This is a genomic window from Vibrio rotiferianus CAIM 577 = LMG 21460 (genome assembly GCF_002741985.1).
In the GTDB taxonomy this organism is placed as follows: Bacteria; Pseudomonadota; Gammaproteobacteria; order Enterobacterales; family Vibrionaceae; genus Vibrio; species Vibrio rotiferianus.
In genome coordinates, this window is sequence record NZ_APHW01000030.1 from 1 (window position 1) to 115343 (window position 115343).

The 115343-nt window shown below is 46.6% G+C and carries 101 protein-coding genes, 9 tRNA genes and 4 pseudogenes (1 of these 114 running past the window's edge); 51 read left to right on the top strand and 63 right to left on the bottom strand.

Annotated elements, in window-relative coordinates; genetic code table 11:
- The 9 genes from tuf to fkpA form a co-directional block, all read right to left on the bottom strand.
- Positions 1 to 1124 (bottom strand): elongation factor Tu (gene tuf, locus B853_RS13670; RefSeq protein ID WP_128826895.1); only part of this gene is annotated, 1124 nt, incomplete at its 3' end.
- A gap of 152 nt (positions 1125 to 1276) precedes the next feature.
- Complete coding sequence (fusA, locus tag B853_RS13675) at positions 1277 to 3376, bottom strand: elongation factor G (RefSeq protein WP_010443947.1); 2100 nt, start codon at positions 3374 to 3376, stop codon at positions 1277 to 1279.
- Between the two features lie 141 nt (positions 3377 to 3517).
- Positions 3518 to 3988, bottom strand: coding sequence for a 30S ribosomal protein S7 (gene rpsG / locus B853_RS13680; protein WP_005382796.1), 471 nt, complete (start codon positions 3986 to 3988; stop codon positions 3518 to 3520).
- Between the two features lie 100 nt (positions 3989 to 4088).
- On the bottom strand, positions 4089 to 4463 hold the full coding sequence (rpsL, locus tag B853_RS13685; protein ID WP_004399892.1) for a 30S ribosomal protein S12: 375 nt from the start codon (positions 4461 to 4463) through the stop codon (positions 4089 to 4091).
- Positions 4464 to 4641: 178 nt separating this feature from the next.
- Positions 4642 to 4917, bottom strand: a complete 276-nt coding sequence (tusB, locus tag B853_RS13690) for a sulfurtransferase complex subunit TusB (RefSeq protein ID WP_038884061.1) — start codon at positions 4915 to 4917, stop codon at positions 4642 to 4644.
- 7 nt (positions 4918 to 4924) lie between these two features.
- Positions 4925 to 5281 (bottom strand): sulfurtransferase complex subunit TusC, encoded by a 357-nt coding sequence (gene tusC / locus B853_RS13695; protein ID WP_010443952.1) that lies wholly within the window; start codon positions 5279 to 5281, stop codon positions 4925 to 4927.
- A complete protein-coding gene (tusD, locus tag B853_RS13700; protein ID WP_038884062.1) occupies positions 5278 to 5673 on the bottom strand; it encodes a sulfurtransferase complex subunit TusD in 396 nt (131 codons plus the stop codon). The genes tusC and tusD overlap by 4 nt, the downstream gene beginning before the upstream one ends.
- A 2-nt stretch (positions 5674 to 5675) precedes the next feature.
- The gene (locus B853_RS13705) at positions 5676 to 6392 is read right to left on the bottom strand and encodes a helix-turn-helix transcriptional regulator (protein ID WP_005438378.1); all 717 of its coding nucleotides are present in this window, start codon (positions 6390 to 6392) and stop codon (positions 5676 to 5678) included.
- A gap of 144 nt (positions 6393 to 6536) precedes the next feature.
- Positions 6537 to 7319, bottom strand: coding sequence for an FKBP-type peptidyl-prolyl cis-trans isomerase (fkpA, locus tag B853_RS13710; protein WP_010443954.1), 783 nt, complete (start codon positions 7317 to 7319; stop codon positions 6537 to 6539).
- A 128-nt stretch (positions 7320 to 7447) separates the two neighbouring features.
- On the opposite strand from fkpA, the gene B853_RS13715 reads away from it, so the two are divergent.
- Entirely contained in the window at positions 7448 to 8434 is a 987-nt protein-coding gene (locus tag B853_RS13715) for a WD40 repeat domain-containing protein (protein ID WP_038884063.1), read from the top strand.
- On the top strand, positions 8431 to 8658 hold the full coding sequence (locus B853_RS13720; RefSeq protein ID WP_005451463.1) for a SlyX family protein: 228 nt from the start codon (positions 8431 to 8433) through the stop codon (positions 8656 to 8658). Before B853_RS13715 ends, B853_RS13720 begins: the two co-directional genes overlap by 4 nt.
- A gap of 94 nt (positions 8659 to 8752) precedes the next feature.
- Here B853_RS13720 and B853_RS13725 read toward each other — a convergent pair whose 3' ends face one another.
- The 5 genes from B853_RS13725 to kefG form a co-directional block, all read right to left on the bottom strand.
- Positions 8753 to 9694, bottom strand: a complete 942-nt coding sequence (locus tag B853_RS13725) for an isoaspartyl peptidase/L-asparaginase family protein (RefSeq protein ID WP_038884137.1) — start codon at positions 9692 to 9694, stop codon at positions 8753 to 8755.
- Between the two features lie 130 nt (positions 9695 to 9824).
- Entirely contained in the window at positions 9825 to 10400 is a 576-nt protein-coding gene (gene slyD, locus B853_RS13735; protein ID WP_005432768.1) for a peptidylprolyl isomerase, read from the bottom strand.
- 88 nt (positions 10401 to 10488) lie between these two features.
- Positions 10489 to 10689 (bottom strand): YheV family putative zinc ribbon protein, encoded by a 201-nt coding sequence (locus B853_RS13740; protein WP_010443959.1) that lies wholly within the window; start codon positions 10687 to 10689, stop codon positions 10489 to 10491.
- Positions 10690 to 10724: 35 nt separating this feature from the next.
- A complete protein-coding gene (kefB, locus tag B853_RS13745; protein ID WP_010443961.1) occupies positions 10725 to 12521 on the bottom strand; it encodes a glutathione-regulated potassium-efflux system protein KefB in 1797 nt (598 codons plus the stop codon).
- Positions 12505 to 13092 carry a glutathione-regulated potassium-efflux system ancillary protein KefG gene (gene kefG / locus B853_RS13750; protein ID WP_010443963.1) on the bottom strand — a complete coding sequence of 196 codons (588 nt, stop codon included), beginning with the start codon at positions 13090 to 13092 and terminating at the stop codon, positions 12505 to 12507. The genes kefB and kefG overlap by 17 nt, the downstream gene beginning before the upstream one ends.
- A 177-nt stretch (positions 13093 to 13269) precedes the next feature.
- On the opposite strand from kefG, the gene B853_RS13760 reads away from it, so the two are divergent.
- The 6 genes from B853_RS13760 to crp all read left to right on the top strand — a co-directional run bounded on the left by B853_RS13760 (position 13270) and on the right by crp (position 19028).
- Positions 13270 to 15189 carry an ABC transporter ATP-binding protein gene (locus B853_RS13760; RefSeq protein ID WP_038884064.1) on the top strand — a complete coding sequence of 640 codons (1920 nt, stop codon included), beginning with the start codon at positions 13270 to 13272 and terminating at the stop codon, positions 15187 to 15189.
- A complete protein-coding gene (locus B853_RS13765) occupies positions 15186 to 15665 on the top strand; it encodes a TIGR02444 family protein (protein ID WP_010443967.1) in 480 nt (159 codons plus the stop codon). Before B853_RS13760 ends, B853_RS13765 begins: the two co-directional genes overlap by 4 nt.
- A gap of 214 nt (positions 15666 to 15879) precedes the next feature.
- The gene (locus B853_RS13770; protein WP_038884065.1) at positions 15880 to 16887 is read left to right on the top strand and encodes a hydrolase; all 1008 of its coding nucleotides are present in this window, start codon (positions 15880 to 15882) and stop codon (positions 16885 to 16887) included.
- Positions 16888 to 16949: 62 nt separating this feature from the next.
- The gene (locus B853_RS13775) at positions 16950 to 17159 is read left to right on the top strand and encodes a YheU family protein (protein ID WP_010443970.1); all 210 of its coding nucleotides are present in this window, start codon (positions 16950 to 16952) and stop codon (positions 17157 to 17159) included.
- A gap of 127 nt (positions 17160 to 17286) precedes the next feature.
- Entirely contained in the window at positions 17287 to 18156 is an 870-nt protein-coding gene (locus B853_RS13780) for a phosphoribulokinase (protein WP_010443971.1), read from the top strand.
- A gap of 239 nt (positions 18157 to 18395) precedes the next feature.
- On the top strand, positions 18396 to 19028 hold the full coding sequence (gene crp / locus B853_RS13785) for a cAMP-activated global transcriptional regulator CRP (RefSeq protein WP_005381432.1): 633 nt from the start codon (positions 18396 to 18398) through the stop codon (positions 19026 to 19028).
- Between the two features lie 148 nt (positions 19029 to 19176).
- Here crp and B853_RS13790 read toward each other — a convergent pair whose 3' ends face one another.
- The 4 genes from B853_RS13790 to B853_RS13805 form a co-directional block, all read right to left on the bottom strand.
- On the bottom strand, positions 19177 to 19968 hold the full coding sequence (locus B853_RS13790) for a DUF1338 domain-containing protein (protein ID WP_038884067.1): 792 nt from the start codon (positions 19966 to 19968) through the stop codon (positions 19177 to 19179).
- Positions 19969 to 20232: 264 nt separating this feature from the next.
- Positions 20233 to 21690, bottom strand: coding sequence for a succinylglutamate-semialdehyde dehydrogenase (gene astD, locus B853_RS13795; RefSeq protein WP_038884068.1), 1458 nt, complete (start codon positions 21688 to 21690; stop codon positions 20233 to 20235).
- A 28-nt stretch (positions 21691 to 21718) separates the two neighbouring features.
- Complete coding sequence (astA, locus tag B853_RS13800; RefSeq protein ID WP_010443978.1) at positions 21719 to 22738, bottom strand: arginine N-succinyltransferase; 1020 nt, start codon at positions 22736 to 22738, stop codon at positions 21719 to 21721.
- A gap of 108 nt (positions 22739 to 22846) precedes the next feature.
- Entirely contained in the window at positions 22847 to 24058 is a 1212-nt protein-coding gene (locus B853_RS13805; protein WP_038884069.1) for an aspartate aminotransferase family protein, read from the bottom strand.
- Positions 24059 to 24246: 188 nt separating this feature from the next.
- Here B853_RS13805 and B853_RS13810 point away from each other — a divergent pair, with 188 nt between their 5' ends.
- On the top strand, positions 24247 to 24432 hold the full coding sequence (locus B853_RS13810) for a hypothetical protein (RefSeq protein WP_038884070.1): 186 nt from the start codon (positions 24247 to 24249) through the stop codon (positions 24430 to 24432).
- Here the strand turns inward: B853_RS13810 and B853_RS13815 are convergent.
- The 7 genes and pseudogenes from B853_RS13815 to nsrR form a co-directional block, all read right to left on the bottom strand.
- On the bottom strand, positions 24429 to 25007 hold the full coding sequence (locus tag B853_RS13815; RefSeq protein ID WP_038884071.1) for an aminodeoxychorismate/anthranilate synthase component II: 579 nt from the start codon (positions 25005 to 25007) through the stop codon (positions 24429 to 24431). The genes B853_RS13810 and B853_RS13815 overlap by 4 nt on opposite strands.
- Positions 25008 to 25196: 189 nt before the next feature.
- Positions 25197 to 28142 carry an ExeM/NucH family extracellular endonuclease gene (locus B853_RS13820; protein WP_038884073.1) on the bottom strand — a complete coding sequence of 982 codons (2946 nt, stop codon included), beginning with the start codon at positions 28140 to 28142 and terminating at the stop codon, positions 25197 to 25199.
- A 373-nt stretch (positions 28143 to 28515) separates the two neighbouring features.
- Complete coding sequence (gene trpS, locus B853_RS13825) at positions 28516 to 29553, bottom strand: tryptophan--tRNA ligase (RefSeq protein ID WP_005432761.1); 1038 nt, start codon at positions 29551 to 29553, stop codon at positions 28516 to 28518.
- A 115-nt stretch (positions 29554 to 29668) separates the two neighbouring features.
- Entirely contained in the window at positions 29669 to 30355 is a 687-nt protein-coding gene (locus tag B853_RS13830; RefSeq protein WP_038884074.1) for a phosphoglycolate phosphatase, read from the bottom strand.
- 125 nt (positions 30356 to 30480) lie between these two features.
- Positions 30481 to 31224, bottom strand: coding sequence for a 23S rRNA (guanosine(2251)-2'-O)-methyltransferase RlmB (rlmB, locus tag B853_RS13835; protein ID WP_010443989.1), 744 nt, complete (start codon positions 31222 to 31224; stop codon positions 30481 to 30483).
- 76 nt (positions 31225 to 31300) lie between these two features.
- Complete coding sequence (gene rnr, locus B853_RS13840; protein WP_038884076.1) at positions 31301 to 33787, bottom strand: ribonuclease R; 2487 nt, start codon at positions 33785 to 33787, stop codon at positions 31301 to 31303.
- A gap of 117 nt (positions 33788 to 33904) precedes the next feature.
- Positions 33905 to 34332, bottom strand: a pseudogene (nsrR, locus tag B853_RS13845) (nitric oxide-sensing transcriptional repressor NsrR).
- Between the two features lie 111 nt (positions 34333 to 34443).
- Between nsrR and hmpA the strand changes: the two are divergent.
- On the top strand, positions 34444 to 35628 hold the full coding sequence (gene hmpA, locus B853_RS13850; protein ID WP_038884078.1) for an NO-inducible flavohemoprotein: 1185 nt from the start codon (positions 34444 to 34446) through the stop codon (positions 35626 to 35628).
- Positions 35629 to 35734: 106 nt separating this feature from the next.
- On the opposite strand, the gene motX is transcribed toward hmpA, so the two are convergent.
- The gene (motX, locus tag B853_RS13855; RefSeq protein ID WP_038884079.1) at positions 35735 to 36370 is read right to left on the bottom strand and encodes a flagellar protein MotX; all 636 of its coding nucleotides are present in this window, start codon (positions 36368 to 36370) and stop codon (positions 35735 to 35737) included.
- Between the two features lie 231 nt (positions 36371 to 36601).
- On the bottom strand, positions 36602 to 37918 hold the full coding sequence (locus B853_RS13860; RefSeq protein WP_010443999.1) for an adenylosuccinate synthase: 1317 nt from the start codon (positions 37916 to 37918) through the stop codon (positions 36602 to 36604).
- Positions 37919 to 38091: 173 nt separating this feature from the next.
- Between B853_RS13860 and B853_RS13865 the strand changes: the two genes are divergently transcribed.
- Positions 38092 to 38277 (top strand): DUF2065 domain-containing protein, encoded by a 186-nt coding sequence (locus tag B853_RS13865; RefSeq protein ID WP_010444000.1) that lies wholly within the window; start codon positions 38092 to 38094, stop codon positions 38275 to 38277.
- A 98-nt stretch (positions 38278 to 38375) separates the two neighbouring features.
- Here the strand turns inward: B853_RS13865 and hflC are convergent, their stop codons facing one another.
- From hflC to tsaE, 8 genes are all read right to left on the bottom strand, one after another.
- Positions 38376 to 39356, bottom strand: coding sequence for a protease modulator HflC (gene hflC, locus B853_RS13870; RefSeq protein WP_038884080.1), 981 nt, complete (start codon positions 39354 to 39356; stop codon positions 38376 to 38378).
- A 2-nt stretch (positions 39357 to 39358) separates the two neighbouring features.
- On the bottom strand, positions 39359 to 40561 hold the full coding sequence (gene hflK / locus B853_RS13875; protein WP_010444004.1) for an FtsH protease activity modulator HflK: 1203 nt from the start codon (positions 40559 to 40561) through the stop codon (positions 39359 to 39361).
- Between the two features lie 45 nt (positions 40562 to 40606).
- Positions 40607 to 41896 carry a ribosome rescue GTPase HflX gene (gene hflX, locus B853_RS13880; protein ID WP_010444006.1) on the bottom strand — a complete coding sequence of 430 codons (1290 nt, stop codon included), beginning with the start codon at positions 41894 to 41896 and terminating at the stop codon, positions 40607 to 40609.
- A 38-nt stretch (positions 41897 to 41934) separates the two neighbouring features.
- Positions 41935 to 42198: an RNA chaperone Hfq gene (gene hfq, locus B853_RS13885; protein WP_005438329.1), complete on the bottom strand. Its 264-nt coding sequence runs from the start codon at positions 42196 to 42198 to the stop codon at positions 41935 to 41937.
- A gap of 193 nt (positions 42199 to 42391) precedes the next feature.
- The gene (gene miaA, locus B853_RS13890; RefSeq protein ID WP_010444012.1) at positions 42392 to 43324 is read right to left on the bottom strand and encodes a tRNA (adenosine(37)-N6)-dimethylallyltransferase MiaA; all 933 of its coding nucleotides are present in this window, start codon (positions 43322 to 43324) and stop codon (positions 42392 to 42394) included.
- Positions 43321 to 45366, bottom strand: a complete 2046-nt coding sequence (mutL, locus tag B853_RS13895; protein WP_038884082.1) for a DNA mismatch repair endonuclease MutL — start codon at positions 45364 to 45366, stop codon at positions 43321 to 43323. The genes miaA and mutL overlap by 4 nt, the downstream gene beginning before the upstream one ends.
- 18 nt (positions 45367 to 45384) lie before the next feature.
- Positions 45385 to 47112 (bottom strand): LysM peptidoglycan-binding domain-containing protein, encoded by a 1728-nt coding sequence (locus B853_RS13900; RefSeq protein WP_038884083.1) that lies wholly within the window; start codon positions 47110 to 47112, stop codon positions 45385 to 45387.
- The gene (tsaE, locus tag B853_RS13905) at positions 47106 to 47570 is read right to left on the bottom strand and encodes a tRNA (adenosine(37)-N6)-threonylcarbamoyltransferase complex ATPase subunit type 1 TsaE (RefSeq protein ID WP_038884085.1); all 465 of its coding nucleotides are present in this window, start codon (positions 47568 to 47570) and stop codon (positions 47106 to 47108) included. Before tsaE ends, B853_RS13900 begins: the two co-directional genes overlap by 7 nt.
- Before the next feature lie 297 nt (positions 47571 to 47867).
- On the opposite strand from tsaE, the gene queG reads away from it, so the two are divergent.
- A complete protein-coding gene (queG, locus tag B853_RS13910; RefSeq protein ID WP_038884087.1) occupies positions 47868 to 48995 on the top strand; it encodes a tRNA epoxyqueuosine(34) reductase QueG in 1128 nt (375 codons plus the stop codon).
- Between the two features lie 603 nt (positions 48996 to 49598).
- Here the strand turns inward: queG and B853_RS13915 are convergent.
- The 10 genes from B853_RS13915 to orn all read right to left on the bottom strand — a co-directional run bounded on the left by B853_RS13915 (position 49599) and on the right by orn (position 51291).
- A tRNA-Met gene (locus B853_RS13915) sits at positions 49599 to 49675 on the bottom strand.
- A 34-nt stretch (positions 49676 to 49709) separates the two neighbouring features.
- A tRNA-Gly gene (locus B853_RS13920) sits at positions 49710 to 49785 on the bottom strand.
- A 35-nt stretch (positions 49786 to 49820) separates the two neighbouring features.
- Positions 49821 to 49896 (bottom strand) — tRNA-Gly (locus tag B853_RS13925).
- 34 nt (positions 49897 to 49930) lie between these two features.
- Positions 49931 to 50006: transfer RNA gene (locus B853_RS13930), tRNA-Gly, on the bottom strand.
- Between the two features lie 51 nt (positions 50007 to 50057).
- Positions 50058 to 50133, bottom strand: a tRNA-Gly gene (locus B853_RS13935).
- A 2-nt stretch (positions 50134 to 50135) separates the two neighbouring features.
- Positions 50136 to 50212, bottom strand: a tRNA-Met gene (locus tag B853_RS13940).
- Positions 50213 to 50251: 39 nt separating this feature from the next.
- Positions 50252 to 50327: transfer RNA gene (locus tag B853_RS13945), tRNA-Gly, on the bottom strand.
- Positions 50328 to 50382: 55 nt separating this feature from the next.
- Positions 50383 to 50459: transfer RNA gene (locus B853_RS13950), tRNA-Met, on the bottom strand.
- 54 nt (positions 50460 to 50513) lie between these two features.
- Positions 50514 to 50589: transfer RNA gene (locus B853_RS13955), tRNA-Gly, on the bottom strand.
- A 156-nt stretch (positions 50590 to 50745) separates the two neighbouring features.
- On the bottom strand, positions 50746 to 51291 hold the full coding sequence (gene orn / locus B853_RS13960; protein WP_038884088.1) for an oligoribonuclease: 546 nt from the start codon (positions 51289 to 51291) through the stop codon (positions 50746 to 50748).
- 129 nt (positions 51292 to 51420) lie between these two features.
- Here orn and rsgA point away from each other — a divergent pair, with 129 nt between their 5' ends.
- The 5 genes and pseudogenes from rsgA (at position 51421) to B853_RS13985 (ending at position 58221) form a co-directional block, all read left to right on the top strand.
- Positions 51421 to 52485 (top strand): small ribosomal subunit biogenesis GTPase RsgA, encoded by a 1065-nt coding sequence (gene rsgA, locus B853_RS13965; protein WP_038884089.1) that lies wholly within the window; start codon positions 51421 to 51423, stop codon positions 52483 to 52485.
- A 116-nt stretch (positions 52486 to 52601) separates the two neighbouring features.
- Positions 52602 to 53459 carry an archaetidylserine decarboxylase gene (gene asd / locus B853_RS13970; protein ID WP_038884090.1) on the top strand — a complete coding sequence of 286 codons (858 nt, stop codon included), beginning with the start codon at positions 52602 to 52604 and terminating at the stop codon, positions 53457 to 53459.
- A 174-nt stretch (positions 53460 to 53633) separates the two neighbouring features.
- Positions 53634 to 55049, top strand: coding sequence for an SLC13 family permease (locus B853_RS13975; RefSeq protein WP_010444034.1), 1416 nt, complete (start codon positions 53634 to 53636; stop codon positions 55047 to 55049).
- A 284-nt stretch (positions 55050 to 55333) separates the two neighbouring features.
- Complete coding sequence (locus B853_RS13980) at positions 55334 to 57214, top strand: methyl-accepting chemotaxis protein (RefSeq protein WP_038884091.1); 1881 nt, start codon at positions 55334 to 55336, stop codon at positions 57212 to 57214.
- A gap of 120 nt (positions 57215 to 57334) precedes the next feature.
- Positions 57335 to 58221, top strand: a pseudogene (locus B853_RS13985) (DMT family transporter).
- 97 nt (positions 58222 to 58318) lie between these two features.
- On the opposite strand, the gene gpmM reads toward B853_RS13985, so the two are convergent.
- A complete protein-coding gene (gpmM, locus tag B853_RS13990) occupies positions 58319 to 59851 on the bottom strand; it encodes a 2,3-bisphosphoglycerate-independent phosphoglycerate mutase (RefSeq protein ID WP_038884093.1) in 1533 nt (510 codons plus the stop codon).
- 486 nt (positions 59852 to 60337) lie between these two features.
- Here gpmM and B853_RS13995 point away from each other — a divergent pair, with 486 nt between their 5' ends.
- The 5 genes from B853_RS13995 to B853_RS14015 all read left to right on the top strand — a co-directional run bounded on the left by B853_RS13995 (position 60338) and on the right by B853_RS14015 (position 64758).
- On the top strand, positions 60338 to 60772 hold the full coding sequence (locus B853_RS13995) for a rhodanese-like domain-containing protein (protein ID WP_010444044.1): 435 nt from the start codon (positions 60338 to 60340) through the stop codon (positions 60770 to 60772).
- Positions 60773 to 60953: 181 nt separating this feature from the next.
- A complete protein-coding gene (gene secB, locus B853_RS14000; RefSeq protein ID WP_010444047.1) occupies positions 60954 to 61424 on the top strand; it encodes a protein-export chaperone SecB in 471 nt (156 codons plus the stop codon).
- Positions 61425 to 61628: 204 nt separating this feature from the next.
- On the top strand, positions 61629 to 62666 hold the full coding sequence (gene gpsA / locus B853_RS14005; protein WP_038884094.1) for an NAD(P)H-dependent glycerol-3-phosphate dehydrogenase: 1038 nt from the start codon (positions 61629 to 61631) through the stop codon (positions 62664 to 62666).
- Between the two features lie 92 nt (positions 62667 to 62758).
- The gene (cysE, locus tag B853_RS14010) at positions 62759 to 63580 is read left to right on the top strand and encodes a serine O-acetyltransferase (protein WP_038884095.1); all 822 of its coding nucleotides are present in this window, start codon (positions 62759 to 62761) and stop codon (positions 63578 to 63580) included.
- A 47-nt stretch (positions 63581 to 63627) separates the two neighbouring features.
- Positions 63628 to 64758: a murein hydrolase activator EnvC family protein gene (locus B853_RS14015; protein WP_010444053.1), complete on the top strand. Its 1131-nt coding sequence runs from the start codon at positions 63628 to 63630 to the stop codon at positions 64756 to 64758.
- A gap of 88 nt (positions 64759 to 64846) precedes the next feature.
- Here B853_RS14015 and B853_RS14020 read toward each other — a convergent pair whose 3' ends face one another.
- The 3 genes from B853_RS14020 to epmA all read right to left on the bottom strand — a co-directional run bounded on the left by B853_RS14020 (position 64847) and on the right by epmA (position 67739).
- A complete protein-coding gene (locus B853_RS14020) occupies positions 64847 to 65803 on the bottom strand; it encodes a hypothetical protein (RefSeq protein WP_038884097.1) in 957 nt (318 codons plus the stop codon).
- Positions 65804 to 65988: 185 nt separating this feature from the next.
- A complete protein-coding gene (locus B853_RS14025) occupies positions 65989 to 66624 on the bottom strand; it encodes a TetR/AcrR family transcriptional regulator (protein WP_010444056.1) in 636 nt (211 codons plus the stop codon).
- 143 nt (positions 66625 to 66767) lie between these two features.
- Positions 66768 to 67739, bottom strand: coding sequence for an elongation factor P--(R)-beta-lysine ligase (gene epmA, locus B853_RS14030; RefSeq protein WP_038884098.1), 972 nt, complete (start codon positions 67737 to 67739; stop codon positions 66768 to 66770).
- A gap of 449 nt (positions 67740 to 68188) precedes the next feature.
- On the opposite strand from epmA, the gene frdA reads away from it, so the two are divergent.
- From frdA to frdD, 4 genes are read left to right on the top strand one after another with little or no spacing between them, the layout of a single operon-like run.
- Complete coding sequence (gene frdA / locus B853_RS14035) at positions 68189 to 70009, top strand: fumarate reductase (quinol) flavoprotein subunit (RefSeq protein ID WP_038884099.1); 1821 nt, start codon at positions 68189 to 68191, stop codon at positions 70007 to 70009.
- A complete protein-coding gene (locus B853_RS14040; protein WP_010444063.1) occupies positions 70009 to 70767 on the top strand; it encodes a succinate dehydrogenase/fumarate reductase iron-sulfur subunit in 759 nt (252 codons plus the stop codon). The genes frdA and B853_RS14040 overlap by 1 nt, the downstream gene beginning before the upstream one ends.
- Before the next feature lie 2 nt (positions 70768 to 70769).
- Entirely contained in the window at positions 70770 to 71153 is a 384-nt protein-coding gene (frdC, locus tag B853_RS14045) for a fumarate reductase subunit FrdC (protein ID WP_038884101.1), read from the top strand.
- Between the two features lie 12 nt (positions 71154 to 71165).
- Entirely contained in the window at positions 71166 to 71543 is a 378-nt protein-coding gene (gene frdD / locus B853_RS14050) for a fumarate reductase subunit FrdD (RefSeq protein ID WP_009707853.1), read from the top strand.
- 77 nt (positions 71544 to 71620) lie between these two features.
- On the opposite strand, the gene B853_RS14055 is transcribed toward frdD, so the two are convergent.
- Together B853_RS14055 and efp are read right to left on the bottom strand one after the other, a co-directional pair.
- Entirely contained in the window at positions 71621 to 72304 is a 684-nt protein-coding gene (locus B853_RS14055) for a nitroreductase family protein (protein WP_038884102.1), read from the bottom strand.
- 200 nt (positions 72305 to 72504) lie between these two features.
- Positions 72505 to 73071, bottom strand: coding sequence for an elongation factor P (efp, locus tag B853_RS14060; protein ID WP_005456976.1), 567 nt, complete (start codon positions 73069 to 73071; stop codon positions 72505 to 72507).
- A gap of 32 nt (positions 73072 to 73103) precedes the next feature.
- Here efp and epmB point away from each other — a divergent pair, with 32 nt between their 5' ends.
- Complete coding sequence (gene epmB / locus B853_RS14065; RefSeq protein ID WP_038884104.1) at positions 73104 to 74126, top strand: EF-P beta-lysylation protein EpmB; 1023 nt, start codon at positions 73104 to 73106, stop codon at positions 74124 to 74126.
- A gap of 96 nt (positions 74127 to 74222) precedes the next feature.
- On the top strand, positions 74223 to 74720 hold the full coding sequence (locus B853_RS14070) for an MgtC/SapB family protein (protein ID WP_038884106.1): 498 nt from the start codon (positions 74223 to 74225) through the stop codon (positions 74718 to 74720).
- A 77-nt stretch (positions 74721 to 74797) separates the two neighbouring features.
- Here the strand turns inward: B853_RS14070 and B853_RS14075 are convergent, their stop codons facing one another.
- The 6 genes from B853_RS14075 to B853_RS14095 all read right to left on the bottom strand — a co-directional run bounded on the left by B853_RS14075 (position 74798) and on the right by B853_RS14095 (position 81179).
- Complete coding sequence (locus tag B853_RS14075; RefSeq protein ID WP_005425048.1) at positions 74798 to 75361, bottom strand: VC2662 family protein; 564 nt, start codon at positions 75359 to 75361, stop codon at positions 74798 to 74800.
- Between the two features lie 408 nt (positions 75362 to 75769).
- Positions 75770 to 75904 (bottom strand): hypothetical protein, encoded by a 135-nt coding sequence (locus B853_RS26695; protein ID WP_282957159.1) that lies wholly within the window; start codon positions 75902 to 75904, stop codon positions 75770 to 75772.
- Between the two features lie 54 nt (positions 75905 to 75958).
- The gene (locus B853_RS14080; protein ID WP_038884109.1) at positions 75959 to 76180 is read right to left on the bottom strand and encodes a DUF2188 domain-containing protein; all 222 of its coding nucleotides are present in this window, start codon (positions 76178 to 76180) and stop codon (positions 75959 to 75961) included.
- Between the two features lie 64 nt (positions 76181 to 76244).
- Complete coding sequence (gene ltrA, locus B853_RS14085) at positions 76245 to 77921, bottom strand: group II intron reverse transcriptase/maturase (protein WP_038884138.1); 1677 nt, start codon at positions 77919 to 77921, stop codon at positions 76245 to 76247.
- Positions 77922 to 79165: 1244 nt separating this feature from the next.
- Positions 79166 to 80812, bottom strand: a complete 1647-nt coding sequence (gene groL / locus B853_RS14090; protein WP_005440463.1) for a chaperonin GroEL — start codon at positions 80810 to 80812, stop codon at positions 79166 to 79168.
- A 76-nt stretch (positions 80813 to 80888) separates the two neighbouring features.
- Complete coding sequence (locus B853_RS14095; RefSeq protein WP_005381516.1) at positions 80889 to 81179, bottom strand: co-chaperone GroES; 291 nt, start codon at positions 81177 to 81179, stop codon at positions 80889 to 80891.
- Between the two features lie 227 nt (positions 81180 to 81406).
- Here B853_RS14095 and B853_RS14100 point away from each other — a divergent pair.
- A pseudogene (locus B853_RS14100) lies at positions 81407 to 82785 on the top strand (MATE family efflux transporter).
- Positions 82786 to 82896: 111 nt separating this feature from the next.
- On the opposite strand, the gene pfkA reads toward B853_RS14100, so the two are convergent.
- From pfkA to B853_RS14115, 3 genes are all read right to left on the bottom strand, one after another.
- Positions 82897 to 83859, bottom strand: a complete 963-nt coding sequence (pfkA, locus tag B853_RS14105; RefSeq protein WP_010444110.1) for a 6-phosphofructokinase — start codon at positions 83857 to 83859, stop codon at positions 82897 to 82899.
- Between the two features lie 285 nt (positions 83860 to 84144).
- A complete protein-coding gene (gene fieF, locus B853_RS14110) occupies positions 84145 to 85053 on the bottom strand; it encodes a CDF family cation-efflux transporter FieF (protein WP_038884112.1) in 909 nt (302 codons plus the stop codon).
- 123 nt (positions 85054 to 85176) lie between these two features.
- The gene (locus B853_RS14115; RefSeq protein ID WP_038884113.1) at positions 85177 to 85686 is read right to left on the bottom strand and encodes a CpxP family protein; all 510 of its coding nucleotides are present in this window, start codon (positions 85684 to 85686) and stop codon (positions 85177 to 85179) included.
- A 191-nt stretch (positions 85687 to 85877) separates the two neighbouring features.
- Between B853_RS14115 and B853_RS14120 the strand changes: the two genes are divergently transcribed.
- The 4 genes from B853_RS14120 to trmL all read left to right on the top strand — a co-directional run bounded on the left by B853_RS14120 (position 85878) and on the right by trmL (position 89264).
- A complete protein-coding gene (locus B853_RS14120; RefSeq protein WP_010444116.1) occupies positions 85878 to 86567 on the top strand; it encodes a response regulator in 690 nt (229 codons plus the stop codon).
- Positions 86567 to 87970: an envelope stress sensor histidine kinase CpxA gene (gene cpxA, locus B853_RS14125; protein ID WP_038884114.1), complete on the top strand. Its 1404-nt coding sequence runs from the start codon at positions 86567 to 86569 to the stop codon at positions 87968 to 87970. Before B853_RS14120 ends, cpxA begins: the two co-directional genes overlap by 1 nt.
- Positions 87971 to 88042: 72 nt before the next feature.
- Entirely contained in the window at positions 88043 to 88651 is a 609-nt protein-coding gene (locus B853_RS14130; RefSeq protein ID WP_038884115.1) for a superoxide dismutase, read from the top strand.
- A gap of 133 nt (positions 88652 to 88784) precedes the next feature.
- Positions 88785 to 89264 (top strand): tRNA (uridine(34)/cytosine(34)/5-carboxymethylaminomethyluridine(34)-2'-O)-methyltransferase TrmL, encoded by a 480-nt coding sequence (gene trmL / locus B853_RS14135; RefSeq protein ID WP_005428753.1) that lies wholly within the window; start codon positions 88785 to 88787, stop codon positions 89262 to 89264.
- Between the two features lie 66 nt (positions 89265 to 89330).
- On the opposite strand, the gene B853_RS14140 is transcribed toward trmL, so the two are convergent.
- Positions 89331 to 89849, bottom strand: a complete 519-nt coding sequence (locus tag B853_RS14140; protein ID WP_038884117.1) for an FxsA family protein — start codon at positions 89847 to 89849, stop codon at positions 89331 to 89333.
- 422 nt (positions 89850 to 90271) lie between these two features.
- On the opposite strand from B853_RS14140, the gene aspA reads away from it, so the two are divergent.
- The 10 genes from aspA to B853_RS14190 all read left to right on the top strand — a co-directional run bounded on the left by aspA (position 90272) and on the right by B853_RS14190 (position 101724).
- Positions 90272 to 91723: an aspartate ammonia-lyase gene (aspA, locus tag B853_RS14145; RefSeq protein WP_005428778.1), complete on the top strand. Its 1452-nt coding sequence runs from the start codon at positions 90272 to 90274 to the stop codon at positions 91721 to 91723.
- A 177-nt stretch (positions 91724 to 91900) separates the two neighbouring features.
- Entirely contained in the window at positions 91901 to 93208 is a 1308-nt protein-coding gene (locus tag B853_RS14150) for an anaerobic C4-dicarboxylate transporter (RefSeq protein WP_038884119.1), read from the top strand.
- Between the two features lie 161 nt (positions 93209 to 93369).
- The gene (locus B853_RS14155; RefSeq protein ID WP_038884120.1) at positions 93370 to 95190 is read left to right on the top strand and encodes a protein-disulfide reductase DsbD; all 1821 of its coding nucleotides are present in this window, start codon (positions 93370 to 93372) and stop codon (positions 95188 to 95190) included.
- A gap of 195 nt (positions 95191 to 95385) precedes the next feature.
- On the top strand, positions 95386 to 96021 hold the full coding sequence (locus tag B853_RS14160) for a response regulator (RefSeq protein ID WP_038884122.1): 636 nt from the start codon (positions 95386 to 95388) through the stop codon (positions 96019 to 96021).
- Between the two features lie 128 nt (positions 96022 to 96149).
- Positions 96150 to 96776 (top strand): MarC family protein, encoded by a 627-nt coding sequence (locus B853_RS14165; RefSeq protein ID WP_005428797.1) that lies wholly within the window; start codon positions 96150 to 96152, stop codon positions 96774 to 96776.
- A 200-nt stretch (positions 96777 to 96976) separates the two neighbouring features.
- Positions 96977 to 97240 (top strand): DUF4212 domain-containing protein, encoded by a 264-nt coding sequence (locus B853_RS14170; protein ID WP_005448273.1) that lies wholly within the window; start codon positions 96977 to 96979, stop codon positions 97238 to 97240.
- Positions 97241 to 97252: 12 nt separating this feature from the next.
- Entirely contained in the window at positions 97253 to 98980 is a 1728-nt protein-coding gene (locus tag B853_RS14175; RefSeq protein WP_010444138.1) for a sodium:solute symporter family protein, read from the top strand.
- 260 nt (positions 98981 to 99240) lie between these two features.
- Positions 99241 to 99726 carry a hypothetical protein gene (locus tag B853_RS14180; RefSeq protein WP_010444139.1) on the top strand — a complete coding sequence of 162 codons (486 nt, stop codon included), beginning with the start codon at positions 99241 to 99243 and terminating at the stop codon, positions 99724 to 99726.
- Between the two features lie 215 nt (positions 99727 to 99941).
- A complete protein-coding gene (locus tag B853_RS14185; protein WP_017190957.1) occupies positions 99942 to 100322 on the top strand; it encodes a hypothetical protein in 381 nt (126 codons plus the stop codon).
- Positions 100323 to 100338: 16 nt separating this feature from the next.
- Positions 100339 to 101724 carry a class II fumarate hydratase gene (locus B853_RS14190; RefSeq protein ID WP_038884123.1) on the top strand — a complete coding sequence of 462 codons (1386 nt, stop codon included), beginning with the start codon at positions 100339 to 100341 and terminating at the stop codon, positions 101722 to 101724.
- Positions 101725 to 101779: 55 nt separating this feature from the next.
- Here the strand turns inward: B853_RS14190 and B853_RS14195 are convergent, their stop codons facing one another.
- A complete protein-coding gene (locus B853_RS14195; protein WP_038884125.1) occupies positions 101780 to 105211 on the bottom strand; it encodes a hybrid sensor histidine kinase/response regulator in 3432 nt (1143 codons plus the stop codon).
- A 136-nt stretch (positions 105212 to 105347) separates the two neighbouring features.
- Positions 105348 to 106540 (bottom strand): annotated as a pseudogene (locus tag B853_RS14200) (3-phenylpropionate MFS transporter).
- A 239-nt stretch (positions 106541 to 106779) separates the two neighbouring features.
- On the opposite strand from B853_RS14200, the gene B853_RS14205 reads away from it, so the two are divergent.
- The 8 genes from B853_RS14205 to dusB all read left to right on the top strand — a co-directional run.
- Complete coding sequence (locus B853_RS14205; RefSeq protein WP_038884128.1) at positions 106780 to 108606, top strand: DUF294 nucleotidyltransferase-like domain-containing protein; 1827 nt, start codon at positions 106780 to 106782, stop codon at positions 108604 to 108606.
- Between the two features lie 35 nt (positions 108607 to 108641).
- The gene (locus tag B853_RS14210) at positions 108642 to 109274 is read left to right on the top strand and encodes a 3'-5' exonuclease (RefSeq protein ID WP_005440406.1); all 633 of its coding nucleotides are present in this window, start codon (positions 108642 to 108644) and stop codon (positions 109272 to 109274) included.
- Between the two features lie 217 nt (positions 109275 to 109491).
- Positions 109492 to 111444, top strand: a complete 1953-nt coding sequence (gene acs, locus B853_RS14215) for an acetate--CoA ligase (RefSeq protein ID WP_038884130.1) — start codon at positions 109492 to 109494, stop codon at positions 111442 to 111444.
- A gap of 307 nt (positions 111445 to 111751) precedes the next feature.
- Positions 111752 to 112201 carry a type II 3-dehydroquinate dehydratase gene (aroQ, locus tag B853_RS14220; protein WP_005448261.1) on the top strand — a complete coding sequence of 150 codons (450 nt, stop codon included), beginning with the start codon at positions 111752 to 111754 and terminating at the stop codon, positions 112199 to 112201.
- A gap of 59 nt (positions 112202 to 112260) precedes the next feature.
- Positions 112261 to 112728 (top strand): acetyl-CoA carboxylase biotin carboxyl carrier protein, encoded by a 468-nt coding sequence (accB, locus tag B853_RS14225; protein WP_038884132.1) that lies wholly within the window; start codon positions 112261 to 112263, stop codon positions 112726 to 112728.
- Between the two features lie 14 nt (positions 112729 to 112742).
- Complete coding sequence (accC, locus tag B853_RS14230; RefSeq protein WP_038884134.1) at positions 112743 to 114086, top strand: acetyl-CoA carboxylase biotin carboxylase subunit; 1344 nt, start codon at positions 112743 to 112745, stop codon at positions 114084 to 114086.
- Positions 114087 to 114216: 130 nt separating this feature from the next.
- Positions 114217 to 115104, top strand: coding sequence for a 50S ribosomal protein L11 methyltransferase (gene prmA / locus B853_RS14240; protein WP_038884135.1), 888 nt, complete (start codon positions 114217 to 114219; stop codon positions 115102 to 115104).
- A gap of 139 nt (positions 115105 to 115243) precedes the next feature.
- Positions 115244 to 115343, top strand: the beginning of a protein-coding gene (gene dusB, locus B853_RS14245; protein WP_038884139.1) for a tRNA dihydrouridine synthase DusB. Its footprint extends 869 nt past the window's final position; 100 of the gene's 969 nt are visible here — the first part of the coding sequence; its start codon is at positions 115244 to 115246; its stop codon lies beyond the right edge, outside the window.

Genomic DNA, 115343 nt, shown 5'->3' on the forward strand with positions numbered 1-115343 from the left:
AAACGTAGACCTTCGTCCATAGCGATAGGAGCGATTAGCTCAACTTGCATTTGGATGTTGTCGCCTGGCATTACCATTTCTACGCCTTCTGGTAGAGAGATGTCACCAGTTACGTCAGTTGTACGGAAGTAGAACTGTGGACGGTAGCCTTTGAAGAATGGAGTGTGACGACCACCTTCATCTTTAGAAAGTACGTATACTTCTGACTCGAACTTAGTGTGTGGGTTGATTGACTTAGGAGCTGCTAGTACTTGACCACGCTCTACTTCGTCACGTTTAGTACCACGTAGAAGTGCACCAACGTTCTCACCCGCACGACCTTCGTCTAGAAGCTTACGGAACATCTCAACACCAGTACATGTAGTTACTGTTGTTTCTTTGATACCTACGATTTCTACTTCGTCACCTACAGTTAGGATACCGCGCTCGATACGACCAGTAACTACTGTACCACGACCTTGGATTGAGAATACGTCTTCAATCGGCATTAGGAATGGTTGGTCTACTGCACGCTCTGGCTCTGGGATGTATGAATCTAGCGCTTCTGCTAGTTCAACAATCTTAGCTTCCCACTGCTCTTCGCCGTTTAGTGCGCCTAGTGCAGAACCTTGGATAACTGGTAGGTCATCACCTGGGAAATCGTACTCAGATAGAAGTTCACGAACTTCCATTTCTACTAGTTCTAGTAGCTCTTCATCGTCAACCATGTCACATTTGTTCATGAATACGATGATGTAAGGGATACCAACCTGACGGCCTAGTAGGATGTGCTCACGAGTTTGTGGCATTGGGCCATCAGTAGCAGCAACTACAAGAATACCACCGTCCATCTGTGCAGCACCAGTGATCATGTTCTTAACGTAGTCCGCGTGTCCTGGACAGTCAACGTGCGCGTAGTGACGAGTTGGAGTGTCGTACTCAACGTGAGAAGTTGCGATTGTGATACCGCGCTCACGCTCTTCTGGAGCGTTATCGATAGATGCGAAGTCTTTAGCTACACCGCCGTAAACTTTAGCAAGTGTTGTACAGATAGCTGCAGTTAGAGTTGTTTTACCGTGGTCAACGTGGCCGATAGTACCAACGTTAACGTGCGGTTTAGTACGTTCAAATTTTTCTTTAGACACAATCGTGTTCCTTCCTAGTTATGATTCGCCTCGATCATTATTGATCTCGACGCGCCAGAAATTGTTATTTTATGCGCCAACGTCCGTTAGCGCAATATTTCGACGGCTTGATCTAGCAAAAAGTCGTAAACTTTTTGTGGTTCAATCGTCAATTAGTAACCACGCTCAGCCATGATAGCTTCTGCAAAGGTCTTCGGCACTTCAGCGTACTCATTAAACTCCATAGAGTAAGAAGCACGGCCTTGAGTTGCAGAACGTAGGTCCGTTGCGTAACCAAACATCTCAGATAGTGGAACTTGAGCACGAATGATCTTAAGACCAGCCACACCTTCATCCATACCTTCGATCATACCGCGACGACGGTTTAGGTCACCAACAACGTCACCCATCCAGTCTTCCGGAGTAGTTACTTCAACATTCATCATTGGTTCTAGAATCACAGGTTGTGCTTCTAATGAACCTTTCTTGAATGCCATCGAGCCAGCGATCTTGAACGCCATCTCGCTTGAGTCAACATCGTGGTAAGAACCATCAAATAGTGTAGCTTTAATATCTAGAACAGGGTAACCCGCTAGAACACCACTATTCATTTGCTCTTCGATACCTTTCGCTACCGAACTGATGTATTCCTTAGGAACCACACCACCCACGATCTCGTCTACGAATACGAAACCTGCACCAGGTTCTGAAGGTTCAAGTTTGATCCATACGTGACCGTATTGACCACGACCGCCAGATTGACGAACGAACTTGCCTTCCACTTCCGCAGAACCACGAATGGTCTCACGGTAAGCAACCTGAGGTTTACCAACGTTACAGTCAACGCTGAATTCACGCTTCATACGGTCAACGATGATATCTAGGTGAAGCTCACCCATACCAGAGATCAGAGTCTGACCTGTTTCGTCATCCGTTTCCACGCGGAATGATGGGTCTTCCGCAGCCAGTTTACCTAGCGCGATACCCATTTTCTCTTGGTCTGCTTTAGAACGAGGTTCTACAGCGATCTGAATTACAGGTTCAGGGAATTCCATGCGCTCTAGAATCACTTTGTGGTTCTGGTCACATAGCGTGTCACCTGTTGTTACGTCTTTCAGACCGATAGCAGCTGCGATATCACCAGCGCGAACTTCTTTTACTTCTTCGCGCTTGTTCGCATGCATCTGAACGATACGACCAAAACGCTCTTTCTTGTCTTTTACTGAGTTGTAAACAGCATCACCTGAATTCACAACACCAGAGTAAACGCGCATGAAAGTTAGCGTACCCACAAATGGGTCAGTCGCGATCTTAAATGCTAGAGCCGAGAACGGTTCGTTGTCGTCTGCATGACGTTCAACTTCATTCTCTTTTTCGTCGATACCTTTAATTGCAGGTACATCGATTGGCGATGGCAAGAATTCGATCACTGCGTCTAGTACTGCTTGAACACCTTTATTCTTGAACGCACTACCACAAGTAGCTAGTACGATTTCGTTGTTTAGTGTACGAGTACGTAGAGCTTGTTTGATCTCAGCTTCAGTCAGCTCACCTTCTTCAAGGTACTTGTCCATTAGCTCTTCAGTTGCTTCAGCTGCCGCTTCAACTAGGTTGTTGCGCCACTCTTCAGCTAGCTCTTGCATGTCTGCTGGAATTTCGTCGTATGTAAACGACATGCCTTGATCGGCTTCATTCCAGTTGATCATTTTCATCTTGATAAGGTCAATAACACCTCGGAAATCATCTTCCGCGCCAACGTTTAGCTGGATTGGAACAGGATTCGCACCAAGACGGTTTTTAATTTGGTCCACAACACGTAGGAAATCTGCGCCTGCACGGTCCATCTTGTTTACAAATACCATACGTGGAACGTGGTACTTGTCAGCTTGACGCCATACAGTTTCAGATTGAGGTTCAACACCAGATGAGCCACAGAACACAACTACTGCACCATCAAGTACACGTAAAGAACGTTCTACTTCGATAGTAAAGTCAACGTGTCCAGGAGTATCAATGATGTTTACGCGGTGCTCTTGGAATTGTGCTTCCATACCACGCCAGAAAGTAGTAGTTGCAGCTGAAGTGATAGTAATACCACGCTCCTGCTCCTGCTCCATCCAGTCCATGGTTGCTGCGCCATCGTGAACTTCACCGATTTTATGAGACAGACCAGTGTAGAACAAAATACGTTCAGTAGTGGTTGTTTTACCTGCATCTACGTGAGCACAGATACCGATATTACGGTAGCGCTCAATAGGAGTTTTGCGAGCCACGATTGAATCCTCTTATACTTAGAGAGTTAGGGACTATTGCTATGTCTAAAAAAAGCTATCCCCTAGATATAGCAATAGTTCCTAGCATAGGCATAGGAACTAAAGAAGTGCTGCAAGGAACCTTGCAGCACTGAAAAGGTATTACCAACGGTAATGAGCGAACGCTTTGTTTGCGTCAGCCATGCGGTGAACGTCTTCACGTTTCTTAACCGCAGTACCTTTGTTCTCAGACGCGTCTAGCATTTCAGCAGCTAGGCGTTGAGCCATAGATTTTTCACCACGCTTACGCGCAGCTTCAACCAACCAACGCATAGCAAGTGCGTTACGGCGAACCGGACGTACTTCTACAGGTACTTGGTAAGTTGAACCACCTACACGGCGAGATTTAACTTCTACCGCTGGGCGAACATTTTCAAGAGCTTCTTCAAAAATAGCTAAGTGGTCTTTACCAGACTTTTCAGCCATAGCATCTAGTGCAGTGTAAACGATTTTCTCTGCAGTAGATTTTTTACCGTCAACCATTAGGATGTTAACGAATTTTGCCAGCAGTTCAGATTTGAACTTTGGATCTGGAAGGATCTTACGCTGACCAATGACGCGACGACGTGGCATGGATTTTCTCCGTTGTCTTCTTCAGGTTTTATCCAAAACTTTTCAGTTTTTTCAAAAAATTAAAAATAATTTAGTGTTTGGCCTTACTTAACGGAATCCATTAAGACTTAGGACGCTTCACACCGTACTTAGAACGACCTTGTTTACGGTCGTTAACGCCAGCACAGTCAAGTGCACCGCGAACAGTGTGGTAACGTACACCCGGAAGGTCTTTTACACGACCGCCACGGATTAGTACAACACTGTGCTCTTGAAGGTTGTGGCCTTCACCGCCGATGTACGATGTAACTTCGAAGCCGTTTGTCAGACGTACACGACAAACTTTACGAAGTGCTGAGTTAGGTTTTTTAGGTGTAGTAGTGTAAACACGAGTACATACACCACGTTTTTGTGGGCACGCTTCTAGTGCAGGCACGTTGCTTTTAACAACTTGCTTTGCACGTGGCTTACGTACCAACTGGTTAATAGTTGCCATTAACTAGCTCCTGATTTACTTGAAAGTAAGCTTTGTGAAAAATCTATCCCTAACAGCGGTTGGCAGTTAGGGACGCAAAATTCTATGCAGCAGTGAGAGGTGTGTCAAGAAATATACGGATCTTTTTTGTTCAATTAAGGTAATTCGTCCGTAAAGTTCAATCCACAGTAGAAAGGGGTTAATCCCAGGTAAGAGATTTGGCCTGCTTTGCGGAGAGTTTAACAAAGCCAGCATAGCCAATCACTTCAATAGATGGACTGATACGATTGCTCATGCCACGGGCATCAATATCGCTTTGTAGTGCAAACATTGATGGACCTTTTACCTTCCTAAACGCCTTATGCTGAGGATTAGCCGCGTACACGGCATCTTCAATCAACAAGACATCATCTTGCTCACTGTACAGTGCCATTGCATCGTCTAATGCAGCTACGGATTTGATGATATGTAACATGACTTCCTCAGAATGACAGCAGTTTACCTGCTTGCTGCAGTTTGTCTTTGAATTGCTCGGTCCTCAGAACTTCTGCATCAATGACCAAATCGGCTTGTGCCAAGCCACGTTCTGCTAGAGAGTCGGCACAGACAAACACTTGTTCAATATCGTACAAGTCGAACAACTTCAACATTGGTGCGTAGTCCTTGCTCAAAATACCAGTAGGATCTTGACCAAGTAGCAGTTGGTAAACACCATCGCCAAAAAACAGTACCGTAATGTCTTCACAGTACGCTGACGCCGCTAGCAGCGCATCTACACCTTCACGACCTGCATTGCTACCATGAGGTGCGCTACGAAATAGGTAAGTTAACTGACTCAAAACTGCACCACTCTATCTTGCGTTAACATGGCTTCGGCTAAGCTACCCAAACCAGCTTGTTCGAACCCTTCAGCAAGGTTGTTTTGTTCAAGACCATGCTGATTCGCCTCATCTTCGCTGATGATGCCGCGACGCAAAGCGGCTGCTACGCAGGTTTCCAAACGAACATCATGTTGCTGTGCGAGTGATTGCCATGCTTTGGTTAGGTCAAACTCATCGTTGGCAGGCACGCTCAAAGCCGTACCATTGGTGACGCCATCTTGGTAAAAGAACACACTCACCAGAGTATGTCCTTGTTCAATTACCGCTTGTGCGAATTGATATGCGCTGCGCGCCGATTGACTGCCGTAAACTGGACCGTTCACTACCAGCGAGTAAGTTAATCCACTCACGCTTATTCGTCCTCAGTCTTACGCTGACGAATGTATAGGTAAACGGTGTGTTTAGAGATGTTCAGGCGATCTGCGACACGGTTGATCGCGTCTTTGATATCGAAGATACCCTTATCGTACAGCTCCATAACGATCTGACGGTTTTTGGTGTTATTCGATACCGATTTATCAGCGTTGATCTCTTCAATCGTGCGCTCAACCGTTTGGTCTACTAGCTCTTCAACATCACTTGCGAAGTTAACGGATGACGCCGCTTCTTTCGCTTCTTGTGTTGGCATGAAAGATTGCAGCACTTGAGAGAAAGGCGCATCGAGGTTGACGTTGATACAAAGCAGACCAATCACGCGGTTTTCACCGTTACGAATAGCAACGGTGATCGACTTCATTAGTACGCCGCCTTTTGCACGAGTGAAGTACGAACGTGAGAAGTTACGCTCAGAACCTTCGATGTCTTTCAGCATCTTAAGTGCTAAGTCAGTGATAGGAGAACCTACCTGACGACCAGTGTTTTCACCGTTAGCGATTTTGATTGCAGAGGTATTGAGGTCTTCTAGTGAGTGAAGAACGATCTCACAAAATGGACCGATCAGACTGGCAATGCCGTCTACGACCGCTTCGTAAGATCTCAAGATGATTTTATCGTGCTCGGTAAATGGCATCACGTTGACAGATTCCATTTCGAGCAACATTTCCGCATTTATTGTTTCTGTAGTTGTCATAAGCCTTCGAGCGAAAAATCAACAAATTGGTGTAAGTTTATCAGAAAATTTGAAAGGCAACCTAGCAAACTCATCAACTAGTGACCTAGAACAAAAAAGACCCGTAAAACGGGCCTTTTTTCATCGAGTTATCACTGATGCCAATTATTGAGCAGCGTTGTCGTTCTCAATTTTTAGCAGTTCAACTTCGAATACTAGCGTTGAGTTAGCAGGGATGCTTGGTGTGTCTTGGTCACCGTATGCTAGCTCTGGCGGGATAACGAATTTGAACTTAGAACCTACAGGCATTAGTTGAACACCTTCAGTCCAGCCTGGGATTACGCGGTTTAGTGGGAATGTTGCAGGTTCGCCACGATCGTAAGAGCTGTCAAACTGTGTACCGTCAATCAGAGTACCTTTGTAATGTACTTGAACCGTATCAGTATCTTTTGGTTGTTCGCCTTCAGCTGGAGTAATTACTTGGTACAGAAGACCTGAGTCTGTTTTCACTACGCCTTCTTGCTTCTCAAACTCAGCGCGGAAGTCATCGCCAGCTTTTTTCGCTTCAGCCGCTTTCTCAGCCGCTTGCTTTTGCATCGTTTCAGCAACACGCTTGTCTAGAGATTCTAGAGCTGCACGAGTTTCTTCTTCGTTTAGTGCTGCGTTACCTTTAAATACGTCTTCGATACCTTTAAGAACTAGGTCCTTGTTTAGGTCGATACCAATTTCGCTTGGTTTTTCGATACTAGCGCTTAGGTAGTTAGCAAATGAAACACCAATTGCGTATGCCGCTTTATCGTCGTCTGTTTTAAAGTGAACAGCTTTACCAGTTTCTGCCTGAACTTGTTCTGCTTGAGGTGCTGCTTCTGGTTTTGTTTCTTCTTTTTGACAACCTACCGCTAGCATTACTGTTGCAGCAAGTAGCGACACTTTTAAAACTGATTTCATTAAATTCTCCAAATAATGGCTGCGCCATTGGTTGTTGTGCACAAATCTTCTATGAGACTAGTGAAGACAATCGTTATACCAATATACTAGCTATATGTCTCAAGACACAAACTGGATTATTAGATGTGATGCAAAGAATTTCTCATTTATTCCTATATTTAATTGTCATCACCACGTTAAGTGGATGCTTTTTTTCCGATCGCGATGTTCAACGTTGGTCACTCGAACCACAAGGTTCCACCAGCTTTGCGCTCAGTCGAGATGGTCGATTTGCGCTGCTGTACTCCAAAGAACACCAACTGGTACTGTGGGATTTAGCGCAAAATAAACAACTCGCAAAGCTGGGTGAACTCGATCAAGCCGCCAATGTGGTCTCTCATATTCGCATTTCGGACAATGGCCGCTATGCCGTCACAGCAAGCCAAATGAACTTCGCTGTGTGGGATCTCGGATGGACCCAAGCCGAAGGATTATGGTCTATCGATGACGCGCTGATTCGAGACGTTGATATCACCAGTAACGGTGAACAGGTGTTACTTGGACTGTCCAACGGTAAAGCAATTCACGTCAACTTAGTCACTGGTCGTCGGCTAGAGTTCCTTGCGCATCAAGAAAAAGTCAATTCTGTCGCCATTTCCCCTAATGGTCGTTTCGCCCTCACAGGTGGCAACGACTACAAAGCTTACCTTTGGGACACCGAAACCGGATTGGTACTACGCACCTTTGAACACGACCAGCGCGTTGTTCGAGTCGCCTTGCAGAGAGATGGTAAACTGGCCATGACCTCAGACGGTGGCAATCAAGCCATCATCTGGGATTTAGAGACAGGTGAAGAAGTGACACAACTCAGCAGTTGGTCTCGCCAGTTGATCTTCTCAACGGCGCGTTTCTCTGATGACGGTAACCTGCTCGTTACAGGCACCCCTTCCGGTCGAGTGATGGTGTGGAACACTAAAACTGGTAAACGCGTCGATGGATTTGAAGTTGAGCCGAAAAAAGATACTCGCCCTCCTCGTGCGGTCGTGTATGATGCAGCCTTTGATTCCAAGCAACGTGTAATTACTGCCACTTCTGCGGGCATTGCCCAAGCTTGGCAGCTAGAGAACGGATCATGACAGATAAAATCATTCAGCAATTGGAAGCACGCATTAATGACTTAGAATGTCAGCTTGCGTTCCAAGAACAGACTATTGAAGATCTGAACGGCGCCTTGTCGCAACAGCAACTGCAAATTACCAAGATGCTCGATCAGATGAAATATGTGGTAGGTAAAGTGAAAAATATGGACTCGTCGAATTTAGCCGATCCATCAGAAGAAACACCACCACCGCATTATTAAAGTGCAAGTACAAATTGCATAAAGCCCAGAACGTGTTCTGGGCTTTGTTGTATTGGCTACTTAAAAATATTGCTCAGGAATGATCGGGAAGAAACTATTCGTCTGCGTAGATTTTAACGCTCAGCTCACCTTGCGTATTGATGCCAGCTCGGTACATACCAGAACTGTTCATCGCAAAATGCAGCTCACCTTTAGCATCAATCGCAATCAAACCACCTTCACCGCCCATTGCTTTTAAATCACCCTGAATAATGTGTTCGCACGCCGTATGTACGTCTTCTTGCAAATAACGCATGCGTGCTGCAACGTCTTCCGCAACACGTTTACGAATAAAGAACTCACCGACACCAGTGGTTGAAACCGCCACAACGCCATTCTCTGCCACCGTGCCACAACCAATCAGAGCGGAATCTCCCACTCGTCCGTATTTCTTGTTGGTCACGCCACCAGTACTGGTCGCAGCGGCTAAGTTGCCTTGTTGGTCCAATGCCACCGCACCAACCGTACCGTGCTTACGGTCATCTGGGTAGCGAGATTCTGAAAGCGCAAATAATCCTTTTTCACGCATAGACAGCAACTGCTCATAGCGGCGATCGGTAAAGAAGTAATCCTGCTCGGTGTACTCATGACCTTGTTCAAAAGCAAACTTCTCTGCGCCCTCGCCCACCAACAATACATGGTTGCTGTTTCGCATCACGTCACGAGCGAGTTCAATGGGGTTTCTGATATGACGCACCCCAGCGACTGCCCCTGCGGCTTGGTGTCGACCATCCATCACAGAGGAATCCATTTCGACCATCTCGTTATGGGTCAGTACTGAGCCTTTACCCGCATTAAAATTAGGAGAGTCTTCCAACACTTTCACTGCCGCCACGACCGCATCTATGGCTTCACCACCTGTTGCTAGGATTTGATGCCCCGCTTTTACCGCAGCTTCTAAATCCGCCAAGATGGATTGTTGCAGTTCGTCACTCATCTGTTCACGCAAGATAGTGCCCGCACCGCCATGAATGGCAATCGAGAAAGGTTTCGTCATCGCTTTGTCCAACTGTTATTCCTTGTATGATTGGCACTACACCCCAGATAAACAAAAAGCGCAAGTTGAAACCTCAACTTGCGCTTTTTAAAGCTTTACTAGATAGCGTTATCTAGTGAAGAGCGTGCGATTAGTGAGAACCGCAACCGCCGCCGCCACAACATTCGTGGTCGTCAGCTTTTTCTTCGCCACCACAGCAGCCGCCTTCGTGATCGTGGTCGTGACCGCCACAACAGCCACCACCTTGGTGGATGTGACCGTGTTCGATCTCTTCAGCTGTCGCTTCACGAGTAGCCATAACTTCTACTTCGAAAGTTAGTGTTTGACCAGCTAGCATGTGGTTGCCGTCTACAACAACTTCGTCGCCGTCTACTTCAGTTACTTCTACAGGGATTGGACCTTGGTCAGTATCTGCTAGGAAACGCATGCCAACTTCGATTTGGTCAACGCCTTGGAACACATCTGCAGGAACACGTTGCACTAGCGCGTCGTTGTGGTCGCCGTATGCATCTTCAGGAGCTACAGTTACAGAGAACTTGTCGCCAGCCACTTTACCTTCTAGTTCTTTCTCAAGACCAGTGATTAGGTTGTTGTGACCATGTAGGTAATCAAGAGGTGCTTCAGAAGTTGATTGATCAACAACAACACCGTCTTCCAACATTACTTTGTATGCAAGGCTTGCAACAACGTTCTTTTCAATTTTCATACTAACTCCAGGGAGATTAATTGACCTAACCAGAATGGGGTTAAGTACCGAGATGGTAGTATTATGGGGATCAATTAACGAAGTTCAATTATTCAGGCTTAAAAATCCCGATCATTTCTTGTTCCGAGTGTTTATTTTTTTCTACAGATTGCGGTTTACGCTGCTCGGTATAATCGCAGTCGACACACTCGACCAGCTCGATGTTGTTCTCAATCCACCAGCGTAGGGTATCTTGCTGACTGCATTGCGGGCAGCTAGCTCCCGCGATAAAACGTTTCTTGGCTTTCACTTTTGTTCCTTTTCCCGCTAGATGCTATGCGGGTACTACTTCCAATGATTTGGCGACTGTTGGTCACTTTCCATTTCACGACCAAAGATTTCTTCTAGTTCTTTACGGGCTTCTTTCGAGCGTTGAGCGAGCTCTTTATCCTCATTATGCTGAGGCAATAAGTCTTTGAGCATAGCATTATCTAGCTTGCGAAAATGTGCTTCTGCCCGCTTTGCTTGATACGGGTGCATACCCAATTCTACGAGCGCTTGGCGACCTAGATCTAATGCGCCCAAAAAGGTTTCTCGCGAGTAATTTTGCACGCCATGGTTCATCAACTGATACGCTTCCACACGGCTGCGGGCACGGGCAAGGATCTTCAATTTCGGGAAATGTGCACGGCAAATGTCGACAATCGCCATCACCTCATCAGGTGAGTCGGTACAGATCACCAAGGCTTCCGCTTTATCCGCACCCGCGGCACGTAACAAATCAATCTGAGTCGCATCACCATAAAACACCTTATAGCCGTATTTACGCAGCAAGTGAATTTGGCTCGCGTCACTTTCTAATACCGTTACCTTGATCTTATTGGCGTACATCAAGCGTCCGACAATCTGACCAAAACGACCAAAGCCAGCGATGATCACTCGTGGCCGACGATCCACCACATTGGTCGTCACGCTCTCTTCTTCTTGGTTAAGCGTGTGAGCAAACCACTTCTTCTGCCCCATGAGCAACAGCGGCGTAGTCACCATCGACAAACTCACCACCACCAACAAAAAGGCAACTTGCTCTTTGGTTAAGATACCTTCTTGGCTTGCCGCGGTGAAAATCACAAACGCAAACTCACCACCTTGGCTCAAAATCGCCGCCATACGACTGCGCGACTTAGCACGGACTCGAGCGGTGCGAGCTAAGACATACAGCACCAAACCTTTGACCACCACGAGAGCAATCACGGCACCAATAATTGCGAACGGTTGCAAGGCTAATAACCCAAGATTCACTGCCATACCCACAGCAATAAAGAACAAGCCAAGTAGCAGACCTTTAAACGGTTCAATCGCAATTTCTAGTTCATGACGGTATTCACTTTCTGCCAGCAGCACACCCGCTAAGAAAGTGCCGAGCGCCATCGAAAGCCCCAGCTTTTGCATCGCAACAGAAATGCCAAGTACGACTAGGAGGGCGGCAACGGTGAAGAGTTCACGCACACCACTCATCACCACAAAACGGAACAGAGGACGCAGCAAAAAGTGACCACCAACCAGCAGTGCTGCAACGCTCGCCAGCACCCAAATAGCATCTAACCAATCACCACCGCTTTGACCACCAGCGAGTAAGGGCAACATGGCAAGCATCGGGATGACGGCAATATCTTGGAACAGCAGCACTGCAAAACCAGATTGTCCGGTTTCCGTGCCAGCTTGCCCCTGCTCTTCTATCACTTTTAGTGCAATCGCCGTGGACGAGAGTGCCAAGCCCATGCCGATCACTAAGCTCACTTGCATACTCAAACCAAATAGGCTGACGATGCTGCCGATCACCGCCGTGGTGACAATAACTTGAGCGCCACCCAGACCGAGGATAGGTCCGCGCATCTGCCATAACTTTTTAGGGTTCAGTTCCAAACCAATTAAGAACAGCAGCAACACCACCCCGAGTTCGGCGAAGTGGAGAATCGCGTCCACATCACTGATCAAACCCAGCCCCCAAGGACCAATTAGAACGCCGGCAATCAGGTAACCAAGCACAGAGCCCAGACCAAGTCGCTGGGCAATCGGCACCGCAATAACAGCTGCAGAAAGAAATACCACACTACTTTGAAGAAACTCACTGGTTATCGCCATGTAGACCTCCTTGCTCATCCCACTCTCTCAGGGGATTGTTCAGCCATTGACGATATTGTTCAGCATGCTGATAACGTTCGATGTCCGAAACATTGCGCGACCAGTACAGCACTAAAGGCTCAATCCAATGCATCTGACACAAAGCAGCGGTCAGTTCGAACGGCTGGAGGATTTGTTCCAACGGGTATTTGTTGTACCCCATAGGGCTAAACGCATCCTCTTTACCGCCAGTAGTGATCACACTGCGCCAGTACTTACCCGCTAATGCGCTACCATCACCGAACGCAAAGCCTTTACCCAACACACGATCCATCCACTCTTTCAACAGTGCGGGACAGGAATACATATAGAGAGGATGATGAAAAACGATCACATCATGCGTCATCAGCAGATCGTGTTCGTAGTTCACATCAATAAAGAAATCAGGGTACGCGCCATAAAGATCGTGCACGGTGACATGACCCAGTGATTCGATTTTTTTAATCATCACTTGATTGGCAATGGAATTTTGTGGCTCTGGATGAGCATAAATCACCAGAACCCTCGGAGGAATGGGCGTAGCAACAGCCAAATGGTCATCCTTGTATTGATTTCTCAGGGAAAATTATCGTTATCAGTTTGTTATACTTTTTTGTATAGCATAATGCAATTAAAGCGCAGAGATCGACTTTTCCTGCCAATAGCCCTACTATTCACCGCGAGATAAACGACCAAGAAACGCGCGCGGCGCAAAGTGAATTAAAACTCTATGATTACCTTCTCTGATATTCAGTTACTGCGTGGCGGTAAACCTCTTTTAGACCAAGCATCCGCAACCATTCACCCAGGCGATAAAGTGGGTCTGGTTGGTAAAAACGGCTGTGGTAAATCGACCCTATTCGCGCTACTGAAAGACGAACTGGCGATTGATGCGGGCTCATTCAGTCAACCTCAGCACTGGGAACTAGCGTGGGTAGCACAAGAAACCCCTGCTCTTGACCGCAGTGCCATTGAATACGTCATTGATGGTGATCGCGAGTTTCGTGGTTTGGAACAGCAGTTAGCCATTGCTGAAGAAAAAGACAACGGTACGCTGGTTGCAGAGATCCACGGCAAGATTGAAACCATTGGCGGTTACAGCATTCGCGCACGTGCTGCCGAGCTGCTTGATGGCCTGGGCTTTAGCCAAGAGCAAATGAGCTGGAACCTGACTCAGTTCTCGGGTGGTTGGCGTATGCGCCTTAACTTGGCTCAAGCGCTATTGTGTCGTTCTGATCTACTGCTACTCGACGAACCAACCAACCACTTGGATTTGGACGCGGTCATGTGGCTAGAGCGCTGGTTACAAAACTACCCAGGCACACTGATTCTTATCTCGCACGACCGTGACTTCTTAGACCCAATCGTTGGTCGTATCATTCACATCGAAAATCAACAGCTGAATGAATACACGGGTAACTACTCATCATTCGAAAACCAACGTGCACAAAAAATGGTGCTGCAACAAGCAATGTTTGAGAAGCAGCAGAAACAGATGTCGCACATGCAAAGCTACATCGACCGCTTCCGTTACAAAGCATCGAAAGCTCGCCAAGCACAAAGCCGAATTAAAGCTCTGGAGCGTATGGAAAAAGTGCTGCCAGCGCAGTTCGATAACCCATTTAGCTTCCAGTTCCGCGAACCAGCAGCACTGCCAAACCCAATCATGATGATGGATGAAGTATCGGCAGGCTACGGTGACAACCTGATCCTAGAGAAGATCCGCCTTAACCTTGTCCCGGGCAGTCGCATTGGTCTACTTGGCCGTAACGGTGCAGGTAAATCAACCTTGATCAAACTGTTGTCTGGTGAGCTAAAAGCGCAAGGCGGCGATCTGACTTACTCGCAAGGCGTGAAGATCGGTTACTTCGCTCAGCACCAATTAGAAACGCTGCATCCAGAAGAAACACCACTACAGCACATGATGCAAATCGCTCCAGACCAGACTGAGCAACAACTACGTGATTACTTAGGTAGCTTTGGCTTCCAAGGCGATAAAGCGCTAGAGAAAGTCGCTCCGTTTTCTGGTGGTGAAAAAGCACGTTTGGTATTGGCATTAGTGGTCTGGCAAAAACCTAACCTATTGCTACTCGACGAACCAACTAACCACCTAGACTTGGACATGCGCCAAGCATTAACCATGGCACTACAGACCTTTGAAGGTGCAATGGTGATTGTTTCGCACGACCGTTACCTACTGCGAGCAACAACGGATGACTTGTACCTAGTACACGACCGTCAAGTGGTACCATTCGATGGTGACCTCAACGATTACTATAAGTGGCTGACTGAACAACAAAGAGCTGAACGTAAAGAAGCGCAAGCGGCACAGCCTGAGAAAGACACAGCGAATAGTGCTGCAGCGAAAAAAGAGCAAAAGCGACGTGAAGCAGAGTTTCGTAAACAGACCGCTCCAATTCGCAAAACGCTGACACAGTTAGAAAACAAAATGGATAAGTTAGGTGAAGCGTTAGCTTCAGCTGAAGAGCAATTATCAGACAACTCTCTGTATGAAGCGGAAAACAAAGCTAAACTTAATGAAGTATTGGCCCTTCAAGCTTCTAGCAAAGCAGAGCTTGAAGATGTAGAGATGGAATGGATGTCTGCTCAAGAAACCCTCGAGCAGATGGAACTAGAGTTTAATCAATGACAACAGAGCACGCTGAATACACCTTAACCCTTGAACACCTTTGGCAGTTCAGTCTGCAATTTTATGGTGTACGAGAAGTGAAAGAAGCGTGCTTGTCGTTGCAAAATAACTATCACGGCAATGTGAATCTACTGCTGCTGCTCAGATGGCTCGATGAGCAGCAGTTCATCTTTCAAGAGCAAGATTGGCCTCTTGTTCAAGACTGCCTAATCCGCAGTGAAACATTACTCCACTCCTATCGCGAACTACGACGACACCTCAAACTTCAAGTAAATGATGCACTTTATCGTGAGGCATTACAGTTTGAGTTACAGCTTGAAAAGCAACAACAGTCTGATCTGGTTGACTGCATTAATTCACTCATACTAGTGACAAATGACGGTGAACCACTAACATTAAGATACTGTCGAAAGCTGGGCGCAGAACACCTTCAACAAGCATTTTCGCTTCCAGTTCCGAATATTCATCATCCATAAATCTATAATAAATCTATACTTAGACTTATATAAATAAGAGTATACGTTTGTTGGCATTGAAGCTCTAAGCAGAACCAATCTCTCAGACTAGCGGTAAGGATTGCACAAAATCTCTGCTTAGTTCATGGCAAAGCTCCATCAAACCCTATTCGCGTAAGCACAGAGACCAAAGTGGCGTGAATAACGATAATACTTAAATTGATTGGTACTAAGTATGACCCAATTTTTCGCAGCAGCTGGAATTAAAAACCCACACCTTCAAACGCTTTTGCCGCGCTTTATTCGTAAAAAAGCGTTGTTTACCCCTGTGTGGCAAACTCTTGATACCCCTGATGACGATTTTCTAGACTTAGCATGGTCAGAACAACAAGACACTGAAATTGCCCGTAACAAACCCATTTTTGTTCTGTTTCATGGCCTTGAAGGATGCTTTTATAGCCCTTACGCTAACGGCTTAATGAATGCTTTTTCCAAATCGGGCTGGTTATCGGTGATGATGCACTTCCGCGGTTGCAGCGGTAAGCCAAACAAAAAAGCCCGCGCCTATCACTCCGGTGAAGTGACTGACGCTCGTTTCTTTCTCGAGCAGCTCAATCAGCAGTTTCCCAACACCCCTAAAGTTGCAGTCGGCATTTCCCTTGGCGGTAACATGTTGGCGAACTACTTAGCCCAATACAGAGACGACCCGATTTTAAGTGCAGCAACAATCGTTTCTGCCCCGCTGGATTTATCAGCATGCGCCAACCGCATAGAGCAAGGTTTTTCCAAGGTCTACAAACGCTATTTGCTCTCTTCACTTAAACGTAATGCGCTACAAAAGCACGACTTGATACAAGGGGAACTTGCGCTGTCTTACCGTTCGATCAAACGTGTTACTCGTCTGTATGAATTCGATGATCTCGTCACCGCACCTCTGCACGGATTCAAAGATGCACAAGACTACTATGACCAATGTTCAGGCTTGAGCAAACTGCAGCAGATCACCCTACCAACACTGATCATCCATGCTAAAGATGACCCTTTTATGACTGAAGCAGTAATCCCAAAATTCGTTCTGCCAGACAACATTGATTACCGACTTTACGAAAATGGCGGCCACGTCGGCTTTCTTACTGGTACAGCGCTTAAGCCAAAATTTTGGTTAGAGGAAGCCCTGCCAGCTTATTATGAAAGTATCGCTGCTGAATACCTTTCTACTGTATCCAAACAACAAACACAGTAAACTATTCACGAGTATCAACCGAGGCAGGTAGTACACCATCATCATAAACGTTTGAGGTATTTATGATCATTCCATGGCAAGACATTGCGCCAGAGACATTAGAAAACTTGATCCGCGAATTTGTACTGCGTGAAGGGACGGATTACGGTGCGGTAGAAGTATCATTACAAGATAAAATTGACCAAGTTAGAACTCAGCTCGAGAAGGGGGAGGCAACGATTGTCTTCTCCGAGCTCCATGAAACGGTTGATATTCAACTTAGAGCAAAATAATAACGCCCTCACATTTTACCGTATCCCACTCGATGACACGGGCTTGTTACGTGCTATAGTGGGTTATCGACCGTGCAACATCCGCGTGTTGCACTTTACAGGTAAGTAATTTTCGACAAGGTTTGTCATGTCAGCTAAACACCCAATCATCGCGGTTACTGGCTCCTCTGGAGCTGGCACAACCACGACCTCAGAAGCCTTCCGTAAGATGTTCAATATGATGAACGTTAAACCTGCATGGGTTGAAGGAGACAGCTTCCACCGTTTTACTCGTCCGGAGATGGATGTCGAGATCCGTAAGGCTCGTGAACAAGGTCGACACATCAGCTACTTCGGTCCGCAAGCCAATGACTTCCCAGGGTTAGAAGAGTTTTTCCGAAAGTATGGTGAAGAAGGCACTGGCAGTGTGCGTCGCTATCTACATACCTTTGATGAGGCGGTACCCTATAATCAAATGCCTGGCACTTTCACACCATGGCAAGACTTACCTGAAGACAGCAACGTACTGTTCTATGAAGGTTTACACGGTGGTGTCGTAGATGGTGACGTCAACGTGGCGCGTCACGTTGACTTTCTAATTGGCATGGTGCCAATCGTGAACTTGGAATGGATTCAAAAGTTCGTTCGTGACACGCGCGATCGTGGCCACTCAAGAGAAGCGGTAATGGATTCGATCGTGCGATCGATGGACGATTACCTAAACTACATTACCCCGCAATTTTCTCGTACACATATCAACTTTCAGCGTGTACCAACTGTTGATACTTCCAACCCACTTAACGCGAAAGGCATCCCGAGTTTGGATGAAAGTTTCGTTGTGATCCGCCTACGCGGCATCAAGAATGTCGACTTCCCGTACTTGCTGGCGATGATTGATGGCTCATTCATGTCTCGTCATAACACCATTGTGGTGCCGGGCGGTAAGATGAGCTTTGCAATGGAGCTCATAGTGAGGCCGATTCTGCAGCAACTCATCGAAACTGGGAAAATTGGTTAAAAACCTCGTTAATTGAGTGTTTACTTTTCATACCGTGATCATGTGCACAGTTTTGCTTACAAAATCTCAATCATGGCACGATTAAAATCAAGAAATCGTTTCCGAAAAAGGATACTATTTCTAACCGAAACACAAGAGAGCTTGCAGCATATAAAAAGTGCTCTTATTCTAGTAAGCCAATTCAGGCTTAGCTAAAATATGGATAGCGCAAGCGTACCCTGCAGAGGAAGTGAGATATTATGGTTCTAGGTAAACCTCAAACCGACCCAACATTAGAGTGGTTTCTTTCACACTGTCATATTCATAAGTACCCATCAAAGAGCACGCTAATTCACGCGGGCGAAAAAGCAGAGACTTTATACTACATCGTTAAAGGTTCTGTTGCGGTTCTTATCAAAGACGAAGAAGGTAAGGAAATGATCCTTTCTTACCTAAACCAAGGCGACTTCATTGGTGAGCTTGGTCTATTCGAAGAAGACCAAGAGCGTACAGCTTGGGTTCGCGCTAAATCTCCTTGTGAAGTGGCTGAGATTTCTTTCAAGAAATTCCGTCAACTTATCCAAGTTAACCCAGACATCCTAATGCGCCTTTCTGCGCAAATGGCTCGTCGTCTACAAGTTACTAGCCAAAAAGTGGGTGACCTAGCGTTCCTAGACGTAACTGGTCGTATCGCTCAGACTCTTCTGAACCTTGCTAAACAGCCAGATGCGATGACGCACCCAGACGGCATGCAAATCAAGATCACTCGTCAAGAAATCGGTCAAATCGTTGGCTGTTCTCGTGAGACAGTAGGTCGTATCTTGAAGATGCTAGAAGAGCAGAACCTAATTTCTGCGCACGGTAAGACTATCGTTGTTTACGGGACTCGTTAATCTCGATTAACGTTTAAAAAATTTAAAAGCCACCAAATGCAAGTTTGGTGGCTTTTTCTTTTTTGGGAGTTAGACATTGAGAGTCGAGAGCATTGCACTTCACAACGGACTTCATCCTTTGAGATGAAGCCCTCTCGCCTCATATCTATTAACCGTTGGTACTCTCGAAGATCTTATCTGCCGATGCTGCCACAAATCCTGGGTACAACTCACCGTTATCCATTGGGTAGCGTTTAGCAAACTCGTAGAAGCCACCAGGAATCACCTCAACGCCTTCAGCAAAGGTCACTGGCACTTTGTCTGCCATGGTCGACGATTGCTCTAGTAGTACCTCTGGCGTGCCTTTTACTTCACCGCCATTCTCGTTGATGGTAAAGCCTACTGTGCGTAGGTGGTCGTTTACCTGCTTCACTTCTTGGTGCTGATTGAGCTGATTCACACTCACTGTGAAGTGGTTAGCTCCGTAGCCGTGCGCAGCAAGCCAAGAAGCGTACTCACTCTCTTTCGCTAAGATTTGGAAGTCAGCATAGCTAAGGTCCCACAAACGTCCGCCGTACAAGAAGTCACTGCCTGTCAGTTTAGAAGCATCAACCTGCTCTACCAGTTTATGAACGATGGCTTGTAGCTCTGGTGAGCACTCATCCACTTTCAATTCACTGATGAAGACTTTTGGCTGCTTCGGATCTGGGTGCTCAAAATGTTTTGCCACCAGCTTTTTGCTTTCAAATACGTAATCACCACAGGCTTTATAACCCACTGCCAAGAATGGCTTCGCCAGCGTTTCAATGCCTAGGGGAGCGACATTAAACGTACGTAGCGCAATATGGTCATTAATCAGAGGCTCATCTTCTTGAAGAAGTTGATGAACTTTAGCAGCAGAAGGACAAAGACGTTGAATGTAGTCTTGCCATAGCGATTCAAATAACACATCGGGCGTCATAACGACTCCTTGTTATGAAATGTAGAGTTAGGGGTAAGAGGAAGTTGACCGCTCGTTCACAGCCCTAAAGCTGTCCAGAATCACGAACGAGCGGCCATCAACCTGTGACGGTATGTGTGGCATAAGTGCCAGTCAGTCAACACGCGCTGGAGAGTCTTAAGCTCGCCTTTGGCGTTTGCCAGCGCGCTTACCAGAATCCTAACTTGGTAAATAGCTCCGGCAGAGAGAAGCGGCGATACTTTGTCACCACTTCGTGTTTCTCTATTACAGGCTTACACCCGGGCTCAATGTGGCAGGTAAGACCGTCTCTTGTCCTTCCATTGATGCCATTGGGTACGCACAGTAGTCTGCTGCGTAGTAAGCACTTGGACGTAGGTTACCCGACGCACCCGGACCACCAAATGGCGCATCACCACTTGCACCCGTCAGCTGACGGTTGCGGTTCACGATGCCAGCACGAATGTGGTCCACGAAGTATTCCCATTCTTGGTCGTCGGTTGAGACCAGACCTGCCGATAGACCAAAGCGCGTATCGTTCGCCAGCTCTACCGCTTTCTCTAGCCCTTCGTAGCGCACTACTTGCAGAAGTGGACCGAAGTACTCTTCATCTGGCAACTCAGCAATGTTCGTCACATCGATGATGCCCGGAGAAACAAACGCCGCCTCACCCGCTTTCGCTTCGATCAAGCTTTCACCACCAAGTGCTTGCAAGTTCGCTTGTGCATCGAGAATAAACTTGGCTGCCGCAAGCGAAATTTGCGGTCCCATGAATGGCGCAGGCTGTGCAAATGGTTGGTCTACGCGAATATTGCGTGTCGCTTCCACCAGCTTAGTAATCACTGTATCACCCTTGTCGCCAAATGGAATGTACAGACGACGAGCACAGGTACAACGTTGCCCTGCGCTGATAAAGGCAGATTGGATGATGGTGTAAACCGTTGCGTCTAGGTCGCCGTAGTTATCCGAGATAACCATCGGGTTGTTGCCACCCATTTCAAGCGCCAGCATCTTACCCGGCTGACCAGCAAATTGACGATGCAGAACATGACCTGTGTTTGCACTACCAGTAAACAGCACGCCATCAATGCCTTTCGCATCCGCCAGCGCAATACCAGTCTCTTTCGCGCCTTGAACTAGGTTAATCACACCTTTTGGTAGACCAACCTCTTCCCACAACTTCATAGCGAGTTCACCCGTCCATGGCGTTTGCTCAGACGGTTTGAAGACCACGGTGTTACCAGCCAGCAGTGCTGGCACGATGTGACCATTTGGCAGGTGACCCGGGAAGTTGTAAGGACCGAAGACCGCCATTACACCCAATGGGCGATGACGCAATACAATTTGGTTACCTGCAGCTTCACGTGCAGCTTCACCAGTACGGTCGTGGTAAGCACGAATAGAGATCGCGATTTTACCCGCCATCGCTGCCGCTTCAGTGCGCGTTTCCCAGATTGGCTTACCAGTTTCTTTGGCAATCACTTCAGCGATTTTTTCGCTGTTCTCTTTTACTTTCTCAGCAAAAGCCAACACGATCGCTTCACGCTCTGCAAATGGGCGCTTCTTCCAATCAACGAACGCTTCACGCGCCGCAGATACCGCTCGGTTAACCTGCTCTGCTGTCGCGCCGTTACCTTGCCAGATCACTTCTTGGTTGTACGGTGACAGAGACGTAAATGCTTCACCCTGACCTTGTACCCAATCACCTGCAATCCAATGTGTCATTGTTTCTATCCTTAAATTCTGTCGTCAGTTACTGCGGAAGAAGGCGAACAAAGTCCCCTTCCTCAACCAAGAGTGCATCCGCCAATTCTGGGGCTAGCACTACGCTTTGCGTTTCTGCGTCATACGCCGCTTTCGCTGCCGCAGCACGGAAGTTCTCGAATGACGAGTTACACATCAAGAAGTCTTGTGTGCTGGTATGCTCAGAGATTTTGACTTGTGCGCGGAATGAGTGGCGTACCGATTCGATATTGCGTAGGTCACACTCCACCGTTGGACCACCATCGAAGATGTCGACGTAACCACGGTTGGTGAAGCCTTCGTTCTCTAGTAGCTTCAAAGCAGGACGCGTGTTGTCATGCACTTGACCAATCACGGCTTGCGCTTCTGGGCTTAGCAGGTTGATGTAGATTGGCAACTTCGGCATCAAGTCAGCGATAAAGCCTTTCTTGCCGATACCCGTTAGATAATCCGCAAGCGTAAAATCGATTGAGAAGAAATGCTCTTGAAGCCACTGCCAGAATGGCGAGTTACCGTTCTCATCTGACACGCCACGCATTTCAGCAAAGATGGTTTCCGAGAAACGCTCTGGGTGCTCTGCCATCATTAAGAAGCGACACTTGGACATAAGACGCCCATTCAAGCCACCACGGAATTTCTCACGTAGGAACAAGGTGCAGATTTCGCTGTTACCCGTGTAGTTATTACCAAACGTCAGCAGCTTAACCACGTTATTTACGCCAAGCTTTGGTGACGAGTGCACCACTTTACTGATGTGGTAAGAATAAAAAGGCACATCCCAGCCGATTGAAGCTTCGATACCTGTGGTGCCTGCGACTTCTCCAGTTTCAGATTCAAAGCCCACCATTAGGTAGCCTTCATCACCGGCTTCCTTCACGTCAGGTTTGCCAAAACTGTATTCTGAGTGTTTGATTCGATTGGTTAACAGTTCTTCGTTAACCGGTAGAGATGTAAATCCATGACCTGACTCAACCGCACAGGTATGCAGCGCGTCATAATCCGACATTGCGATAGGGCGAACTACTAGCATCAATACTCCCTCCAGATGCAAGAAGATCCTAACTATATTGTAGGAACAATACCCCCATCAGAGATCCTTGATGGGGGTTTCTAGGTTGACGATAAGCGGAAATCGCGCTTAAACCAGCGTTGCGATCGCTTTATCCAGCTTCGCCAAACCTTCTTCGATTTCTTGTTGTGTGATAACGAGTGATGGTGTGAAACGTACGACATTGGCACCCGCAACCAATACCATGAGACCTTGTTTACCTGCAGCAACCAGTACGTCACGCGCACGGCCTTGCCACTCTTCATTAAGTGCTGCACCAAGCAGCAGACCTTTACCGCGCACTTCAGAGAAGATGTTGTATTTCGCGTTGATCTTATCCAAACCTTCACGGAACATTGCTTCACGCTCTAGTACGCCAGCCAATACTTCTGGTTTTGTCACTTCTTCAACAACGGCTTCTGCAACCGCACACGCTAGTGGGTTACCACCGTAAGTTGAACCGTGCGTGCCCACTTTCATGTGCTCAGCCAGTTTTGCCGTCGTTAGCATGGCACCAATAGGGAAACCACCACCCAGTGATTTCGCTGTGCTTAGGATGTCTGGCGTGATGCCCAGACCTTTGTATGCGTAGAAGTGACCAGTACGACCGTTACCAGTTTGCACTTCATCGAAAATCAGTAGTGCATTGTGTTTGTCACACAGTTCACGAACCGCTTGAGCGAACTCAGGTGTTGGTGGAATGATGCCGCCCTCACCTTGCAGAGGCTCCATCATTACCGCACAAGTACGATCAGACATGTGTGCTTGTAACGCTTCGATATCATTGTAAGGAAGATGTGTCACATCGCCTGGCTTAGGACCAAAACCATCTGAGTAAGCCGCTTGACCGCCCACCGTTACCGTGAAGAAAGTACGACCATGGAAACCTTGTTTAAATGCAATGATTTCCGACTTCTCAGTGCCATGAACGTCCGCTGCGTAACGACGTGCCAGCTTCAGCGCTGCTTCATTCGCTTCTGCACCAGAGTTAGCAAAGAACACACGCTCAGCAAAGCTGACTTCTGTTAGCTTCTTCGCCAGTCGCAGTGCAGGCTCGTTAGTCATAACATTACTTAGGTGCCAAAGCTTGTTACCTTGCTCAGTCAATGCGTTCACCATAACTGGGTGACAATGACCAAGACAGCTCACCGCAATACCACCAGCAAAGTCGATGTATTCATTTCCGTCCTGATCCCAAATGCGTGAACCTTCACCTTTTACAGGGATCATTTCCATCGGGTTATAGCAAGGTACCATTACCTCATCGAATAAACCGCGCTCTACTTTGTTTTCCGTTGTCATTGCACATTCCTTCTTGATACCGCATGCCTAGCAGATAAGCGAATTTAACCGGCACTCTTTGCCAGCAAATAATGTTTTGCATTTAAGCTATTACGGCATTGTATTTACATTTGATTAACCATTTCAATAGTGATTTATTCTTTTCGCATACCAGCGTAGCACCTCATACTCACTATCTATGATTATTTATGCACCAAGAAACGCAAATAGAGAAGCAATTTTTTATAAAAACCATGCATGGCAAGGTTCAGAAAGAAATGAGAAAAATGAATAGGACTCGCCTAATTATCAGAACGCATAGTTTTGCATTCCCATTCCAAGGCGAAAAATATGAAGAATTTGTTAAGAAAAGTGATCGCGATCAGATCATTTAGCGCGCTAGAAAGTTCGCAAGTAGCTCATGACCTTGTTCTGTCTTAATCGACTCAGGGTGAAACTGTACCGCATCAATTGGCAGCGTTTTATGCTGATAACCCATGATTTCATCCATGGTTCCATCAGGTAGTTCAGTCCACGCGGTCAATTCAAACACATCTGGCAAAGTGCCATTTTTCACCACCAGAGAGTGGTAGCGGGTTACCGTCAATGGGTTATTAAGGTTTTTAAACACACTGCGACCGTTGTGACGAATTGGTGATGTCTTGCCGTGCATCACTTGTCGAGCACGTACCACTTCGCCACCAAACACCTGTGCAATCGCCTGATGACCAAGGCAAACGCCCAAGATAGGTAACTTACCAGCAAAGTGCTCAATGGCTTGTAGAGAGATACCCGCTTCGTTAGGAGTACATGGCCCTGGAGAGATCACCAAATGAGTTGGGTTGAGCGCCTCAATGCCTTGGATATCGATTTCATCGTTACGCACCACCTTTACGTCTGCACCAAGCTCGCAGAAGTATTGGTAAAGGTTGTAGGTAAAAGAGTCGTAGTTATCGATGATCAACAACATAAAAGGTCGGTTGCTCCAATCCGTTTTGGCAATGCTTACGTAGTGAATCGCCACGTTCGTGACAATCAAGGGCGGTATTTTGCTATACCAAGCAAGAAAGGCAAGTTTTTGCTGAATAAAAAGGCCAGCATAGGCTGGCCTTTGGTCTTTACAGCTATTTAGGGACTGTTTGTCAGGAAATAAATCCGCTTAGCGACGACGGAATAAACCTAGACCTAGCAGCGCAAGTAGCGCACCGAAGCCAAATGAACCGCCATCATCATCTTCTGATGGGGTCGTGCTCGATGGCTCTAGCATAACATCGCGAGAATCGCTGAACTTGACCGTGTTACCCGTAGAGTCTGTCACTTTCTCTTCTAGAACGTACTGACCTTCTGCTGGTGCTTGATCGAATTCCACATTTGCACTGCGAGCATCAATGTCTGTTTGCGTCAACGTTGCACTTGCTGTGTAGCCATCTTCATCTGACGTTGATGATGCTGCTTGAGCTGCTTTCGTTAGACTTACCGTCACGATATCACCCACCACTGCGTTTGGCGGCAGACGTACTTCTACAGCCAGATTGTCACCTGAACTTGGTAGTGTGATGTCCGTATCTGGGAAATCAATTGCGATGATCACTGGATCATGGTCAGACGCTGAGAATGCATCTTTGTACTTCGGCATATCACCTGTGTACTTGCTGCTGTATTCAAACAAGTTACTTTCTAGTGAGTTGATGTGCCAGTCTTCAATCGCCACCACTTTTTGCGCCAAGCTGTTGCTTGCTAATGCGTGGTCTAGGTTACCTAGCTCACCAGAGTAAGTGTATGAGAAAGTATCAGCACCATGCAGCACGGTATTCAGGTTGTGGTAACCGTAGCCTTTTTCAATTTTGGTCTTCTCTACTTGAAGTTCACCACCACCAATGGTTGTGTAAGCTGCAGTGTAGATATCACGGCCGTATTTCTCTTTCGAGTAATCAGTCAGTGTAAGCAGAGGATCTTCCATGCCGTACGCGTTCAGATCACCCATCACTAGCACGTCACCTTCAATGCCTTTCAGAGCGTCACCCACAACGTTAGCAGCAGAAACACGGAAGTTGTTACAGTTACCTTGCAGATCCGCTGGCTCAGAGTCTTCTACGCCTGCGATCCACTCTTCAATACATTCAGAACCTTTCGATTTGAAGTGGTTAACAACAACAGATAGATCTTTACCTGTCTCTTTCACCGTGAAGGTTTGTAGCAAGCTATGACGCTGGTACTTGTCGTAAGCTGGGTTGCCTTCTGCACCGTCATTACGCGTAATAGTGTTTTCTTCGATGTGTTGCTCTGGCGTCACAATCACTTTCGCCGCTTCTTTTGGCGTCACCGCGTTAGCACGGTATAGGATCGCCACCATGATCGCATCACTACCAAAGTACTCGTCTTGGTATTTGTCTTGATCCGCGATTTCAACGTAAGTGTAATGATCTTCTGTATCTTCGATTTCAGCATTCAATGCATCCACCAAGTTCTTCACAGCACTACTATCACCAAAGCCGTTGTTCTCGACTTCCATCAAACCAATGATGTCAGCGTCCATCTTGTTCATCGCCGCAACGATTTTCGCTTGTTGGATCAGGAACTCGTCTAGGTTAGTCGCACCACGGTTTTGTCCAGTTGGGTTTTCATGACCACTATCAGCTACCGACGTGAAGTAGTTCAGTACGTTGAAGCTTGCAATACGCAAGTCTGAATCCGCAATCGCAGGGGCATCTTTACGAGCCACGTCGAAACCTTCACCGGAAGTCACGAAGTTAGTGTTATCGACTTCATTAGTCGCAATCAGGCGGTATTCACTGTAGCTATAAGCTACCACGCCCTGTAGACCTTCTACTCGCGAACCAAGGCGAATATGCTGCTCAGAAGAGCCATCTTGGTCTGCATCTTTAGCAAAATCTGGGTAGTAAGGGATTTGACCGCTTGGCGCTTTGCCATCAGATTCTAGGTATACGCGGTTTGCAGCGTTGTCTTTTGCAAGTTCAACCGCTGCATCACTTTCTGCAGCATGCAGTTGAGTCGGTTTAAATAGAGGCGCTTCATGCGAAAGCATCATGTTGTTACGACGTGAATCATAGTCGTAAGAGAAGTTACGAGTCACGAACAAGTCGCTCGCTGATTTCAACTCAACTTGCATGCCTTCATGACGCTCTAGTGCGTCACGTAGAGTCTCGCCTTCTTTGATGATGAGATCGGTAACAAGATCGATATCCGAAGTACCCGTCTTCACATAGCTATTGGCATCAGAAGCAAGCTGAGTATTGCTGTAGTACTCTTGAACCTTACCCTTCACACAAACAACATCGCCTGCTTTTAAGTTGGTATCAGCAGCATCAGTATGGATAAATAAGCCTTCCGAGGTCTTATCGTTGTTGTCGTTCTCTAGCGCTTGTAGGTAGAAGCCTTTGGTCAAGCCAGTTGTTACTGCCGTGACGACACCAGTAACAAAGTGGTCTTCTTCTGTGATGTACGGGTAGCCATCAATAAATGGAGACGTCGAACCTTCACCTTGAATATCTTGAATAGTAGTAAAGCTCGGTTGTTGACCATCTACTTCACAAGCGAATGGTGCCGGTGGCTCAGTCGCGTTTAGCTCACCAAGACCATCAATGTTGTCTTTCTCGAACGCCGTCCATTGTGATGCATCATAAGTAGCAGAAGGGGTTAACGCATCACTGTTACGAACCAATGTGGTGTCTTTACCAAAATCTACGTCACCCATCACACCGATGATGTCGTGCACTTCACCATTTTTAAGCAGCGCGATCGGGTCGTCACCGTTAAAGTTCGCTACGCTTTTATCAGTGATATCCGCTACCGCTTTGATTGCATCGCTCGCATCACCATGAGCCAGTACATACACTTGGTTAGCTTGTAGCGTCACTTGGCTTAGGTCGATTGTGCTGCCCCAAGTACCACCACCGTTTGATGATTTTGCCAGTTCATAGCCTGTTAGCGTTACTGCCGCATCGCCCGTGTTCGCGATTTCAACGGCTTTATTGTATGAACCACCTTCAACATACTGGGAAAGAATAATTTCAGCATTAGCGTTGGCACTAAGTGCGCTGGCAATCGTCAGTGCAAGTAAAGAGGGTTTGATTAACGTATCCATTGTCGTACCTGATATTTATTTAAATGCAAACTAAGCCCTGAGCAGAGCCCACCATTTGTGCCTACTATCAGGTTTATTTATGAAATAAATAAGAAATACCAGCAAAAGCCGTGAAATATGTCACAAGCGGATAGTCGAAATTATGCCAGGGCAGATCCTTTAAACAGTTTTTGTAACAAATACAATAACTAAAGAGGTTAAAAGCAAAAGTTAGAGTTGTTGCTCAGTTTTAGTTTCTCTAGCGTGTTATATGGATAATTAAGATAAAAAGCTCATTACTTTAAAACTAAAGACAGGTTTATTTCTGCTCATTAGTAAACAGACATAAAAAAAGCTCCACCAAAGGTGGAGCTTTCTTATATTCGAGTTTTGCCTATGGGCGAGCGACAAAACCTACTGCTTCGTACGCTTTCTTCAATGTTTCCGCTGCGCGAGCTGACGCTTTTTCAGCACCTTGCTTCATCACTTCGTTCATGTAAGCACGGTCAGCACGAATGCGGTGGTATTCAGCCTGAATTGGCTCAAGCATAGTCACCAGCGCTTCACCAACGTCTTTCTTGAATGGGCCGTACATTTCAACGCCTTGGTATTTCGCTTCAATCTCTTCAAAGCTCATACCTGTTGCCGCAGAGTACAGCCCCATTAGGTTAGAGATACCTGCTTTGTTGTCCCAATCGTGAGCGATACGCGGTGGCGTTTCTGTGTCAGTTTGCGCTTTGTTGATCTTCTTAATGATCGACTTAGGCTCTTCCAGTAGCGTGATAACGTTCTTACGGTTGTCATCTGATTTGGACATCTTCTTCGTTGCGTCTTGAAGGCTCATTACACGCGCGTTTACCGTCGGAATGTAAGGCTCTGGCACTTGGAAGATTGGCTGCTCTGGTGAGTAGATGTTGTTAAAGCGGTTAGCAATATCACGCGCTAACTCTAGGTGTTGCTTCTGGTCGCTACCTACTGGCACTTGGTGTGCGCCATACAGCAGGATGTCTGCCGCCATCAGTACTGGGTAGTCAAACAGACCAACATTTACATCACCAAACTGGCTTGAGCTGTCGTTTGAGTAACGTGCAGATTTGTCTTTAAACTGAGTCATACGACCCAGTTCACCCATTTGGGTGTAACAGTTAAGAAGCCAACCAAGTTGAGCATGCTCTGGTACGTGTGACTGAACAAATAGCGTGCTCTTCTTCGGGTCAACACCAACTGCCAGACAGATCGCCAGTGCGTCTAGAGTCGCTTCATGCAGAGCTTTAGGATCTTGACGAACCGTAATCGCGTGAAGGTCTACCACACAGTATTGGCAATCATAATCGTCTTGCATCTGCTGCCATTGACGTAGAGCACCCAAGTAGTTACCGATACTTAGTTCACCTGAAGGTTGAACACCACTCAATACAATGGGTTTGCTCATTAGAATGATTCCTTTGACTTCTTAATCTAATTAAATGAAAAAACCGTGCAGCGATAGGCGCACGGCTTACTCAGTGTACTCATTAACGAGTATTTTGGAAGCTCTTTTGCAGCCGTTATGCAGAAACCGCTACGACATCCAATAATTCTGCCAAACTGTCAGCGACGAAATCTGGGTTTGACGACGAAATTGGCTCGCCGTGGTTATAACCGTAAGTTAAGCCAAATGAGGCACAACCTGCATTCTTCGCCGCCAAGATATCGTTTTTCGAATCGCCGACCATCAGCATTTCACTTGGCTGAACTTGGTGTTTTTCCATCAACCAGTTCAGTGCGACTGGGTTTGGCTTTTTCTCTGGGAATGCATCACCGCCAAGAACATCAACAAAGTATTTTGCGATGTCGTGCTTTTCCAAAACGTCAGGCACAAACTTTGAAGGTTTGTTAGTCACCAACGCCATAACAAAGCCCGCTTTATGTAGTTCTGCTAGTGTCTCTTTTACCGTTGGGTAAAGGTGGCTTAGTTTATGACCGCTTTGCTCATAGTAATCATCAAACAGTACACGCGCTTTAGCACAAAGCTCTTCGCTCAGCTCTGGATTGATGGTTAGACTTTGGCTTAATGAACGACCAATCAACACGTCTGCACCGTTACCGACGTAGTCACGAACCTGCTCTTCTGAAACAGACGGAAAGCCAAGCGCTTGTACCGCTTGGTCAGCCGCTACCGCGAGATCTGGCACGCTATCAAGCAACGTACCATCAAGATCGAAGGCGATGAATTTAATGTCTTGTTGAGTCATAACTTCCCTGAAGATTTTTATTTATAAATCGGTGAAAACGACAAAGGATGGCACCCCATCCTTTGTTTTTATCATTGTGTCTGACTTTGCAGTAACTATTTGTTTGTTAGCAATTTGTCTAGCAATTACTTTGCAGCAATACGCTGACGAACCGCTTCAAACAAACAGATGCCAGATGCCACAGATACGTTCAAGCTTGAAACGCTACCTGCCATTGGGATCTTAATCAAATCATCACAGGTTTCGCGAGTCAGACGACGCATGCCGTCACCTTCTGCCCCCATAACGATAGCAAGAGGACCAGTCAGTTTTGCTTGGTAGATGTCGTGCGTTGCTTCGCCCGCCGTACCAACAAACCAGATGCCTTGCTCTTGCAGTGTACGCATAGTACGAGCCAGGTTGGTCACTCGGATCAATGGCACGACTTCCGCTGCGCCACAAGCCACTTTGCTTACGGTTGCGTTCATCGGTGCAGAACGATCTTTCGGTACGATGATCGCCGCTGCGCCAGCTGCGTCGGCATTACGTAGACAAGCACCTAGGTTATGCGGATCCGTCACACCATCCAACACCAATAGTAGCGGTGATTCGTGCTGCGCTAGGATGCCGTCAATGTCATTTTCATTAAGCTGTTTCGCAGCTTTAACACGAGCAATGATGCCTTGGTGATTAGCACCATGCGCTTTGTCATCTAAAGTTTTACGTGTCATTTGTTGAATCGAAACACCACAGACCTGAAGATCATTCAAGATTGGCATTAGGCGATCGTCTTGACGGCCTTTTAAGACGTATGCTTCGATAAAACGTTCTGGTTCACGTTCCAATACCGCTTTCACTGCGTGAATGCCGTAGATAAATTCGTTACTCATTATTTAACCTGTTGTTCTGGTCGTATTGCCTACGCCAACCTATCTCTCTGTATCCAGAATAGATTGGCGATTCAGCCTACTGAGCGTCGCTGTTGGTACGCTTGCTCTTCTTCGACTTACTGTGTGGCTTTTTCTTACGTGCTTTCTTTGGCTTTTTCACGCCTTCAGTGTCGCCTCGTTTCGCTCCACCTTTACGAGGCTTATCTGCTTCTGCAGGCTCTGGTCGCTTAGTGGGCTCAATCGCAGGTATCGCACGCGTGCCGCCTTTCGTTGCTGCACGTTTTTTCTCTTTCGCTTTGCGTTTGGCATCCGCTGCGCGTTTCTTCGCAGTCTTACCTTTGCCACGTAGCTTACGGCTTGTTTCGATTAATTCAAAGTCAATTTGCTTGTCATTTAAGTTAACCGCAAGCACTTTCACTTTCACCGCATCGCCTAGGCGATAGATGTTACCGAAGCTTTCACCGATAAGTCTTTGACCAATCGGATCAAATTGGTAGTAGTCGTTCGCGAGCGTTGAAATGTGCACCAAACCATCAATATGCAGCTCAGTCAGACGAACAAAGAAACCAAAGCTGGTCACGTTGGCAATAACACCATCCAACTCGTCGCCAACGTGGTCTTGCATGTATTCACACTTCAACCAATCAGCCACTTCACGAGTTGCGTCGTCTGCACGGCGCTCTGTCATCGAACACTGCTCACCATAGAAATCCATGTCGTCAAACGAGTAGTGGTAACCACCAGTTGGCGTCCAACGATCTTGGTTACGACCTTCTTCTTTAGCAATCAGATATTTGATTGCGCGGTGAAGCAGCAAGTCAGGGTAGCGGCGAATTGGCGACGTGAAGTGCGCGTAACGTTTCAGCGCTAGACCAAAGTGACCGGCATTGTCTGCGTTGTAGACCGCTTGCTTCATTGAGCGCAGCAGCATGGTTTGAATCAGTTCTTTGTCCTGACGTTCTGCGATTTGTTTTACTAAGTCTGCGTAGTCGGTTGGTGATGGCTCTAGACCACCTTTCAGATCCAGACCTAGCTCACCGAGGAAATCACGGAAACCTTGCAGGCGCAGTTCACCCGGAGATTCGTGCACACGGTACAACGCTGGCTCTTTCGCTTTCTCAACGTAAGACGCTGAAGCGATGTTCGCTAAGATCATACATTCTTCGATGATCTTGTGTGCGTCGTTACGAATCACTGGCTCGATGCTTTCAATCTTACGATCTGCGTTGAAGATGAACTTAGCTTCAACGGTTTCAAATTCGATCGCACCACGGTTATCACGCGCTTCTTTAAGTACTTTGTACATCGCGTGCAGCTCTTCAAGGTGAGGAACCACAGCGTGATAACGCATGCGTAGTTCTTCATCCCCTTCTAGAATCGCGCCCACTTTGTTGTAAGTCAGACGAGCGTGCGAGTTCATCACGGCTTCGTAGTGCTTGTAACCTGATAGCTTACCGGTGTCAGAGATGGTCATCTCACATACCATACACAAGCGATCAACTTGCGGGTTAAGTGAACACAAACCATTTGATAGCACTTCAGGTAGCATTGGCACAACTTGCGATGGGAAGTACACCGAGTTACCACGGTTGATGGCTTCTTTATCCAGCGCTGTGTCTGTACGTACGTAGTAACTTACGTCAGCAATCGCTACCCATAAGCGCCAACCGCCGCTCTTTTTCTTCTCACAGTACACAGCGTCATCGAAGTCACGAGCGTCTTCACCATCGATGGTCACCAACGGTAAGTCACGTAGGTCGACCCGACCCACTTTCGCTTCTTCTGGAACTTCTTCGCCCAGATTTTCGATTTGCTTATCCACCGCTTCTGGCCAGTCGTGTGGAATCTGGTGGGTGCGGATTGCAATTTGCGTTTCCATACCTGGCGCCATGTTTTCGCCAAGGACTTCAACCACTTTACCCATCATGCCACGTGAGCGAGAACCACGGTCGGTGATCTCAATCACAACCACATTACCCATACGGGCACCCGCTTTGTGCTCATTTGGGATCAGGATGTCTTGGCTGATGCGCGAGTCATCAGGAACAACGTATGAGTAACCGTATTCAAGGAAGAAACGACCCACGATCTGCGTGTTGCGCTCTTCTAAAACGCGCACAAGACGCCCTTCACGACGACCACGTTTACTGTTGTCGGTTGGTTGCACCAATACGTAGTCACCATGGATGATGTGTTTCATCTGGTGATGTGGCAGCACAATGTCATTATCCTTGCCAACACTGCCTTCTGGACGAACCCAACCATGGCCATCTTTGTGGCCAATTACGTAACCTTTCACCATCTCGAGTTTTTCTGGCAACGCGTAGCACTGACGGCGCGTAAACACGAGCTGACCATCACGCTCCATTGCACGCAATCGACGGCGCAAACCTTCGTACTGCTCTTCACCTTCAAGTTTCAGCGCTTCGAACAAATCATTGCGATTCATCGGCACACCCGCTTCTTCTAGAAACTCAAGAATGAACTCTCGGCTTGGGATTGGATTTTCGTAATTTTTGGATTCACGATCTGCGAAAGGATCGTTTGGAATGTTGTCTGACATAGGCACGCCTATCTAGCAAGGAAGGTATAGAGCTAGTATATCCGAGTCTCTCGATAAGCTACAGAAATTGCTTTAAAAAAGAGTCTTAGTAAGAGGATTTTAAAGGCGTAAACAACACTATGGACGAGCGAGTAAGATTAGCAGTTCCGAATTATCACTCAATAGTTCTTCAATCGTGCAGCCATCCAATTCCGCAAGAAAAGCCATTTTCGCTTTGGCGAGCTTTTCTTTTAGGCGGCATGCTGGCGTGATGTGACAAAATTCCACGGAACAATTCACCAAATCTAACGGCTCTAAATCGCGCACGACTCCCCCCCCACGGTAATCTCTTCTGGAGCCTTCAATAAACGAATACCACCATTTTTCCCGCGAACGGTGTGCACATAGCCAAGCTGACCAAGGCGATTGATCACCTTCACCATATGGTTCCGTGATACACCAAATAAATCAGTCACTTCAGTAATGTTTGTCAGCTCATCTTTAGGCAGTGAAGCCAAGTAAATCAGGGTTCTTAGCGCGTAATCGGTAAAGCTGGTTAACTGCATATTGCTATCCTCTCTAGTAGCAAAAGTGTAAATCTTTTCTTGATCGAAAGATACATTTGAGATACAACTTTAAACATGCATTATAAATACAACTTTAAATAGGAAGTCATTATGCTCAGCAATCAAACCATTGATATCGTAAAAGCAACCGCACCACTGCTTGCAGAAACTGGTCCAAAGTTAACCGCACACTTTTATGATCGTATGTTCACCCATAACCCTGAGTTGAAAGACATTTTCAACATGAGCAATCAGCGTAACGGTGACCAACGTGAAGCTCTATTTAATGCAATCTGTGCTTACGCAGCCAACATCGATAACCTACCAGCACTGCTTGGTGCAGTAGAGAAGATCGCCCACAAGCACACCAGCTTTATGATCACTAAAGATCAGTACCAAATCGTTGGTACACACCTACTGGCGACTATCGATGAGTTGTTCTCTCCGGGTCAGGAAGTGATTGATGCATGGGCAGAAGCTTACGGCGTACTTGCAAACGTGTTCATTCAACGTGAAGAGCAAATCTACCAAGAGAATGCTGCACTTCAAGGTGGTTGGCGTGGGCTGCGTGAATTTGAGTTGGTGGGCAAGCAGCTTGAAAGTGAAAACATCTGTAGCTTTGTTTTCAAACCAACCGATGGTGAAGTGGTTTCTGAGTACAAACCGGGTCAATACCTAGGTATCTACATCAACAGCGATAAGTTCGAAAACCAAGAGATTCGCCAATACAGCCTATCCTCTGCGGTTCAAGAGAACACTTACCGTATCTCGGTAAAACGCGAACAAGGCGGTAAAGTATCGAACTTCCTTCACGATGAGTTGAACATCGGCGATAAGGTACAACTTGCTGCACCTGCGGGTGATTTCTTTATGGATGTGGACGCGGCTACACCAGTTGTTTTGGTGTCAGCGGGCGTTGGTCTAACTCCGACTCTATCGATGCTTGAGAGCCTTTCTGAGCACCAAGCGCCAGTAACATGGGTGCACGCAGCAGAAAACGGCCAACAGCACGCATTCAAACAGCACGTAAACCAAATCGTGAATGCAAAAGAAAACATGAACTCGTTAGTTTGGTACAACCAACCAACAGCAGAAGATAAGATTGGTGAAGACTTCCAATTCACGGGTTTCGTCAACTTAAATGAAATTGAAGCAGCCCTTAAGCAAGACAACGTACAAGTCTACTTCTGTGGCCCGGTTGGCTTTATGCAGCACGTCGCGAAACAACTGCTTGAGCTTGGCGTAGCGCAAGAGCAGTTCCATTACGAGTGCTTCGGTCCACACAAAGTCGTTTAATCGCTCACGATTACTCGTCGGGAAAAACAACAAAGCCCACATGATGTGGGCTTTGTTGTATCTATTCGCAGAGCTTTATGAAGTTACTGGTATTTTAAGAGTACATTTACCAGAAGGTGTCTCGGCGCTTGGCTCGCGCAATAATGTTTTGCGGCATACGCTGCTCAAGACCATTTCTCAGCATTGCAATACGCTTATGTTGTCTCTTATCCGCAGTCACAGAGTTATACAACCAACGGTAGGCATCTTCGTAGTCGAGCGGGCTACCGTAATCGCGCAGTAATAGTTCGGCAAGATGAATACGCGCGTTCAAGTTGCCCATCGATGCGGCTTCACGCAGGTATGGGATCGCACGTTCTTTATCTTGTTGGACTAAAGTTCCACGAGAGTAGTAGCGGCCAAGTTGCTCTAACGCTGCAGGTAAACCTTGGTGGGCTGCGTTTTCCATGTAGTAAAGACCAAGCTCTACGTCTTGCTCTACACACACGCCCCACGCAAGCATATCGCCATAAAGGAATTCATAAGACGGCAAGTTAATGCGCGTCGCACGTGCCACGATATCTTCCACTAGCTGGCAGTTATCAGCGCGCACGCGCTCTAGGTGCTTATTCTGCTCAATAAGCTTAATCAATTCTGCTTCGGTGTAGATAGGAACTGGCGCCCCTACATCGGCAACATTTGCCTTAGCCGATGTTGCACTCAGCATCAATAACAGTGAAGCAGCCACTGTTCGTAACTTCATATATGTACTCTTTAAGGTATCTAAGAAACCAAAGATCAGCCAAGGATCTCCTCTGCTTGATTACCTTATCGGCAAAGGTTAGTTAAGCTTTAGGCAAATTTTGCCTCCTGTCTAATCTTAACGGCAACAACTTGCCATATCGAGTACGATTTTTCACCAATGGTTCTAATTCACAAATATAAAAAAACCGGCCATCATAGCCGGTTTTTAAAAATCTCTAACGAGTATCGATTAAGCTTCGAATGGGTGAACCTTAATGATGGTTTCGTTACGGTCAGGACCAGTTGAGATGATGTCTACTGGCACGCCAGTTAGCTCTTCGATACGCTTGATGTAATCTAGAGCAGCTTGTGGTAGCTCATCGATTGATTTTGCACCGAATGTGTTCTCAGACCAACCTGGCATTGTTTCGTAGATAGGCGTCGCTTTTTCAAATGCTTCAGCAGCCATCGGAGAAACTTCTAGCGTAGAGCCATCTTCCATCTTGTAACCAGTACAGATTTTTAGCTCTTCTAGACCATCTAGTACGTCTAGTTTAGTTAGACAGAAACCAGATACAGAGTTGATTTGAATTGCGCGACGCATAGCAACGGCATCGAACCAACCAGTACGGCGTAGACGACCTGTTGTCGCACCGAACTCGTGACCCACTTCACCTAGGTGTTTACCTACTGGATCTTGCTTGTCTAGACCATCGTATAGCTCAGTCGGGAATGGACCTGCACCAACACGAGTACAGTAAGCTTTCGCGATACCAAGGATGTAACCGATGTGACGAGGACCGAAACCAGAACCTGCAGCAACACCACCAGCAGTCGTGTTAGAAGAAGTTACGTACGGGTAAGTACCGTGGTCGATATCAAGTAGCGTACCTTGTGCACCTTCGAACATGATCTTGTCGCCGCGCTTACGTGCTGCGTCTAGTTCGTCAGTTACGTCGATAACCATAGAAGTTAGTAGTTCAGCGTAACCTTTCGCTTGCTCAAGTACTTCTTCGTAGCTTACTGCTTCAGCTTTGTAGAAGTTAACTAGTTGGAAGTTATGGAATTCCATTACTTCTTTTAGTTTCTCAGCGAAAGATTCCATATCGAATAGATCGCCAACGCGCAGACCGCGACGAGCAACTTTATCTTCGTATGCTGGACCAATACCACGGCCAGTAGTACCGATAGCTTTTTTACCGCGAGCGATTTCGCGAGCTTGGTCCATTGCAACGTGGTAAGGAAGAATTAGAGGACATGCTTCAGAAATGAAAAGACGTTCGCGTACTGGAATGCCGCGCTCTTCAAGAGGTTTCATTTCTTTAATTAGAGCTTCAGGCGATAGTACAACACCGTTACCGATAACGCATTTTACGTTATCGCGAAGGATACCTGATGGAATTAAGTGAAGAACGGTTTTTTCACCGTCAATTACAAGTGTGTGACCTGCATTGTGACCGCCTTGGTAGCGTACCACGTATTTTGCATCTTCAGTTAAAAGGTCTACAATTTTACCTTTACCTTCGTCACCCCATTGGGTGCCTAGAACGACTACGTTATTTCCCATCTTTCCAAGTCTGATTGCTAGTTAAAAATGGATTCTAGCACCGAATCACACTTCTTGCAGTCATTTTTTGTTCACAGAGTGGATACCAGAATGCAAACTCGCCAATCTTACTCATTTCGAAATCACTACATCACTGATAATATTTACTTTTCAGAATTCGACTAGGGATCATGATGTCAGAGTCTATTTGGCTAGCGATAGGGCTAGTATTGATCGTTGAAGGTATTGGACCGTTGATCGCCCCAAATGGTTGGCGCAACATGGTCGCTCAGTTAAGTGAGCAACCGGATAACCAGTTGCGTCGCATTGGCGGTTGTTTAGTAGTAGCGGGCGCCGTAATCGCCATCATGATGAGTTAACATACTCGCGGTGCCTATCCGATATTTATCCAACAGATACCAAAAGATACAAAAAAGGCTCCATCACGGAGCCTTTTTAATTTGCTGTAACGCTTAGCTTATTTCGCTTCTGTGCCTTTCGCATTGTTCATGTATTGGAAGAACTCACTCTTCGGATCCAGAACAAGGATGTCACTCTTAGAGCTGAACGATTTTTCGTAAGCTTTTAGAGAACGTAGGAAGCTGAAGAACTCAGGATCTTTGTTGTACGCATTCGCGTAGATCTTCGCCGCTTCTGCATCCGCTTCACCTCGTGTTACACGAGCTGTTTTGTCTGCTTCAGCAAGAATTGTTGCCACTTCAAGCTCAGCTTGTGCACGGATAACTTCTGCTTTCTCACGACCTTGAGAACGGTGCTTACGCGCTACCGACTCACGCTCTGCGCGCATACGACGGTAGATAGATTCACTGATCTCATCTGGTAGGTTGATCTTCTTCATACGGAAGTCAACGATGCGAACACCCAAGTCTTTCATTGCACTATCGCGCGTGTCTTTCAACACTTCAGACATGATTAGGTCACGTTCACCATCGATTTCCAATGCTTCACGAGCAGCTTCAGTACTCACTTCATCACTGTTTGCATCTTCTGGAAGTACGTCATTATTGCGTGGACCAGATACGATTTGCTTGATTTCACGAGAACCGATTTCTGCACGTAGCACGTCTGTTACCTTACGCTCAAGAAGCGCTTCAGCTGTCAGTGTGTTACCACCGCCAGTTGCTAGGTAGTAACGACCAAAATCTTCAATACGCCACTTAACGTAGGTATCGATGATTACGTCTTTTTTCTCAGACGTTACGAAACGGTCAGCACGGCCATCCATTGTTTGGATACGCGCATCTAACTGCTTAACTCGATCAAACAGTGGCATTTTGAAATGCAGACCCGGCTCGTAAATACGAGTGATGTCGTTGTTATCTTTCAAGACACGACCGAATCGAACCACAATACCACGCTCACCTTCAGGAATCACAAACAGTGACATCAGCATTAATGCCAGTGCGATTACCAATACAGGGATCATTAACTTACGCATTTCTAGTATCTCCCTTGACGTGAACCAGTTGAACGAGACTGTGTGTTCGAAGTGTCTTGCTGAGCACGTTCAGACTCTAATTGAATGTGATCGTACGTTGAAGTCGACTTCGATTTACGTTTAGTGTCTGTTTGGCCTTCTTGACCAGCCAACTTATCAATTGGAAGGTATAGAAGGTTACCGCTTGATTCAGAGTCAATCAGCACTTTCGATGTGCTGGAGTACACTTCTTCCATCGCATCTAGGTACAGACGATCACGAGTTACACCTGGTGCAGCTTGGTATTCAGGCAGTAGTTTTTCAAACTGAGCCACTTGACCAAGAGCTTCGTTGGTTACACGTTCGTTGTAACCTTGTGCTTCTTTCTTCAAACGCTCTGCACGACCAGTTGCTTTAGGCAAGATTTCGTTCTTGTATGCTTCCGCTTCACGGATGAAACGCTCTTCATCCTCACGCGCTGCGATTGCATCATCAAACGCATCTTTAACTTGCTCTGGCGGACGCGCAGACTGGAAGTTCACATCAACAATCACGATACCCATATCGTAGCTATCGATAATTTGGTTTAGTGTCTCTTGAGTACTTTGACGGATTTGCTGACGACCACTTGTTAGGATGCTATCCATTAGTGAGTCACCAATTACTGCACGTAGTGCAGAATCTGTTGCTTGACGCAAGCTATCGTCTGCATTAGTTACGCGGTACAGGTATTTGTATGGGTCAGCAACACGGTATTGAACGTCCATCGCTACCGTTACTACGTTTTCATCTTTAGTCAGCATTAGACCAGATGCACGTAACGAACGAATCGCTTGCACGTTAACCGCTTCGTATTCATCAATAAACCGAGGACGCCAGTTCAGACCTGGGTCTACGATACGGTCGTATTTACCTAAACGCAGCACAACACCACGCTCTGCTTCACCGATGGTGTAAAAACCAGCGAAGAACCACACCGCAATCGCAATAACTGCAATCACGCCGAAGCCAATTGCACCACCGCCACCGCCGATAGAAGAACCACCGCCGCCTTTTTTACCAAACTTACCACCCAGCTTTTGACTCAGTTTGCTGAACACTTCATCTAAATCTGGCGGACCTTGATCTCGGCCACCAGGACGCTGGCCACCACGATTATTATTACCCCAAGGGTCATTATCGCGGCCATTGTTGCCGTTGTTATTTCCAGGCTCATTCCACGCCATTAGAAAGCTCCATCATTTGATATGACGTTATACTGTAGCAGTCCTTTAAGTGACTATAAAGTCGACTAAAACTGCCCCTTCTCTTTTTTCAAGTCTAGACCAATCTACCTGTTGCATTCGAATATCGATCAACAAGTTACCTTCCTGGTCATATTCCTCACGTTGAATACACTTCATTTGGAAGAATGTACTACGGAATCGTCCTTGATACTGTGGAGGAATTCGCAACTGATGCTCAACCATTTGCGACGCCAAACGTTCTGTCAGCGCATCAAACAGGAGATCAATGCCCAATCCGTCCATCGCAGAGACCCAGACCGCACGAGGTATACCTTCCTCATCACGTTCTATACGTGGTTTCTGCTCTTCTAGATTATCAATCTTGTTCATTACTACGAGCGTCGGCACTTCATGTGCGTCGATCTCTTCTAAAACTTCATGAACAGCTTGAATATTCTCACGAAAACGCTCATCACTGGCATCAACAACATGTAACAAAATGTCAGCTTCTTGCGTTTCTTGCAAGGTTGCTTTGAAGGCAGCAACCAAATCGTGAGGTAGATGTCGGATAAAACCAACGGTATCTGCAAGTATTGCAGGCCCTACATCTGCTAACTCTATCTTACGTAAGGTAGGATCAAGAGTAGCAAACAGTTGATCTGCGGCATAAACGCCAGCTTCTGTTATACGGTTGAAGAGTGTCGACTTACCCGCGTTGGTGTAACCCACAAGAGAAATCGTTGGGATTTCTGCTCGGTTTCGGGCACGGCGCCCTTGCTCACGCTGCTTCGCTACTTTTTCAAGTCGGCGAAGGATGGCTTTGATTCTGTCACGCAATAATCGACGGTCAGTTTCTAACTGAGTTTCACCCGGCCCACGTAGACCGATACCGCCTTTCTGCCTTTCAAGGTGCGTCCAACCACGAATCAAACGAGTAGAAATATGACGAAGCTGGGCTAGCTCTACTTGCAGCTTACCTTCGTGTGTTCGTGCTCGTTGGGCAAAAATATCGAGGATGAGACCAGTGCGGTCGAGGACTCGACATTTGCACAGTGCTTCGAGGTTACGTTCTTGGGCAGGAGAGAGGGAGTGATTAAAAATCACAATTTCAGCACCCGTTAATTGCACCGTAGTAGCAATTTCTTGTGCCTTGCCCTCTCCGACATAGTATTTCGGGTGTGGGGATTGACGACTACCAGTTACAACTTGTAGCGCCTCAACCCCAGCGGAAGAAACCAGCATTTCGAATTCAGCCAGATCTTCCCATTCACCTTCTTGCGTGAAGTTGATATGAACAAGTACGGCTCGCTCACCGGATTCATAACGGTCAAACAAGCAATCAACTCCTTATTTTAACAATACTAAATGAAGAATTAATCTTCAGATTTCTCTTGTGGACGGTCACCCTGAGGACGATCACCACTGTGGTGGCTCACTGGACGAGCCGGAACAACTGTAGAGATTGCGTGCTTGTACACCATTTGATTTACAGTGTTTTTCAATAGAATCACGAACTGATCGAATGATTCGATCTGACCTTGTAGTTTGATACCGTTCACAAGGTAGATAGATACCGGGATACGCTCACGACGTAGCGCATTTAGGAATGGGTCTTGTAGAGATTGCCCCTTAGCCATTTTATTTTCCTTATTTAATTTGTAGTTGTAATTATTTAGCTAGCGGTGCAATGCAAAAGGTACTGCTTTTTGCATCTGAGCTAAACGAATCAAAATGCACCCTAAGTAATTAGCAGCATAGTATAAAAACTGCCAATAACAGATCCTTTGAGAGTGCGATCACGCAAAAACGATCACATTATACACAGCTATCTCAATCAGATGCTATTGCTTCTGACATGGTTTCGAGTGCTTGTTCAATGTTGTCGCTATCCAACCAAGTTAAATCATTCCAGCTGCGTAACCAGGTGATTTGACGCTTGGCCAATTGACGAGTTGCACAGACGCCACGAAATATCGCTTCGTCACGAGAGCACTCCCCGTCTAAATACTCCCACATCTGTCTGTAACCAACACAACGTATTGATGGAAGATCAGGATGAAGATCGTCACGCGCATACAGCGCTTTCATCTCATCTTCAAAACCTGCCTCCATCATCTTCTCGAAGCGTAGTTCAATTCGACGGTGAAGTTCTGCCCTGTCCTTGGGAGCTATTGCAAACTGTTTGACTCGGTAAGGCAAGCTATCACCTTTTGTTTGAGTCAACTCAGTAAGAGTTTTACCTGAAATGCGGAATACTTCCAACGCCCTCGATAAGCGTTGAGGATCGTTTGGATGAATTCTCGCAGCTGATACAGGATCAATCTCTTTCAGCTCATCGTGCAACACCGACCAACCTTTAGTCAATGCCTCTTGCTCAATTTGCTGACGAATTTCAGGATTTGCAGCAGGAAGAGGTGATAAGCCTTCAAGTAAGGCTTTGTAATACAGCATGGTGCCGCCGACTAACAGCGGAATTTTTCCTTCTGCAACAATGTCATCCATTGCCTGCAATGCATCACGACGAAAGTCTGCCGCAGAGTATGCTTCACTGGGATCAAGAATATCGATAAGACGATGCGGCGCTAGGCTTAGCTCACGATCATCTGGCTTTGCAGTACCGATGTTCATGTCTTTGTAGATCAACGCTGAGTCCACGCTGATGATCTCAACCGGATATTTCTGGCGCAGGCGAATCGCTAGCTCTGTTTTACCTGATGCTGTTGGCCCCATCAAAAAGAGGGCCAAAGGTAGTTTGTCTGTCATGGTCTTAATTTGGCAATCGTGGCAGAGAAATCAACAGCAGACACAAATTTCGTGTCTTCTAATGGCAATTGACCATGTCTTAGCTGTTCAAGTTCCGCAATAATTTGAATGGCTTCGGATAGAGTATAGTGGCTCTTAACAGTCGTGACCTGCAAAGCAAGCCAATCTATCAGCTCTGATAGCAGCTCAACCGTTGCCACCTCTCCTCTCACGCGAGTTTGCGCGTAAGATAACAGATCTGGTATCAAATTTTGTAAGTTTTGTTGACGCAGTGGTGATGGCACACCCATGACCATCAAAGCTTTGTCATTTCGAGCTTTCAATTGAATGCCCAACTGCGCAAAGTCTTGCTGATAATCGCGCGCAAGCTCAACTAATTCCGGCTCCAACTTAACGGATAATGGAACTAACAGTGGCTGAGCTTTTAACGCTCCATCGCTTGGTGTGAGCTGACCTTTGGTTCGATAAAATTCAGCTCTTGGCAGCGCAACCAAAGCCACACCGCTGTCGCTGCTCATCAAGACAAACTGTTCGTCCACAACAGCCAGCGCTTTACTTAGTGCCGTAACAGGCGGTAAAGCAACTTCTGCCGATGTGCTGACTGGCGCTTTTGGGGACTCTGTTTGAGGCTCAAAATCAGGCGTCTGAAGCAACTCATGATAAGCACGTACTTCTTGTTTACTTGGTGCAGGCTCGGCATGACGTTGTTCTTTACTTGAAGTTGGTTTAGGCGCTGGTTTTGACTCAATCCAATCTGTTCGCTTGAAAGAATCCGCCGCTCGCGCTTCTCGTATAGAAGCGTCACTTGATTCCCTATCGCGAGGTTTCGCTTCATAGTCTGAACGCCCTGGATAGGCAGGTGTGTTATCAATTGCTTGATACACTCGCTCAGGTACAGGTGAACCCGTTTGCTCTGGTTTACTTACTGGCTCGGGCGAACTTGCTGCTTCAAGCGCAGACGTCATCGTCTCAAACGGTTCTATCGGCTCGGCAGGATCTGCATGGTGGAACGCGGACTCGTTGACGTGCGGTTTATCAATCACTGAGCTTTGCGCAAGGGCATCCGCCAGTGCTTGATAAATAAAATCGTGCACTAAACGTGCTTGATGGAAGCGCACTTCATGCTTCGCAGGGTGCACGTTAACATCCACTTGGTGCGGATCAAGCTCAATAAACAATACATACGCAGCGAATTGATCCGGCTTTAAACTCGTTTCATAGCTTTGACGGATAGCGTGATTGATCAACTTGTCACGCATCATGCGACCATTCACGTAGCAGTATTGTAAGTCACTCTGCTGCCTCGCCCCTTCCGGAGTGGTGATCCAGCCATGAAGCTTAAGTCCTTGATGCTCAAGCTCGATGCGAAGCATATTGCGCACAAACGCATTACCGCATACCGCAGCGATGCGCTTTTCAGTTTGAAGCTGATTCTTTGCCGCACGATATTGGCGGATCATTTTGCCGTTATAGCGAACATTGATAGTGACATCAAAGCGGCTTAAAGCGATACGCTTAAGCAATTCATCAATGTGAGCAAATTCGGTTTTCTCGGTGCGGAGGAATTTGCGGCGCGCAGGCGTATTAAAGAACAGATCTAAGACTTCAACCGAGGTACCAATTGGGTGTGCAGTCGGTTGCAGCTTAACCTTCATGTCTCGCCCTTCCGAGTAGGCGCTCCACGCTTGTTCTTGTGCCGCTGGACGAGATGTCATGGTCAGGCGCGATACCGAACTGATACTCGCTAGCGCCTCCCCACGGAAACCCAAACTCATGATAGCTTCAAGATCGTCCAATGTGTGGATCTTAGAGGTGGCATGACGACTCAACGCGAGACCTAACTCATCTTTCACAATCCCCTTGCCGTTATCGCGCACGCGAATCAGCTTGGCGCCCCCTTTCTCAATATCAATATCAATTCGAGTGGCGCCAGAGTCGAGACTGTTTTCTACCAGTTCTTTCACGACAGAGGCGGGTCTTTCCACCACTTCCCCTGCCGCGATTTGGTTTGCCAGACGAGCGGGCAAGATCTTAATGGTCATGATGAGTTATAAGCTCACTTATTTGTTTGGAATGATCAGCACTTGTCCGACGGCAAGTTCATCAGAACGCAGGTTATTCGCTTTGCGGATGCTGGATACACTCACGCCGTATTTCGACGCAATCTTACCTAGGTATTCACCACGAGCAACTTTGTGCTTCCGGATTGGTTTGTCTTTTACCGCAACGGTGATCTTCAGTTTCTGACCAACCCACAAGGTATCTGACTTGAGATTGTTCTGCCTACGAATATCTGCAATCTTCACTTTGTAGTGACTTGCGATCTTACCGAGAAACTCCCCTGATTTAACGGTGTGGGTGATCGTCTTTGTTTCAACGGTATTTGGCTTATTCGGAATAGCAATCGAAGCCGCTCCCATACCCGGGATTTTTAGTTTTTGTCCAACAGCCAAGCTACTAGACTTGAGCTTATTCTCACTCATGATCGCTTTCGTCGACGTGCCGTATTTCTGCGCAATTACAGAAAGTGACTCACCACGTTTCACGGTATGAACGGTCGGCTTAGCTGAAGATGAGAAAACCGTCCCTTCTGGTGGGTTGTCTTTCAAGTACTTCACTACGGCTTTAGTAATCGCTCGCGCCAGCTTATCTTGATGAGAACGTTGGAATAGCAACTTCTCTTCAGTCGGGTTAGAGATAAAACCAGTCTCAACCAATACTGATGGGATCTGTGGTGAACGTAATACCGCAAGGCTGGTATTAATTGGTTTTGAGTTATGTAGACGAGCAACTTTGCCCATCTCGCCCAAAATCTCAGTCGCTAACTTATAGCCCTCCTTTTGAGAGTGACTGAACTGAAGATCCAATAAGGTTTGGTTCACATTGCGATCACTGGAGTTACTAACAAAAGCCGTACCTGAACCACCAAGCAACTCTGATTGTTTCTCATGATTTTCCACCCAGCGAGAAATCTCAGTGTTCGCGCGGCGAGTGTTCAACACAAATACCGAGCCACCGCGTGGTTTAGGTGAGGTAAATGCGTCAGCGTGAATGGAGATCAACAGATGAGCGTCATTCTCACGAGCAATTGCAACACGACGGTTTAAGTTGACGAAGTAGTCGCCGGTACGAGTCATACGTGTTTTGATACCAGGAACGGCATTCAATTGGTCTGAAATCTTACGAGCAATGCTCAATACCGCGTCTTTTTCATACTTACGACGCGATGGACCTATCGAGCCAGGATCTTCACCACCGTGACCTGGGTCTATTGCAATAAGGATTTCTTGTGCACGATGCACGGTACTCATATCTTTGCTCGGTGACGCTGGCTTACTTGGTTTTGAAGCACTCGTGGCCGTCAACTTGTTCGAGCCATGTGACAAATCAATAACTAAGCGATGGCCGTATTGCCCCCCAGGTGTAGGCTTGAGTTTGAATAACTCAGCTTTGACACTTTTCTTTAACTCAAAAACTAGACGGTAAGTGTCTTTATTTGGCGGGCTACTTTTACGGACACGTTTTAATACTGGACTGTCCGTGACAGTAACCGGCAACTTCGCTTGCATTGAGGTGTTTTTGAGATCCACCACTAAGCGATCTGGCCCAGAGAGAGAGAAATAAGAATAGGTAGCTTCCGCGCTTAAATCGATGACGACTCGAGTCTCATCAGGAGAAGGCCAAACTCGGAAACTTTTAACGACGTTAGCAAAGGCTAAATTAGGGATGATAAGGAGAAAAGTGGCGACTAACATCGCCACTGCTCTAAATTTTGAAAGACTCAACATAGCTCCAATTGACTGAGTAGTTGCTCACCATATTCATTGTTTGCGGTTAGCTCCGCGATACGTTGCTCACTCTGATAACGAATGTTCATATCAAGATCTGGCTTAGGTAGCAACCCGTGTCCTTTTTCAGGCCATTCAACTAAACAAATTGCATCATCAGTGAAATAGTCTCGAATCCCCATGAATTCCAGTTCTTCAGGATCAGCAAGACGATAAAGATCAAAATGGTAAACTTGCCACTTATCCAACTGATAAGGCTCGACCAACGTGTATGTCGGGCTTTTTACATTACCTTGATGGCCAAGAGCACGGACAAAACCACGGCTAAATGTTGTTTTACCCGCACCTAAATCACCGTGCAAATAAATGGTGGTTTGTTGAGAACAAAGCTGAGCCAATGCGGTTCCAAGTGCTACCGTTTCATGCTCATCTTTAAGATTAAATTGTTTCGTGCTCATTGATGCTTCTCTAACTAATGATCGTTGACTATATAAAAATCAAAAGAACAGGAATAGTAAACTGTGTTGGTTTTGAGAGACAAGCTCTCAAATGTCATATATGCGAAAAAACAGCCAAAAAGACAAAACCTAATTAACTGATTCTATTGAATGCATAAGCAAAATTTCTCATGCCTAAATCAACTTTTGATAACTTTGTTTCAAAATTCATTCTCGCTCCTGGCTACTCGACTTTCTGGTAGCACCATTGAATAAGATCCGGTAAGATCCGCCCCCCCCTTTATCTTGGTGGTAAACATGAACTACGAACAACTCGCACAACAAATAAAAATTTGGGGTAAAGAGCTTGGCTTTCAGAAAGTCGGTATCTGCGATGTTGATCTTAGTGAACATGAAGCTGCCCTGCAAAAATGGCTCGATGCTGGCTATCACGGCTCAATGGACTGGATGGCTCGTCATGGCATGATGCGCGCTAGACCAGATGAGCTGTTGCCGGGGACTGTGCGTGTCATCAGTGTCCGTATGGACTACCTTCCACCAGAAGCGAGGTTTGCCTCTAATTTGGCAAACACAAACCATGCTTACATCAGCCGCTACGCACTAGGGCGTGATTACCATAAATTGGTGAGAAAACAGCTTAATAAGCTTGGCAAACTTATTGAACAAGAAGTTGGGCAATTTGGCTATCGACCTTTCGTCGATTCCGCCCCAATCCTTGAGCGTCCATTGGCACAGAAAGCAGGATTAGGCTGGACTGGTAAACACTCACTCATTTTGGATAAAGACTGTGGGTCATGGTTTTTCCTTGGTGAACTACTTATCGACTTGCCATTGCCAGTTGATGAACCGAGCGTTGACCAATGCAACAAATGTAAGGCATGCATCACCTCATGCCCAACACAGGCAATCGTTGATGAGAAAATTGTGGATGCTCGGCGTTGCATCTCTTATCTCACCATTGAGTTTGATGGCGTGATCCCTGAAGAGTTCCGCAAACCAATGGGAAATCGTATCTATGGGTGTGATGACTGCCAGTTAGTTTGTCCTTGGAACCGATATGCCGAAATCACCGAACAAGAAGACTTCCACCGACGTGAGAGCTTTGAAGAGCCAGATCTTGTGACCATGTTTAATTGGGATGAATCAACATTCCTCAAACAGATGGAGGGTTCTGCGATTCGTCGCATTGGGCATCTGCAATGGTTGCGCAATATTTCTGTCGCACTTGGTAATGCAGAATACAGCCAACTAATAATAGAGGCTTTAGAAGCTCGCCAAGGTGAAAACAAATTACTGGATGAGCATATCGAATGGGCTCTAGAACAGCAATTTAACCAAATTCCTGCCAATCAATCAGATTCTATCGATACAAAGAAGAAGCGTTTAATCAGAGTTGTAGAGAAAGGTCTTCCACGAGACGCTTAACGCGTAGCTCATATGCAAGAGATTGAAAACATTTTTTGCATCAGCAAATCATGATTTTGTTCTCAAATTCTGAAATGTGGAAAAAAAGATTTAAGTCTTGTGAAATTGAGCTATTAAAAAAAGTTAAACACAGCTTAAAGAAATGACTAGGATCAAAAAAACACAAAGTAATGATCCAGAATTAACGCATCCGATCCGCAATAAAACTACTTTTACCTATAAATAACAGCAACTTAGCCATTTTAGATAAAGTTATATCACCGTCGAATTTAGAAAAGATCTTTCTTTACAACCTTTAAACCCCAAACAGAAAACACTTTATCAACCAACTTATCCACAGAACAAGATATGTGGATAACTCTGTTAATTAAAGATATAAAAGTGCCTTGAGCATCAGGATATTCATTGGACGGCCGACTTTTATCATGTTTAAAACACAAACAAAATCGTCCGACATCATTTGATGCGGATTAAGGTTTTGTTTTTTAGGGATTGATGCTTCTCAGCATTATGAAAAGAGCGATGAGACTGGTTGTAACACTTCAAATAATGAAAGTTACATCCATCGATGGTTTAAAACTACTAAAACTATCGCTTGGAAATTGGTTGCGGGGGCCGGATTTGAACCGACGACCTTCGGGTTATGAGCCCGACGAGCTACCAAGCTGCTCCACCCCGCGTCCATGTATTATCGATTAATACGATAATAGAAACTGGAGCGACACACGAGGTTCGAACTCGTGACCTCAACCTTGGCAAGGTTGCGCTCTACCAACTGAGCTAGTGTCGCAATGTCACTGTTAAGCACAATGAGGGCTATCAAATTGGAGCGACACACGAGGTTCGAACTCGTGACCTCAACCTTGGCAAGGTTGCGCTCTACCAACTGAGCTAGTGTCGCATGTCACTGTTAAGCACAATGAGGGCTATCAAACTGGAGCGACACACGAGGTTCGAACTCGTGACCTCAACCTTGGCAAGGTTGCGCTCTACCAACTGAGCTAGTGTCGCAATGTCATTGTTAAGCACAATGAAGGCTATCCCCACTTTTCTAAAAGAAAGTGGAGCGACACACGAGGTTCGAACTCGTGACCTCAACCTTGGCAAGGTTGCGCTCTACCAACTGAGCTAGTGTCGCATTGGTTGCGGGAGCCGGATTTGAACCGACGACCTTCGGGTTATGAGCCCGACGAGCTACCAAGCTGCTCCATCCCGCGTCCGTATTTCATTGTTAAGCACAATGAGAGCTATCAAATTGGAGCGACACACGAGGTTCGAACTCGTGACCTCAACCTTGGCAAGGTTGCGCTCTACCAACTGAGCTAGTGTCGCATCTCTCAACGGCCTGAATATTATCAAAAATAATCTTCAAACTGTTTTATAGATTTGGTTGCGGGGGCCGGATTTGAACCGACGACCTTCGGGTTATGAGCCCGACGAGCTACCAAGCTGCTCCACCCCGCGTCCGTAGTTCACCATTTAAGGCATGATGAGAACCTTTTTTCCACTTAAGAAAAGTGGAGCGACACACGAGGTTCGAACTCGTGACCTCAACCTTGGCAAGGTTGCGCTCTACCAACTGAGCTAGTGTCGCATCAACAACGTTTCCGTCGTTCAGGGCTGCGAATTATAAGAGCATTTTTTTGTGATGCAAGTCCTTCGTTCAAAAAAACTTTATTTTTTTACTAACAGATGAAAAAGCAAGCAAAACGCTCATTAATTACAACAATTTGGATCGCAGCCTTAACAGTTAGATCTTAAAGATCGTTTCGCGGTAGTACTTTAGCTCGGCAATCGACTCACGGATATCATCCAATGCCAGATGCGTACCCTGCTTCGAAAAACCGTCTAACACTTCTGGTTTCCAGCGGCGAGTCAGTTCTTTTAGTGTACTAACGTCCAAATAGCGGTAATGGAAGTATTCTTCCAGCTCTGGCATGTGCTTGTACAAGAAACGACGATCCTGACCAATGCTATTACCACAAATTGGAGAAACACCCTTTGGCACCCATTCCTCAAGAAACTTGATGGTCTGCGCAACGGCATCTTGTTCAGAGACATCACTATTACGAACGCGTTCAACCAAACCACTTGCAGTGTGCGTATTGGTGCACCAATCATCCATCTTCGCCAGTTCTTCTTCAGGCTGATGTACTGCTAGAACTGGGCCTTCAGCTAAAATATTTAACTCGCTATCCGTGACGATAGAGGCAATTTCGATGATTTTGTGCGTTTCAGGATCGAGGCCTGTCATCTCTAAATCCACCCAAATCAGGTTTTGATCGCTAAAGGACATGGTTACGCCGCCTATTTGTTTATCGATAAAAGAGGTACTATACCTGAAAATACTTGAAACACGATACTCACGAGTTTGAGCCGAAAGCGTGCTCAATCAACTGAGTTAACTCACATTAAGTACAAGATTGTGGCAAAAAAGAAAAAGTTAACCAAAGGTCAGGTGCGCCGCGTACGCAGCAACCAACAAAAACGCCTAAAGAAGCAAGAAGAGTCCATCCAATGGGATGAAACCATGCTAGGCGCAAGTAAACAGGGTCTCGTCATCACTCGTTTCGGTCAGCACGCTGACATCGAAGATCTAGAAACAGGTGAGGTGCAGCGCTGTAACCTTCGTCGTGGTATCGAATCACTGGTATCCGGCGATCGCGTACTTTGGCGCGAAGGACTTGAATCAATGGCAGGTATTTCTGGCGTGGTTGAAGCCGTAGAACCTCGCACATCGATGCTAACTCGTCCTGACTACTACGATGGCTTGAAACCTGTCGCCGCTAACATCGACCAAATGGTGATCGTGTCTTCGGTTTTGCCTGAGCTTTCGCTCAACATCATTGACCGCTACTTGGTCGCATCAGAAACACTGAACATCGCACCGCTATTAGTACTCAACAAGATCGACCTACTTTCAGATGAAGATCGTGCAATGTACGAAGAGTGGCTAGAAGAATACAAACGTATTGGCTACAAAGTCCTGTTTGTGAGCAAGCAGTCAGGTGAAGGTATTGCCGAACTTGAAGAACAACTGCGTGATCGTATCAATATCTTCGTTGGTCAATCTGGCGTAGGTAAATCGAGCCTAGTAAACGCACTGATGCCAGAACTTGAGCAAGAAGTGGAAGAAGGCGAGATCTCTGAGAACTCTGGTTTGGGTCAGCATACAACTACAGCAGCTCGCTTGTACCACATCCCAACTGGTGGCGATCTGATTGACTCTCCAGGGGTACGTGAATTTGGTTTGTGGCACTTAGAAGCAGAAGAAGTGACCAAGGCGTTCGTTGAATTCCGCCCTTATCTTGGCGGTTGTAAGTTCCGCGACTGCAAACACCACGACGATCCAGGTTGTATCTTGCGTGAGGCCGTCGAAAAAGGCGAAGTGAGTGAAGTACGCTTTGAAAACTACCATCGCATCTTAGAAAGCATGAGTGAAAACAAGGCTAACCGTCAGTATTCACGCAGCAAGAAAGCAGATCTGTAGCTGAGTTGAGACTGCAACTGTGTAAGAAATCATCACCTAATACTGACAAGCAGATTAAATTTCAGTAACATCACGCGCCCTAAAGCGAGAATCTAACAGAAGTATCGGAATTAAAGATGGACAAGATTAAAGTTGGACTGCAGTACTGGATCCCACAACACGGGCTGACCCGCCTAGTGGGTAAACTGGCTTCAGCTAAGGCTGGCGGTCTAACAACAGCAATCATTCGCTGGTTTATCAAACAGTACAATGTGAACATGGATGAGGCGAAGCACTCCGATCCTAAGCACTTCAAAACCTTCAACGAATTCTTTGTGCGAGAGCTAAAAGAAGGCGCTCGTCCAATTGCAGAAGGCGAAGCAGTAATCACTCACCCTGCGGACGCATGCGTAAGCCAATTTGGCCCGATTGAAGATGGTCAGCTTATCCAAGCGAAAGGCCACAACTTCTCAGCACAAGAGCTACTAGGCGGCGATGCAAAACTGGCAGAAGAGTTCCAAGACGGCTCTTTCGCTACCTTGTACCTATCGCCTCGTGACTACCACCGTGTACACATGCCATGTAACGGCACGCTACGTCAGATGATTTACGTACCTGGTGACCTATTCTCAGTGAACCCGCTAACGGCAGAGAACGTTCCTAACCTATTCGCACGTAACGAGCGCGTAGTGTGCATCTTCGATACCGAGTTTGGTCCAATGGCACAAGTGCTGGTTGGCGCAACCATCGTTGGTAGTATCGAGCAAGTGTGGGCTGGAACCATCACACCACCACGTGGTAGTTCAGTCTACAAGTGGGATTACCCTGCAGAAGGTGACAAAGCGGTTATCTTGAAGAAAGGCGAAGAGATGGGCCGCTTCAAGCTTGGCTCAACCGTTATCAACCTGTTTGCTAAAGATGCTATCGCATTCGATGAAAGCATGGAAAATGGTAAGCCAACCGTAATGGGCACACCTTACGCTCATCAGCAGTAAGCTTATTGCGAAAACTGATTTTAAAGCCTCCGCTCGCGGGGGCTTTTTATTGACCAAAAGCAAAATTCTGTTCAAAACTTAATCTCTATTTTTCAAACTCATACCTGCCTCTAAGACCCTTAAAGAACGATCCATTACCCTACTGATAGGGATGATTGTTGAAAGGGGCGACTAATGCCAAAGATGAATATGAATACGCTAGTAAAGCTACTGGTGTGTTTTTTAGTACCACTCGGCATTTTGATGATGCCTATAGATGCGATACCTATTGATGACCTCACTTTAATTCAGCATCGTCTACTGGCAATTTTCCTTCTTGCGGCACTGCTTTGGGTTTTAGAGCCTGTTCCCGTATTTGCCACTTCGATTCTTATCATAGCTCTTGAATTGATCATGATATCGGACAAAGGCTTACATCTATTTCGTAACCCACCGCCGGGACACGATTTAGGTGAACTGATCGCGTATACAGACATCTTCTCTGCCTTTTCTTCTCCCATCATCATCCTTTTCATGGGCGGATTCGCACTCGCCATAGCGGCTTCCAAATACGAACTTGATAACAACCTTGCTCGTGTTTTGCTTAAACCATTTGGCACTCAACCCAAGTTCATCATGTTGGGGTTAATGCTGATCACTGCCGTGTTCTCAATGTTTATGTCAAACACTGCGACTACCGTTATGATGCTAGCGTTACTTGGCCCTATTGTGGCTTCTGCACCAAAAGGTGATTTGGGGATAAAAGCGCTGGTCCTATGCATTCCTATCGCCGCCAATACAGGCGGCATCGCAACACCGATTGGTACACCACCCAATGCAATAGCCTTGCAATATTTAACTGGAGAAAACGCCATTGATTTCCTTTCTTGGATGACAATGGGGTTACCTTTTGTATTGGTGCAACTCACCATCGCTTGGCTGCTACTGCAAAAGCTGTTTCCTTCCAGTGAACCAGAAATGAAGTTACGTCTGGACGGCACGTTTAAAAAGAGTTGGCGCGCTATTGTCGTGTATATCACGTTCGCAATGACCATCCTGTTATGGATGACAACCAAAGTGCACGGCATGAATACATATGTGGTCGCCATTATCCCACTCGCGGTGTTCACCTTAACGGGCATCATGGGCAAAGAAGAACTTAAGCTTATTAACTGGGATGTCTTGTGGTTGGTTGCCGGTGGTATCGCCATAGGTATTGCTTTAGACAAAACAGGCTTGGCAGAAGCGCTTGCCCATGCCATTGACTATGAAGCACTTTCACCATTTGCGGTAGTCGTATCTCTTTCTATCGTGTGCTGGTTAATGGCGAACTTTATGTCCAATACAGCCACAGCAAACTTGCTCATGCCAATTGCGGCTGCAATTGGGGTATCGATGCCAAGCTTAGCTTCTATTGGTGGGTTACAAGGACTGCTCGTTGTCGTCGCCTTCTCCGCATCTCTGGGGATGATTCTTCCTGTATCAACACCACCTAACTCATTGGCTTATTCGACAGGCTTAATCGAAAGCAAAGACATGGCGAAAGTTGGACTCATCATTGGCTTGATCGGTTTGCTTCTTGTTTATGGCGCCGTACTTGTTCTTACTTGATATCAATGGGGCAACGCTAAAGATGTAGCGTTGCCCGTCAGTATTGCGGATGACTAAATTTGGATACAACATCACAGCAATCATTAATGAAGTAACCCTCAATATAAAATACATTTACAATCAACCTGTTGAATAAACATTCCCCTATTTATCTTAAGTTTATCCAGATCGCGTCGATAAAGTAGTCGTAGCCTTTCAGTACTCATCTGTACCTGAATCGTCTTAAGCAACCTATTGTCACCACCGGTGATGTCGATCTTTTTGTCTATTGAGAAGGTAAGACAATGAGAAGTTCCATAAAACTTAAAATTCAGATTGCAATCGCAGTCATTATTGCCATTGTTAGTGGCGTTCAAGCTTGGGTCTCCGTAAATCAGTTGCGTGATGAAACCACCTCAACACTGAGCAGAGAGATGGAAAACATCTCAGCATCAACCAATCGATACATCAGTGATTGGTTAGCTATTCGTAGTGAAATGATGTTAGCAAATGAAGATGTCATTCTCGATTCGACAGACGCAGATAGAGAGATGCTGTTAACCAAGCGAGCTGGGCAATTTCTCTCGGTTTATGCCGGCTTTTCTGATGGTTCAATTGCTTACGGTGATAAAACTGAATCGTGGCCAGCTGATTACGACCCACGAACTCGCCCCTGGTATAAAGATGCAATGGCAAAGTCTGGCTTGATCATCACAGAACCTTATCAAGATTTTGACGGCAGCATCGTTGTCAGCTTTGCCAAAGCCTTCAACCAAGGCAAGCAAGGTGTGTTAGCTGCCGATCTCGCGGTGACAGATATCATCGATGAAGTCCTAAATATTCAATTGGATAATGATGGATTTGCCTTTTTAGTCGATGGAAAAAACAACATCGTTGCTTACCAAGACGCCAAGCTAAGCCAGAAACCTTTAACGACGCTCAACCCTGAACTGAGTGCCGCTAGCATGAATAAACTGAGTCAAGACGCTCAGTTAGCGACCATCTCTTGGCCAAACCAAGGGGAAAAGCTCATTTACGTCGCCAAAGTACCAAACACGGATTGGTCATTAGGTATCGTTGAAGATAAGCAAATGGCGTATGCCTCTGTTTCTGAGCAAGTGACGTTTACGGCTATCGCTTCTATCGTTCTTTACTTGATCATCGCAGCCATCAGCACCTACGTCATCACTCGCTTACTCAAGCCACTTCAAACTCTCTCTACGGCTTTAGAGGAACTTTCTCAAGGGGAAGGTGACCTGACTCAGCGCATCAAGATTGAACGTATGGATGAGATTGGAGAACTGGCGACACACGTAAACCAATTTCTTGCTCAGATGCAAACCATGCTCAAAGGCATTGTGGAAAATAGTGAGCAGCTTTCAGCTCAAGCAAACCAAGCAAATGAACTCTCTGCAATGGCTGCTGGTCGAGTTGAACACCAGCAAAATGACGTCAACCAGATTGCAACCGCCATTCATGAAATGTCAGCAACCGCAGCAGAGGTGGCAAGCCATGCAGAACTCACTGCAAGTGCTTCTCAGAACTCGGCATCTGCATGCCAAGATGGGCAGAACGTGATCCAGAAAAACCGTGAAGCCATTGTAGAACTAGCAGAACAAGTAAGTGATGCCGCCAGCGTGATTTCAGAACTCGAAGCAAACACACAGAGCATCAACCAAATTCTATCTACTATTCAAGGTATTGCTGAACAAACAAACTTACTGGCACTTAACGCTGCCATTGAAGCGGCACGTGCCGGTGAGCAAGGCCGTGGTTTTGCTGTGGTTGCTGATGAGGTACGCGTACTTAGCCAGCGCACCCATGGTTCAACGGAAGAAATCCGCACCATGATCGAGACGTTGCAAGGTAATACCAAGCTAGCAGTAAACAGTATGCAAACCAGCACCAGTTTGGCAGACACCAGTGTGGACTATGCCCAACAAGCACACGACAGCTTGACTAGCATTACTAACTCAATTACTGAGATCAACGACATGGCAATGCAAATCGCAAGCGCCGCTGAAGAGCAGCGCGCGGTGAGTGAAGACATCAGTCGCAACACGCAAGGCATTAAAGACGATGCAGATATGATTGCCGAGCAATCACTCAAGAGCAGCGAAGGCGCACGCCAGATGTTCGACACCGCCAATACCATGCGTGAGAACATCAGTCGCTTCAAAGTGTAAAGCCCCTCAAAAGCAGCTCAATGAGCTGCTTTTTTATTGCCACAAAGATACGCTTTTAGATCTTTATAGATTCGTGCATATTAAAGCCTCTCCCCTGCTCAACAAGGATGTCTCGCAATCATGGGTTATGAATGGCTGGCGTTATGCGCCGCTTTCCTATGGGCTGTTTCTAGCCTAATTTCTGTTGTTCCCGCTCAGCACCTCGGTGCGTTTGCTTATAGCCGTTGGCGTATGGGTTGTACCGCGGTGATCCTCTCAACGATGGCGTGTATAACGGGTGGCTGGCTCAGTGTCTCAACAGAACACGTAACACCGATGATGGCATCCGGTCTGATTGGTATTTTTATTGGCGATACAGCGCTGTTCGCTTGCTTGAACCGCATGGGACCACGCCAAGCAGGTTTACTGTTTTCTTGTCACGCCGTATTCTCCGCCCTCCTGGGTTACTTCCTATTTAGCGAAAGCATGACGGGGATAGAACTTATTGGTGCTGCCTTAGTGTTCAGCGGCGTAGTGATGGCAATTTTCTATGGCCGACGCGGGCAAGCCAGCAATGCACTGGAAACAATCAAGGGCAACGTTTGGATTGGTGTTGGACTGGGTTTAACTGCTGCAATCTGTCAGGCACTTGGCGGCATTATTGCCAAACCAGTAATGCAAACCAGTGTCGATCCGGTTGCCGCTTCTGCAATTCGTATGATCAGTGCTTTCGTCGCACACTGCATACTCTGGGTGATTGGCGTTAAAGTTGCACGTGCAACGCAAACCATCACCTGGAAAGTATTTGGCATCACCGCATTAAACGGCTTTTTAGCGATGGCAATTGGTATGACGTTGATTCTGTAGCGCTGCGTGAAGGTAATGTGGGTATGGTGGCTCTGCTTTCTTCAACAACGCCGATCATGTTGCTGCCACTACTGTGGGTTTACACTAAGAAACGCCCCAATCGCTTTGCTTGGCTAGGGGCTGCCTTAGCAGTTATAGGTACTGGAATCCTTATGCAGTAGTCGAGCTCAATAGCTCAAAACTGATCGAGCACAGAATTACAGACATAAAAAAGCCCGAGTCGAACTCGGGCTTTTATCATTCTGAATCGTTAGTTAATTACTTAACTAGCACTTCACCAGACATTTCTGCAGGAATTTCTAGACCTGCTAGAGAAAGCATTGTTGGTGCAAGGTCAGACAGTTTGCCGCCTTCTTTGAACTCAACCGCTTTGTCACCCACGTAGATTAGAGGTACTGGTAGGTTAGTGTGAGCAGTGTGAACACCGCCCGTTGTTGGGTCGATCATCATTTCTGCGTTACCGTGGTCCGCAGTAATTAGCATTTGACCGCCAACTTCTTTGATTGCTTCAACCACTTTACCAACGCTTTCGTCTAGCGCTTCGATAGCTTGCTCAGCCGCTTCGTAAACGCCAGTGTGACCAACCATATCTGCGTTCGGGTAGTTACAGATGATAGTGTCGTACTTACCAGACTTGATAGCCGCAACCATCTTCTCTGTTAGTTCTGGAGAGCTCATTTCTGGCTGCATGTCGTAAGTTGCTACTTTTGGAGAAGCAACAAGTTGACGCTCTTCGCCTTCGAATTCGTTCTCAATACCACCGTTGAAGAAGAAGGTTACGTGTGCGTATTTCTCTGTTTCAGAGATACGTAGCTGAGTTTGACCTTGTTTAGATAGCCACTCACCGTAAGTGTTTTCTAGAGACGCAGGTGGGAATGCGATAGCTAGAGGGATGTCAGCTGCGTATTGAGTCAGCATCACGAAGTTGATTGCTGGGAATACAGCACGCTCGAAGCCATCAAATGCAGGAACGAATGCACGAGTGATTTGACGTGCACGGTCAGCACGGTAGTTCATGAAGATAACTGCGTCGCCATCTTGCATGATTGCTTCTTCTTGACCTTCCGCTTTGATAGCCGTTGCTTTAACGAACTCATCGTTTTCTTCACGAGCGTAAGCCGCTTCTAGACCTGCAACCGCAGTTTCAGCTGTGAACTCAGCTTTAGCTTGAGTTAGAAGATCGTAAGCAACTTGAACGCGATCCCAGTTGTTGTCGCGGTCCATTGCGTAGTAACGACCTACTAGAGAAGCAACACGACCTTTACCTAGTTTTGCAAATAGGTCTTGGAAACGTTGTAGTGAGTTTTCAGCACTACGTGGTGGTGTGTCACGGCCGTCTAGGAAGCAGTGTAGGTAGATTTTCTCAGCGCCACGAGCTGCAGCCATTTCAACTGCTGCGTAGATATGGTCTTCGTGAGAGTGAACACCACCTGGAGACATAAGACCCATGATGTGTACTGCTTTTTCAGCTTTTACAGCAGAGTCGATAGCTTCAACTAGTGCTGCTGTCTCTGCGAACTCACCGTCAGCGATAGACTTAGTGATACGAGTTAGATCTTGGTATACAACGCGACCTGCACCGATGTTGGTATGACCAACTTCTGAGTTACCCATTTGGCCATCAGGTAGACCAACGTCCATACCTGAAGCAGAGATTAGAGTGTTAGGGTTGTTCGCAATCAGTGCATCCATTACTGGTGTTTTAGCATTTGCAATTGCGTTACTTGCTGTGTCTTCACGGTAACCGTAACCGTCAAGGATAACTAGAGCCAATGGCTTCTTAGCAGACATAGTGATGACCTCATCAAATTTAAGTAACTTTCGGTGTAGAGCTTCGCTGCTCCATCTAACCTTGAAACAAAACTAGCGTAATTTTACTACACTTTTTAACCAAAACTGTAGGTTAAGATCAAATAATGTTTGCGATTTATTGTTGCTATCTTACAAGTTAGCAAGCAATCCGACCTAGTCAGCAAACGTGTTCCACAAGCATAGTCACTTTCAAGACGCTTTGTACCACCACCGAAATACTTTGGTGAAAAACTTTTTGTTGTGACCCATTGTGCGCCTTTTCGACCAGAAGTGAAGTCAATTACGCCGATTGAATTGATAGGAGGAAGTGATAATAAGATTGCATGAATGACAAGTTTGGAAGAGCTCACCGGAAGCGATTAGATCTCAATTATTCGTTAGAAAATTTTAACCCTCTCGCCTAAGACGACTATCCCCGCTATACTCCTGCTTTATTTTTCCGCCAACAGTGCAAGAGCTCAAGACATGCAAGAGTACATTGATTTTTTCCAACAGAACATGATTCTATCTTTGGTTTGGGTAGGTCTTCTTGTCGCATTTATCATGAACATCGTGAAATCAGCGACGGCTGCATATAAAGAAGTGAACGTAAACCAACTGACTCACCTAATGAACCGTGAAAACGGTGTAGTAGTGGATATCCGCTCTAAAGATGAGTTCAAACAGGGTCATATCACCGACGCACTTCACATTTTACCATCAGACATCAAAGCTGGTAACTTCGGTAGCCTTGAAAACCGTAAATCAGACCCAATCATTGTGGTATGCAAAACGGGTCAAACCGCTCAAGAAAGCGCAAACCTACTAGCGAAAGCTGGCTTTGAAAATGTAAGCCTACTGAAAAATGGCCTGATTGCGTGGAGTGAAGCAAACCTACCTCTAGTACGTGGTAAGAAATAACCTTCAAGCCCTGACAGGTATAAACTGAGTAAATAGAGAGCAGTTGAAGCACTAAGTTGTGATGCCTTGCACGTAATACGCGCTTCATCTAGTCATATTAGATTTGCTCAGTTAGTCTCAAGACATATTTAAGGGTTTAGAGGTATCTAGGCCCAACAAACGATTATTTAAGGATTTAAAAATGGCTGAAGCAGCACCACAAGAAGCACAACAAAACTTCGCAATTCAACGTATCTTCCTAAAAGATGTATCTTTCGAAGCACCTAACTCTCCAGTTATCTTCCAAAAAGAGTGGAACCCAGACGTTAAACTGGATCTAGACACTCAAAGCCGTGAGCTAGGTGAAGGCGTTTACGAAGTAATCCTACGTCTAACAGTAACAGTGAAGAACGAAGAAGAAACAGCATTCCTATGTGAAGTTCAACAAGGTGGTATCTTCACTGCGGACAAGATGGAAGCAGGTCAACTAGCTCATTGCCTAGGCGCATTCTGCCCTAACATCCTATTCCCATACGCTCGTGAAACTATCTCAAGCCTAGTTGTAAAAGGTACGTTCCCTCAACTGAACCTAGCGCCAGTTAACTTCGATGCGCTATTCATGAACTACCTACAGCAGCAAGCTCAGCAAGGCGAAGGCGAAGCTCAAGCGTAATTTAAACCGTTCTTGACGCACTACGGCAACGTGGTGTGGGACAATGTAAAAAGCGAAATCAAAATGCACAAAGCGTCCATCAGAAAGATGCATTGTGCATTTTTTGTTTCTGCCTTGTAATTAGGTGCGAATCGGCGCCATTTACAGGTGGTAATTACTTGATTTGGTATTATCATTCAGAAAAAACAACGATCAGGCGGTAGCATGACACAAGCAAATACGAACAATGCCTACGGTAAAGACATTACGATGACAGTGATTGGCGCTGGCTCTTACGGTACATCTCTAGCGATTTCTCTCGCTCGTAACGGTGCAAATGTGATCCTTTGGGGTCATGAGCAAGAGCATATGGCTCGTCTTGAGGCAGATCGCGCTAACCATGAATTCTTACCAGGTATCGACTTTCCTGAAAGCTTGATTGTTGAATCCGATCTAGAGAAAGCGGTTCAAGCAAGCCGTGATCTACTCGTTGTTGTTCCAAGCCATGTATTTGGAATTGTGCTAAACAGCCTTAAACCATTCCTACGTGAAGACTCTCGTATTTGTTGGGCAACGAAAGGCCTAGAACCAGAAACCGGCCGCCTTCTAAAAGAAGTCGCATTTGATGTGATTGGCGAAAACTACTCTCTAGCCGTTTTATCGGGACCTACCTTTGCAAAAGAACTCGCAATGGGTATGCCAACCGCTATCTCAGTGGCTTCTCCCGACGCTGGCTTTGTTGCCGACCTACAAGAGAAAATCCACTGTAGTAAAACTTTCCGCGTGTACGCAAACAACGACTTTATCGGCATGCAACTTGGTGGCGCGGTGAAAAACGTTATCGCGATTGGCGCAGGCATGTCCGACGGTATTGGCTTTGGTGCCAACGCTCGTACTGCATTGATCACCCGTGGCTTAGCAGAAATGAGCCGCCTTGGCGCAGCGCTTGGCGCTCAACCAGAAACCTTTATGGGGATGGCAGGACTGGGCGATCTAGTCTTAACTTGTACAGATAACCAATCACGTAACCGTCGCTTTGGTTTAGCATTGGGACAAGGCAAGGATGTCGACACCGCTCAGGAAGAAATCGGTCAGGTAGTTGAAGGCTACCGAAACACCAAAGAGGTGTGGATGCTTTCCCAACGTATGGGCGTTGAGATGCCAATTGTTGACCAAATTTATCAAGTATTGTATCAAGGAAAAGATGCACACCTGGCAGCACAAGATTTACTTGCGCGTGACAAAAAATCAGAGGGAAAGTAGCACTCTAGCTCCCCTTTTTCCTCAGGAGAGGAAGGATAATAAAGTCGTAATAACACTGTCGGGACAAGGAAGAACCACTCAGGATATTGAGAATGAAGCACTGCGAAAAACAAAAAGTTTGGAATAAGATCGTATCTGAAGCCCGTGAGATGTCAGAACAAGAGCCAATGCTGGCCAGTTTCTACCACGCAACCATCATCAAACATGATAGTTTGTGTGCGGCGTTAAGTTATATCTTAGCCAACAAGTTAAACACCGCATCTATGCCAGCCATGGCTGTTCGGGAAGTAGTGGAAGAAGCATTTGCTGCAGACCCTACCATCACCGATGGTGCCGCTTGTGACATTTGTGCCACGGTTAATCGCGACCCAGCTGTTTCAATGTACTCAATGCCATTACTATACCTAAAGGGCTACCACGCTCTACAAGGTTACCGAGTGGCAAACTGGCTGTGGAAGCAAGGCCGTCACGCTCTTGCGACTTATCTACAAAACCAGATTTCTGTAGCATGTCAGGTTGATATTCACCCTGCAGCGCGCATTGGTAGTGGTATCATGCTAGACCATGCGACCGGTATTGTGATTGGTGAAACGGCCGTTGTCGAAAACGACGTATCTATTCTGCAAGATGTCACCCTAGGTGGTACCGGTAAAGAATGCGGTGACCGTCACCCGAAAATTCGCGAAGGCGTAATGATCGGCGCTGGAGCAAAAATTCTTGGCAACATTGAAGTGGGCGAAGGCGCAAAAATTGGCTCCTGCTCTGTCGTGCTGCAACCCGTACCACCGCATACAACAGTAGCAGGTGTTCCCGCAAAAATTGTCGGTCGTCCAAAAACGGACAAACCTTCATTAGACATGGATCAGGGCTTCAATGGCAAATCGCAGAGCTTTATTCATGGAGACGGTATTTAAACACTTCTCGACTTTTTCTTAATGTTAGTGTGGTAGGTTGTAATCAAGTGAAAGAACGTAATTCTGTTGTCACCCGCTCTGCGGTTATTTTAGCTTGCGCATTATCTGCCACACTCTCCAGCTCAACTTTTGCAGCGAGCCAGCAAGAGTTAAAGGGCGTAAAAAGCGAAATTAATCGTCAACAACAGTCACTTACCTCCCAAGAAAAAAAGCTGAATGACTTACAAAAGTCGTTAAAAGATCAAGAGCTTGGTATATCAAAGCTTGAGCGAGATATTAAACAAACGAAATCGGAACTCGCAAAAGCAGATCAAAATATCAATAAATTGGAAGAGAAGATTTCTCTACAAGAAGCGCAACGCCAAGCCCAAGAGGAACAACTCAAACAACTGATTCAAACCTACTATGTCACTGAACGAGCTAAAGCTAATGGTCACCTTTTAAATGAAGGCATTGAAGAAGACCGCATTAGTCAGTATTTCCAACACCTTGCTAAAGCTCGTTCAGAAGTCATTGATGCGATAAGCAAAATTACAGAAGAGTTGGCACACAATAGAAATCAGCTTGAGCTTGAAAAAACGCAAATTGAGAACTTGTTGAAACAACAATCTCAAAAGCGTGCGTCATTAGCCTCAACACAATCCAACCGAAAAAAAACGTTGGGGAACATTCAAAAGAACATCAAAGACGACAAGCGTTACTTGGCTGAGCTGCAACGCAACGAAACCCGATTGAAAGCAGAAATAGCAAAGGCAGCCAAACGCAACGCCGTCCCGATGGATGGTATTGCTAAGCAAAGAGGCAAGCTACCGTGGCCTCTCAAAGGACGTGTTTTGCATAGCTTCGGTACCAAGCAAACAGGTCAAGTAAACTGGAAAGGCATGGTGTTATCTGCCAGCTACGGCCAGCAAGTGAAAGCGGTCTATTCAGGTACCGTGGTATTTGCCGAATACCTACGCGGTTACGGTCTAGTGGTACTTCTCGACCACGGCAAGGGTGACATGACGCTATATGGCTACAACCAAGCTCTGACTAAGAAAGAGGGCGACAAGGTTACTGCTGGCGAAGTGATAGCTCTCGCGGGGGATACCGGTGGTCAAGACAGAGCTTCACTCTACTTCGAAATCCGCAGGAACAGCGAAGCGCAAAATCCAAAATCTTGGTTAAAACGTTTATAACTACCGTTTGTCATTGCAGTTTATAAACCGATAATTAAAAACAAAGGAGCCAATCGGCTCCTTTGTTGTATTCACATTTAGAAAAACGCTAGGCGTAATACGTCTCTACTGCGTCGATAAAGGCACTGACATCACATTTACTTAACGCATTGATACCCGCTGCAGCTTCTCGGCCGCCACCAGTTGGGAACTGCCCACACACAGCCACGGCACCTTGCTTGTTATTCAACGGTGCGCGAAGAGAAACCGTGTAAGTGCCATCAGTATTTTCAGTTAATACCGCATGCGCAAAGTCTGGGTTTTGGTTTGCAAGCCAGTTGCCATAAACGCCACTGATTCGGCGTGATGCCGCGTTGTTTGGCAATTCAAACAGCTTGAGCTTAGCGCTTTCATGAGTTGCCGGAATCGCTAATGCCGCGTCCATATCTTGCTGATAAGCCAATTGCAATTGGTAGTAAGGTGAGGCTTTATCTGCAATCACATCGAATGGTGACACGTATTGCTTCAACGCTTGGTACAAATCGGCAGGATGAAAGTGGAGGTCATCAACTTTAGAGCCGTAGCCGTTGTAGTTAATCAATGTACCCAGCTCTTTTAACTGCGCTTTTTGCTCTTCATTGAGCCCAACTTTATCAGCCAGCGCATCGGCTCTAGTAATCAAGTTATCGCCATAAGCAGCAGTGATTGCCCATAAATGGAAGCGACCACCTAATAATTGGTCAACTATCAAAGCAGTACAAATATTGGCATCAAGATCGATGTGCGCATCCAAATTACCATGCTGAGGTATCTCTCCCGCTTTGTGGTGATCTGCATAAAACACGTGTGCGCCTTGAGCCAAAGCTTGCTCTAGACCAGCCATGTTCTTTTCCATTGAAATGTCCAACACTGTCAGCTCATCGCCCGCTTGCACTTCCACTTTTTCCACCAGCTTGATGTCGCGCTTAACGCCCGTCACCAACTCAGCGTCGATTGGATCGGCTAAACGCAGTTGCAGTAATGCGATGATGCCGTCAGCATCGCCATTAAAAATGTCGTAGTTCATTGGACGATAATTCCTGTATCGAGAGTCATACCCAACGGATGGTTTGGGCGTGCATGAATCCTATTGTGCGAAATGAGCACAGCAAGTCAACTCGAGGAGGGAGCTGAAAATGAGAGCTGCGCTCTAAACTTTAAGCGTAGAACCATACTCTCATTTTCTAGATTTAATAAGGAGGGAAAATAGTATTAACTGTGCAGTCGGCTCACAGCTTCTTCAAGCAGCAGTAGTTGTTCCATACCCTGCTCGGTCGCCACAGGCTTAACCACGTTAAGCATTTGCAGCATGCCCTGTTTTACCATTTGCTCGGTGATTTCGGTCTTTGGAGACATTGCCGACTGGTAAGCTAACCAACTACACGCAATAAGGTGCAGCGTGCATACCAGTGACTTCAACTGTTCTTGGTCAACATTCAGCAGCTTTAACGCCACAAACTCTTGCATGATCGCAATCAGGTTTGCTTGCAGCTTCTCTTGAACATCCATGTATTCATCATGTAACTGCTCATCTCGAGACAGAATTTCTGGTAAGTTTGCGTAGAAAAAACGGTACTTCCACATCAAAGTGAAGATCGAGTCGAGGTAGCTTTTCAGCATGGTCAGACTTTCTTGAGAACCTTGGATTGGAGTAAATCGTTCTAGTAGCTCTGCAGAATAAAGTGCAAAGATCTCGCGTACGATTTCTTGTTTATTACGGAAATGGTAGTAGAGATTGCCTGGACTAATTTCAATATGGTCAGCAATGTGATTCGTCGTAATATTGCGCTCACCATGTTGATTAAACAACTCCAGTGCGGCATAGACAATTTTGTCGCGCGTTTTCATGGTTATCGTATTCCCTCTTCATTAACCTTTCGAGTATAGCGACTTCACTTTGGTAGGTCGATAGAGGGCAAAAATACAGTAACATAGCAGACCAGTTATACGCCAAAAGCGCTTCTACTTTAGGCCTGCTATGAGCAATAACACTAAGCGATTGGGAATGGGAAAGCCGTTACTTGGTCAATATGATCACAACCCAGTGCCAACATGATCAAGCGGTCAACACCCAGGGCTACACCTGCGCAATCTGGTAAGCCAGCTTCTAATGCACCAATCAAATGGTAATCGATCGGCTGTGGTTTCAAGCCCATTTCCAGACGCTTAGCGTTATCTTGTTCAAAGCGCTCCAATTGCTCTTTCGGATTATCCAGCTCGTGGAAACCGTTCGCCAGCTCAATGCCTTTGAAGTACACCTCGAAGCGATCCGCCACTCGGTTGTCTTGCGGATTGATCTTTGCCAGCGCCGCTTGCGATGCAGGGAAGTCATAAACAAATGCCGGAACTTGCTGACCAATCTTGGCTTCGACACCAATGCTGAACAACAATTGCAGCAAAGTATCACGGCCTTCTTCAGGCTCGGCAATATCACTCAGCCCTAGTTTAGCCGCCACCGCTTTTAGCTCTTGCATTGAGCCTTCTAGTGGACACACACCGAGCACATCAATAAAGGCTTGCTGGTAAGTCATACGCTCCGCTGCGCCACACTTCAATACTAGTTGCAGCAGGTCGTCCATCTCATCCATCAGCTTGTGGTGATCAAAACCAATACGGTACCACTCCAACATGGTGAATTCAGGGTTGTGGTGACGACCGTTCTCCTCATTACGGAATGCTTTGTTGATTTGATAGATACAACCACTGCCCGCAGCGAGCAAACGCTTCATGTGGAACTCTGGGCTGGTCATGAAAAACAGCTTGCTACCATCCGCATAACCAGGGCCGACAAACTCAGTCTGAAAGGTATGCAAATGGATGTCTGTCACTGTCGCGTGACTCATGGCTGGCGTGTCCACTTCCATCACCTGTCGCTCGGCAAAGAATTGACGAATGTCGGTGATCAACGCGGCACGTTGACGAAGTTGTTCCATAGACGCAGTAGGCTGCCAGGTCGTTTGCATAACAAAACTCTCAGTACATTAATGAGCGGGGAAAATAGCAATTTTGGCATGCTTTGCCTAGTTCATCGAGGGGGGAAATTGCTCAAATGTGATTGAGTAAATACGAATAACAATCGATTAAAATTGAAGCAAGCATTCCACGTTCTACAGTACAAAAAACATCCACAACTAAGCCTATTATCAATGATACTAATGTCGCGCAACAGAAGTGCAACATTGATAGAAATTACGTTTGTATGTCATGCGTTTCGTGCCGTGATAGCAGTCACATAACCTAGAATTTCTATGCTCTTGTGTGCATTACCGGAGAAAAAACCCAAATACATCAATTTTTCTGCCACAAGCCTCCCCTACACTAACCCTACTACTTTTGAGGGATAGCCCAAAAAGGCCTTCCTCACACCCACAATAACAAGCGGATTTCCGCAATCACACACTGGAGGATAACTGTGCAAATTATCACCACAGATATCGCAGTCATCGGCGCAGGCGGCGCTGGTCTTCGTACTGCTATTGCAGCGGCTGAAGCAAACCCGGACTTAGAAGTAGCACTTATTTCTAAAGTTTACCCAATGCGCTCCCATACGGTTGCTGCAGAAGGTGGCTCAGCAGCAGTTATCAAGGATGAGGATAGTCTAGACAATCACTTCAACGATACCGTTGGCGGTGGTGACTGGCTATGTGAACAGGACGTTGTTGAATACTTTGTAGAGAACGCGACTCGCGAAATGATCCAAATGGAGCAATGGGGTTGCCCATGGAGTCGTAAAGAGAACGGTGAAGTCAACGTACGCCGCTTTGGTGGTATGAAGGTTGAACGTACCTGGTTCGCTGCAGATAAAACTGGCTTCCACATGCTTCACACGCTATTCCAGACATCGATGAAGTACGACAACATCAAACGCTTTGATGAGTACTTTGTTGTCGATTTGCTTGTTGATGAAGGTGAAGTACAAGGTCTGATTGCAATCCACATGTCTGAAGGTGAGTTGGTTACGATTAAAGCGAAGTCTGTTGTACTAGCAACAGGTGGTGCAGGTCGCGTTTACCACTGTAACACCAACGGCGGTATCGTAACGGGCGACGGCATGGCGATGGCTTACCGTCACGGCGTTCCTCTACGTGATATGGAATTCGTTCAGTACCACCCTACTGGTCTTCCTGGCACAGGTATCCTGATGACCGAAGGTTGTCGTGGTGAAGGCGGTATCATCGTTAACAAAGACGGCTACCGTTACCTACAAGATTACGGCATGGGCCCAGAGACTCCTGTGGGCGAGCCGAAAAACAAATACATGGAACTTGGTCCTCGTGACAAAGTTTCTCAAGCGTTCTGGCATGAACAGCAAAAAGGCAACACTATCAAACACCCTCTTGGTGATGTGGTGCATCTAGACCTTCGCCACCTAGGTGAAGAGTACCTACAAGAGCGTCTGCCATTCATCTGTGAACTAGCAAAAGCTTACGTGAACGTTGACCCAGCAAAAGAGCCAATTCCAATTCGTCCAACGGTTCACTACACCATGGGTGGTATTGAAACCAATGGCGAATGTGAAACTCGCATTAAAGGTCTGTTCGCAGTCGGTGAATGTGCGTCTGTTGGTCTGCACGGTGCAAACCGCCTAGGTTCTAACTCGCTGGCTGAGTTCGTGGTATTTGGTCGCGTTGCGGGTGAACAAGCGGTGAAACGTGCTGCGGAATTCAAAGGCTGGAACGAAGAGTCTATCGCGGCTCAGGTGAAAGCGGTTGAAGCACGTATCGAAGCGTTGATGAACCAAGAAGGTGATGAAAACTGGGCTGATATCCGTACTGAAATGGGTCACACCATGGAAGCGGGTTGTGGTATCTACCGCCAAGAAGACTTGATGCAAGCAACGATTGATAAGATCACTGAACTTAAAGCTCGTTACAAACAGATCAGCATCAAAGATAAAGGCAAAGTGTTCAACACTGACCTTCTATACGCTATCGAAGTCGGTTACGGCCTAGAAGTGGCAGAAGCGATGGTTCACTCTGCTATTCTGCGTAAAGAATCTCGTGGTGCGCACCAACGTCTAGACGACGGTTGCACTGAGCGTGACGATGAGAACTTCCTGAAACACTCACTCGCATTCTTCCAAGAAGATGCAGCACCAAGCATCGACTACAGCAACGTGAAGATCACTAAATCTCAGCCAAAAGCACGTCTATACGGTGAAGCGGCAGAGAAAGCAGCTGCTGCAGAGAAAGCCGCTGAAGCAGAAGCGAAGAGCGCAGAGGAGCAAGCATAATGTCAGCAAACCGCATTCAAAAAGTAGACATTCTGCGTTACGACCCTGAGAAGGACGCGGAACCATACAAACAAACATTCGAAGTTCCATTTGATGAAACCATGTCCGTACTTGATGCACTTGGTTACATCAAAGATCACCTAGACAAAGATCTGTCTTACCGCTGGTCTTGTCGTATGGCGATCTGTGGTTCTTGCGGCATCATGGTAAACAACGTGCCTAAGCTCGCTTGTAAGAGCTTCCTACGTGATTACCCGAATGGCGTAACTATCGAGCCACTAGCAAACTTCCCAATCGAGAAAGACTTGATCGTTGATATGACGCCGTTCATTGAGCGCCTAGAAGCCATCAAGCCTTACATCATTGGTAACGACCGCAAACCAGAAGACGGCACAAACCTACAAACACCAGAGCAAATGGCGAAATACAAGCAGTTTGCTGGCTGTATCAACTGTGGTCTTTGCTACGCAGCCTGTCCTCAGTTTGGTTTGAACCCTGAGTTCATCGGCCCTGCAGCACTGACTCTGGCACACCGTTACAACCTAGACAGCCGTGACAACGGTAAAGCCGAGCGTATGAAGCTGATCAACGGCGAAAACGGCGCTTGGGGTTGTACGTTTGTTGGTTACTGTTCTGAAGTTTGTCCGAAGAGCGTAGATCCTGCAGCGGCAGTAAACCAAGGCAAAGTGGAGTCTTCTATGGACTTCGTGATTGCGATGTTGAAACCTGATGGTTCACCAAAGAAAGTGGAGGCATAAGGATGAGCAACCGTAAACCTTACGTTCGCGAAATAAAACGCACATGGTGGAAGAACCATCCTTTCTACCGCTTCTACATGGTACGTGAAGCAACGGTGCTTCCTCTGATCCTATTCACGATCTTCCTAACAGTCGGCCTAGGCTCACTAGTGAAAGGGCCTGAAGCTTGGCAAAGTTGGTTGGATTTCATGGCGAACCCTATCGTAGTAGCAATCAACATCGTTGCTCTACTAGGTAGCCTGTTCCACGCACAAACCTTCTTCAGCATGATGCCACAGGTAATGCCAATTCGTCTGAAAGGCAAACCAGTGGATAAGAAAATCATCGTTCTGACTCAGTGGGCAGCGGTCGCGTTCATCTCACTGATCGTTCTCATCGTGGTGTAAGGAGCTTTAGTAATGAAACCGAATTATAGTGTTAACACAGCACCAAAGCGTTCTGATGAGCCAATCTGGTGGGGTCTATTTGGTGCCGGTGGTACTTGGTTTGCGATGATCACGCCAATCACGGTACTCGTACTGGGTATCCTAGTTCCACTAGGCATCATTGATGCAGAAGCAATGAGCTACGAGCGCGTATCTGAGTTCGCGACTAGCATCATTGGTGCACTGTTCATCATCGGTACACTAGCACTACCAATGTGGCATGCAATGCACCGTGTACACCACGGCATGCACGACCTAAAATTCCACACTGGTGTGGTAGGTAAGATCGCATGTTACGCGTTTGCAGGCCTTATCTCTGCACTCGCCGTTATCTTTATCTTCATGATCTAAGAATCTGAAGAAAATGAAAAAAGCTGGCACCTAGCCAGCTTTTTTATTGCCTGTAACTCGTGTTTGAATGCCAAGCGCTACTCAATAAAGGTCGCGATTTCATCCAGTGACTTTTTGTGCATCGCATGCTCTGGAATGGTCGCATCTTCTTCCGGATAGCCCGTCACAATCAACATATATGGACGGTCGACATCATTGTCTCGCCCACAAATCTTGCTCAAGAAACTCATCGGCTTTGGCGTGTGAGTCAGTGTCCCCAGCCCTGCATTGTGCAGTGCTTGAAGCAAAAAGCCTGTGGCAATCCCTACTGACTCGTGCACGTAATAATTGGTTTGCTCCCCATCGTTACTCATGCCGCCCTTCTTCTGCGAAAACACCGCGATCAACCACGGTGCTTTTTCCAGATAAGGCTTGCTGGCATTGGTACCTAGAGGTTTCAGTGCATCTAGCCATTCTTGCCCTGCTCTCCCTTCATAGAAAGAACGCTCTAACTCTTCGGCGGCTTGGCGGATCTGGCCTTTCACTTCCACACTATTAATCGCAACAAAATGCCAAGGCTGATGGTTTGCCCCACTCGGAGCTGTACCTGCCGCTCGAATACAGTGCTCAATGACTTCTTTCGCCACTGGGCGGTCGGAGAAGCTACGAATCGAATGACGGCGTTGAAGTTGCTCAAGATTATGTACAGCTCTTGCTGCCATTTCTTGCGGAGGATATTCCACAAAATCGATGAGTGGATGATGTTGTTCTTGAGTCGACATAGTGCTTCCTTGCGCTTGTTGGGTGTTGATTCACTATAGCCACAAATTTCACACTCGCCTTTTAATCTTCATAAAATCAATGCGATATTGAGATAAAGCGCAAATATTCATCGACAAATGACAGGCAAAATATGGAAGAATTACAGGCAATAAAAAAGGCCGCCAAAGCGACCTTTTCCATATGATACGTTTGGGTGAAATTACTTCACACGACCTACGTATTCACCTGTACGAGTGTCAACTTTGATCACTTCGCCAATTGCGATGAATAGTGGAACACGAACTACAGCGCCAGTTGCTAGTGTAGCTGGTTTACCACCAGTACCTTGAGTATCACCTTTTAGACCTGGATCTGTATCTGTAACTTCTAGCTCAACGAAGTTTGGTGGCGTAACCGTAATTGGGTTACCGTTCCAAAGTGTGATCATGCAAGTGTTGTTTTCTACCAACCATTTAGCGTTTTCACCAACCGCTTTCGCGTCTGCAGCGATCTGCTCGAAAGTTTCGTTGTTCATAAAGTGGTAGAATTCGCCGTCTGAATATAGATAATCTAGATCGATATCCATTACGTCTGCCACTTCACAAGTGTCACCAGACTTGAATGTTTTCTCTAGCACTTTACCAGAAAGAAGTTTACGAATTTTAACGCGGTTGAACGCTTGGCCTTTACCTGGTTTAACGTATTCGTTTTCCAGGATTACACAAGGCTCGTTATCAAGCATTAACTTAAGGCCGCCTTTAAATTCATTGGTGCTAACTGTAGCCATTTTGTCCTCTTACATTCTTAGAGCTAAATTCAATGCCGCACATAATAACCCGAAAAGTCGAATCTGTTGAGCAAAACTGGCTCAAACAGTTAGCGAATGGGATCTCTGATCCTGCAAAACTGCTAGAAATGTTGGAAATTGATCCATCGCCATGGCAAGACGGGTTTGCTGCGCGCAAGCTGTTTGCACAGCGTGTACCGCAAAGTTTTGTCGATAGGATGGAAAAAGGCAATCCTTACGATCCACTTTTACGCCAAGTATTACCTTTGAGTGCTGAGTTTGAGGTACATGACGGTTATTCCAATGACCCATTGGACGAGCAAGATAACGACATCCCCGGACTACTGCATAAATACCACAATCGCGCTTTGATGATCGTGAAAGGTGGCTGCGCCGTAAACTGCCGATATTGCTTCCGTCGCCACTTCCCTTATCAAGAGAATAAAAGTGGTAAACAAGCTTGGAGCAAATGCCTAGAATACATGGCGCAAAGACCTGAGTTAAACGAAGTGATCTTCTCCGGCGGCGATCCGCTAATGGCCAAAGACGATGAGATTCACTGGTTACTGGAGCACATCGCACAAATCCCACATATCAAACGCCTACGTATTCACAGTCGTTTGCCTGTTGTGATCCCTGCTCGTATTACTGACGAATTGTACCAGCTACTTCGTGCTTCTCGCCTACAGATCGTCTTGGTGACTCACATCAATCACGCCAACGAAATCAACGCTGAGTTTTCTGCTCAAATGGCCAAGTTAAAGCAAGCTGGTGTGACTTTGCTGAACCAAGGTGTATTGCTGAAAGGTGTCAATGACAACGTAGAAGCACAAGTTGCCCTCAATGAGGCTTTGTTTGACAGTGGCATTTTGCCGTATTACCTGCACGTCTTGGATAAAGTACAAGGCGCTGCGCACTTCTTTGTTTCTGATGACAAAGCTAAAGAAATCATGCGCGGTGTCATTACACGTGTTTCTGGTTACTTGGTACCTAAACTAGCCCGAGAAATCGGCGGCCGCCCAAGCAAAACGCCACTGGATTTGCACTTGGAGTAGCGTGTTGATCGTATAGGATTTTATCGTAACAAATAAAAGCTTTTGTTCGATCGGACGGTCTTATCTATGCATACTCCGACAATCTTGGAGGTTAAGATGCAAGCAACTTTTGAACAATTATTCGATCTTGGCCCATTCAGCTGGCCTGCGTTAGCCTGTTGCGCCATCAACGGCTTAATGATCGGTATAGAGCGCCAAACTCGTGGTAAGCCTGTTGGTATTCGAACCGCAATTCTCGTTATCTCTGGTACTTACCTGTTTATGTCGATGGCGGTTTCACTCTCGCCAAACACTCTCGATCAAGCTCGCGTACTTGGCCAGATCATCACTGGCGTTGGCTTCTTAGGTGCAGGGGTGATGATGACGCAAGACGGCAAAATCCACGGCGTGACTTCCGCGGCAGTGATTTGGGTCTTGGCGGGGCTAGGCTTGATGATTGGCTTGGGCTACTTATCGCAATCGATCATCATTACCGTGTTGGCGCTGACCGTATTACTTGGCGTAGATAGAGCAGAAAACCGTGTTAAAGCGCTACGTCGTGGCGTACACCAGAAAATGCAGCAACGAAAAACGCCTACGCGTTTAATCAAATAAACAACACTATAAAAAAGACCCCGACATCATGCCGGGGTCTTTTTGTATCTGGTATTTATCGTAAGAGATCGCTTAATTTATTTCGCGAAGTTTACGATTGGGAAACACTTGAAGAAACCGTTGTCTGCACAGTTTAGAAGACCAATTTGCACACCGTCAATTTGGTCAGTCATGTTGAAGAAACCTAGCTGGAAGTTAGATTTTTTAGAGATACTTGCCAGACCGATATCTGCCATTGTGTAACCTTCAGAGTAGTTCACAGCACTCCAGTTCAAACCTTCAACGTTGTTAGTCACGTTTACCGCGCCTAGGTTAAGACCGGTTGTTTGGCCTTGGTTCCAGTTGAATAGACCTAGCGAAACACCTTTCATTTCTTGGTTTACTTTAGACGCACCAAAGAAAAGGCCGAAGTTAACACCCGTTGTGCGGTCTGTTTCAGACATACCAAGTAGAGAGAAGTCGACACCTTTCACTTCGTTCACTTGACCGTGAAGAACCGCAAGACGAACACCACCAACAGAAGAGTTAGAAGGTGCGTTAGTGTTATCGATAGTCGAGAACATAACTGGCGTGCTGTCAGCAAGAGCAACAGGTGAAGCAATAGCGGCTGCAACAGCCAATGACGTCATAAGCTTTTTCATTTTAATCTCCATGGGGAATAATCACTTTACAACATAGTGTAATGTACAAATTTTGCGCCATTTTAACTCAATAAATGTTAGCTGGAAGTCATATTTAACTCTCTGACAAATAAAGCAATTAATTCATCATAATTATTTATCTGCATTTTCCCTGACGATTTACGCACAATACCCGCACAATTGCGTATTTTTATATCAACTTGCTCCATTCTATTGCTCAGAATAAGTTAAGGAACTCAATGCCATATAGGAGCTAAAAATAAAGATTAATCTCCTCAAACGCCTGCTTTTTCTTGCGCCAAAAACAGCAGATACAAAAAAGCCGAGGCATCCACCTCGGCTTAATAGTTTGGTTTGGTCGGTTGTCTTTAAGCTATAACGCCTTAGAGCAAAGAGAAAGCGCGGAGTTTACGCACGTAAATGAGCACTTTCGATGCCGCTATAAGGGGTTAAAGCGACAAGACAAGCAGCAAATGTCGGGTAAGGAACAGCCATTACTGGCTGCCCCTCCCCTAAGAACCGTACGTGCGAGTTTCCCCGCATACGGCTCAAGCCTTTATAAGTTTCTCCTAGAAGAAACCAGCAACTGAGCTTGCTTTAACCTTTAGGTGGAAAATCGTCATTCCCGTAAGAATTTTTCTCACGAATCTTATTATCTTTACCTTGGATTATAAGCTCACTCTTTTGGTTCTGAGCAATAGCTTTGCCGGCTTCAATAGCCTCCTTTTGTGTCTTATGGTAGGACGTCATTTTTTCGTTTCCTTCCCCTTTAACACCCCATTGCCCATCTTTCTTGACTACCCACTGGTTTTTTCCCATAAATAGATACCTCATTATGAACTTAATTGCTCAGCATGAGATATATGGGGTTATTGAACATAAATCAATCACACACATCACAACTTGAAGATGAGTGCCGTAATCTATGACAATTTATATGAAGCATCATTAAGTTCGAGCTGTTATCTGAGCCACCATCAACTCGCCTAATGAGGTGGTGAATATCCCATTCATCATTTGAGTTAAACGCCTGACCACAGACTCCACATTTGAAGTCCTGCTTTTCAGCAATTTTCCAAAGCTTCATATTACCTGACAGTGACTTTTTAAGTCTCTGCATCCTTAGACGTTCAAAATACTGCTCATCTGCCGGCAAGTAACAATTCGTCTCTGACTTAATTTTTACGTGCTTATCGATTTTCACTCTCGCAGCACTTAACAAACGGTAGTGTCCATCTTCTCCTTTTGGTTTTGGTGCACTAAATACCCATCTCCTTTCTCCCACTGTTTTAAAGTATTTGTCTTTAATCCAGCGTTTACGGCGATTGGAGTGGATGCGTCTGCACCATTGCCAAAGCATCTTCCAGATACGGTAATCTACATACTTGAATGTCTCACTCGCACATATCCATCGGTGGTAGTTACACCATCCACGGATCATAGGGTTCAGTTTGGCAATAATCGCCGCGGCTGAGACCGTTTTGTGGCTATGTAGGTAATCTCGTATTGTCCTCAGAAACGTCTTTACGTTTTTCTTCGACGGCTTGATTAACATCTTGCCGTTGTATTTCCGTACGTTCTGTCCTAGAAAGTCGAACCCACTGTCTATGTGTGTAACGAAAGTTTTCTCATCTGACAGTGACAGACCTCGTTCAGCCATAAAGGCTTTTACGATTGGCAGCACTTGTTCTTCTAGCAACTCTTTCGAGATACCAGTAATGATAAAATCATCCGCATAGCGCACATAGTTAACCTTGGTTTTGTAACTGGCTTTTGTATTCTTTTTCCCAAACTGGGATTCGAGTACATCAACCAACCCATCCAAAGCCATATTGGCAAGTACTGGTGAGATAATCCCACCTTGTGGTGTTCCTGCCTCAGTTTCGTTCCAACTTCCTGATTCCATGTATCCAGCTTTTAGCCATTGCTTCAGAATTGCTTTATCCATAGGAATATTAGCAATCAACCAATCATGACTAATGAAATCAAAACACCCTTTAATATCACCCTCTAGCACCCACTGGGCACTTGCTTTGCGACTGAGGTTCACGAAACATTGTTCGATAGCATCAGCGCAACACCGGTGAGGACGAAAACCATAGCTATGTCGATCCGCTGTCGATTCCGAAACGGGTTCTAGCGCCAGCAAGTATAAAGCCTGCATTGCTCTGTCTTTCATTGTCGGTATACCTAACGGTCTTTTTTTGCCATTGGTTTTTGGAATGTATATTCGACGTAACGGCTTGGGTCTATAACCTTTGCGTGTTAACTCCCCTATCGCATCCCATTTTAATATTGGTGTGTTCCAAGTCTCCTTATCCACACCAGATGTTTTCTTTCCGCGATTCTCGGTTACCCGTCGGACCGCTAATGCTCGAGCAGAAAAGGAGCGTACAAGCATACGTTGCAGCTTCTTAACCTGTCGCCAGTCTCCATTTAACGTTGCTTTCGCAATTCGCACTTGTAGCTTCTTCACTGTCTGATGGCATAGATTCCAATCGATAGAGTGCCAGCCATCGTTTAAGTGTGAGAATGCAGGTAAACACTGAATGTTACTCATCTTGCTTTCCTCATGGTTATCCAATGGGAGTGAAGATAAATCCCCTCTAAGGAGATTTATCATCTACCCTTATGGGGTTGTTTCGAGTCATCGAAATAAATTTCGCTGATCCGCTTTCAGCTTTACAAGCCATTTTGCGATTAAAGACCCTATGGAAGTCTGCACTCTTTCGAGTTGAGGCAAAGTTTGAACCTCTATCTTGACCATTACAGCCAAGCATTCGCTTTCTCCATAATTCCTCTACCCACTTATCCAACAGCTTCCCTTACGAGTCACCTGCCTTATCGGCGGATAGTTGGGCTTACCAAGTTTCTTTACTTGTACAAATTGTTACTTAGGCTCTACCTATCCAACGGTGGCACTACAGTAGCGTACCTCCAAATGTAAAAGAGATAACTTGTCCACATACCTTTTGGTCAGAGCGTATCAAAGACATTTCGCTCGTCGCGGCTGACGTTGTTTATCAGTAGTTCACATATGTTAACCCTATAACTTAGCCTAGCCCCTTGATCGGATGTCATTACCGATCTCTGTATTATTCGTTCACACGAAGAACACACCTTTACAGGGGGTACATTGTCAGGAAGCTCCGCACCAGTCCGTTACCAGACTCGCACTATCCCTAGGCTACTACTTGCTACAAAGTAGGTCTTATCACATCAAACTGCTGTTGAGAGTAAGACAATACAAGCAAAGACTTAAGCGCGTTAACTAAAAATGCAAGTACATCATCCCTGTACGACTAAGCTTCAAAGCTTAGTTATAGGACTTTGTTTTTGCTATTGCAGGACGCAAAAGAAAACGAGAGAAGCAAATGACAAAAGTCAGTTACTCCTTGTTTCTTGATCAGCGTGTAAACGCTATGACTAGTTGAAAATGTCAACTAGGAAGGACTACATCAAATACCCTCCCTCAAAGTGCACCCAAGGGCTCTTTGAGGAGGGTTATTGATGCAAAAATGGGGCTGGGTACCCATTAGGCTCCGAAAAACCAAAGGTGTTTTCGGTGAGACAGTACGTTTAGTTAGGTATTTACACCATCGAAGGTAAGCTTCCCTCTAATAGTGAAATATTTCTCCTAACTGTACTGTAATAACCAAACTAGTAGCTTAAAGCTCCGCTAGATGGTGACCTTCATATGAAGGTTATTTTTTCCCTTTAACCACAAGGGGGGGACTTCAGAAGCATACAGCTTTCTGACTCAACTGGGAAGTTGAGGTTTTAGTTAACACGACTCTTGTCGCGCTACATCATGCCGCCCATACCACCCATACCGCCCATACCACCCATGTCAGGCATACCTGCGCCGTCTTTTTGTGGTAGGTCAGTAACCATCGCTTCAGTTGTGATCATTAGACCAGCTACTGATGCTGCGAATTGTAGTGCGCTACGAGTTACTTTAGTTGGATCTAGGATACCCATCTCTAGCATGTCGCCGTATTCGCCTGTTGCTGCGTTGTAGCCGTAAGAACCTTCACCCGCTTTCACGTTGTTCGCTACTACTGACTCTTCGTCACCTGCGTTCTTCGTGATTTGACGGATTGGCGCTTCCATTGCACGTAGTGCAACGCGGATACCAACGTTTTGCTCTTCGTTGTCGCCTTCTAGGTCAACAATCTTAGATGCTGCACGGATTAGCGCTACACCACCACCAGCAACAACGCCTTCTTCAACCGCTGCACGAGTCGCGTGTAGTGCGTCTTCTACGCGGTCTTTCTTCTCTTTCATTTCAACTTCAGTTGCTGCACCAACTTTGATCACTGCAACACCGCCTGCTAGCTTAGCAACGCGCTCTTGTAGTTTCTCTTTGTCGTAGTCTGAAGTTGCATCTTCGATTTGCTGACGGATTTGAGCAACACGACCTTGGATCATTGCTTCTTCACCCACGCCATCGATGATGGTTGTGTTTTCTTTTGTGATTGCAACGCGCTTCGCTTGACCTAGGTCTTCTAGTGCTACTTTTTCTAGCTCTAGACCAACTTCTTCAGAAATCACGATACCGCCCGTTAGGATAGCGATGTCTTGTAGCATTGCTTTACGACGGTCACCGAAACCAGGCGCTTTAACTGCTGCTACTTTCACGATGCCGCGCATGTTGTTCACAACTAGTGTTGCTAGTGCTTCACCTTCTACGTCTTCAGCAATGATCAGTAGTGGGCGAGATGCTTTTGCTACTGCTTCTAGTGCTGGAAGAAGTTCACGGATGTTCGATACTTTCTTATCGATCAGAAGGATGAATGGGTTTTCTAGATCAACAGAACCTGCTTCTTGGTTGTTGATGAAGTAAGGAGATAGGTAACCGCGGTCGAACTGCATACCTTCTACTACGTCTAGCTCATCTTGTAGTGCTTGACCTTCTTCAACAGTGATAACACCGTCGCGGCCAACTTTTTCCATTGCTTCAGCAATGATGTTACCTACGCTTGAGTCAGAGTTCGCTGAGATAGTACCAACCTGTGCGATTGCTTTAGTGTCGTTACACTCAACAGAAAGCTCTTTTAGTTGCTCAACCGCTGCGATAACTGCTTTGTCGATACCGCGCTTAAGGTCCATTGGGTTCATACCCGCTGCAACTGCTTTTAGACCTTCGTTTACGATTGCTTGCGCTAGTACGGTTGCTGTTGTTGTACCGTCACCCGCTGCGTCGTTTGCTTTAGACGCAACTTCTTTAACCATTTGTGCGCCCATGTTCTGGAATTTATCTTCCAGTTCAATTTCACGCGCTACTGATACACCATCTTTAGTGATTGTCGGTGCACCAAAAGATTTGTCTAGAACTACGTTACGACCTTTAGGACCCAGTGTTACTTTTACTGCGTCAGCTAGAACGTTTACGCCTTCTAGCATTTTAACTCGTGCGTCATTACCAAATTTAACGTCTTTAGCAGCCATCTTTAGTTTCCTTTTCTAAATTCTTAAATTTTGATTAGTATTTGAATCTGAGCAAAAAATTACTCAATGATTGCTATTACTCAACGATCGCCATGATGTCGTTTTCAGACATTACTAGCACTTCTTTACCGTCGATTTTTTCAGTCTTAGTGCCGTAGCCTTCAGCGAAGATAACGGTATCACCAACTTTAACGTCCAATGGCAGCACTGTGCCGTTTTCTAGGATGCGGCCTTTACCTACAGCTAGAACAACACCACGTGTCGATTTTTCCGCAGCAGAACCAGTTAGAACGATGCCACCCGCTGACTTTGATTCAACTTCTTTACGTTCTACGATAACTCGGTCATGTAATGGACGAATGTTCATCGGTCGTCTCTCCTGAAAGTTTCCATGTTTATTTGATAATTGCCCGCATAGGCACGTGATCACTATATAAGGGGCAAACCCAACGATCCCAAGGGGTAGACGTGATTTTTTTGTGACTTAGTTAAAATAACCAACAGTCAGGCAACGGTTTGCGTGCGAAATGCTCACTCGCCGAGGCAACGGCTTTCTTGTATCCTTGCACTTCCCTCACCAGATAGACGTCAAAAATGCTGGAAAAGAACAAGCCGGACAATCAGGCCCAAGACAAACATGGTTTGCTGACCGCGCCCATTCCCGACACATTACGCAAAATGACCATCCCCATGACCATGGGCATGATTGCGATTTTGATGTTTAACTTGGTCGATACCTTTTTTATCTCGCTATTGGGTACCGAAGCGCTCGCCGCAATCAGTTATACCTTCCAGTGACCTTTGCGGTGAACTGCATCACTATGGGCATTGGTATGGGTCTGTCGACCAATATCGGTCGCTTACTTGGCCAAGGTCAGTCTTCCCAAGCTGCTCGTTTTACCAGTCATGGCTTACTGCTTGCCGTTGCTCTGGTCACTATCGCTTCGACACTGGGCTTCTTTACTATCGAACCTTTGTTTAGCTTCCTTGGCGCAAAAGAAGACTCCATCCCACTGATCAAGCAGTACATGCAAGTCTGGTATCTGACCATTCCCCTGCTGGTGATCCCAATGGCAGGCAATAGCGCTATTCGGGCGACTGGTGATACCAAGACTCCTGCCAAGATCATGATGCTCGCTGGATTGATTAACGGCATACTCGACCCATTACTGATCTTTGGCTATGGTCCTTTTCCTGAGCTCGGCATTCAAGGCGCTGCGATTGCCAGTGCGTTCAGTTGGTTTGGTGCGTTGTGCGGTTCTTTCTATGTATTGATCAAACGCGAAAAGCTGCTTGCCGCGCCGCAATGGTCACTCATCAAACAAGATTGGCAACAAACGCTCAAGATAGGCACACCCGCCGCTCTCTCGAATGCGATGACGCCACTCTCTGGCGCGATTCTGATGATGATACTTTCCAATCACGGTACCGCAGCGGTTGCCGCTTATGGCGCAGCGCAGCGTATTGAGTCGATCTTGATTCTGGTTTTGATGTCGCTGACCTCTGCACTTACCCCGTTTATGGCGCAAAACTTTGGAGCCAATAACCCTGCTCGCGCATTTTCAGGCTGGTTCCTCAGCATGCGCTTTGCGGTGGTGTTTCAAGGTTTTATCTTCTTGATGATGGTGCCTCTTAGCATTCCTCTTGCTGCACTGTTCTCCCAAGAAGCGGCAGTAAAAGACTTGCTGTGGCATTACCTCTTAGTGGTGCCATTTAGCTATGGTTTCCAAGGCATTGTGATGATGTTAGTCAGTGGCTATAACGCGATGCACAAGCCGCTGCGAGCCTTCCAATGGAGCTTTATGCGCTTATTTGTCTTTACGTTACCAGCGGCATGGATTGGCAGTCAGCTTTATAGCATCGAAGGCTTGTTTATTGGTATTGCTCTGGGTAACACATTGGGCGGCTTGTTAGGCTATCTCTTTGCCCTGCGCGAGCGTCGTATGACATTAGCAGAGCACGCGAGCTCTTAGTTCCACATAACGCTAGTCTCAATCTCAGGCAGATTTCAGCTCAGACAAGTTTCAGATAATAAAAAACCGCGGATAACCGCGGTTTTTTGATTTTGACTTTATCAAGCAGGCTTAGAATAGCTCTTCAGCAACTTGGTATAGGTCGTTGCGTACTGGACGCTTCATGTTCTCGATTGCATCGATGATGTCGTGGTGAACCAGTTGCTCTTTCACGATACCAACACAACGACCGCCGTGGCCTTCCATTAGTAGGTGAACTGCGTAGTTACCCATGCGAGATGCTAGAACACGGTCGAATGCTGTTGGACGACCACCACGTTGGATGTGACCAAGAACCGTTGCGCGAGTCTCACGACCAGTTGCCGCTTCAATCTCTTTCGCTAGTTCGTTCGCATCCATCATCAGCTCAGTTAGTGCGATGATTGCGTGCTTCTTACCTTTAGAGATACCGTCTTGGATGTTACCAATCAGCTTCTCTTTATCTAGGCCAGTTTCTGGAGTAATGATGTACTCACAGCCACCTGCGATTGCAGACATCAGAGTTAGGTCACCACAGTGACGACCCATGATTTCTACGATAGAAATACGCTGGTGAGAAGAAGACGTGTCACGTAGACGGTCGATAGCATCGATAACTGTATTTAGCGCTGTTAGGTAACCGATTGTGTAATCTGTACCTGCGATATCGTTATCGATTGTGCCTGGTAGACCGATACATGGGTAGCCCATTTCAGTCAGTTTCTTAGCACCCATGTAAGAGCCGTCACCACCGATAACAACTAGTGCATCGATGCCGTGCTTTTTAAGGTTCTCAATCGCTTGTTCACGTACTGCTACTTCCTTGAATTCAGGGAAACGTGCAGAGCCTAAGAATGTACCACCCTTGTTGATCACATCAGAAACGCTAGAACGATCTAACTTTTCAATGCGGTCTTCGTATAGACCTAGGTAGCCATCGTAAACACCGTAAACTTCCAATCCCTCAGATAGTGCTGTACGAACTACGCCGCGTACTGCAGCGTTCATACCAGGTGCGTCACCGCCACTTGTTAAAACACCGATCTTCTTAATCATGCTCACCCTCGATCTTTGGCAATCAATTTATTTAATTTTCTTCTAGGCCCCTTGTTACCAAGCAACCTGCATAATCCAGAACTGTGCGTTATGTTACATTTCCTCTACAGGAATACCAATGAAAACACACTTTTTTATGTAACTTTTCTACTTATGTAAGAGTATTACAGTTTCTCTTTGCAACTTCGTTGATTCACATCAGGATCACGATTCTTAATAAGTAGTGATGGAAAGATAGTCAATAAGCGCTTGTTTGTCGTCAGACTTAGCCCGATTTTTCGACCGTTACCAATCTTGCGCTTTTTGTTCTTTCTCTGGCCCAAACACCACCGACAACGGATCTTGGTGGATCAATACATCCGCTTCAGGAAACAGTTCAAGCAAATTATCTTCAACTTTATCCGCAATATGATGAGCTTCAATCAAGCGTAAATTGTCATCTAGCTCCAAATGCAGCTGGATAAATCGTGTTGGGCCTGACATACGTGTACGCAGTTGATGCACTCCCAATACGCCTTCCACTTTCAAGCATTCTTGACGAATTTGCTCCAACTCTTCATCAGGCAGTTTTCTATCCAGTAAGGTCTGAATCGCCTCGCTAACCATCTTGAAAGCGCTGTATAAAATGAAGATACCAATACCAATCGCAAATACCGCATCAGCTTGGGTGACACCAAAGTAACTCAAGCCTAATGCCACCATAATGGCACCATTCATATATAAGTCAGTTTGGTAGTGCAGAGAGTCTGCTGCGATCGCCTGACTGCCTGTCATGCGTACAACATGCTTTTGGAACATCACAAGTCCAAAGGTCACCACCATGGCGAAAAGAGAGACGTAAACACCGAGCTCAGGGGCATTGAGTTCATGCGGGCGGAAGAAACGTTCGATACCATTTAGGATCAGGAATACCGCAGAACCAGAGATAAACATGGCTTGCGCCAAAGCGGCCAACGACTCGGCTTTACCGTGACCAAAAGTGTGTTCTCTGTCAGCCGGTTGCAGGGAATAGCGCACCACAATAAGATTTACCACCGAAGCGGCGATATCCAACATCGAGTCAATTAAAGAGGCAAGTAAACTGACCGATCCCGTCACCCACCAAGTGATGACTTTAACAATCAAAAGAAGTGTCGCAACGATGGTAGCCGTCCAGGCAGCCATCGTGACTAAGCGTGCATATTGCTGTTTCATAATCAAAGAGTTAACTCATACCGTATTTTGAGTATACCTTGAGAATCATGTAATGAGTATGAAATCGCCAAGATCAAAAAGAGGCAGCACTCTGGCTACCTCTTTAATTTTATCTATCAGCAATTAGCTTTCGTGATGCTTTTTCATGCGTTTTTGCATCTTCTCACCACACTCTTGTTGGCGCTCTTTCTGTAGCTCAACAAATTTTTCTTTTTGCTCCGGCGCTAGCACACTTAGCATTTGATGTTTCTTCTCTAGCATCTTAACGCGACGCTCAGTCTGCTTCTCAACCATCTCTTTTGCTAGATCGTTTGCCGCAGCTTCATCGAAGTTATCAGCCAATAGTAGTGCTTGTACTTTGTCGTGGTGAGCTTGACGCTCTGCCATGCGAGCTTCGTGACCGTCAGCAAATTTTGCTTTCATTTCTGCTTTGTTTGCTTCACGCATTTCTTTTAATTGGTCTTTTTGTGCATCCGTCAGGTCTAGTTGACGCATGATGCCACGGTCCATACCCATGCCGCACTCACCGCGATGACCTTTGTGGTCTTTACCGCCAAATGCGAATGCACTCGCTGTACCTAGAGTTAGAGGTAGAACAACAGCCGCTAGTACTAATTTCTTTGCAGTTTTCATAATACGATTCCTTACACAGGTTAGTGATTCTTCTGAGCTGTTCTCACAGCGCTTGAGTGTAGAATACGACCTGCTAGGTAAAGCGACGTATAGAGACCGTAAAGAATCGTAAAGAGTGATTTTTACACTCATTGTTGCTCATCATTACCATGTAATATTAAAGCGACCACGAATGATAAATAGGTACTCAAATGGCAAACATTCTTTTGATTGATGACGATACCGAGCTAACCAGCCTACTTAAGGAAGTGCTGAGCTTCGAAGGTTTTAATGTCAGCGAAGCCAACGATGGAGAAGCAGGACTCGCCGCTGTTCATGATGGGATCGACCTCATCTTACTCGATGTCATGATGCCAAAACTCAATGGAATGGAAACCTTAAAGCGCCTGCGTGAAAACTGGGAAACACCCGTGCTAATGCTGACAGCCAAAGGTGAAGAGATAGATCGTGTGATCGGTTTGGAGCTAGGGGCGGACGACTATCTGCCTAAGCCATTTAGTGACCGCGAATTACTAGCGCGTATTCGTGCCATCTTGCGTCGTACCAGCAGCACTCAGAAAAGCGGCAAAAACGGCGACTGCATTGAGTACCAAGAAATCAAACTCTACCCAGGTAAACAAGAAGCTTATTGTGAAGAGGTTCTGCTGGATTTAACCACCACAGAATTTGCCTTGCTGACTCACTTTGTACAGAACCCAGGACAAGTACTCACTAAAGAAACATTGAGTCTTGACGTACTTGGCAAGCGCCTCGCGGCCTTTGACCGCGCGATCGATATGCACGTGTCCAATCTACGTAAAAAACTGCCAGATCAAAGCAACGGTAAGCCACGCATTAAAACCCTACGTGGGCGCGGCTACATGTTGATTGAGGAGGATTAATGCGAGCACCACGCTTCAAACTGCCGAAGATAAACAGCTTGTATGGACGCATCTTTGCCATCTTTTGGTTCACTATGTTTTTGGTTCTGATGGCTGTGCTGTCATTACCCCACCTTGATCCACGGAAAGCACGCGACATTCCAAAAGAGCATTATCAACGTATGCTAGAAATACGTGACGGCATTGAGAAGAAGTATCGCAATCAAGATAACCTTGGCAAGATTCTCTTTAGTGTTGACGGACAACGAAGAAGCAAACACGATCCGCGTCCGCGCATCTTCTTTTCAGATCACGAGGGCAATGTACTAAGCACCTCGAGTCACAAAGACTTTAAGCTGCGTGCACTGCAAAACTTTGTCACCAGCATTGAAGATCAATCACAGCCGAAGCAAAAACTCTACGGTCGCTACATGATTGCGGGCCCTGTGCCGATCAAAATCGCCAATTCTGACCTACTGATGTACGTCGGTTTTAAGTGGAACGAGCCACCACCTATCATGCTGCGCCTGTTCGATCACCCATTGCAATTACTCCTCGCCGTCATGTTGGTGAGTACACCGCTATTGCTATGGTTAGCGTGGGCATTGAGCCAACCAGCTCGACGATTGGAAACCGCGGCACAACGCGTTGCTAAAGGTGAATTTGTCATCGACCCAAATTTGGAAAAAGGCACCACCGAGTTTCGCCAAGCAGGTACCAGCTTCAACCAAATGGTCGAAGCCGTGAATCAGATGATTTCTGGTCAGCAGCGTTTGCTTTCAGACATCTCACACGAGTTGCGATCACCTCTGACTCGTTTGCGCATGGCAAGTGCTCTAGCAACTCGTAAGCAAGGTGAAAGCCCTGAACTGACTCGTATTGATACTGAAGCCCAGCGTTTAGAACAGATGATTGCCGAACTGCTTGAGCTATCACGTATGCAAGTGAACAGTCACATGACACGTGAGACTCAGCCAATTGCCAGCTTATGGGAAGAAATCATCAAAGACGCGCAGTTCGAAGCCGAGCAGATGGGTAAAAGCCTCAGCTACTCTGCCTTGCCTGATCGCAGTATCTCGGGGAACCCTAAATTGTTGATGAGCGCAGTAGAGAACATCATCCGCAATGCGATTTACTACGGTAAAGACGAAGTGAAGATCGACATTCAGGATTCATTCGACACTCTCAGCATTGTGGTCGATGACAATGGTGAAGGCGTACCAGACGAAGAGCTGGACGCAATTTTCCGCCCGTTCTATCGGGTATCGACCGCGCGCGATCGACATTCGGGAGGCACTGGCTTAGGCTTAACCATTACCGAAAGTGCTATCCGCCAGCACAGTGGCGTGATTGTCGCGAGTCGTAGTCCGCTCGGTGGTTTACGTGTCACCATCACCCTGCCATTGATCAGCGCGGGCAAATAACCCCACAAAGATCAAAGTTGATAATGATTTTCATTAACATTAAAGTAAATCCTCCATAAAGGAGGATTTACAATGTCGCACATTTTCCCAGAGCTTCCGTACGAATACGATGCGTTAGAGCCGTACATCGATGCGAAAACCATGGAAGTTCACTACAGCAAACATCATAAAACTTATTACGATAAATTCATTGCTGCCACAAAAGGCAGCGCTCTCGAGACCCAAAGCCTCGATGACATCTTCGCTTGCATTTCTCAACACAGCCCAGCAATTCGCAACAACGGTGGCGGCTATTACAACCACATCATTTACTGGAACTGCATGTCACCAGATGGTGGCGGTGAACCTCAAGGTGCCCTAGCACAAGCCATCAACGAAAAGTTTGGCAGCCTCGAGACATTCAAAGACGAGTTTGCACAAGCAGCTATCAATACATTTGGCTCGGGCTTCGCTTGGCTAATCGTAAAGGATGGGGAGATTCACATTACCTCCACCAGCAACCAAGACAACCCTCTTATGGACGTTGCCGCACAACAAGGTGAGCCTATCCTAGCACTTGATGTATGGGAGCACGCTTACTACATCAGCTACCAAAACCGTCGCCCTGATTACATCGACGCATGGTGGAATGTAGTGAACTGGCGCGCGGTAGAAGAGAACTATGCTCGCGCATTAGGTTAACTCTCTTTCACGAGCGGGCGACAAGGTTCACCGAAATGCCCTCTTCTATACCCAGTCATTGTGCTGAATCTCGCTTCTCATGGTGACTTGGGTATATACTGCTCGCCTGTTTTGACCAATCTAATTCAATACCATGTTTGATATCGCTCTATACGAACCAGAAATCGCGCCGAACACCGGCAACATCATTCGCCTGTGTGCTAACTGTGGTGCGAATCTCCACCTGATTGAACCGCTTGGTTTTGATCTTGAAGAGAAGAAAGTCCGCCGCGCAGGTTTGGATTACCATGATTTGGCTCGCGTGACGCGTCATAAAGATTATCAAGCATTCTTGGAGTACTTAGAGAAAGAGAAACAAGGCAACTACCGCCTGTTTGCATGCACGACAAAAACCACTGGTCATCACGTGGATGCGAAGTACCAAGAAGGTGACGTGCTGATGTTTGGCCCAGAAACGCGTGGCTTACCAGCAGAAGTGATTGAAAGCCTACCAATGGAGCAACGTATCCGTATTCCAATGATGCCGGACGCACGCAGCCTAAACCTATCTAACGCCGTTGCTATCATTGCGTTTGAAGCATGGCGTCAAATGGGTTTTGAAGGCGCAATGTAAACGCACCAAACTACAGATACTAAAAAGGGCGCTGTATGCGCCCTTTTGTTTTTCTTACTGAGTGAATCAGTTGAGCTTGTTACGATCATCTTCGTCTTTACGCTCGTACTCACCTTCGAAGGTATTGCCGTTATCCGATTGAGAATCATATGGGTCACGACGGTACGGGTCTTGCTCGAATGGACCTTGGTTTGAGTAATTGGCGTGGAAGCCACCACCGTTCATGGTCTTCACCACCATCTTACTCATTAAGTATTTTGCAATCGCTGCTCGTGGTGCTGGCAACAACACTAACATACCTAATGCATCTGTCATGAAGCCCGGTGTTAATAGCAGCACACCAGCGACGGCCAGCATCACACCTTCAAAAATCTGCTGAGCTGGAAGCTCACCTTGCTCTAAGCGACCTTGCACTGACATCAACGTCTGGATGCCTTGGCTACGCACCAAAGACGCGCCGACAAATGCCGTGATCAATACCAAAGCAATCGTAGGCCAGAGACCTAAAAAGCCTCCCACCTGAATAAATAGGCCGATTTCAATGATCGGGACGAAAATAAACGCCAATAATAAGATAGGAAACACATGCCCTCCTTTGTTATTTGCAGTGTAAAGGGAAAATGCTGCTAAGCTCAAACGAATCGTTGTAAAAAAGCGTGTTAATACTAAAGAGAATGCACGGTGTCATCTCCTCGAACAATAAGGTGCCATATACAAAAAAGTGCAACTGAAAAGGGCTAATTTCGAACTCTTAAAATCCAACTTTGTCCAGCAAATTAGACTACCCATTAAGGGTTATTAATAACTCGTTCATACTTTGCAAAATATTGACGCATCAAAAGCGAAAAAGGTGATCTAGTTACTATTTTTATGCGCTAGGTACAGTATTATGTGCCACATAAGTCAGGACGGATTTTCCAGCCAAAAATTCTGATGAATGGATTCTAGATTGCAGAAATGGCTAATAAATAACTTTATTATCAGAATTATCATCTAAGGATCCTGTTATGGCTACTCTATCTGATGCTCCAAAAACAGCAAACCAAGCCACTCGTATCGAAGAAGATCTATTAGGTCAACGTCATGTTCCAGCTGATGCTTACTACGGCATCCACACTCTTCGCGCTATCGAAAACTTCAATATTTCAAGCACTACCATCTCTGACGTACCGGAGTTTGTACGCGGTATGGTAATGACGAAGAAAGCTGCTGCATTAGCAAACAAAGAGCTAGGCGCTATTCCAAAAGACGTTGCTAACTACATCCTAGAAGCGTGTGATTTGATCCTTGAAACAGGTAAGTGCATGGATCAGTTCCCTTCAGACGTATTCCAAGGCGGTGCGGGCACGTCAGTGAACATGAACACCAACGAAGTTATCGCGAACGTTGCACTTGAACTGATGGGCAAGGAAAAAGGCCAATATGAGTTCATCAACCCGAACGATCACGTAAACAAGAGCCAATCAACGAACTGTGCATACCCAACGGGTTTCCGTATCGCGGTTTACAACAGTGTTCATCAGTTGATGGAAGCGATCGAATACCTAAAAGGTGCATTCGAGCTTAAAGCACAAGAATTCAAAGACGTATTGAAGATGGGCCGTACTCAGCTTCAAGATGCGGTTCCTATGACTGTGGGTCAAGAGTTCCACGCATGGGCGGTTACGTTAAACGAAGAGATTCGTGCCCTAGACTACACATCTAAGCTACTACTAGAAATCAACCTAGGCGCTACTGCAATCGGTACTGGCCTAAACGCGCCAACTGGTTACCAAGCGCTAGCAGTAAAACACCTAGCAGAAGTAACAGGTGTTGAAGTGGTTGCCGCAGAAGACCTAATCGAAGCAACCTCTGACTGTGGTGCTTACGTAATGACGCACGGTGCGCTAAAACGCCTAGCAGTGAAGCTATCGAAGATCTGTAACGACCTTCGTCTACTTTCTTCTGGTCCACGTGCAGGTCTAAACGAGCTGAACCTACCAGAAATGCAAGCAGGCTCTTCAATTATGCCAGCTAAAGTAAACCCAGTTATCCCAGAAGTAGTGAACCAAGTTTGCTTCAAAGTTCTAGGTAACGACAACACGGTTTCTTTCGCAGCAGAAGGCGGTCAGCTACAACTTAACGTAATGGAACCGGTTATCGCGCAAAGCGTGTTTGAGTCTATCTCTCTACTACACAACGCGTGTGTGAACCTACGTGATAAATGTATCGATGGCATTACTGTGAACAAAGAAGTTTGTGAGAACTACGTTTACAACTCTATCGGTATCGTAACTTACCTAAACCCATACATCGGTCACCACGAGGGCGATATTGTTGGTAAGATCTGTGCAGAAACAGGTAAGAGTGTACGTGATGTGGTTCTAGAACGCGGTTTATTAACTGCTGAAGAGCTAGATGACATCTTATCAGTTGAAAACTTCATGCATCCGACTTATAAAGCGAAACGCTACGAGTAATCGCATGTTTAAGGGGTCCCAAACGGGGCCCTTTTTTAGGCTTTTATACGGTTAACCACACTTTTATTAAGCTTTTTATTACCGTAAGCCGAACAGGTTCTGATTCTCTGAACATTTACTCCTGTTCCTGAGTGTTCAAAAAATCAGAATCAATAAAAAACTAAAAGAGGTATCAATATGGTAATGGTCGAACTATTCGTGGTTCTGCTCTTCATTTATTTGGGGGCAAGAATTGGTGGTATCGGCATTGGTTTTGCTGGTGGTGCCGGGGTAATTGCGTTGTCTCTCATCCTGGGCGTTCCAACAAGCCAAGCTTACATACCTGTCGACGTAATCCTGATCATCATGTCTGTAATCACCGCTATCGCAGCAATGCAAGTCGCAGGTGGTTTGGACTGGATGGTACAGGTTGCAGAAGACTTTTTACGTAAGCATCCCGAACGCATCACTTTCTACGCGCCTATCGTGACATTCCTAATGACACTGATGGCGGGTACTGGTCATACGGCATTCTCTACCCTGCCTGTAATTGCAGAAGTAGCGAAAGGTCAAGGCGTTCGTCCTTCTCGTCCACTGTCTATCGCGGTAGTGGCATCGCAAATCGCTATCACAGCATCGCCAATCTCAGCGGCAGTGGTGGCTTTCGCGGCAATGCTTCACCCGTTCGGCGTAGACTACCTAACGCTACTAGCGGTATGTATCCCAACAACCTTCATCGCTTGTATGATCGGTGCATTTGTTGCGAACTTCATGGGCTGTGAACTAAAAGACGATCCTGAATACCAACATCGTCTAGAGAACGGCCTAATCAAGCTAAGCACAGAATCTAAACGTGAGATCCTACCAACAGCGAAGAAAGCAACGTTCATCTTCCTTGGCGCGATCGCATTCGTAGTGTGTTACGCAGCGGCAATTTCTGGCTCTGTCGGTCTTATCGAGAACCCAGCGCTTGGTCGTAACGAAGCAATCATGACAGTAATGCTAGCGGCCGCAGCTGCTATCGTAATGAGCTGTAAAATCGACGCTAGTAAAATCCCAGCAGCGGCAACATTCCGCTCTGGTATGACAGCGTGTGTGTGTGTTCTTGGTGTGGCATGGCTAGGTTCTACATTCGTTAACGCGCACGTTGATGGCATCAAGGAAGTCGCAGGTGCACTACTGTCTGACTACCCATGGATGCTAGCACTTGTTCTATTCTTCGCTTCAATGCTGCTTTACTCGCAAGGTGCAACGACTGTTGCGCTGATGCCAGCAGCACTAGCAATCGGTGTAGCACCACTTACCGCGGTTGCGTCTTTCGCAGCAGTAAGTGCGCTATTCGTACTACCAACTTACCCAACGCTACTTGCTGCGGTTGAGATGGACGACACGGGCTCGACTCGCATCGGTAAGTACGTATTCAACCACCCGTTCTTCGTACCAGGTGTAGCAACTATCGCTTCAGCGGTAGCACTTGGCTTCGCATTCGGTGGTCTACTGATCTAGTAGAAACAGAGTCTTACTCGGGGAGCTTCGGCTCCCTTTTTTATTGCCTGAGGCTCACGTTTTTGCTTAACAAATCTTCACTTCCATGAAACTTATTGGCTAGCCAGCAGGTCTGATTGAGTTACACTAACGGCAATTATCTAAGATGAATTGAACCTTTTATGCGTGCATTACTCTCCGTCTTACTCTTAGGGCTTATTACTTTTTCTGCGCCATCCATGGCCTTATTTGGTAACGACCAAAACAATGCCTTTGGCAGCAGCAACGATTCTTTTGTGCCTGTCGATCAGGCTTTCCCGTTCAACTACTACCAACAAGACGGCAAACTGATGCTCGATTGGCAGGTACGTGATGGCTACTACCTGTATCAAGAACGCTTGTCGGTTGCGGGCGAAAACGTCGCGTTAGGCGACTTACAAATGGAGGAAGGCACACCGCATAAAGATGAGTTCTTTGGTGACGTGCATATCTACACTCAACCACTGTTTGTTAACGTGCCAATGCATAACTGGCAAGACGGCGCTCGCGTCGTGGTGCAGTACCAAGGCTGTGCCAAAGCAGGCTTCTGTTACCCACCAGAAACTCGCGTGATTCCTATCAGTGCGTTTACTTCATCGAACTCAGGCTCAACCACGTCGACGACAGCACCAAAAGCAGAACAAGCAGCAATAGTAACGCCACCAGCGGCGAAATCATCCACGGCAGATACTCCCTCATCGGCACCAGTAACACAGCAAGATAGCCTTGCAGCCAACCTAGCAGATAACTGGTGGACGCCACTATTGTTCTTAGCACTTGGTGTGGGCTTAGCATTTACGCCATGTGTACTGCCGATGTACCCAATCCTGACCAGTATCGTGCTTGGCAGTGGCAAGCTGAGCCAACGCCGCGCACTAGGCTTGTCGTTTGTTTATGTGCAAGGCATGGCGCTGACTTACACCCTACTCGGTCTTGTGGTGGCGTCTGCGGGCATGCAGTTCCAAGCAGCGATGCAACACCCTTATGTGTTGATTGGTTTGAGTGTGTTATTCGTGGCGCTGGCACTATCTATGTTTGGTGTATATAACCTGCAGTTGCCAAGCAGTGTGCAGACATGGTTAAACAACCTCAGCAACAAACAACAAGGTGGTAGCAGCGCAGGCGTGTTCGCCATGGGCGCGATTTCAGGTTTGGTGTGTTCACCATGTACCACGGCACCTCTGTCCGGCGCACTACTTTACGTGGCACAAAGTGGTGACTTACTCACCGGTGGTATCGCACTTTACGCACTGGCGATGGGTATGGGCATTCCACTGATTCTTGTTGCTGTATTCGGCAATAAACTGCTACCGAAAGCAGGTGGTTGGATGGATCGCGTTAAGACCCTATTCGGCTTTGTTCTGCTGGCAGCTCCTATCTTCCTACTTGAGCGCATCATGCCAGAGGTGTGGGCAACCGCACTATGGTCAGCACTAGGTATCGCGGCTTTTGGTTGGCTATACCACATCAAAAACAGCCTAGAGTTTGGCGGTTGGAAGCAAAGCACAGTAGGCATCATCGCAGTACTAGGTCTGTTTGCTTCTGCTCAACCGGCGTTGAACTTCTGGTTTGGTGACAACACTACAACGCAAGCTCAGCAAGCAACGGTGAGCTTTACTCGCATTACTAACGTGGCAGAGCTTGAGGCAGCACTTGCTCAAGCTAAACAAGCAGGCAAACCAGTGATGCTCGACTTCTACGCTGACTGGTGTGTGGCATGTAAAGAGTTTGAGAAGTACACCTTCCATGACCCAAGTGTCGAAGCTAAGCTGCAAGACTTCGTTCTACTGCAGGCGGACGTGACCAAGAACCAAGTGAAAGACATCGAGCTGCTTAAACATATGAATGTACTTGGTTTACCAACCATTGAGTTCTGGGATGCTAACGGCGAACATGTTTCAAACGCTCGTTTAACTGGTTTTATGCAAGCCGAACCTTTCTTAGAGCACATCAACCGATTCTGATTGTGAATCATTCAAACGCCAGTGATTTTTCACTGGCGTTTTTTATTGTCTTAATAAATTCGAGAAACTTGCGTTTATATGCAATTTTTCTAATAAAAGTCGATTTGGTTCAGACTTTTAGTGGATAAACATTGTCCACATTCTTAAAGGTGGACAATAATTCCATTAACGAAATAGTCAAAAGTGTTTAACGTCATGGATTCGACCTACACCATAATCATCGCAGATGATCACCCCCTATTCCGAAATGCCTTGTTCCAATCGGTACACATGGCAGTGAGTGGGGCCAACCTTCTTGAAGCGGATACGCTAGATGCTCTACTTGCGTTGCTGGAAAAAGAAGAAGACCCAGATTTGGTGTTATTGGACCTAAAGATGCCAGGCGCGAATGGCATGTCGGGGTTGATTCACCTTCGAGCCGAGTACCCAGATATTCCGGTGGTGGTCGTTTCTGCCAGTGAAGAGCCAAGCGTGGTCACGCAAGTGAAAAGCCATGGTGCATTCGGCTTTATTCCAAAATCCAGCGACATGCGTGAGCTGGTCAACGCCCTCAACCAGGTTCTCAATGGTGACCCATACTTCCCAGAAGGCTTGATCACCAATAACGCAGCATGTAATGACTTGGCAGAAAAAATTGCCGCCCTGACGCCTCAACAATATAAGGTGCTAGGCATGCTTTCTGATGGCTTACTCAACAAACAAATCGCTTACGAGCTCAATGTCTCAGAGGCCACCATCAAAGCCCATATGACCGCAATTTTCCGCAAGCTGGGCGTGAAGAACCGCACTCAAGCCGTCATCCTACTGCAGCAAATGGAACCCGAGCAGTAATGTGTTAGTAAATATATCTAATTCACATTTATATGACGCAAAAAGAACAACAGACGTTAAAATAAACAGGCTGCACTATGTAGCCTTTTCATCCCTCTGTTAAACCGCTAACTCTGGGAGGTCATACTTTGCTAAGTATTCTCGTCACTCAATTCGTTGTACTCTGGGCCGTCATTGACCCGATTGGTTCAGTCCCCGTTTATCTATCACAAACTCAACACCTCACGGCAAAACAGCGTCGTCTCGTCGCGTTAAAAGCCATCGCCATTTCGATGGGTGTGTTGCTGTTTTTTCTTATTGCCGGTCAGTTATTACTGGAAGCGATGCAAATCCCATTACCTGCCTTCCAAGCCGCTGGTGGTTTAGTGCTATTGCTGTTTGCACTATCGATGATCTTTGGTGAGAGCAAGCCAGAACAAGAACAAAAACTGGGTGAAGAAGTCAGCCACTCCGATCTTGCTGACTTAGCCGTTTACCCTCTCGCTATTCCCTCAATTGCATCACCAGGTGCCATGATGGCTATCGTGATGCTCACCGACAACAACCGTTACTCTTTTGTTGATCAGGCGATGACTGCTGGTGTCATGATGGCGGTGTTGCTGGTTACCCTCTTCTTGTTACTGGGTGCAAACACGATTCAAAAAGTGATTGGTAACGTAGGCGCAGCCATCATCAGCCGCGTAATGGGGCTTATCCTTGCTGCTGTTGCACTGAATAATTTGCTACTTGGTATAAAAGATTTCTATGTTAATTGATAAAACTCTTAGACCTTTGGCTAATTTAACATCAAATTAACATCACACTTTTATTCCTGCTTCTTCTCAAACGCCCTAAAAACGGGCGTTTTTGCTTTTTGGCGTCCCGACTAAAGTTGAAAAGAGTTCTTGCTAACACCTTGCTAATGTACATGTTGAAACATTTTTTTAACAACAATACCAATCGTAAGGAGACGGCAATGGCATTTGAAAGCGAAGAAAGAGCCAAAGCCTACTGGGACAAGAACGTGAAACTCATGATTACCCTAATGGTCATCTGGTTCGTAGTGTCTTTCGGCTGCGGCATTTTATTTGTCGACGTACTTAATCAATTTCAATTAGGTGGATACAAACTAGGATTCTGGTTTGCTCAACAAGGCTCCATCTATGCCTTCCTAGGTATTATTTTCTACTACGCGTGGAAAATGCGCCAAATCGACCGTGAATTCGGCGTAGATGAGTAAGGAGTAACTCAGATGGATTTGAAAACTATTACCTATCTAGTGGTTGGCGCAACGTTCGTCCTCTACATCGGTATTGCGATTTGGGCGCGTGCGGGCTCAACCAAAGAATTCTATGTAGCAGGCGGCGGTGTCAACCCGATCGCTAACGGCATGGCAACCGCAGCAGACTGGATGTCAGCGGCATCGTTCATCTCAATGGCAGGCTTGATTGCCTTCATGGGTTACGGCGGCTCTGTATTCCTGATGGGCTGGACAGGCGGTTACGTACTGCTTGCACTTCTGCTTGCTCCTTACCTACGTAAGTTCGGTAAGTTTACCGTGCCGGAGTTCGTGGGCGAGCGCTTCTACTCTAATGCAGCGCGTATCGTAGCGGTTGTGTGTCTTATCATCGCATCGGTGACTTACGTTATCGGTCAGATGAAAGGCGTGGGCGTGGCGTTTGGTCGCTTCCTAGAAGTGGATTACTCAACGGGTCTACTGATCGGTATGTGTATCGTATTCATGTACGCGGTTATGGGCGGCATGAAAGGCATTACCTACACGCAGATTGCTCAATATTGCGTACTCATTTTAGCTTACACTATTCCTGCAATCTTTATCTCTCTGCAACTAACAGGTCACCCACTACCACAGATCGGTCTGGGTAGTACCATCCAAGGCACCGATGTCTATCTGCTCGATAGGCTCGACCAAGTGGTCACCGAGCTCGGCTTTAGTGAATACACCACCCAAGTTCGTGGCGACACACTAAACATGTTCGTGTACACCATGTCACTGATGATCGGTACTGCGGGTCTACCACATGTAATCATTCGCTTCTTTACCGTGCCTAAGGTTCGTGATGCTCGTACATCAGCAGGTTGGGCGCTAGTTTTCATCGCTATCCTTTACACAACAGCACCTGCAGTATCAGCAATGGCGCGTCTAAACCTAATGGATACCGTTAACCCAGCTCCTGGTCAGCACCTTGCTTATGATGAGCGCCCTGACTGGTTCAAGAACTGGGAGAAAACAGGTCTACTAGGCTTTGATGACAAGAATGGCGACGGTCTGATTGAGTACACGTCGAACCCAGCAACCAACGAGCTGAAAGTTGACCGAGACATCATGGTATTGGCAAACCCAGAGATTGCTAAGCTACCTAACTGGGTTATCGCACTTGTCGCAGCAGGTGGTCTGGCGGCAGCACTATCGACGGCTGCGGGTCTACTACTGGCTATCTCGTCCGCGATATCCCATGACTTAATCAAAGGTGTGATAAATCCGAACATATCCGAGAAGAAAGAGCTGCTCGCGAGTCGAATCTCCATGGCGGTCGCCATCGCAGTCGCCGGTTACTTAGGCTTGAATCCACCAGGGTTTGCCGCCGGTACGGTAGCCCTCGCCTTCGGTCTGGCAGCATCTTCCATCTTCCCTGCGTTGATGATGGGTATCTTCAGTAAGAGCATCAACAAAGAAGGCGCAATCGCAGGTATGATTGCTGGTATCAGTATCACGCTATTCTACGTGTTCCAACACAAAGGCATCCTATTTGTGTCTGATTGGACTTACCTACAAAGCTGGGGTCAGAACTGGTTCCTAGGCATCGAGCCAAACGCATTTGGTGCAATTGGTGCGGTATTTAACTTTGTTGTGGCATTCGGTGTATCAAGAGTAACAGCAGAAACACCACAAGAAGTAAAAGACCTTGTCGAGCACGTACGTGTACCAGCAGGCGCTGGCGGTGCGGTAGACCACTAAAATATAACCCAAACCACAAAAGCCCCACTTGGGGCTTTTTTATTCACTTAACTTATTCTAATAATTAGAGATTCCCTGAACCGTAGCAAGGAAGCATACCAATGCCATTGATTATATGTTCAGGGGTTACGCTGAAAAAATCGCTTAGAACAAGGCAAAGATTGCAGCAAGCTAGTTGCTCTAACTTCAAAATCTTTAACGAAGTTATTAGCGATTTTAGCCAGTAAAAATGAACAGATAATTGATGGGATTAGTATTTTATGTTCAAAAACAAGCACTTTATTATCGCTCTGTTGATAGCCCCAATTCTGTCTTTGATCGCTTATTTCGGTACTGACATGGCTCTGAGTGAAAAGCCTCATGCAGCTAAAGAAGGGGAAAGCTACAAGCTGATCAGCAAGTCGAATTGCCGTTATACCAGTGGCTTGTGTGATATGGAGAACGGCGACTTTAAAGTGAAGTTTCGCTCAGAAAAGCTGACTCAAGATAGCTTAGAGTTGTCTTTGCATGCGGCTTATCCACTAGAAGGGGTGAAGCTGTCAGTGGTGGATAGCCAAGAGCAAAACGCACAGCCAATCGACATGACACAAACCGATCAAGCAGGGCAGAACTGGAGTATCACTTTGCCTAAGCCTGCATCAGCAGACAGCTGGTTACGTGTTGCGATTCAATCTGAAGGCACACTCTACTACGGTGAAACGCAAACAGCATTTGTGAAATACGAGACTTTGTTTACGGACAAATAACTTACCTGCTCCATAAGGCTTGAAGACGCATTTGAGCCGACCTTATCTCGCGAAAGAATACCGAGCTTAATTGTAGGGATTGAGCTCACCCACTTCAGCCGATACTGAGTCCGAGTATCGGCTTTTTTTGTTGTGTTATTTCCTCAAAAAAGCTGTGGTTGCTAATCGACAATTAATTGATAATAATTATCATTATCTTAACTGTCGAGGTAACTATGGACAGCAGCCAAGCCATCTACAACGCCTTTTTTAAAGCGCAAGACCGATTCCTTCATGTGTATGCGCCAAGCGGCTTCGAACCTGATGTGATTCATGATTACATCCATTGGGGCATGGTGCTGTCGTCCATCTACGATCACGATGCTGAGCACGAGAACCTGTTGCTGTGCGAACTGTATTTGCGTCAGGTTTACTTCCATCTACTTGATGCCATTCAAGACCCTGCTCGTAGCCGCATCTTCCGCCGAGTTTGCCTCGATTCCATTCACACTCCGCTACTTTGTCTCAAACGTTACTACTACCAATTTGAGGATGGCGATGTGAAATTTCTCTCATTACAACAACAATTACGTCTGATACAGACGCCACTCGATTAAACAAAAGGAACCTACCATGACCACGGAATTCCGTATCGAAGCAGACAGCATGGGCGAAGTCAAAGTCCCAGCCAACGCTTTGTATCAAGCCCAAACTCAACGCGCTGTCGATAACTTTGCTTTTAGCAAGCACACTATGCCGACTGGCTTTATCCAAGCACTCGCGCACATCAAACAAACCGCTGCGCTCACCAATGCTCAACTTGGCTTGCTAGAAGGTGATATTGCCAATGCCATCGCCGATGCTGCGCAAGCAATCATTGATGGTAAACACCTAGACCAATTCCCTATCGATGTATTCCAAACCGGCTCGGGCACCAGCTCAAACATGAATGCCAACGAAGTGATTGCAACATTGGCGTCTGAACACCTAGGTGGAACGGTCAATCCAAATGATCACGTCAACATGGGTCAAAGCAGTAACGACGTAGTGCCTACTGCGATTCAAGTCAGCTCTGCGATTGCGATTGAAAAGCAACTTCTGCCAGCACTGTCTCACTTAGGTGAAACTCTAGAAACCAAGCAACAAGCACTGAAAGATGTGGTGAAAACAGGTCGTACGCACCTCATGGATGCGATGCCAATTACCTTCGCCCAAGAGCTTGGTGGCTGGCAGTTCCAAATCGAACACGCCAAACAAGCCATCGAACAAACACTGCCAGCAGTGAAAGCGTTAGCCCAAGGCGGAACAGCGGTGGGGACAGGGATCAACGCCGATCCACGCTTCGCCGATCTCTTTGCTGATAACTTAGCGCAATCAACGCGCATCGAATTTTCTTCCAGCAAAAACTTCTTTTTCAATCTCAGTAGTCAGGATGCGATCGTTGCCCTATCTGGACAGCTCAAAACAGCAGCAGTTGCGATCATGAAGATCGCAAACGATCTTCGCTGGATGAACTCAGGTCCACTAGCAGGCTTGGGAGAAATCGAACTGCAAGGTTTGCAACCGGGCTCTTCTATCATGCCAGGCAAAGTGAACCCAGTGATTCCAGAAGCAGCGGCCATGGCGTCTGCCCAAGTGATTGGTAACGACGCGACCATTACCGTTGCCGGTCAATCGGGTAACTTCCAACTTAACGTGATGCTGCCAGTGATAGCTCACAATGTACTAGAAAGCATTGAACTGCTGTCGAACAGCACCGTAGCTTTGGCAGACAAAGCCATCGCGACGTTTGAAGTGCGCCAAGACAACCTTGATGTTGCATTGGCGAAGAACCCGATTCTGGTCACCGCACTTAACCCTGTGATTGGCTACCTAAAAGCAGCCGAAGTGGCGAAGAAAGCCTACAAACAAGGTCGCGCGATCATTGATGTCGCAGAAGAAGAAACGGACTTGGATCGTGCAACATTAGAAAGACTGCTCGAACCAGCCAAACTGACTCAAGGCGGGGTGGCAGAATAAGCCACTGGCCGATCACCCCTTTAAAGCAAAAGACCTCCAAGCGGAGGTCTTTTTCCTAGGCGACTCGGTTAAGTACCGAGCGCAGTTTCAAAGGCTTAACTGGTTTGGCAATAAAACTGAACCCGTTGGCTTTAATTCCTTCCATCATGTCATCGGTTCGGTCGGCACTGATGATCACCCCTTCAAAGCGGTCACCAAGACGCAAACGACATTGCTGCAACACTTCCAACCCCGTTCGTCCATTATCTAAACGGTAATCGGAGAAAATCACATCAGGCAGCCAGTCGTCCTCCAATGTTTTAAGACTCTCGACAATATCAGTCGCAATACGAATATCGCAGCCCCAGCGTGAGAGTAAGTTTTCCATCCCGACCAGAATATCTGGCTCGTTATCAACACATAGAACACGGATATGGCTCAAGTCAGATTGTGCACTCTTCACCGCTTTGACCGCCGGAATATGTACCTTCTCTGCTTTATCTAAGGTAATAGAGAACACACTGCCTTGACCAAACCAAGAACGCATCGAGATTTCATGCCCCAGCACTTGAGCAATACCTTTCGAGATGGCTAAGCCTAGCCCCAAACCTTGGTCAGAACGGACTTGAGTACCACGATTAAACTCTTCGAAGATCTCTTGTTGCTTCTCTTCTTCGATACCCATTCCGTTATCCCACACATCAATACGCACTCGCCCTTGTACGCGACGCACCCCAAGCGCCACTTTGCCATTCGGGCTATAACGGAACGCATTGGTAAGAAAGTTCTGCACAACACGGCGCAGCAATTTCGGGTCGGATTTCACCATCAAAGACGATGGGATCATGGTGAACTCAATACCTTGTTGTTTCGCCAGCGCACTGAATTCCGCATTCAAGTTTGCCAATACATCATTAACCGCAAAGCCATGCACATTGACGTCCAGCTTGCCCGATTCCAAACGCGAAATATCCAGCAAATCACCAATCAAATCTTCTGCTGCGCCTAATGCACTCTCAATGTGGGTCGACAGCTTTTGGGTTTCACTGTCTTTGGCAACTTCCGACAACGAAGAAGCAAACAGACGAGCGGCATTCAGCGGCTGCATCAAGTCATGGCTCACCGCCGCTAAGAAGCGCGACTTAGACTGTGACTCATGCTCAGAACGCTGCGTCGCAGCCACCAGCTGTTTATTCAATTGTTCCAACTCGCGAGTACGAGCACGAACACGTTCTTCTAGTGTCTCATTGGCATCTTTCAGAGCTTGCTCAGCGTCGCGGAACACGGTGATGTCGGTAAAACTCATTACGAAGCCACCACCGGGCATCGGGTTACCTTGTACTTCAATCACGCGGCCGTCAGGACGTACACGGGAAGAGGTATGTCGCGTGCCTTGTTCAAGGTGATAAACACGGCGACGAACGTGATCTTCGGGGTCACCCGGACCACACAACCCCTGCTCAGCATTATGACGAATGACTTCAGCAATCGGACGCCCGACCTGAATCAACCCCGGCGGGAAGACAAACAACTCAAGGTAACGCTGGTTCCACGCCACCAACCTCAATTGCTTGTCGACAACCGCGATACCTTGTCCAATATGCTCAATCGCCCCTTGCAGTAAACCACGGCTGAAATCGTATAGTTCAGAGGCTTCATCAACAATAGTCGCCACCTCCTCAAGTTGCATGTTTCTGCCCTGCAACGCAGAAGTAAGTACTAACTTAGCAGAGGAGGCACCAAACACACCGGCAAGTACGCGCTCAGTATGTCGAATCAAGGTAGAGGGGGCTTGTTGGTTAGGAAGTAGCTCTTCTCGTTGCTGGCTCCAATAGGTTTGGAAGGCAGATTTCACTCGCGTGCGTCCGACAAATCGAGAGGCTAGCATCTCTAGCTCACTAACCGTCACGCGGCTCTGATACAAGCTGATATTTTCACTCTCAGGCAAAGGTGTGCCAACGAATGATGCTGATTGTAAGCGTTCACTTATGCTTGGCCGCGTGGCTAGTGATACGGCGACAAAACATGCGGTATTCGCCACCACGCTAAGGATCATGCCCCAATCAGAAACGGCAATGCCAAAGCCTGCCAATAAATCAGGCGGTGTGATAAGCCAAATTAGTAAGTTATTGGTTGCGTCGCCCGCTAGCATGTCGGTTTGGCTCATTAAAGTAATCAACCAAATGGTGAAACCCACCAGCAAACCAACATACACGCCCTTTTTGTTGCCCTGACGCCAGTACATGCCGCCAATCAAAGATGGAGCAAACTGGGTAATCGCTGCAAACGAGAGAAACCCTATTGCGGAGAGTGAGTGAATACTATCTAAAGCCTGATAAAATCCCCATGCGCCAATCAAAAGAAGCAGAATAAGCCCACGACGTATACGTAACAACAACGTAGAAAAGTGGTGATGATTGCGTTTTGATAACTTCATCCGGCGCAGAATCAGCGGCATCACCAAATCGTTCGATACCATGATTGCTAAGGCAATGGTCGAGACGATAACCATACCACTTGCCGCCGAAGTACCACCCAAGAATGCCAGCAACGCAATGTCATTTGCACCCACCGCCATCGGCACACTTATCACGTAGGTATCAGCAGGACTGCCACTCAACAGGCTTTGTCCTACCCACGCGATCGGCAAAACAAAGATGCCCATCAGAATCAGATACAGTGGGAATAGCCAACGGGCGACATGTAGGTCTTGCGCGCGTTCATTCTCAACCACCATGGTATGAAACTGACGTGGCAAACAAACAATCGCCAACATGGTCAGAATGGTATGAATCAACAAAGTCGGAATATTTGGCGACTCATAGGTTTCAGTGGCGATATCAGCGAGATGGAAGCTCTCAGTATCCATCGCGAGCCAAACAATAAACACGCCCACCACCAAGAACGCCACCAGCTTGAGCACCGATTCAAACGCAATCGCCATCATCATGCCGCGGTGGTGTTCGGTGTTATCGATATGGCGCGTACCAAACAGCATGGTGAAGATCGCCATCGCACCAACCACAACCCAAGACACGCTATAGTTTTGATAACTGAGATCAGAAGCCAAATCTGGCGCAATGATTTCTAATCCCATAGTGATGCCACGGAGCTGTAAAGCGATATACGGCAGAATACCCGCCACGGCAATTAAGGTAACAGCCACCGCCAAACCTTGCGATTTACCATAGCGGGCAGCAATGAAGTCAGCGATTGAGGTGATGTGCTCACGCTTGGCAATCAGTATAAGCCGAGCGAGAACGCGCCAGCCGATGGTAAACACGATTATCGGCGCAATGTAGATGGGTAAGAAGGACCAAGGATTGTTGCTCGCCTGTCCGACCGTGCCGTAGAAGGTCCACGACGTACAGTACACCGCAATCGACAAACTGTAGATCCATGGTCGCCAGCGTGCTAACCATCTCTTTTGTTTGTCACCATACCAAGCGATTAAAAACAGGATTCCCAAATACGCCAAAGAAACGGGAATCACTAGCCATCCTTGCATTCGATATCCTTTCTTGCCTTTCTTGCTGTTTTTAAAGCAAGAGAATAAAAAAAACCTCTCCATAAGGGAGAGGTTTCATTTAACACTGCTTTCACAACAGAGACAAAGGTTAGTTTTTAATCTCTGTCACAGAAGCTTAATTCTGTGCTTCAGGTGCATTGGCTGATAGGTCTACCACATTACTTTCATCATTTTGAGACTCAACTTTGATGAACAACGCAACAAAACCCATCGCAGCCATCAACCAGAAGATACTCGCCCCCCCCAGTGCTCGTAACCCCAGCCACTGATCACCGTCATTAGTGCGATAAACGCACCAAGTGGAATCGCATTGTACAACGCCTGCAATGCCACCATCTTGTTCTCTGCTGAGTTTTGGATGTATTGAATTGCGGCAATGTGTGCCATCGCAAACGTCACGCCGTGAAGCATTTGCACGACCACCAATGCGAAGATAGAAGTCGTCGTGGCTGTCATGCCCCAACGCAGCATCACGCCACCGGCAGCAATCACAAACAAAGTCCGTAGAGACCAACCTGCAAACAGGCGCTTACTCAACGCAAACACGGCAACTTCAGCTGCCACACCTAAGCTCCACAAGTAACCAATCACATCTTCAGAATGACCTGCCGCTTTCCAGTGAATGGCACTAAAACCATAGTACGCCGCATGACTACCTTGTATTAACGCCACCAGCACAAGAAACTTCACCACAGGTTTATCAGTAAGTAGTGCTGATAGCTTTGGACGTTCAGCATGCTGGTCACCGCGGGTCACAGGCATTGGGTTGGTATTACGCATAACAAACAATAGCGAGATGAATACCCCAGCCATTGCCGTATAGAGAATCATATCAGAGCCAAATTCTGCCACTAAATACCCAACCACCGTTGAGCCAGCAATAAAAGCAATAGAGCCCCACAAGCGGGTACGACCGTAATCGAGCATCTTCAAACGCGCATAGTAGTTTGCCATGGCATCAGATAAAGGCACCACAGGACCACAACACAAATTGAACAAGACAGTGGCGAGTGCCATTAACCAGAAGTTGCCGCCGGTGAAAAAGTGGAAGCCAACAAAAATAAGGGCAGCAAGACTTAACCAGCGTAGCGCTGGCATGATGTGTTCAACCTTATGCAAACGTGGCGTAATGACCATATTCGCCACACAACGTGTAGCTAAACCCAGCCCGACTAACAGGCCGATGTCTGTCGGAGAAACGCCCTGCTCTTTAAACCACAATGACCAAAATGGCAGATACACGCCATACGCAAAAAAGAATCCGAGAAAGTACTGGGAAATCCAGCCATACGGAGAGGGTTTCAACATCACAGATATCCTAAAAACGACAAAACTAAAGACTTCCACCACGTAAACGTTTGGGACGCGGAATTATGGATCGCAATGCGTAATAGAAAAAGGGAAGAATCGGCAACTTACCGTTTCCTCTATGGCACAGGCTCTCGAAATGCAAAATTAGATTGTGACGATTTAGACCAAAGTCGTCTGGCTTCGGCAGGGAAATTTGTCAGACTTAGAATGTGTTCCCACCAAATTTAGGTGCTCTCATGCCTGACAAATTTAATATGCAATCTCCACCGTTCGACCGCCTGAACGACGCACAGCAAAATCGACTGCGCTCATCTCTAGATGTGGCGTATTACCGAACGCGAGATGTCATCTTAGCTTGTGGGCAAGACAATCCTCATCTGCACGTACTGATTAAAGGCGCAGTGGAAGAGCGCTCAAAAGATCAAGACGAAGTGTTTGCTCACTACGCTAACGACGATATGTTTGATGTACGTTCGTTGTTCGAAGGAAGCGTCCGCCATCAGTATGTGGCACTGGAGGATACCCTGTCGTACTTGCTGCCCAAAGACGTGTTTCTTGAGCTGTATAACGAGAACGGACAGTTCGCCGCCTACTTCGATAACAACTTATCGAAACGCCAAGCCCTCATTGAAGCGGCTCAACAGCAGCAAAACCTTGCCGAATTCATTCTGACTAAAGTCGATAGCAGCATCTATCATCCACCAATGCTATTGGCACCTGATATGCCAATTAATCAGGTCACCAAAACACTCAAGGACAATGGCATCGATGCTGCTTTGGTTCAGCTTAGCCAAGAGGACCCGCGCTTAGAGCAATATCCATCGGCGCATCCCTACGCGATAGTGACTCGAACCAATATGCTTCATGCCGTGATGCTTGACGGCCACCCACTCGATACGCCAGTGAGTGAGATTGCTACCTTCCCTGTTTATCACGTAGATGATGGTGACTTCTTGTTTAACGCCATGATCACCATGACACGAAATCGCATGAAACGTCTCATGGTGTGCGAAGGCAATCAAGCGGTCGGTATGTTGGATATGACGCAGATCCTCAGTGCGTTTTCCACTCACTCACACGTACTGACACTCAGTATTGCACGAGCCAGTAGCGTGGAAGAGTTAGCCCTTGCTTCCAATCGACAGCGTCAGTTGGTGGATAGCTTGCTGACCAATGGCATCCGCACTCGCTTCATCATGGAGCTGATATCCGCCGTAAACGAACAAATCATCGAAAGAGCGTTTGAGCTTGTGGTGCCACCAGCACTGCACGATCACTGCTGTTTGATTGTGCTTGGCTCGGAAGGTCGTGGAGAACAAATCCTCAAAACCGATCAAGACAATGCGCTGATCATCCAAGATGGGTTGGAATGGGAACATTGCTCCGAAGTGATGCAAACCCTCACCCACACCTTGCAGCAACTGGGCTACCCACTCTGCCCTGGCAAAGTCATGGTTAACAATCCGAAGTGGGTCCGAACGCAGCAAGAATGGATTAAAACGCTCGATGGTTGGATTGCTAAAGCGCAGCCAGAACAAATCATGGATTTAGCCATCTTCAGTGACGCTCATGCGGTCGCGGGCAATCGAGAGTTGCTCACGCCAATCGCCGAGCACCTTAGAGACAGCATGAAAGATCGTATGTTGATTCTGTCCGATTTCACTCGCCCTGCACTGCAATTTTCCGTGCCTCTTACTCTGTTTGGCAACGTAAAAAGTGCTAAAGACGGGCTGGATATTAAGCGTGGTGGCATTTTCCCAATCGTGCATGGTATTCGCACCTTGGCATTGGAATACGCGATTGAAGAGAAGAACACCTTCGAGCGTATCGAAGCACTGAGAAACAAACGTATCTTAGAACCAGAAACCGCCGATAACCTCAATGAGGCGCTGAAGCTGTTTTTCAAGATCCGTTTGAACCAGCAATTGAGTAAGCAAGAAGCATTGAACAACATCGACATCAAACAGTTAGACAGGACAGAACGAGACCTGCTACGCCACAGCTTACACGTGGTGAAGAAGTTTAAGCAGTTCTTAGGCTTCCATTATCAAATCCGTGATTAGAGTCTTTTAGGCAAATAAGACGAGAGGTAACAGGGATGAATTGGCTACAAAGGAAATACTGGCATTACAAGCTGAAAGGCTCACCTTATCAGCCACTGTTTTGTTCGCCACAAAAAGGCGAGTTTGTCTCTCTCGATTGCGAAACCACCAGCTTGGATCCAAATAGAGCCGAGCTGGTGACCATCGCTGCGACCAAAATCATCGATAATCGCATCATTACCAGCAAACCGTTCGAAGTTCGACTTCGCGCCCCGCAATCACTCGATTCAGGTTCAGTGAAAATTCACCATATCCGCCACCAAGATTTGGTGGATGGCATCAGCGAAAAAGAAGCACTCATCAAGCTGCTCGACTTTATCGGCAATCGTCCTTTAGTCGGCTACCACATTCGCTATGACAAAAAGATCCTCGACCTCGCCTGTCTGAGGCATTTAGGTTTTCCACTGCCCAACCCATTAATCGAGGTTAGCCAGATTTATCACGATAAGCTCGAACGTCATTTGCCTAACGCCTACTTCGACTTAAGTCTTGATGCAATTTGTAAGCACCTTGAACTGCCGATTCAAGACAAACACGATGCCCTGCAAGACGCAAAATCCGCCGCTTTAGTGTATGTACGCCTGACCAAAGGCGATTTACCTAACCTGAGCGTACCGTATACCCAATAGGTTTAAGACTCGGCTTTCGATCCACCTCCCACAATCGCTTTTATTTCAGCAATATCGCGGCGCATTCCTCACTCTCATCCTAAAGTCTAATTGTGGAAATACGCGCTGTGACTGACAGTTATATGCACAGCAACGTTCTTGATGACACATAAACCAAGAGCGAACACAGCCCTACAAAAGACGAAGGTCGAGAATTAAAGGCACAAGGAGAGAAGCCATGAGCGAAGCCCACGTTTATCCGGTAAAAGAAAACATTAAAAACCATACGCATGCGGATAATGACACTTACCTAGCCATGTATCAGCAGTCGGTAACCGACCCAGAGGGCTTCTGGAGCGAGCACGGTAAAGTTGTCGATTGGATTAAGCCATTCACTCAAGTTAAAAACACCTCTTTCGATACCGGTCACGTCGACATTCGTTGGTTCGAAGACGGCACACTAAACGTATCTGCAAACTGTATTGACCGTCACCTTGCCGAGCGTGGCGATGAAGTCGCGATCATCTGGGAAGGCGATGACCCTGCGGACGACAAAACCCTCACATTTAATGAACTGCACAAAGAAGTGTGTAAGTTCTCTAACGCGCTAAAAGAGCAAGGCGTGCACAAAGGCGACGTAGTTTGTCTTTACATGCCAATGGTGCCAGAAGCGGCTATCGCAATGCTGGCATGTACGCGTATTGGTGCGGTTCATACCGTGGTATTTGGTGGCTTCTCGCCAGAGGCACTGTCCGGTCGTATCATCGACTCAGATGCGAAAATCGTTATCACCGCTGACGAAGGCGTTCGTGGTGGTCGCGCAGTACCACTGAAGAAAAACGTTGATGAAGCACTGACGAACCCAGAAGTAAAAACCATCGACAAAGTTGTCGTTCTAAAACGCACGGGCGGCGACATTGATTGGCACGAACACCGTGACGTTTGGTGGCACGAAGCAACGGCTGTTGTTTCTGATGTATGCCCACCTGAAGAAATGAAAGCGGAAGACCCTCTATTCATTCTTTACACTTCAGGCTCAACAGGTAAGCCAAAAGGCGTGCTGCACACCACAGGTGGTTACCTAGTGTACGCAACCATGACTTTCAAATACGTGTTCGATTACCAAGAAGGTGAAACGTTCTGGTGTACGGCGGATGTGGGTTGGATTACGGGCCACACTTACCTCATTTACGGTCCACTAGCGAACGGTGCGAAAACCATTCTGTTCGAAGGTGTACCAAACTACCCAAGCACAGCTCGCATGAGTGAAGTGGTTGATAAGCATCAAGTAAACATTCTCTACACTGCGCCAACAGCGATTCGCGCCCTAATGGCGAAAGGCAACGAAGCAGTAGCAGGGACATCTCGCTCAAGCTTGCGTGTAATGGGCTCAGTGGGTGAACCTATCAACCCTGAAGCATGGGAGTGGTACTACAAGACCATTGGGAATGAAAACTCACCTATCGTTGATACTTGGTGGCAAACAGAGACAGGCGGTATCTTGATTGCGCCACTACCAGGTGCAACCGATCTTAAGCCAGGCTCAGCAACTCGCCCATTCTTCGGCGTACAACCAGCGCTAGTGGACAACATGGGTAACATCATTGAAGAGACCGCAGCAGAAGGTAACTTAGTGATCCTTGATTCATGGCCAGGTCAGATGCGTACTGTTTACGGCGACCATGAGCGCTTTGAGCAAACCTACTTCTCTACCTTCAAAGGCATGTACTTCACCAGTGATGGCGCACGTCGTGACGAAGACGGCTATTACTGGATTACAGGTCGTGTAGATGACGTACTGAACGTTTCAGGTCACCGCATGGGTACCGCAGAAATTGAATCAGCACTGGTTGCACACGATAAAATTGCGGAAGCGGCGATTGTCGGTATTCCTCATGACATCAAAGGTCAGGCAATTTACGCATACGTCACGCTTAATGACGGTGAATTCCCATCAGCCGAACTGCACAAAGAGGTGAAAGACTGGGTACGTAAAGAGATTGGTCCAATCGCAACGCCAGACGTACTGCACTGGACAGACTCTCTACCAAAAACTCGCTCCGGTAAGATCATGCGCCGCATCCTACGTAAGATTGCAACGGGTGATACCAGCAACCTAGGTGATACTTCGACACTGGCAGATCCAAGTGTTGTAGACAAGCTAATTGCAGAGAAAGCAGAACTGGCATAACACCCCACCTCTGTTTTAAACGCTAGCCCTAAAAGCCACCATTGCATATGGTGGCTTTTTTGTGCGTGGACGCAAAATAAACCACAATAACCACATGGCAATTATGTTGTTTTTGTTAACTTGGTTACAGAAACGACAGGGGACATTGGGAGATTAGACCAGTAAATTGCTGCTAATTGCTGTGAATTAGCTATAATCTTGGTCGATTTTTTAAAATTTGCTCGGTTTTAACAAAAAAATCGTGCTGAATTATCGTATATTTGGGAATATAAACGTTCCACTCACGATAAAGGAAGATAGCAACATAATGTCTGCAAAGTCACGGATTCTAGTTCTAAACGGACCAAATCTTAATCTATTAGGTCTGCGTGAACCGACACATTACGGTAACAACACCCTAGCACAGATTGTTGACGCATTGACTGAACAAGCTCACAACTCTGGGGTGGAACTTGAACACCTGCAATCGAATCGTGAGTACGAACTGATTGAAGCTATCCACGCTGCATATGACAAAGTGGACTTCATTATCATCAACCCAGCGGCTTTCACTCATACCAGTGTCGCGCTGCGTGATGCATTACTTGGCGTAGCCATCCCATTTATCGAAGTGCACCTATCGAACGTTCACGCTCGCGAGCCGTTCCGTCATCACTCTTATCTGTCTGATAAAGCAGAAGGGGTGATTTGTGGCTTAGGTGCACAAGGTTATGAATTCGCTCTGTCTGCAGCAATCGCGAAATTGCAGGCAAAGTAAACCAAACACTCTGCAGCCCTTTGGGTTGTCTTAATCACAAGATAAAAGAGAAAGAAAAGATGGATATTCGTAAAATCAAGAAGCTAATCGAGTTAGTTGAAGAATCTGGCATTGCTGAGCTAGAAATCTCTGAAGGTGAAGAGTCAGTACGCATCAGCCGTAGTGGCCCTGCAGCGGCTCCAGCACCAATTCATTACGCAGCAGCTCCAGTAGCAGCACCTGCGCCAGTGGCAGCGGCTCCAGCAGCAGACGCACCAGCAATGGCCGCAGAAGCACCAGCAGCAGTTCCTGCAGGTCACCAAGTTCTTTCTCCAATGGTTGGTACTTTCTACCGTTCTCCAAGTCCAGACGCGAAATCATTCGTTGAAGTTGGTCAGAGCGTAAATGCTGGCGAAACTCTATGTATCGTTGAAGCAATGAAAATGATGAACCAAATCGAAGCGGACAAATCAGGTGTTGTAACTGCAATCCTAGTTGAAGACGGCCAACCAGTTGAATTCGACCAACCACTAGTTGTAATCGAATAAGCGGGGCTTGCCTTATGCTAGATAAAGTAGTCATCGCGAACCGAGGTGAAATCGCACTTCGTATCCTTCGCGCTTGTAAAGAATTAGGTATTAAGACTGTGGCAGTTCACTCAACAGCTGACCGCGATCTTAAGCACGTACTACTTGCAGACGAAACAGTATGTATCGGTCCGGCTCGTGGTATCGACAGCTACCTGAACATCCCTCGCATCATTTCTGCAGCAGAAGTAACGGGTGCGATTGCGATTCACCCAGGTTACGGCTTCCTATCTGAGAACGCAGACTTTGCTGAACAAGTAGAGCGTAGCGGTTTCATCTTCGTTGGTCCTAAAGCAGACACCATCCGCATGATGGGTGACAAAGTGTCAGCAATCAACGCTATGAAAAAAGCAGGCGTTCCTTGTGTACCAGGCTCTGACGGTCCACTAGATAACGACGAAGACAAAAACAAAGCTCACGCTAAACGTATCGGCTACCCAGTAATCATCAAAGCCTCTGGTGGCGGCGGTGGTCGTGGTATGCGTGTTGTACGTTCTGAAACAGAACTTGTTCAAGCTATCGCTATGACGCGTGCAGAAGCAAAAGCGGCGTTCAACAACGACATGGTTTACATGGAGAAATTCCTAGAAAACCCTCGTCACGTTGAAGTACAAGTGATTGCTGATGGTCAAGGCGGTGCTATCCACCTAGGTGAACGTGACTGTTCTATGCAGCGTCGTCACCAGAAGGTTGTTGAAGAAGCACCGGCACCAGGTATCACAGAAGAAATGCGCAAGTACATCGGTGAGCGTTGTACTCGTGCATGTGTAGAAATCGGTTACCGCGGCGCAGGTACATTCGAATTCCTATACGAGAACGGTGAGTTCTACTTCATCGAAATGAACACTCGTATTCAGGTTGAGCACCCAGTAACAGAAATGGTTACCGGTGTAGACCTAATCAAAGAGCAGCTACGCGTTGCAGCAGGTCAGCCACTGTCATTCACTCAGGATGACATCAAGATCCGCGGCCATGCGATTGAGTGTCGTATCAACGCAGAAGACCCAGAGCGTTTCCTACCTTCACCAGGTAAAATTGAACGCTTCCACGCGCCAGGCGGTATGGGTGTTCGTTGGGAATCTCACATTTACACAGGCTACACAGTACCACCTCATTACGATTCAATGATTGGTAAACTGATCACTTACGGTGAGAACCGTGATGTAGCTATTGCACGTATGAAGAACGCTCTAGGCGAGATGATCATTGAAGGCATCAAGACTAACGTTACTCTACAAGAGTCAATCATGAATGATGAGAACTTCCAGCACGGTGGTGCAAACATTCACTACCTAGAGAAGAAGCTAGGCCTACAATAAGCCTTCGCTAGCCTCATAATAAATGCCCACATCTGTGGGCATTTTTGTTTTGTATAAAGTCTATACTCAAACAAATCGTAGAGTTCTGGTAAACTCTGCGCCACTTCATTCACTTTAAGAGCCAAAACAAATGCCTTGGATTCAAATCAAACTCAATGCGACCAATGAAAACGCTGAGCAAATCGGCGACATGCTAATGGAAGAGACTGGTGCGCTGTCTGTAACATTCCTAGACGCGCAGGATACGCCTGTATTCGAACCTCTACCTGGCGAGACTCGCTTATGGGGCGATACTGACATTCTGGCACTGTACGATGCAGAAGCTGATACAAACTTCATCATCACTCAAATCAAAGCAAGCAACATGCTAGCGGACGATTTTGCTTACAAAGTAGAACAGCTAGAAGACAAAGACTGGGAACGCGAGTGGATGGATAACTTCCACCCAATGAAGTTCGGCAAACGTCTATGGATTTGCCCAAGCTGGCGTGAAATTCCAGAGCCAGACGCAGTAAACGTAATGCTCGATCCAGGTCTTGCATTCGGTACAGGTACTCACCCAACGACTGCATTATGTCTTGAGTGGCTAGAAGGTCTCGATCTATCAGGTAAGACGGTTATCGACTTTGGCTGTGGCTCAGGCATCCTAGCGATCGCTGCGATCAAACTAGGTGCAGAAAAAGTTATCGGGATCGACATTGATCCTCAAGCACTACAAGCATCTCACGACAACGCTGAACGAAATGGCGTTGCCGATCAACTTGAAGTGTTCCTACCGCAAAACCAACCTGAAGGTCTAATTGCAGACGTCGTGGTTGCGAACATTCTTGCAGGTCCTCTACGTGAACTAGCGCCAATCATTAAAGGTCTAGTGAAGCCAAATGGCGACCTTGCGATGTCGGGTGTATTAGACACTCAAGCAGAAGATGTAGCGAACCATTATCGTGACGAGCTTCACATTGACCCAATCGCAGAGCAAAGTGAGTGGTGTCGTATCTCTGGTCGTAAGCAAGGCTAGACAAGGTTTTCAGGGCTAATTGTCTGAATTTCATACAAATTAACAAAACAATTTGTAAATGCTCAAATATTAGTCTTTTCACGCAGTGAAAAAATGCGTAAAATGCGCGCCCTTGCTGGTACAGAACTGTGATGACGTTTTGAAAATCGGAAACTATCAACTTAAGAACAATCTAATCGTAGCCCCTATGGCTGGTGTAACGGATAGACCGTTTCGCGAGTTGTGTCTTCGCTATGGTG

Bases quoted from the DNA above. Each gene is read 5' to 3' on its own strand.
- aspA (WP_005428778.1), top strand. From the start codon at position 90,272: ATGGCTACTCTATCTGATGCTCCAAAAACAGCAAACCAAGCCACTCGT.
- cysE (WP_038884095.1), top strand. From the start codon at position 62,759: ATGAAGCACTGCGAAAAACAAAAAGTTTGGAATAAGATCGTATCTGAA.
- B853_RS13995 (WP_010444044.1), top strand. From the start codon at position 60,338: ATGCAAGAGTACATTGATTTTTTCCAACAGAACATGATTCTATCTTTG.
- B853_RS13820 (WP_038884073.1), bottom strand. From the start codon at position 28,142: ATGGATACGTTAATCAAACCCTCTTTACTTGCACTGACGATTGCCAGC.
- mutL (WP_038884082.1), bottom strand. From the start codon at position 45,366: ATGACCATTAAGATCTTGCCCGCTCGTCTGGCAAACCAAATCGCGGCA.
- efp (WP_005456976.1), bottom strand. From the start codon at position 73,071: ATGGCTACAGTTAGCACCAATGAATTTAAAGGCGGCCTTAAGTTAATG.
- B853_RS14120 (WP_010444116.1), top strand. From the start codon at position 85,878: ATGGCAAACATTCTTTTGATTGATGACGATACCGAGCTAACCAGCCTA.
- B853_RS13810 (WP_038884070.1), top strand. From the start codon at position 24,247: ATGCACCAAGAAACGCAAATAGAGAAGCAATTTTTTATAAAAACCATG.
- rlmB (WP_010443989.1), bottom strand. From the start codon at position 31,224: ATGAGTAACGAATTTATCTACGGCATTCACGCAGTGAAAGCGGTATTG.
- B853_RS14185 (WP_017190957.1), top strand. From the start codon at position 99,942: ATGGACAGCAGCCAAGCCATCTACAACGCCTTTTTTAAAGCGCAAGAC.
- motX (WP_038884079.1), bottom strand. From the start codon at position 36,370: ATGAAGTTACGAACAGTGGCTGCTTCACTGTTATTGATGCTGAGTGCA.
- B853_RS14195 (WP_038884125.1), bottom strand. From the start codon at position 105,211: ATGCAAGGATGGCTAGTGATTCCCGTTTCTTTGGCGTATTTGGGAATC.
- aroQ (WP_005448261.1), top strand. From the start codon at position 111,752: ATGTCTGCAAAGTCACGGATTCTAGTTCTAAACGGACCAAATCTTAAT.
- B853_RS13790 (WP_038884067.1), bottom strand. From the start codon at position 19,968: ATGACGCCCGATGTGTTATTTGAATCGCTATGGCAAGACTACATTCAA.
- B853_RS14025 (WP_010444056.1), bottom strand. From the start codon at position 66,624: ATGAAAACGCGCGACAAAATTGTCTATGCCGCACTGGAGTTGTTTAAT.
- kefB (WP_010443961.1), bottom strand. From the start codon at position 12,521: ATGGCGATAACCAGTGAGTTTCTTCAAAGTAGTGTGGTATTTCTTTCT.
- B853_RS13975 (WP_010444034.1), top strand. From the start codon at position 53,634: ATGCCAAAGATGAATATGAATACGCTAGTAAAGCTACTGGTGTGTTTT.
- gpsA (WP_038884094.1), top strand. From the start codon at position 61,629: ATGACACAAGCAAATACGAACAATGCCTACGGTAAAGACATTACGATG.
- miaA (WP_010444012.1), bottom strand. From the start codon at position 43,324: ATGACAGACAAACTACCTTTGGCCCTCTTTTTGATGGGGCCAACAGCA.
- epmB (WP_038884104.1), top strand. From the start codon at position 73,104: ATGCCGCACATAATAACCCGAAAAGTCGAATCTGTTGAGCAAAACTGG.
- B853_RS14150 (WP_038884119.1), top strand. From the start codon at position 91,901: ATGGTAATGGTCGAACTATTCGTGGTTCTGCTCTTCATTTATTTGGGG.
- B853_RS14055 (WP_038884102.1), bottom strand. From the start codon at position 72,304: ATGTCGACTCAAGAACAACATCATCCACTCATCGATTTTGTGGAATAT.
- B853_RS13775 (WP_010443970.1), top strand. From the start codon at position 16,950: ATGATCATTCCATGGCAAGACATTGCGCCAGAGACATTAGAAAACTTG.
- B853_RS14175 (WP_010444138.1), top strand. From the start codon at position 97,253: ATGGATTTGAAAACTATTACCTATCTAGTGGTTGGCGCAACGTTCGTC.
- B853_RS13760 (WP_038884064.1), top strand. From the start codon at position 13,270: ATGATTACCTTCTCTGATATTCAGTTACTGCGTGGCGGTAAACCTCTT.
- queG (WP_038884087.1), top strand. From the start codon at position 47,868: ATGAACTACGAACAACTCGCACAACAAATAAAAATTTGGGGTAAAGAG.
- B853_RS13815 (WP_038884071.1), bottom strand. From the start codon at position 25,007: ATGTTGTTGATCATCGATAACTACGACTCTTTTACCTACAACCTTTAC.
- rpsG (WP_005382796.1), bottom strand. From the start codon at position 3,988: ATGCCACGTCGTCGCGTCATTGGTCAGCGTAAGATCCTTCCAGATCCA.
- asd (WP_038884090.1), top strand. From the start codon at position 52,602: ATGGACAAGATTAAAGTTGGACTGCAGTACTGGATCCCACAACACGGG.
- fkpA (WP_010443954.1), bottom strand. From the start codon at position 7,319: ATGAAATCAGTTTTAAAAGTGTCGCTACTTGCTGCAACAGTAATGCTA.
- ltrA (WP_038884138.1), bottom strand. From the start codon at position 77,921: ATGAGTAACATTCAGTGTTTACCTGCATTCTCACACTTAAACGATGGC.
- frdD (WP_009707853.1), top strand. From the start codon at position 71,166: ATGAAACCGAATTATAGTGTTAACACAGCACCAAAGCGTTCTGATGAG.
- frdC (WP_038884101.1), top strand. From the start codon at position 70,770: ATGAGCAACCGTAAACCTTACGTTCGCGAAATAAAACGCACATGGTGG.
- B853_RS14210 (WP_005440406.1), top strand. From the start codon at position 108,642: ATGAATTGGCTACAAAGGAAATACTGGCATTACAAGCTGAAAGGCTCA.
- B853_RS13780 (WP_010443971.1), top strand. From the start codon at position 17,287: ATGTCAGCTAAACACCCAATCATCGCGGTTACTGGCTCCTCTGGAGCT.
- fieF (WP_038884112.1), bottom strand. From the start codon at position 85,053: ATGAAACAGCAATATGCACGCTTAGTCACGATGGCTGCCTGGACGGCT.
- B853_RS14020 (WP_038884097.1), bottom strand. From the start codon at position 65,803: ATGAACTACGACATTTTTAATGGCGATGCTGACGGCATCATCGCATTA.
- B853_RS14080 (WP_038884109.1), bottom strand. From the start codon at position 76,180: ATGGGAAAAAACCAGTGGGTAGTCAAGAAAGATGGGCAATGGGGTGTT.
- B853_RS14040 (WP_010444063.1), top strand. From the start codon at position 70,009: ATGTCAGCAAACCGCATTCAAAAAGTAGACATTCTGCGTTACGACCCT.
- secB (WP_010444047.1), top strand. From the start codon at position 60,954: ATGGCTGAAGCAGCACCACAAGAAGCACAACAAAACTTCGCAATTCAA.
- acs (WP_038884130.1), top strand. From the start codon at position 109,492: ATGAGCGAAGCCCACGTTTATCCGGTAAAAGAAAACATTAAAAACCAT.
- accC (WP_038884134.1), top strand. From the start codon at position 112,743: ATGCTAGATAAAGTAGTCATCGCGAACCGAGGTGAAATCGCACTTCGT.
- prmA (WP_038884135.1), top strand. From the start codon at position 114,217: ATGCCTTGGATTCAAATCAAACTCAATGCGACCAATGAAAACGCTGAG.
- B853_RS14095 (WP_005381516.1), bottom strand. From the start codon at position 81,179: ATGAACATTCGTCCATTACATGACCGAGTTATCGTAGAACGTAAAGAA.
- cpxA (WP_038884114.1), top strand. From the start codon at position 86,567: ATGCGAGCACCACGCTTCAAACTGCCGAAGATAAACAGCTTGTATGGA.
- crp (WP_005381432.1), top strand. From the start codon at position 18,396: ATGGTTCTAGGTAAACCTCAAACCGACCCAACATTAGAGTGGTTTCTT.
- B853_RS13900 (WP_038884083.1), bottom strand. From the start codon at position 47,112: ATGTTGAGTCTTTCAAAATTTAGAGCAGTGGCGATGTTAGTCGCCACT.
- B853_RS14155 (WP_038884120.1), top strand. From the start codon at position 93,370: ATGCGTGCATTACTCTCCGTCTTACTCTTAGGGCTTATTACTTTTTCT.
- B853_RS14190 (WP_038884123.1), top strand. From the start codon at position 100,339: ATGACCACGGAATTCCGTATCGAAGCAGACAGCATGGGCGAAGTCAAA.
- tusB (WP_038884061.1), bottom strand. From the start codon at position 4,917: ATGTTACATATCATCAAATCCGTAGCTGCATTAGACGATGCAATGGCA.
- B853_RS14180 (WP_010444139.1), top strand. From the start codon at position 99,241: ATGTTCAAAAACAAGCACTTTATTATCGCTCTGTTGATAGCCCCAATT.
- B853_RS13980 (WP_038884091.1), top strand. From the start codon at position 55,334: ATGAGAAGTTCCATAAAACTTAAAATTCAGATTGCAATCGCAGTCATT.
- rpsL (WP_004399892.1), bottom strand. From the start codon at position 4,463: ATGGCAACTATTAACCAGTTGGTACGTAAGCCACGTGCAAAGCAAGTT.
- B853_RS14070 (WP_038884106.1), top strand. From the start codon at position 74,223: ATGCAAGCAACTTTTGAACAATTATTCGATCTTGGCCCATTCAGCTGG.
- groL (WP_005440463.1), bottom strand. From the start codon at position 80,812: ATGGCTGCTAAAGACGTTAAATTTGGTAATGACGCACGAGTTAAAATG.
- gpmM (WP_038884093.1), bottom strand. From the start codon at position 59,851: ATGTCTGCTAAGAAGCCATTGGCTCTAGTTATCCTTGACGGTTACGGT.
- B853_RS14205 (WP_038884128.1), top strand. From the start codon at position 106,780: ATGCCTGACAAATTTAATATGCAATCTCCACCGTTCGACCGCCTGAAC.
- tsaE (WP_038884085.1), bottom strand. From the start codon at position 47,570: ATGAGCACGAAACAATTTAATCTTAAAGATGAGCATGAAACGGTAGCA.
- B853_RS13805 (WP_038884069.1), bottom strand. From the start codon at position 24,058: ATGACAACGGAAAACAAAGTAGAGCGCGGTTTATTCGATGAGGTAATG.
- B853_RS14075 (WP_005425048.1), bottom strand. From the start codon at position 75,361: ATGAAAAAGCTTATGACGTCATTGGCTGTTGCAGCCGCTATTGCTTCA.
- accB (WP_038884132.1), top strand. From the start codon at position 112,261: ATGGATATTCGTAAAATCAAGAAGCTAATCGAGTTAGTTGAAGAATCT.
- trmL (WP_005428753.1), top strand. From the start codon at position 88,785: ATGTTTGATATCGCTCTATACGAACCAGAAATCGCGCCGAACACCGGC.
- hflK (WP_010444004.1), bottom strand. From the start codon at position 40,561: ATGGCGTGGAATGAGCCTGGAAATAACAACGGCAACAATGGCCGCGAT.
- B853_RS13705 (WP_005438378.1), bottom strand. From the start codon at position 6,392: ATGACAACTACAGAAACAATAAATGCGGAAATGTTGCTCGAAATGGAA.
- rnr (WP_038884076.1), bottom strand. From the start codon at position 33,787: ATGTCAGACAACATTCCAAACGATCCTTTCGCAGATCGTGAATCCAAA.
- B853_RS13715 (WP_038884063.1), top strand. From the start codon at position 7,448: ATGCAAAGAATTTCTCATTTATTCCTATATTTAATTGTCATCACCACG.
- B853_RS13770 (WP_038884065.1), top strand. From the start codon at position 15,880: ATGACCCAATTTTTCGCAGCAGCTGGAATTAAAAACCCACACCTTCAA.
- pfkA (WP_010444110.1), bottom strand. From the start codon at position 83,859: ATGATTAAGAAGATCGGTGTTTTAACAAGTGGCGGTGACGCACCTGGT.
- B853_RS14160 (WP_038884122.1), top strand. From the start codon at position 95,386: ATGGATTCGACCTACACCATAATCATCGCAGATGATCACCCCCTATTC.
- hmpA (WP_038884078.1), top strand. From the start codon at position 34,444: ATGCTCAGCAATCAAACCATTGATATCGTAAAAGCAACCGCACCACTG.
- B853_RS13865 (WP_010444000.1), top strand. From the start codon at position 38,092: ATGTCAGAGTCTATTTGGCTAGCGATAGGGCTAGTATTGATCGTTGAA.
- hfq (WP_005438329.1), bottom strand. From the start codon at position 42,198: ATGGCTAAGGGGCAATCTCTACAAGACCCATTCCTAAATGCGCTACGT.
- B853_RS13725 (WP_038884137.1), bottom strand. From the start codon at position 9,694: ATGACGAAACCTTTCTCGATTGCCATTCATGGCGGTGCGGGCACTATC.
- B853_RS13830 (WP_038884074.1), bottom strand. From the start codon at position 30,355: ATGACTCAACAAGACATTAAATTCATCGCCTTCGATCTTGATGGTACG.
- hflC (WP_038884080.1), bottom strand. From the start codon at position 39,356: ATGCGTAAGTTAATGATCCCTGTATTGGTAATCGCACTGGCATTAATG.
- B853_RS13765 (WP_010443967.1), top strand. From the start codon at position 15,186: ATGACAACAGAGCACGCTGAATACACCTTAACCCTTGAACACCTTTGG.
- trpS (WP_005432761.1), bottom strand. From the start codon at position 29,553: ATGAGCAAACCCATTGTATTGAGTGGTGTTCAACCTTCAGGTGAACTA.
- astA (WP_010443978.1), bottom strand. From the start codon at position 22,738: ATGCTAGTAGTTCGCCCTATCGCAATGTCGGATTATGACGCGCTGCAT.
- astD (WP_038884068.1), bottom strand. From the start codon at position 21,690: ATGACACATTGGATTGCAGGTGATTGGGTACAAGGTCAGGGTGAAGCA.
- B853_RS26695 (WP_282957159.1), bottom strand. From the start codon at position 75,904: ATGCGGGGAAACTCGCACGTACGGTTCTTAGGGGAGGGGCAGCCAGTA.
- orn (WP_038884088.1), bottom strand. From the start codon at position 51,291: ATGTCCTTTAGCGATCAAAACCTGATTTGGGTGGATTTAGAGATGACA.
- B853_RS14170 (WP_005448273.1), top strand. From the start codon at position 96,977: ATGGCATTTGAAAGCGAAGAAAGAGCCAAAGCCTACTGGGACAAGAAC.
- B853_RS13860 (WP_010443999.1), bottom strand. From the start codon at position 37,918: ATGGGAAATAACGTAGTCGTTCTAGGCACCCAATGGGGTGACGAAGGT.
- B853_RS13720 (WP_005451463.1), top strand. From the start codon at position 8,431: ATGACAGATAAAATCATTCAGCAATTGGAAGCACGCATTAATGACTTA.
- epmA (WP_038884098.1), bottom strand. From the start codon at position 67,739: ATGCAAACGACCTGGCAGCCTACTGCGTCTATGGAACAACTTCGTCAA.
- B853_RS14115 (WP_038884113.1), bottom strand. From the start codon at position 85,686: ATGAAAACTGCAAAGAAATTAGTACTAGCGGCTGTTGTTCTACCTCTA.
- B853_RS14130 (WP_038884115.1), top strand. From the start codon at position 88,043: ATGTCGCACATTTTCCCAGAGCTTCCGTACGAATACGATGCGTTAGAG.
- slyD (WP_005432768.1), bottom strand. From the start codon at position 10,400: ATGAAAATTGAAAAGAACGTTGTTGCAAGCCTTGCATACAAAGTAATG.